The following is a 115,343-nucleotide window of genomic DNA, read 5'->3' as shown; positions in this document are numbered from 1 at the left end:
TCTGATGGCGCCGATGAGCACGGACAGCCATCTGGTGCTGTGGGACGGCACCGCGACCGGCGACGCGGTCGAGCAAGGCGGTCGCAAATTGGTCGAAGCCGGTGGCGCACCGTACATCCTGCGCAGTCCGGAACAGCTCGCCGGCTGTTTCGAAGGTTTGGAGATGGTGGAACCGGGCATGGTGCGGATCACCGATTGGCGGCCGGTACGCCGGATCGGGACCACCGAACCACTCGATGCCTACGGCGCGGTCGCCCGTAAACCGTGAGCCGAGCGACGTGCGGTATCAGACCGCAGCCCCGCAGGCGACCCCTTCGATGATCCGGGTCGACCGCGTGGGCTCGAGTGCCTTGACGCACAAGCGATCCCAGATCGAATGGTAGGCATCCAGATCGCCCGGCCGGTCGAGGAACTGCGCACCGGTGGCGTGATACAGGTGCACGATGTCGGACAGATCGGGATTGCCGAACCGCATCAGGCTGAAGGGCACCGCGCTCAGCACCGGACCGCAGACATGGTCGGGCACGATCTGGATCGTCACGTTCACCAGCTCGCCCACCCGGCCCAGATGCCCGAGTTGATCCCGCCAGACCTGCGTACTGCCGAGCTGGCGGCGCAGCACCGACTGCTCCAGCAGCACCCACAACCGCAACGGATCGGGCCCGGTGAGCCGCCGCTGACGCCGTTCCAGCAGTTCGGTGTGCCCCGGATCATCGGGCGCGCCCGGACGGGCGATGCTCAGCAGTTCCCGCGCGTACTCGGGGGTCTGCAACAGCTCGGGGACGACGCCGGGCGAATAACTCCGCACCAGCGTGGCCGAATCCTCGAAGGCGAGGTAGGGCTCGTACCAGCGCGGTGCGACCTCGACATCGATGTGCCGGTGTCCGGGCGCATTGGCCTGTCGCGCGAGGTTTACGTACTCGGTCCGCCGCGCCGCATCGCCGACCCCGTACAACGTCAGCAACTTTTCCAGATCCGGCAGCCGGAACCCCAACAATCCGGACTCGAGCCGACTGATCTTCGAATGCGAGGCGCCGATCGCGCGCCCGACGTCATACCCCTTGAGACCTGCGGCCACCCGCAGAGTCCGCAGTCGAGTACCGAGCAGGCGACGCGCCATTGCGGGGTCCCCGCCGGAGTCCTCGTCTCCGGCGCGCAACTGCACGACGGAGGTCGTACTCTTCGTCACCGCCCCTCCCAGGGGACTCTGCTATCGCTGTCTCCGAGTTTGCCACAGCCCCAGCCGGTCGGCGAATCCAACTGTGCATCGGTCCAGACGGGAGTCGCGGTGACCGGCGGGCTACTTCACCACGGCGGCGAGGACTTCGGCCAGCGCGGTGAGCTGGTCATCTGTGCCCTGTTCACGCCAGGCGGGCTGTTCCCGGCCGTCGAGGTAGGCGCCGTGTTCGGTGAGGGTGAGCCGGGTTCCCGAATCGGTGGCGGCGAATTCGACGGTGGTGAGCGAGACGGTCGACAGGATCTCTCCCTCGCTGAGCGAGGAGGTGTAGACGATGCGGGTGTCCGGGACGATGTCCCGGTAGACGGTCTCGAAGGTGATCACCGTGTCGTTGACCGCGCCGCGCGCGATCTCGCGGCCGCCGACCCGGAAGTCGAGCTCGTGATCGGAATTCCCGCCCGCGAACCAGCGGGCCTTGGTCGCGGGATCGGCCCAGGCGGCGAAGACGGCCGCCGGGGCGACGGGGTATTCGCGTTCGAGGGTGAAGGTGGCATTGACGACGGACTGTTCGGACATCACTACTCCTGATCGGTTCCTGGACGTTCGGCGAGCACCTCACCGAGCGCATCGAGACGGCTCTCCCACGGCATCCGGCGCGCGGCGATCCATTCCTGAATCGGCCCCAGCGCATCGGGCACCAGCTGACAGGTGCGGACCCGGCCGACCTTCTCGGACCGAACCAGCCCGGCCTCCTGCAACACCTGCACGTGCTGAACGACCGCCGCCAGCGACATGTCCAACGGCTGGGCCAGCGCACTGACCGCCGCCGGACCGGCACCGAGCCGTTCGATCAGCTGCCGCCGCGTGGGATCCGCGAGAGCGCGGAAGATCCGATCGATTCGCTCGGCATGGTTAAGCACAGACTTAAGTGTTGCGCCGAGCCGCGCAATAGTCAAGCAGCCACTTGACTATTGCCGGAGCGACCACGGATACGACAAGGGCCCCGGCATCAGCCGGGGCCCTTCGTTCGTGCGACGGATCTCGCGGTGCTCAGACCGGGGTGATCGGCAGGCGCAGGGCTGCCGGGGCGGCCTGGGGAACGACCGGGGACTTCGGGGCGATCGGCTCGACGCGGCGGTACGGCTGACCGAGAGCGGGGCGAGGGTCGGACTCACCCCTGTTGGGCCACAAGGACATTGCGCGCTCGGACTGGGCGGTGATGGTCAGCGACGGGTTGACGCCGAGGTTCGCCGAGATGGTCGAGCCGTCGACGATGTGCAGGCCCTCGTAGCCGTAGAGCCGCTGGTAGGGATCCACGACGCCGGTCTCGGGCGAATCGCCGATCGCGCAGCCGCCGATGAAGTGGCCGGTGATCGGGACGTTCGCCAGTTCGGTCCAGCTGCCCTGCGGGATGCCGTCGATCTTCTCCGCGACCCGCCGGGTGACGTCGTTGCCCTCGGGAATCCACGCGGGCGGCGCCTGACCCGAACCCGGTTTGGTGGTCATCCGGCGGCCGAACAGTCCGCGCTTGTTGTAGGTGATGATCGAGTTGTCCAGATTCTGCATCACCAGCAGGCCGATCATCCGCTCGGACCAGTGCCGCGGATTGTGCAGCCTGGCCAGATCCCTTCGCTGCCTGACCATTTCGCGCATGCCGAGCACCCAGCGCCGCTTGCCCTCCTGACCGTCCACCAGCACCGTGGTCAACAGGCTCATGGCGTTGGAACCCTTGCCGTAGCGCACCGGCTCGATATGGGTGTGGTCGTTGGGGTGGATCGAGGACGTGATCGCCACGCCCCGAGTGAAATCGGTGTCCTTGCGCCGCGAACGCGCGGCGAGCACGGCCTCGGAGTTGGTGCGCGCCAGATGCCCCAACCGCGGCGAGATGTTCGGCAGCACACCGCGATCGCGCAGATTGTGCAGCAACTGCTGGGTGCCCAGCGCGGCCGCGGAGAACACCACCTGATCTGCGGTGAAAGTCTTGCGCCCCTTACGAATCCACCGCCCGGTCCGCACGGTGTCGATCGCGTAGCCACCCTCGGGCAGCGGCCGCACGGTGACCGCGGTGGTCAGCGGATGCACTGTGGCGCCTGCCTTTTCGGCAAGGTACAGATAGTTCTTGACCAGTGTGTTCTTCGCGCTGTGCCGGCAGCCGGTCATACATTCGCCGCAGTGCGTGCAGGTCCGCCGCTGCGGCCCGGCGCCGCCGAAGTACGGATCGGAGACCTCGTTACCGGGCCGGGCGCCCTCGCCGGCGAACAGCACGCCGACCGGGGTGCGCCGATAGGTGTCGGCGATGCCCAGATCCTCCGCAACCTCCAGCAGCACCCGATCCGAGGGCGTGGTGGCCGGGTTGGTGGTCACGCCCAGCATCCGGCGGGCCTGGTCGTAGTGCGGGGCGAGTTCGTCGCGCCAATCGGTGATGTGCGCCCACTGCTTGTCCCGGTAGAACTGCTCGGGGGCCTCGTACAGGGTGTTGGCGTAGACCAGCGAACCGCCGCCCACCCCGGATCCGCTCATGATGAAGGTGTCGTTCAGCAACGTCATCCGCTGGATGCCGAAGCAGCCCAGCTTTGGCGCCCACAGATACTGGCGCATATGCCAGGAGTTCTTCGCGAACTCGTCGTCGGCGAAGCGACGGCCGGTCTCGAGTACGCCGACCCGATACCCCTTCTCGGTCAGCCGCAGAGCCGTGACACTGCCCCCGAAGCCGGACCCGATGACCAGCACATCGTAATGCTTGACGTCCTCCCCGGGCTTACGGCCGGAGATTCCTACCGCGCCTTGCGGCGCCTCGGTGGGTTCCTGTTTCACAGGGACTCGCTTTCCGCTAGGCGGAAAGACTTACCGTCCCTCCGCAGGCGTTGAACTTGTCCGCCCGCCCGGCGGCCAAGATATTTCTTGCAGCATTCAGGTCTCGGTCGTGGCTTACACCGCACGAGCATGTCCACTCGCGGACGCCCAGCGGTTTCGCTCCATCGACCCAACCGCACGCCGAACACTGTTGAGACGATGGGAAGAATCGATCCACTTTGCCGAATATGCGGCCGTATCGAACGGCCTTCTCCTGCAACATGCGGGTGAACACACCCCAACCGGCGTCGTGGATCGACTTCGCCAATCTGGTCCGCGCCAAACCTTTGATACACAAGTCCTCGACGAATACCGCTTGGTTCTCGCGGATGATCGCGGTGGATTGCTTGTGCGCCCAATCGCGTCGAGTATCGGCGACCCCGGCATGAGCTCTGGCGACACCGAGACGAGCCTTCGCCCGGTTCGCCGACCCTTTTTCTTTGCGCGACAACACTTTTTGCGCCTTGCGGAGCCTCCGTTCGGCCCGACGAAAGAATCGAGGAGACTCGATCCGCTTTCCGTTCGACAGGACCGCGAACGTTGTCAGCCCCAGATCTATCCCCACTTCGGAAGTCACCGGAACCAGTGGTTCGGTACTGGTTTTCACCACGAAAGACGCAAAGTATCTCCCAGCCGAATCCACAGTGACGGTCACCGACGATGGCACCGACGGCAAGGCCCGCGACCAGGAAACTCTCACCTCCCCGACCTTCGCTACATACAGTTTGCCGTTCGGGCGTAGACCGAACCCGTTGCGGGTGAGCCGAATCGACTGACGATTGTCCTTCCGCGAACGAAATCGAGGTGGAGCAACCTTCGGCCCCTTCCGTTTGCCATTCGCCGACGCGAAGAAGTTCCGGTACGCGGCATGCAGGTCGGCCAGTGCTTGAACCAGCACCACCGATGAGACCTCGGCCAGCCACACACGTTCGGGTGTCTTCTTCGCCTCGGTGATCACCATTGTTTGCAGCGCCGAGTCCTTGATGTACGGCGATCCGGACTCGCGCGCCTGCTGCCGCAAACGCAACCCGTCGTTGAACACAACCCGCGCACACCCGAAAGCCCGCGTCAGCGCTATCTGCTGACCTGGTGTCGGGTAGAGACGAAAGTTGTAACGCAGCTGCACCACACGAACGTATCCGTTGGCACCGACAAGGAGGCCGATGCGCACACACAACCGTCAAAGGATCGGCACGCGCGCCCCACTTCCCTGTCATAGCTGCACACCATAGGCAGGCCGCGCGAGATCGAACGAGAGCCTCGCGGCCAGAAAATCGACATATTCGGCCAGTCGGCGAATAGCCCGCGAATACCGGGGAACCGCAGGTGACGGGAGGGCTGCTCGGCGGCTGAGCTATATTCCATCGAAGTTCTTTCGCGACGAGAACGGGAAACCGGTGTGAATCCGGTGCGGTCGCGCCACTGTGTCCAGCTTGCTGGGAGTCAGACCCCGACTCGTCGCGTACCACGGACGGGGACGCGAGATCCCCAGAAGGGTGGTGCCCGCCATGGCCCCCGAAGCGACCACCCGACGTGTCCTGCGCGACGTCCTGCACGACTGGAATCGCCGCGACCGGCTCGAAGCCGCCGCCCTGCTCGGCGTCGTCGTGGTGATGCATCTGATCGGATTCGGACTGTTGTTCGGCGCGATCGCACCGCACGGCTATCACATCGGCACCCAGGTCTTCGGGGTCGGACTCGGCCTGACCGCCTACACCTTCGGGCTGCGGCACGCCTTCGACGCCGACCACATCGCGGCCATCGACAACACCACCCGCAAGCTGATGACCGACGGCAAGCGGCCCAAGGCGGTCGGATTCTGGTTCGCCATGGGGCATTCCACGATCGTGTTCGCACTCGCGGCGCTGGTGGTGGTCGGCGCCCGGGTGGTCGGCACACTGGTCGACGACAACTCGCCCGCACGAAAGACGTTGGGCACCATATCGACCCTGGCCTCGGGCTCGTTCCTGTACCTGATCGGACTGCTCAACATCGTTGCGCTGGTCGGCATCTGGCGGGTGTTCCGCAAGATGCGCAGCGGCGCGTTCGACGACTCCGAACTCGAGGCGGCGCTGGACGCGCGCGGATTCCTGGCCCGGCTGCTGCGCCCGGTGATGCGGATGGTCACCCGGCCGGTGCACGTCTACCCGGTCGGCGTGCTGTTCGGCCTGGGATTCGATACCGCGACCGAGGTCGCGCTGCTCGCCCTGGCCGGATCCGGAGCCGCCGCCGGACTGCCCTGGTACGCGATCGTGGTGCTGCCCTTGTTGTTCGCCGCCGGCATGAGCCTCATGGACACCGTCGACGGCCTGTTCATGAACATCGCCTACGACTGGGCGTTCGCGAACCCGGTCCGCAAGATCTTCTACAACCTGACCATCACCGGACTCTCGATCGCGGTCGCCATCCTGGTCGGCTCGATCGAACTGGTCACGGTGCTGCACGACGACGTCGGGCTCACCGATCCGGTCACCGACTGGATCTCCGGCATCAACCTGAACAACGTCGGATTCGCCATCGTCGGCCTGTTCGTGCTGGCGTGGGTTTCCGCGGTGACGTACTGGCGGCTCGCGAAGGTCGAGCAGCGCTGGGCCGTAACCCCTTCCGAATAACGCCCGCCAACGCACGTCTGCGGACCGGTCGGCGAGGAACCGGCCCGCAGACGTGGCGCGGGTGATCGGGAAGGTGCGTCAGCGCAGCTTCAAACGCCGCATCATCCGCAACGTCAGCAACGTGGTCTGCAGCTGCTTGGCGTACGGCATGGCCGCGCGGGCCGCCATCACCTGCCGCTTCTGCACACCGATGTTGACCGAATCGGTGTACTTGAGCAGGCCCGCGTCACCGTGCCGGGTGCCGACGCCGGACTGCTTCAGTCCGCCCGAGGGCGTCGCCTTGGACGAGTAGGTGACCACGAAACCGTCGTTGACGTTGACGTTCCCCGCCTCGAGCTGACCTGCGATCTTCTCCGCGCGAGCCAGATTGCGGCTCCACACGCTCGCATTGAGGCCGTAGGTGGTGGCGTTGGCCTGCTCGATCGCATCGCGCTCGGAGCTGAACTTGTAGATGGTGACCACGGGCCCGAAGGTCTCCATCGTCGCATGGGTCATCTCCGGGGTCACCCCGGTCAGCACGGTCGGCTCGTAGAACGCCGGGCCGATGTCCGGACGCGCCTTTCCTCCGGTCAGCACGGTGGCACCTTTGGCGCGCGCATCCTCGACATGCTCGGATATCCGCGCGAGCTGATCCGGCGACACCAGCGAGCCGAACTCCGGATCGGTGCCGTACGACGCACCCGCCTTGGCGCCCAATTCCTCTGCCGCAGCGACGAATCGGCGCACGAACTCGTCGTGGACCCGGTCGTGCACGTAGATGCGCTCGATATGCATACACGCCTGACCGGTATTGCCGAACACCGCGAACACCGCGCCGGGAATCACGTCGTCGAGGTTCGCGTCGTCCAGCACGAGCATCGGATTCTTACCGCCCAGCTCGAGGCTGCAACCGATCAGATTGCGCCCGGCCAGCTCGCCGATGGTGCGTCCGGTGGCGGTGGATCCGGTGAACATCACGTAATCGGAGTTCTCGATCAGCGTCGGGCCCACATCGGGACCGCCGCCGCAGACGACCTGCATCAGCCCGCGCGGCAGACCTGCCTGGTACAGCAGTTCCACTCCGAACAGCGTGCACAGCGCGGTCTTGTTGTCCGGCTTGAGAACCACGCCGTTGCCCGCGATCAGCGCCGGGGTGGAATCGGACATCGCGATGGCGAAGGGGAAGTTCCACGGCGCGATGACCGCGACCACGCCCTTGGGCCGGTGTTGCTGGATCGAGCTGGAGATGACCGGCATGTAGCCGCCGCGATGCACCGGCTTCAGCACCCGCTCGGCGGTCTTGAGGTAGTGGCTGATCACCATCGGCGGATCGCAGGATTCCTCGATCGCCATCCGGCGGGTCTTGCCGGAGCCGATCTGGATCAGGTCGGCGATGGTCTCGATCTCGGTGAGGATCAGCTCGTGCCACCGCTGGAAGACCTCCAGGCGACGGCCGACCGACCAGGAGGCCCACTCCTTCTGCGCGGCGCGCGCCTGGGCGGCGGCCGCGACGACGTCCTCGGGCGAGGACTGCGGCAGTTCACCGACGACCGCGCCGGTGTACACCTCGATCATTTCGTAGGGTTCGCGCTTGTCACCGGCGGTGCCCGCGGTCACCATCGCGGTCAGCCGGTCGATGAGCGTCTTCGTGATCCGCGGCGGCAGCGTGGTCGCCCCGCTCTGCGTGGTTGTCTCCATCCGCACTCTCCCTCACTTGCCGCCCCGTGACGGCGGTCACCTCCTCTAAACTAGAACACGTTATTGTTCAGGACAACGTCCCGGGGTAGCTTGCCCCTATCCACGAGAGAGAAGAGAGTCGGCGATGACCACGGCAGCCACTGAAACCGGTAGCAGTACCGAGCCACACGCGCTGGTCGAACAGCGCGGCGGGACGCTGATCATCACCATGAACCGGCCCGCGTCCCGCAACGCGCTGACCGGCGAGATGCTCGAGATCATGCTGAACGCGTGGCGGCGGGTGGACGAGGATCCGGACCTGCACTGCTGCATCCTCACCGGCGCCGGTGGCGCGTTCTGCGCGGGCGCGGACCTCAAGGCGATGAGCCGCAACGATCCGAGCAATGCCATGGGCGAGGGCGGCAAATTCGACGCCTCGAACATTCCGGGGCTGCTGAAGGGATACCGGCTGAGCAAGCCGCTGATCGCCGCGGTCGAGGGCGCGGCCATCGCGGGCGGCACCGAACTGCTGCAGGGCACCGATATCCGGGTCGCGGGTGAGAGCGCGAAATTCGGTGTGTCCGAGGCACGTTGGAGCCTGTATCCGATGGGCGGGTCGGCGGTTCGGCTGCCGCGGCAGATTCCGTACACCATCGCCGCGGAGATCCTGCTGACCGGACGTCACATCACCGCGACCGAGGCCAAGGAGATCGGCCTGATCGGCCACGTCGTCCCGGACGGCACCGCGCTGGACAAGGCCCTCGAACTGGCCGAGATGATCAACGCCAACGGCCCGCTGGCCGTGCAGGCCATCCTCAAGACCATCCGCGACACCGAGGGGATGCACGAGGAGGAGGCGTTCAAGCTGGACGCGAAGGTGGGGCTGTCGGTGTTCGCCAGTGAGGATGCCAAGGAGGGACCGCGGGCGTTCGCGCAGAAGCGCAAGCCGGAGTTCAAGGGTCGCTGAGCGACTCGGCCGGAAATACCAGACCGGCGGGCGCTTCGAGCGCCCGCCGGTCATTCGCTGCAGGATTCAGTGAATCTCGCGAGCATCCTCGAAAGTCATTTGCAGCGAGCCGATTTCGCTGGTGAATAGGGCGCGCCGGGGCAGACCCAACGCACGCATCTGCTCGGCGACCGGATGCTCGCCGAGTTCGACCCGCGCCCCGCCCGGCCGCATTCGCACATCGGACGGATTCATCACCCACGGCGTGCTGCGCAGGACGCCGTCGAGATCGGTGTACGCCGCGATCGACGCACCGCCCAGTTTCGCGGGCGCGGGGATGCCCCCGCTGGTCTCCAGCGCCACCACCAGACGACCGTCGATGAGCACCTCGCACCGTCTGCCGCGACCGTGCGAGGTGATCCGGATATCGGCCATCTCCTTCGGAAAACCCCAGATCTCGCGGCCCGCAGCCAACGTGAACGGTTGATTCACCGGCAGCCACGAGATGTAGATGCCGATACTCGACCGGTCGCCGGGCAGCTGCGCCATCACGGCCAGGCCGAACTCGTGATACGGCCCCAGATCGCCGTCGATGTAGCGGACGAAGACCAGTGTGCAGATCGCGCGCCCGGCGATCGTGACCGGTTCCAATCCGGTGCCGCCCAAGATGTTTCGCGCCGCGTCGGCATCCGCGAGGAACATGGCCGAGGCCGCGTCCGCGACGCGGATCTCGACCGGCATCGTGACCTTTTCACCGAGAATCGAATGCACCGCCGCCATCCCCCAATTAGAACACGTTCTCATTTTGTGCGGAAGGCGTCGCGGCGGACGGGCCGGGTCGTTCGGGCCCGGCCCCACCAGTACTCAGCCCTCGTGGTCCGGGTCGTGCGCCGCGGCGTACTCCTTGGCCCAGCGATAGTCGGGCTTACCGCTGGGTGCGCGGACCACCGCGTCCACGACCCAGATCCGGCGCGGCAGTTTGTATCCGGCCAGATGGACGCGCACATGTTTGCGCAGTGCCTCGAAATCGACCGTCGCGCCGGGTTCGGCGGAGATCACGGCCGCGACCTGCTGACCCCAGCGCTCGTGCGGAACACCGATGACCAGGACGTCGAAGACCGAGTCGTGCGCCTTGACCACGGCCTCCACCTCCTCGGTGAAGACCTTCTCGCCGCCGGTGTTGATCACCATGTTGCCGCGGCCGAGCAGGGTGATCGAGCCGTCCTCCTCGACCCGGGCGCGGTCGTCGGTGACGACCATCCGGGCGCCGTCCACGGTCTGAAAAAGCTTGGCGGACTTGACCGGATCCTTGTAGTAGCCGATCGGCACCGAACCGGTCTTGGCGACCCAGCCCTCACCGCCGGGGCCGACCGGAGCGCCCTGCTCGTCCACCACCAGCGCGCCGCGCCCGGTCTGCACCCGGGGACCGCGGCTGGGATCGTCGTTCTTCTGCGCGAATCCGATTCCGCCGAAACCGGTTTCGGACGAACCGATGGAATCGGTGATGACGGTGGTCGGGAGCAGTTCGATCAGGTCGTTCTTCACCGACTGCGACAGCAGCGCCGCACCCGACCCGACGGCCAGCAGCGAGGAGGCGTCGACCGGATTCGCGCGGTACGACTCCACCAGTGGACGAGCCATCGCATCGCCGGTGATGACCAGGATGTGCGGCTGCACGGTCGCCATGACCTGCCAGACCCGGTCGGGATCGAAGCGCGGCTCGAACACCACGGCGTTACCCGACCACAACGCGGTGAAGGTCGGCATCATCGCCGCGGCGTGGATCAGTGGCGGCAGCACGAACCACTTGCTCGGATCACCCTGCGCGCCCACGCGGGACTGCTGATATTCGTCGGTGACCGGTTCGTTGCTGTAGAAGTCGATACCGCCGCCGAGCACCCGCCACATGTCCTCCTGCCGCCACATCACGCCCTTGGGCATGCCGGTGGTGCCGCCGGTGTACATCATGAACAGGTCGTCGGCGGTGCGCTCGCCGAAATCCCTTGCCGTGGAAGTGTTCTCGAAAGCCGATTCGTACGGCGTCGAGGTGCTCGGCAGATCAGCGCCGCCCTGATCGTCCTCCACGACGAGGGCGTGGCGGATCGAGGGCACCGCTTCGCGCGCCGGTTCGACCGTTGTCGAGTAGCACCGATGATGCACCAGCGCAACGAGATCCGCGTTGTCGTAGATGTACTTCAGCTCCTCGGTGCCGTACCGGTAGTTGATGTTGATCGGCACGGCCCGCACCTTGAAGCAGGCGATCAGCGTCTCGAGGGTTTCCACGGAGTTGTGCATCTGGAACCCGACATGGTCGCCCACGCCGATGCCGGACGAATCGAAGTGGTGCGCAAGCTGATTCGCGCGATTCTCCAATTCCTGGAACGTCACCCGGCGATCGCCCTGGATGACCGCCACACGGTCGGGCATGATGTCGACGGAATGTTCGAACAGATCGGCGAAGTTGTTCGGCATATTTCGGCCCTTTCGCTGCGAACGACCCGAAAGGGTCTCATACGACGGTGAGCGGCAGCGAACGCCGCTCGGTGAAGCCGAAGTCGGCGCCGGTGCTGAACCGGGTGATCGCCACTTCCGAAATTTCCTTGAAAGACGTTGCCGCAGGGGAGATCTCGAAGACGAACTCGTCGTCTCCTGCGGTCCGGACCCGGGTGTCGAAGTGCGCATTCACACCGCGCGCCATGGCGTTGATCGGCTCGAGATGCTCGGCGTCCACCAGCGCGGGCCAGCCGCCGTCGATGACGCCGGGGCAGTTCCGGCGCAGCCGCAACACCACCGCATCCTGCTCGACGCTGATGTCGATATCGGTGTAGGGCAAGGGATTCCAGGCCGGATGCAACCCCAGGATCTGCGCCAGCGCGGCCGCGTCCGTCCCCAGGCCCAGCGCCTTGCGCAACCGCTCGGAGGTCAGCCCGGCGATACCGGTGAACTGCTTGCGGGCGATCTCGGTCGCCTGCTCCGCGCTCGCGCGATCACGCAGCGCAATCAGGAAGCCCAGCGTCAGCAGGTGCTGTTGCAGGCAGACCTCATCGGCCATCCGCACCAGCGCGGATTTGGAGAAGTCACCGAAGGTGAGATCGCTCAGCAGCGGACCGGCGTAGTCGCCGTTCCCTTCGTCGGACGAATCCACCGGCGCGAGTTCGAGTTTCGCCGCGGCGGTGGCCTCGATCTCGGGAGTGTGCACCGGAATCTGCGGCGGCTCGTGCGAAGGATCGATGACAACGGTCCACGCGCACACCGGAACCCGATCCGCGGGCACCCGCGGCGGCCGGTGGATCGGGCGCACCTGTGCCTGCGGATTCGTGGCCAGCGCGGTGGCATCGAACGTCGGGTCCTCGATGGTGTGGCACATCGAGACCACGAAATCCTCACCCATCGGCTCGACGTCGGCCAGCGCGCCGCAGTGATCGAGCCAGAACTCACCGTGATTGTCGTCGGTGATCCGGAAGCGGAAGTCCATGAACTGCGGGGGCGCGCCGATATCCAGCTGCAACCCCTTGAAGATGGTCTCCACGCCGTTCCCGGGAATGTTCAGCGCCGCGCGCATGCGCCGGGTGTAGACCGGGCTGGCCAGCTGCCATTCCTCGATCGCCACCTCGGCCATACCCTCGCGACCGAACGCGCCGATCGAATGCGCCATGCCGGAGCGGTCGATGAGATGCCCGCACAGCAGCAGTTCCGGCAGCAGAATCGCGAGCTGTTCCCGGCTCAGCTCGGCGAACCGGCTCGCGCTCACCACAGCGGCACCGGGGACTCGCCGATCCGGTACCACCCGGGCAGCGGCTCATCGGACATCGATCGGGCGATCCGCTTCTGCATCCCCGGTGAGAGCGCGTCCGCGGACATCATCTCCACGAAAAGCGCTGCCACATTGCCGAAGTCGAAGAAATCGCGTTGCCAGGACCACTGGAAGTCGCCGCCGTAGCGGAACCAGCTGCCGCCGATCCCCTCCGGGCTGTAGTGGCTGCCGTCCGCGCGGGTGCGCTCGTTGATCTGTTTCCAGAATCCGATCACGCTGCCGGACCGCTCGTCCACGACGAACTCCTGGTAGGGGTAGGTCCACCCCTCCAGTCCCGCCATCTCCTGCCCGAGCGCCAGATCGCGGATCTCGTCTCGGCCCACCGCCATGAATTCCTGCTGCGGACCATAGTTCCAGCCGTACGTGGCCTCGGCGGTGTACATCTGCGCGAGGGGACGCCAATCCCCTTGCGCCTCACAGTTCTTGTTCTCCTGCACCCAGCGCTCGATCATCTGATCGAGTTCGTCGCGGGAATAGCCTGCCATCCGAAATTCCTTTTGTTCTCAGGGCTGTCGAGGGGCGCGAGGCCCGAAGGATCTAGTCGTCGACGATGGACAGTGCCTGGGTCGGGCAGTAGCGGACCGCGGCGCGCGCGGCCTCGAGATCCGCGCCGGGATCCTCGCGCAGAATCTGCACGGTGCCCGCCTTGGGCACCTCGAACAGCTCGGGGGCCTCGGCCTGGCAGACCGCATGCCCCTGGCACAGATCGGTATCCACAACGATGCGCATCACCGGCTCCCTTGTTCGCCATCGGATTTCGGCTCGGTCAGCGGGGCTTCGGGCTGCACCTCGACCAGCACCAGATGCGCTCCGCGCGGAGTGCCGACCACCGCGGTGACGGCCGCGGCCAGATCCGATGCCCGCAGGAAATACGGATGCCGGGCGAAGCCCCATTTCACCCAGTCCTCCAGCAGCGGCCCGACGACCTCGGGTTTCGCGTTCATGCCCATACCGGTCTGCGTCGCGCCGGGACGGACGATGGAGGCACGAACTCCGGTGCCCTCCAGTTCCTTTCGCAGCTGAACGGCCATCGCCTCGAGTCCGGTCTTGGCAGCGTTGTACGCGCCCACACCCGGACGCGGGACGTCCACACAGTCCGAGCCGATCACCACGAAATCACCGCGACGTCGCTCGATCATCTGCGGCAGAAGGTGATACGCGAACCGCTGCGCACCCTGCAGATGCACCTGCACCTGCAGGCCGAATTCGTCCGGGTTCATGTCCCAGACGTGCCCGAACTCCAGGTCGCCCGCGCCGTAGACGACGATTTCCGCAGGCCCCAAAGCCTTCTCGGCCTCGGCGATGAACTCCTCGACGGAGGCGTTGTCCGAGACGTCGAGCCGGTGGGCGAATGCCTCGCCGCCGTCGGCACGGATCTTCTCGGCCAGTTCCTGGCAGACCTCCACCCGGCGCGCACCCAGGGCCACCGGATGACCCTGTTCGGCCAGGGCCACGGCAGTGGCCGCGCCGATTCCCGAAGAGGCTCCGGCGATCAGCGCCGGACGGCGCTGCGGGTGTGGTTCGAATCTGGGCATCAGTGGCTCACCTCGTCGGCTGTAGCAGTGGTCGCATCATGGCGTGTCATCGAACCTGCACCGTCACAGGGAGTTTCGCGAAACCTCGGACGTTCGTGGAGTGCACGCGTTCGATGCCCGCGAGGTCCACCTCGTAGGCGCGGACCCGATCGGCGAACTCCCGCAACGCGATCGAAGCCTCCAGGCGCGCCAGATGCGCCCCGAGGCAGAAGTGCACGCCGCGCCCGAAGCTCAGCAGTCCGCCCTTGTCCGGGCGTTCGATGTCGTATATCTCCGGGTCGGCGAAGACGTTCTCGTCGCGGTTCGCCGAACCGACCAGCAGCAGTACCTTCGCCCCCTCGGGCACGGCGCCGCCGTGGAATTCCAGGTCGACCGCGGCGGTGCGGGCCAGGATCTGACTCGAGGTGTCGTACCGCAACGTCTCCTCGACCCAGTCCGGCACCAACTCGGTGTTCGCCGCGACCTTCGCGTACTGCCCGGGGTTGATCGCGGCCCAGAACAGGGCGTTGCCGAGCAGTTTGGTGGTGGTCTCGTTCCCGGCGATCACCATCAGGAACATGAACCCGAGGATCTCCTCGTCGGTCAGCCGGTCCCCGTCGGCCTCGGCGTCCAGCAGCGCCGAGGTCAGGTCGTCGGTGCGGGTGCGGCGGCGCTGGGCGATCATCTCGGCGTAGTAGCCGACCAGTTCGAAGGTCGCCTCGACCGCGGCGACCGGGACGTCCAGCACGCCGTCCTCACGGTGCACCACCAGATCCGCCAGTCGCCGGATCTCGGCGCGATCCGGTTCGGGTACGCCCATCAGCTCGGAGATCACGTCCATCGGCAGTTTGCCCGCGACCTGCTCGATCCAGTCGAAGCTGCCCGCCGCCAGCGCCGGTTCGAGGTGTTGCAACGTCAATTCCCGGATCCGGGTGTCCATCGCGGCGACCCGGCGCGGGGTGAACCCCTTGAACACCAGCTGCCGCAGCCGCAGATGCCGCGGATCGTCCAACGCCAGGAAGGACATCGTCTTGTGCGCGTGCGGCCCCCACGCGGCCGGATCCAGCGACACCCCGTTCGCACTCGACAACCGCGCGTTGTCCCGGAATCCCGCCCCGACGTCCGCGTGCTGCGACAACGCCCAGAACCCGAGTTCGGGATTGTGATAGAGCGGCGCCTCGGCCCGCAACCGCCGATACAGCGGGTACGGATCCTCGTGGCAGCCGTAGTCGTACGGGTCGAAGGTGAGCGGCTCCGCCGCAACGTCCGTCATCGCCATCACCTCCGATTCGAGAACGCGTTCAGTCCCCCGCGACAACCACCGGCCGCCTTGGGAGACACGTAGCTGGACATGTGTCTGGACCGTACCACCGGCAGGGCCCTTGAACAATGTCTCTTCGATTTTCCCAGGGTTCGGACGTTCGGGGCAGGGGTTCAGCCATTCAGCGGGAGTGTCGCCGGGAGCGGTCGGGCGTGGACGCCGCACCACGCATCCACCACCGGCCGGGGCGCGCCTATCAGGCGAATTGCAACAAGTTCACACACTGACAGGCCGACCGCAGCGGCCGCACACACTTGCCGGGCGCATCGGAGGTAGCACTCGGCAACACCCAGGCGCACAACACGATCGACCTGCCGGACACCGGGTGCGACAGCCACACGAGTGGCGTCAACACGCAACACAGTCGACGCCGAGCCGATCTACACCGTCCGGGTATGGAAGGGCGGCACCGCCGGCATCCGTGTAGCCCAGTTCACCGCTGTGTCATCGGCTCGACTGCGCACAATCAGCACAGTCCGCCTACGAGGCTTCGCCGAGGTATCCACACAGGCGCGAACTCCGGCCGGGAGACGCGGCAGCCCAACGGCGACACACCTGCGAACTGTCAGCTCAAAAGTATTGCAGCACAGCCGAATCGAACTCGTCGCTGTCGTCGACCTCCGTCGGAGGCGTGTACTTCCGCCCCCGCACGTGCCGCAGGAACTCCTCCGGGATATCCAGCCCGTAATTCGCCAGATAATGCACCGAATCGACCCGCCAGATCCACTCACCATCCGAGATCAGCGACGAGGCACTCATGATCCGCTCGGTCCCGCCGACCAGATCGGTCAGCACGTCCAACACATCGAAAACCCCAGGCGCAGAACGCATATAGGCGGCGATCTCCGCACGATCCTCGATCACACGATCGGTGAACGACTCGGCCAGCGAGGGCAACTCGTCGTGCCGCCCCTTGCGCCGATCGGCGTACATCTCCCGGTACATCCCGACCGTCTTCAGCTCTGTCATCGGTAGTGTCTCGCCCCCGGAGCGATCGTGCAGCGGATCATTGCCGTGATCACCTTATCGTGTGCGCTGTATGTGCCGACACAGGTGCGTGATGGCTCCGCCGACGGCCAGGACTCGCACCACCGCACACGGAGATGTGCGAGGATCGGACGGTGTTCTCCCGAAGGATCCGGGCAGGGAGGACGACAAGCGAGGGGGCTGGCGAATTCGGTGTCATCACCAACATCCCGCAACTGCCGGACCGGACCGCTGCGGACAGCACTTCGACTGGCGGACAACCGATATCGTGGTGAAGTAGTACAGCCGGACAAGGATGGGGAGGGCGCAGAATGACGGAACCGGTGCGGGGACGACCCTACTCGCGAGGGCAGACTCGGTACGGCACCCGGACCAGGAAACCGGTCATCTACCTGCCCGTGACTTGCGAAGGACGACTGGTCGGCTATTTGTGGGCGTCAGCCGCCGACGATGGTCTGTCAGCGGGGTTCCACCCCAAAATCGATGAGGAGATCTTCCGAGACGACATCAGCCGATTGATGGGCACCGGATTCTGGGCTGACCGGCTGCGGGAGTCTTTTCAGCAGGATTTGCTTCCTCGGGACGGAATTCGGCACTGGATCGGGGAATCCGAGCATTCTTCGTACGGCGGGGTCGCTGCCAACGCCCGAGAATCGACCGCCGATAGTTCGGCCGAACTGTGGAATCAACTCAACCCGACAGTACCGTTCGACCCCGACCCCAGCTACGAACCCCTGATCCAGGATGGCGAGTACCCGGACGGTTCGCGCGCACATCCACCCGAACCGGCTATGCCGATCTCTACCTATCCGGACGAAGCAGTCGGCGAACTCGTCTTTCTGACAGCCTCACTCCGCGGTTCCGTCATCGGGTATGTGTGGGCTGCGGCGGCGGACGATGCCGCCGGGTGGCTACCTCTGGCCGAGGCCGGGCCGGACGGTGTCGTCGCCGGTGGTCTGTGGCGGTCACGGCTGATGGGCGCATATTCGGAGGGCTTGACCCCTTTGGCCGCATTGCGCCGGATGCGTATTCTGCGCAATCCTGCGGAAGACACCTTCGGCCGGATCGAACCGGATGCGACCGAACAGCGCATCGCGAGCCTTCAGGACCTGCGGAATCGCTCGGGCTACCGCGGCCGGTGAGCACTTCGCACGATCCGAGGCCAATAACAATATCCAGCGGTAGGCAACACCGAGTGCTGATAGAGGATGTTCGACTGTGAGTAATGTTCCCCCGTTGGCGCGGACCAATGCCGAGGCCCGATTGTTCGTGGACCTCAAACAGTGCGCTCGATGCGGTAAACGCGGCGCGACATATCGCAGCTCGGTCATCAGGTCGGGCGGCTTGCTCATCGGCCGGTACCGCGGCACATGTGACCATTGCCAGAACCCCTTCGAGTACGACTTCCGATTGCCGGAGCAGCCTTTGCCGCCGCCGAGCGAGGGGGTTCTGTTCGGCGGTGCGGAACCGTCCGTACTTCTCGACCCCGCGATCTGGCTGCGATACTCCGACATCTGCAGCAGTCAGGTACCGATGGACAGCAGCGGATTGGATGAGCAGGCCCGCCGAACCGCCAGACATACGTTGGAGACGGCCGTGGCCGCGCTGGACGAAGTACTGAAATTCATTCCACCACAAGCTGATCGGGTGCCCGAGTCGGAATTCTGGTCGTCCGGAGGACGGATGATCTACCAGGAGGAGCCCGGACGGTTCGACAGATTCCGGCTCGAAGCTGTCCGGGAAGCGTATGCGGATTCACTGGCGAACTGGTGATCAGCCAGACCGACGAAAATGGCGCAGACGTATCAGGCTCACTCGAACGCGGCGCTATCCGGCCTCGGTGACCAGCGCCCGCCACTGCCCGTGGCGGCAGTGGAACCGCAGCGTGGCGTGCAGGGTGCTCAATTCCGAGGGCACGGCCATCACCTGTACCTCGACCCGGTATCCCCAGTCGCGCAGTGTGGCCGCGAATTCCTCGGTGTCCCGGTCCGAGGTGAGTTCGAGCAGAATGTCCGCTCGTGCCAGTGCCACGTGCTCGGCCGCCAGCGCGGTCCAGCCCAGCGCATCCCACATGACGACATCGCCTGCCCGCGGATCGTCGGCGAGGGTCAGATCCCAGCTGCGGGGGTGGTAGGCGAACAGCAACTCGGGGTCGATCACCACGGCGCCCGGCCGCGCGACGTGCAGGTCGCGGATCGTGGTGGTCTTTCCCGACCCGGGTGGGCCGGTGACGATGATCGCCGTCGGATCGGTTGCGGCGGTGAGATTTCCGTACAGCTCGGGAACGATCTTGTGGGTGAACACCCACTGGTGATCGCCGCGGGCGAGCCGGAACCGATCGGGGTCTTCGCGCGGCAGGACGGCGGACGTGGCACCGAGGGCGGCGAGTTGCTCCCCGTGGGTGTGGATCGCGTCGGTGATCGCACTCCGGTCCGCCGGATCGAGATTTCGCATGGCGGACAGGTAATCCCGCCGGAGCCCGACCGTGGCCTCGGGTGTGCGGAGATCGGCGGGACCGCCGTGTTCGGCGATCCACTCCGCCGCCGAGGACGCGGCCATCAGGCTGCCCAGAATATCCACGGCCGCTTCGTAATACAGGACCGGATCGTAGGGGCCGCGCGACTCGGAAGGCGCGGGCGAGGTCGTGCGGGGCTGTTGTGATCGGGTGATCAGATCTGCGACAGCATCGGTGTAACGCGCGATCGCGGCGAGCGTCGCAGCGCCGCCTTCCCAGGTCTTGTTGCGCTGCAACAGATACTGCTGCAGTCGCAGCGCACGGGCCTGCGTGGCCGGCCAATCGGCGAGCACCTCGGACACCTGGTCCACCCACAGGTCGACCGGTATCGGCTGCCGGAACGGTTCGGGCACCAGCGGTGGTCGCAGTTCCTGCGGAAACTGTTCCGGGTCGGCCAGATACATGCCGATCCCGCTGTCGACGGGCGCGATCACCGGCACACCCTGCATCACTGCTTCCAGGCCCAGCAACCCGAATTTACCGGTCTGGCCGGGCATGACGAGGAGGTCCGCGGCCTCGAGGTCCGCGATGAAGGTCGCCCTGTCGTCCTCGACGGCCGGGAGCACTGTCACCTCGCGGTGAGCCAAGGTCGACAGTGTCTGCCGCACCGGCGCAGTCACGCTGGGATCGACCCCGCGCACGGTGAGGGCGACGTCGAAGCCGCGTTCGTTGAGGCCCCGCACGATACGAGCGGCCTCGGTGGCACCGCCGCGGGAATCCTCAGCCTGCGCGAAGGCGATGATCATCAAGGGCGGAACGGACGACGACAAGACAACTCCTGATTCGGTGGAGAACAGCGTCAGCTAAGCACGGTCTGGGACAACAGATTCTGCGCAAGCTCCTCGGCGACCATGGCCAGCGGAATCCCCTCGCGACCGGGCCCGAACGCCGCTCCGGGGCGCAAGCGGCAGGACAGCTCGGTGAGCAGTGCGACACAGGCCATTGCCCGCGGCTCACCGAAATCGATGTTGTAGTCATCGTCCCGGCGTTCGCGGACATCACGGTCCCCGGCGAGACTGCGCCGGGAATGTTCGGCTTCCTCGAGGAGAGTGGTCGGCGGTTCCTTCCCGATGGCCGCCGATTCCAGTGCCCACAGCAGGTGGTGGGACGGGTCGCCCGGGACGCGATCGGGCCGCACCTCCAACTCGGGTATCGGGCCGCGAACCGCCTGATGCAGGACGACGAGCGCGTCGCCCCGATCGCGAGAATCGCCCGAGTGCGCCTGCAGCACAGCCGAGGCCGCCTCTCGCAGCTGCCGGGCGATGACGACCGGATCGACCTCGGTAGGCAACGGCATCGGACTTCTCTTCGCCCAATCCATTTCGGTATAACCGGACTGAGAGTCGTACAGCCAGGCGGCGATGTCACGTGCGGCGATCGCAAGATTTTTCCCGGCGTCACCGATACCGAACGCCTCGCCCGCCGCCAGGCGACTCGCCAACTCCTTCAGCAGATCAGCGATGATTATGCCGCGCATGGAGGTGATGACCACGGGGTCCCGGACTTGGCTTTTCGCTTCGAGCATTGCGCGGATATCGAGGGCTCGCTGTTCGAGCGGGATGGGCCTGCCCCGAGTGCCGAGGTAGTCGATCGCCCCGAGGCTGTGCAGAGCCGGGTCCAGAACCGGCTCGGCACGATGGCCCGTAGCAGGGGGCAAACCGGACAGTGCCCGGTCGAGATCGGCCAGGACCGCGGTCCGCGCTTCCCCGCTCGAATCGGGCACAGCGAGGACATCGAGGGCACTGATCGCGGCATTCCGCAACCAGCGATCGGCCCCGTCGTCGCCCGCGGGCTCGCCCTCGTAGCTGTTCACGCAACACTCCTCGAAAATCCGACGGTTGTCCGGGCCAGGATGGCGGCCGCTGTCAATCCTGCCCCACAACGAATACCGGTCATGTGCTCGGTTCGCGATGATCGCTCGGGATACCGGCCTCCGGATGCTCGCGCGGCGGGACCATCCCGGTGGCGTCCACGAGCGCGGCTCCTGCGGATTCCCATGTGTATTGTCGGTCGCGCAGAGTCTGCTGGAGGTCCAATGCCCGATCCCAGGCAGCGTCCTGATCCGACAACTGATGTGCCAGAGCATCGACCCAGCGGTCGACCGGAACAGGGTCCTCGTACCCCTGTTCGACCAGCATTCCGGCGGTGAGGTTGCTCGGAAACAGGTCGGGGTCGCCGAAGAATCGACCGGCGCCACTGGTACTCGGCACGACGATCGGCACCCCGGCTCCTGCGGCTTCCGTGGCGACGAGCCCGAATCCCTCGGCACGAGAAGGCATCAACACCACATTGGCATCGCGCATATCGGCGAGGATTTCATCGCGCTCGAGCGTATAGGGCCGCACGTCCACGTCACGGCCCGCCGCTTCCCGAAGCGAACGCAGTTGCGCTCGCATCTGGTCTACCGGCACTCCACGCACGATCAGATCGACGTCGATTCCCTGCTCGTTGAGCTTCTTGACCATCTCCGCGGCCTGCATCGCCCCCTTGACCGGGTCGTCGGCCCGGCCGAACACCAGCATCCGCTTCGTCTGCCGATCCGCGGGCGGACGGACCTGGTCGAAGAACTCGATGCCGGGGATCATCTGATGCACCACCGGCGAGGTACCCGTCATCGCGGCCAGCCGCCCGGCCTCTCGGGCCTCGGTTTCACGGAGTTCCTGGCCGAGCATCGTCAGGGTCGCCGATTCTTCGGGCCGAAGCTCTGCCAGCTGCGCGATCCGGCGACGTACGTCCGCCAATTGCTCCTGATAACGGCGCTTTTCGTCGGCGGTCCACGGACGGTCGCGTTCGTGCGCCATTTCTTCCGCGGCGCGCGGCACATGTGCCCATTGCCCGTCCGGACCACGACGGTTCTCGAACAGCACGCCGCTGCGGCTGCGGACCGTCAGGGCTTCGATGCGGACCGGCGGATCGGCCGACTCCAGATGGCCCACCATCTCCTGCGACCCGGTGAACGATGCCTCGTGCAGTCGGGGCGGCGTGTAGCGGTGTACGCCGTGATCGATCCGCTCGTCGAGGTATCGGCCGATGGTCGACAGCCGACTCTGCGGTTCGGCAACCGCCATCACCTCGGCGCGCGCGGTGTAGCCGTTGTCGGCGAACTCCCGCATGATGCCCGCTTCCTTCGCGGGATCACCCATCGCCAGTTCGAGGATCACATGCTGTCGGTTGGCGATGGCATGCTCCCGCGCCATGCGGAACCAGCGCCCGGAATCCCGCACGAGGTGCCGGATCGCGTCGGGGTCGCGTTGCGCCATCAACTCCTCGTAGCGCGGATGGAATCGGAAGAAATCGTCACCGGACAGGTGCAGGACACTGCCGCGATCGGCGAACGAATCCTTGATCTCCGCGATCATGGTGGATTTTCCGGCACCCATCTGGCCGCCCACCACCACCAATTCCGGTTTCTCGGAAGACGGCACCGACGCCGCGTCCGACAGCAGGCCGGGGATGATCTCCTCGTGGAATATCCGGTCGAGTTCCTCCGGCTCGACGGCTGCGACCGGGCTGTCCCGCTCGCCGGTCTGGTCCCGAGGCTCGTCCGGCGTTCCGTCCGACTCGCGCACCCGCGCGGGGGCGCCTTGCTCCGGCGCCTCATGCGGCGGGGGTTCACGATCAGGGCCATCCGCGCGTCGCGCCGGTGACGGGTCGCGCGGTGATTCGGGTTCCGGGGCGCGGGAAGTCTCCCGGTGATCGGCCTGCGGTGCCTCATCGGTCGGAGTTTCGAATCGCTCCGCACGTCCCGGTTCGCCGGACTCGGATCGGTACGGGTGCTCTACTCCTCCCAGGTCAGCCGCTCCGGCCAGCTCCCGTCCTGCCTGCTCTGCCACTCCGCCCGGGCCACCGCGCTCCCCGCTCTCTGCCCGTACCCCCGACGCCGCAGTGTCTGCTTGTCGATCGTTATCTCGTACTCCTCGCTCCCCTCCGGCGGATTCGCCTGGGACAGGGCTTGGACTCGGTATCCGATCGTCTCCGGAGTTTCCTGGGTGCGTTGGATACTCAACCGCCACAGGGGTGGATAGATCTGGCCCCCGGCGGGGTGCCGGCCCGTCGCCTTGGCCTCCCGGAAGTCGTCCGCGATCATCGTCGTGCTCCAGCTCGGGTACTCGATCACCACCCCGGTTTCCGCGTCGATCACCAGATTCGTCCCGCCCGGGTTGATCTCCTCCGGACTCTGTTCCGGCAGGACCAGCCATCCGATCTCCCCGATCGGATACGGCTGAAACCTCCTGTCGGGGTTGAAGATCTGAGCCAGGTACACCTCGACCTGTTCCCGAGTGCGGCATTCCGCCATATGTTTCTCCTGGGTGTGAAGGGATCGGTGTGTACCACAGACCTGTTGACCCGTACGCCATACTTTGCGGCGGGTGATCCGACATGGTCCCTGCCTGCGGATCCCACCACACCGGTCCGCCGGCGTCGTGGGGATAGACGATCACCGTGGCGTGCAGACCGCCTCGACGTGGTGTGCCGTCCGGGTTGTACAGCGGTTCACCGGTATTCGCGTCACGGGCCTGCCACTCGTTGACCACCAGCGCCGAAGATCCCGGGCCCATTCGGTCGACCAGATTGTGCAGGTGACCGAACTGATTCGGGATCGGATGGCCTCCGCCGATCGTGTGCAGACCGTCACCGAGCCACTGCGCGGCACGTTCCGGACCACCGCGCTCGCCGCTTCGAATGTCCACCCCGCCAGGTATCGGATCCGGCCATCGAGGTGCACTGACCTGGGGATTTCCATAGAACGCCGACAGCGCCGACAGCGAGCAGTCCGTGCAGTTGTTGGCCCGACCCGGAATCTCGAGACCGCCGTCGTTGATCAACTTTCCGTATGCGTTGGTCCGCGGATCAGCGCCCACGAGGAATCGATTGCCGTCACGCAACGCGTCCTCTACCGCAGCCTGATATTCGGGCCGCTCCACCTCGTCCAACCGTCGTACCCCGACCGCACGACTCTCGGACGGGTTGTCGAATCGTGTCGGTGTATTGGCATGCGCGACATCGTTGCTCAGCTGCCGGATCTCGTGCGGGTTCAGCCCCGGATGATTCGGATCCGGCGGCAACAGCCCGAGGTGGTCGCGCAACTGCCGGGTGATCGCATCGACGGGCATGTCCGGACGCCACTGCCCGGGGCCCTCACCGACGTTGATGTGCAGATTCGCCTCGGCCGGATCCGAGGTGTGCACGAGATCGACGAACATCCGATCACCGGACAGCAGCCGATGTTCGTGATTGAAACCGAAATCCGTTGCCTTCTGGGCATTCTCCCACAGGTGGTTCAGCCACTGTGGATGGATGTTCGGATCCGCGGTCACGTGAACCTTGATCCGCGCGACCGCGACCGGGCCGCCCTGCGTATTCGCATACCGTCGAATGTCGAACGCGGGCTTGGCATTAGGCTCGGACTTCGTGGTGACCGGCACCACCCGATTCGCGTCGGGCCGATGCGGCCGAAGCCAATCACGCCACCGGCGCGCGTGCTGCGCGCGGCGAACATCATCCTGCGACGGACCGCGCGGGGGTAGCTCATCGCGGCGCATGGACCTCGGATCACGCTGCGCGCCTCGCGGATCCCGCTCCGGTCCATTGTTCGGTGCCCGCTGCTCGGGGGTTTGCCGATCGGCAGGCTCCTCGCGGTCGGTGCGAGGACGCTCCTGCGTCGGAGGATGCTCCCGATCCGGCTGCCGAGGTTGCGGCCGATTCGATTCGGGCGCTTGCGGACGCTCACGCTGTTGCGGTACCGGAACTGAGGACTGTTCGGGCCGAGGGGACTGCCGAGCAACGTGGTCCTGCAACGCATTACGCGGCACCTCAGGCGTTCGCGGAACCTGCCGATCCGGTGGTACCGCCATACCGTGATCGGATGTGCGGCGTCCATCGACGGGGCGCGGCGTCTCCTGGTGATCCGGTTTTCGCGGGGCGGGCGCGGGAGACTCTCGGCTCGGCGGCGTCGACGTCCGTTGCGGCTCGAGGGGTGAGGACTCGCGTGGACGCGAAGAATTCTGCTGCCCAGCGCGATCCGGCTCCACCGGATCGCGTGGATTGTTCGCTGTCCGGGGATCCCGCTCCGGCTGGGGCCGCTGCATGGAAGATTCGTCCGGTGTCGGTTCCGGTGTACTCGTCGGTTCTGTCGGTGAACCGACTCGAGGCTCTTCGGGTTCCGAAGTGTGCGGTGGCGATGCATGTACCGCATCGGGCAGTGTGAGAGACCCGTGCAAACCGCCGCTTTCCACGCTGGTCGGCGGAACTTCGGATGCGTTCGAACTCTCGGTCCGCAGAGTCTTGTCGGAGACCGCCTCGGTTGTGCCGTCATATCGAGGTGACGCTCCGCTCCCGCCGATTTCGGCTCGAGGGCCGGGCTCGAGTGCGAAATCGGATGGGACGATCTTTCCTTTGAGAATATATGTCAACCCGGATTCGGCTGGAGCATCGACGATATCGGTTATCACATATTTCAGGCCACGCTCACACAGAAATTCGTTCTCGCCACCAAGTTTCAACTCGTCACCGCTGTTGTTCTTGTTGCCGATCCACAAGCCTTTGGTACCGGCCGGCGCCTCGAGTTCGAGTTGATATTTTCCGAAACCGGACCGATCACTCAAAGCTGTGGACATCGCACCGGGCTCGGATTGAACCTGATTCCTCAGCTTCCAAATGTCACCCGCACCCAACGGCGTACCATGGTCATCGACAACAAGATGTTCCACGCTCTTCAGCCCGCGAACTACCACCATTGATTCCGAAATGGGATTGTCCACGGCCGAATCCAGGTTTCTGATGTAGTCGGCTACCACATCTACAGTCGGGTCGACTCCCCCCAGAGTGTCACGTATATAGCGTCCCCTCCCAGCGTTTTCCGCCATCTCCTCGAGTCGAGTTTCCGACTGCCAGTGACCGATAACGTGCTCGACAGCGGCTCGCACATCCGGATGCAGATCAGGACGTTCGGCCAACTCCTTGACCGTTTCGCGGGTCGGTTCCGGGCCATCAACGTGGTTCATTATCGCGTCGAAAGCTTTACGGTCGGCTACCAGCCGATCGAGCATCCCACCCGGATCAGGGCTTCGCAGAACATCGTTGATCCATGATCCCTCGACATATCGGCGCACCGCTTCGATTCGATCCGGCGACAACGAATCCCTGACATGCCCCAGGTTCTGCTCACCATATTCCGCACCATCATGCGGAGATTCGAAACGACGTGGCGTTTCATCCGTTTTCGAGGAATGCCGCGCCACCTCGGCATTCCGATCAGCGCGCTCGTCCAGCTCTGATCGCGCACGGGGTTCTCCGGAATGCTCTCCGACCACATCTAGGCCAGCGGGGATTCGGTCGAGCTGACGTTCCAGCCGAGGCGCCATCCGTGCATCTGTTTCGTTCAGCAGACGCCATCGCGCTTGCGAATTGCCCGGGTCGCGCATACCGAGCCCATCGAGCAGGTCGGCCAGATCTCGACGAAGTCCAGGCAGTTCGTGCGCTCGCTGCGGGTCGAGCTCAGCACGCTCGATATGCGCCGTCACAACCTTTACCTCGGCCAACTGCCCGCCGAGGCGAGGCGTCAGACCTTCGGCGTGATCGAGGGACGGCTCCGCCGAGACTTTCGGGTCCTGCAGGAGTTTGATCTCCGCGACTTCATGAGCCAGTGCTCGAACAATGTCCTCATCACGGGCGCGCGGCGAAATATGGACGTCGTATGTCTTCCCATCCTCCCGTACATGGAATTCCGCGACCGCACCACCGTCTATCGGCCGGACATCGAAGTGCACTTCGACGGGGTCCAGCCCCGGGCGCCCTATCAAGGCAGATTTGTCTCGTGCAAACCACCCGACATCATCGGGTATGACCAACGACGAATTCTCGTTGAGGGCTCGTATGACCTCGGCCCGAGTGAGGTCCGGTTGATGCGCAGGTCGGCCATCACCATGAAAGTTGCCGAGACTGCCGGTATCACCACGAGACCTGTCCGTAGTCGGCTCATGCTGCGGCTCAACAGCTTCCGATCGTCCGGAAACAACCGCGCCGGATTGCGTCTCCCGCGACTCGATACCGGGTAGATCCAGACCTCGCAGTCCATTCGCGTGCGTCCCCGCCTCCGGCCGATCCGGTTGATCGGGTAGACCGGTCAGGCTGGATTCGCGCGTACCGGCATCCTCGTCTCCCCCCATGAAATCCCAGCCGGGCGGATCATCGTAGGCGGACCTGCGGTTGTCGGAGGTGTGCGGCTGCTCGTCCGGCAACTGACCCGCGGGGTCGAGCGGATTCTCCCGGCCGGGATGTGCCTCGTCCGAATTCGGATGGAAGGTGCGGAATTCGCCGTCGCCGCGAACCGCCGCGGGAGAGTTGGGCTTTCGCGCGGTACCGACCGCATCCGACGGGGCGCGCACCGGTACGCCGAGGCGATCCGCCACGTGCTGCGCCCAGCCCATATCGTTACCGCTGAAGCAGGACAGCAGCCGAACCGGCGTGCCTGGTTCGTAATTCGGATTTCCGAGAATCGCATCGACGATCTGTTCCGGATGAACCTCCGGGCCCAGGCTGGGAATCGGCGCGCCCTCGGGGCTCCCGTGCACGATGACGTCGTGTTCACCCTCGTTGAGGGTGTTCTCTCGCACCCGATGGGTACGGGGATCGTCACCGATGGATGTGCTGTCGGGCCGGTAGACGACTCCCTGACCGTTCTCCAGGTAATTGTCGAACTCGGTAACCGGCGGCACATCATCCGCAGAGCCTTCCGAGGAACCCAGCGTGTCCGTCGGTAGCGACTCGTCAGCTTCGGCCGAATCACCTGTGTGGGAGAGGTTTTCGGCGTTCTCGGCCGGTTGATCGGCGGGCGATCGGGGTGCCTCGGACTCGTCCTGCCGAGGGGAGCGTTCAGCCGGCGAAACCGATGAATCCTGCGGATCCGAGTGAATCGACTCCCGAGTGGGTTCAGTGCGATCCGACATATTCCGGTCGGGTGTCGGCTCGGAGCGCTGGTCACGCTGGGGCCGGTCCGCTGCTTCGGCGGAACGCGGGGTCGAATCGCGGGTGGGCGTCCGGGAATTGCCGGGTGTCGGCGGACGGTCCGATTGCTGCGTGGAATCCCGTTGTTGCCGAGACGATTCGGTCGGGTTCTTCCGATCGGCCGTGGGTCCGGTCGGCTTGTCCGGACGTCGAGCCTCTCGTGACGGTTCGGGATGGGTGTCGGACGTGTCGGAGGTTCGACGGCCGGAGTCCTCGGTGACGGGGCGGGGTTCTCGGACTTGCGCGTCGCGCGCGCTCGTCGTGGTGCGGTCGCTCGGTTCCGCGTTGCGCGGCGTGCTGTCGCTCGAATCGCGGGAGCTGGATGACGCCGAGTTTCGATCGGTCGTATCGGATCGCTCGGACGCGCGTGATGTCTCGGTCGCGGACGAATTCGCTGTCGTGCTGCGATCATTCTGCGGCGCAGCGGTTTCCGGTCGCTGTGTGCTGTCTGGACGTTGCGGTGTATCCGGTCGCTGCGGGCTGTCCGGACGTTGCGGTGTATCCGCAGCCGGGCGGGCGGGGGTCGCCGGTGCCGAACGGTCCGCCGGGGACACCACGTCACGGTTGGACGGGGTGGCCGGGGCCTGGCTACCCGCTGATGCGGGCGTTGCGGCGCGATCTGTGTTGGGTGCTGTCGTTCCCTGCGCCGCAGGGTTCTGCGTACTCGCTCGATCGGATACGGCCGGTCCCGCGGTGTTGGATGCGGACTGAGTCTCGGGTGCCGCAGTCGGCCGGGCGTCCTGTGTGGAGTTCGCCCCTGCCGAATCTTGCTGGACGGGCGTCGAACTCGCATTTTCGACACCGGAAGACGGTGCGACGCTCGCGTTGTCCGGAGCGGCGACCGATGCCGGCTTGCTGCTCGTATCGGCATCACTCGCCGACGAGTCACTCGCGGTTGTGGTTTGCGTTGCGCTGTCGGAGTGTTCGGCACTCGGCGTGGTCGCGGTGTCGTGCGATTCGACCTGCGGTGTGGTGTGCGAGGTCTCGGTCACATGTGGGGTCGTAGGCGCGCCGCCCTCCCCGGGCTTCACTCTGCCGAGTCCGCCCCCGGCCCCGTCGAGCACCCCCTGATCGAGCTTTCCCCCGGTCGCCACGGTCGACACCGCATTGCCCAAGACGTTCCCCGGGGCAGCCGCCACACCTCGCGCGATGACCGCCTTGGCGGAATTCGAGCCGAGATCGACGTTCTTCGCGACCTTCGCCATGCCCAGATTGGAGGGATGGCTGACAACCCCACCCACAGTCCCCGCAATCGCCCCTGCCCCGGCGGCCTGCAACGAACTGTTCCAGTTGACGTTCTCCCCCTCGGCGGCCTGAACAACGTTGGCCGCCAAGTCCGTCGCACCACCCAGCGCTGCCCCGGTCACCCCCTGTGCCAATGTGCTGACTGCGAACTTCGCCGCAGCACCCTCCCCGAGCTCCTGCGCCCCCTTCTCCGTCGTCTTGAGAGCGACTTTCGAGGCGACCTTCGTCGCGATCTTCAATCCGGTCCGCTCGGCCAGAGCCGTTGCGCCCTTGATCGCGATCTTATCGATCAGCTCCTGCCCGAGCTTGCGGATCGCCACCTTCACCGCCGCCGAGGCCACCGCGTCGACGGCCTCGCCGATCCCGGGAATGAATGCCATCGCGATCATCGTGGCCACCGAGATGTACATGACGATCTTGGTGTGCTCGATATCGGTGGCGCCCTGCTCCAACTGTTTCGCGAAGCTGTCACACATCGCGATGATGCTGTTCAGATCACTGCCGTCCCCGCCGGCGACATCCTGCCAGTACGTGGACATCGCATCGTGAGTCTTGCCGTCGATCGCGGTCAGCGCATTGCTCATCGCCTTGTCGGCGGGATCCTTCAGCTCGGTCAATGCCTTGGACATATCCGACCAGTGCTTCGACAGGCGCCGCATCGCGTCCTCGTCGCCCTCTGGCCAATGACCGAGCAGGAAGTCTTCGATCCACCCCACAGGTCCCGAGAAGTGCGGGAACCACAACGTCATCCGAACGCCCCGTTACACCTTGCGGATCTTGGCCGCGTTGTCCTCGTCCTGACTCTGTACCTTGTTGGCGACAGTGGTGATGTTGTCCCCGGTCGCCTTCAATGCCGCCGCGAAACTCTCCAGCGCCTTCAACCCTTTGCCGACACTGCCGTCCTTGGTCTCGTCCTGCGGGTAGTTCTCCTCGAACTGCTTGCCCGGGGCATCGGAGCCCCAGCACTTGCCCTCCTTGGTGATTCCCGCCTTCAACAGCTCCAGCGCGGACTCCACATCCTCGCCCAATTGCTCGAAATGCGGTGTTATCGAACGCAATTGATCAGGATCGGCAAAGAAATCTCCCACAGTCCACAACCTCCCGTACGACCGGTTCTCTCCCTTGGACGCACGGACGTGCCTCCAGGTTCCTCGAAAATGTCCCCCGCTCAGCGGGATTGCTGTGATTGCTCCGGCGGATCCACCGCGCCCGAAAGCTGAGCCTGCAGATCTCGCAGACTCGGTGCGCCCGGGACGAATTCGCTCACGTCGGGCATGGAGTCCACGATGGACTGGATCGGAGCGACGACCTGTGCACGGGCCTGCGCGGCGGCCTGCGCGGCGCCGTGAATCGCCGCGTTCAGGTCCTCGGTCAGTTTCTGCGGTGTGCTGCGCCGGTACGCGTCATCGGCGATCACGATCTCGGTCACGACGCCGGACGAGTTCACCGTCACTCGGGCGAGGTTGTTCGGGCTCGTCGCCTTGATCTTCATCGCCTGCAATCTGCGGTACACCTCGCCCGCTTCGCCCAGCTCACGATCGAAATCCGCCTGGACCTGCTCCATCGCGGCTTTCACACCGTCGTTGGCCGAACGGATTTCGTCGCGTTCCCAATCCTGCATGCTCATTCACCACCGGATTCCGAAGCAGGACGGCTCATTCGAGCCTCGCACGACTCTCGCCACCACCGCGTCATGACAGCCACGATATCGGTGCTCCCGCTTCCAGCGCGTCGTCCTCGTCGGTCCAGTCCGTCGGCTGGACGATGGCGTTGCGGCTGTAGGTGGCGGGGCGGGCGCGTTCTTCGGCCAGGCGGGCTCGCTCGATTTCCAAGCGCGCCAGACGATCACGTTCCTCGCGTTCTCGGCGAGCGGCCAGTTCCCGGGCGGTTTCGATCTCCTGTTGGCGGGCCTGCTCGGCCAGTTGCCCGCGGAGCTCGTCGAATGCCGCCGAGCCGGCGCGGGTGGTGCGGGCGTCGGCTATGAAGAACCTCTGCTGGGTCGACCGGGAGTGTGCGCGGTACTCATCCAGAAGGTTGTCCATATGTGCCGCATAGTTTTTCATCTTCAACCACCCATGTCGATTTCGATCTTCACACCGTCGGTACGTGGCGCGGCGGTCGGTGCGGGGGCCGGCGCGGGAGTCGGTGCCGGGACCGGCGCGGCGGGCGGCGGGCTCGGCTGGTGGCTGGAATCTCGACCCTGCCGGGGATTCGGAGATGCTGCCGGATCCAGCTCGTACACCGCCGCAGGCTCGAAATCGAGATTCGGCGCATACCGCTCGACCAGATCATCGATACCGAACTTTCCGCCGGAGGTTTGCGGTGCGGCGGCATCGATCACAGGTTTGCGATCGGAACCGGGGTTCTTGGTCCACATCGGTTTGGACTGCACCACGCCGGTGGATTTGTGCTCGCCCTCGGAGCCTTTTCCGCCACCCCCTCCGGTCGAGGGCATGTGGCCCATCGAACCGGTCGAGGACGTCCCCGAGGACGACGAGGATGCCGTCGTCGAGGAGTCGTAGGCAGACGTGGTCGTCGTCGTGGACGAGCCCGTGCTCGGCACCGACGAACCGGACTGCTGCGAGGAATCGCTCGTGACCGACTGGGTCGCGGATCCGCCACCTGTCCCGGATGTCGAGTAGCTCCCGCTCCCAGCGCTGTCCGTGCCCGTCCCACTGCCGGTGGAGGACGTCGAATTGTGCGTGGTGGACGACTGTGTCGAAGAATCACCGCCACCCGGGGTGAAGTACGGGACACCATTCTTGATCCCCATCGTGTACTTCTGAGATTTCCCGTCCAGACCGGTCACCGTAGTGGTTATCGAGCCGTCGGACCCCTGTGTCATCGAGAGCTTTTCGCCGCCGATGTTGAAGCTCGCCAGGTTCTTCGAACCGTTCGTAGATGACGCGGCCGCGGTGGTGTTGCCGAAGATTCCGCTCATCCCGGACTGGAGCACGCTCGAGAGCTGGCTCGCACCGGACTGCAATGCGCTGGTCAGCTGACTCACTCCCGAGGACGCCGTCTGCAGGGTCTGCTCGGCTTGACTCAGAAGCGTCGAGAGCGGATTGCTCTGGGACGAGCTGGGATTCACCGATGTCGGGGTGGTCGACGTGGACGGGACCTTGCTCTGATCCACGCTTGCGGTGCTCGTGTTCGAGTTGGAGTTCTGGTCTGTCCCGGAGCCCTGCTTCTGATCGCCGCTCTTGGGCTGCTCCTGGACTTTCGGGACGGTGGTCGTGTCCTTGCCATCGAGCAGATCCGTTACGGGCTGATACGCCTTCTTGATGTAATAGTCTGCTGCCGCGCATTGATGCACGAAAGCAATGAACGCTTCACGGACTGCTGGGCCGAAATGTTCCTGCAGCCATTTCTTGCAGGTGTCTGATGCATGATCTGTAATTGTAGTGTGAAACTGGTCCTGGACCACCTCATTCGTTTCCCCCGTATTTACCCAACCAGTTGCAATTGAGATGATCTGGCTGACCGGATCCTCGGATCCACCCCCCAGTTTCATCGCATGACCAGCAACCGGCATCTGATCACTGGCGAACTTCGCGATGAAAACCGCCTTGTCTCTGACGATCTCCAGAATAACTTCCGGCACTCCATCCAGTGCCGACGCCAACGCCTGCACGTATTGACTCTGCTGGCTGGCATAAGAGTGGAACCCGGCCATATGATCCTGCGCGGCATCGCCGGACGGCCCCTGCCACACCTCCGGTACCGCATTGGCAACCCCTGCGACCTCCTGGGTTACCGTGTCCAACGAAACGTCCGAACCACTCGCCGCAGCTTTCAGCTTGTCAGCCAAACCCCGCAAACTTTCGACGCTCATTTTTCGTTGCTGATCGAACCACCTCCCCTCGATTCGATACATCTCCCCGCCCTCACCCAGGGGCTCCTTCGCGGCATCGATGGTCCAACCCACGAAATCGATACTCGAATCGGCAGGGATTTCAATTTTGGAAAATTCATCCAGGTTCAACACGTCATGGACCCGGTGGTATCGAACCAATGCCCGTTCGAACCACTCCAACCCGGGAACAGCCCCATTCAGCAGCTCATCAGCGGTCGCACCGGAGACGTTGACTTTGGGATTCCAGATCGTGTTGGTGAATTTCCCGGTATCGTCTTCGGCCAGCCACCGGGTCAGATTGTTCTGCGCAGTCAGCTGCTCATTGTAGTAGGCAGTCCCGTACTGCTGCGGATTATTCGTCACGCCGTACCCAATGCATTTGTCGCCGTGCTGATCTGGGATGCGCTCTGCTGATCGCCACTGGTATGCATGGACACTCCGGTCCGGAATACATCTACCGTAGAGCTGGACGCCTCCGACCACGAATGCAGCATCGACACGACGCCATCGACACCATCGGCGATCTTCTTACCCTGCTCCTGGTAGTCCTGACCAGCATGAGAAGCCTCGAACCCGACGTTCGCGATCCCCGTCGCATGCGCCTTCATCGCTTCCGCGTGCGGTTCCATCTTCTTGGCCATGTCCGACACAGCATGTGGAACGAACAGCATCGCTCCCCCTCCTCACCTCTCGGCAAACATCCACAGGCACACCGCTTCCGGGGTGCGCCGCATCTTCCGATGATGTCAGATGCGCACCGTCGAGGACACCTGAGCGGCTGACATTCACAGGCTTTCGCGGAGACGGCGCGACAGGTTGCGACTGTCAGTCGCGCCAGCTCAACGCCATTCGCGCTACCTCGCGGGCGACCATCTGGCGCGAGCACGGTTCGACGTGGAAGTCGTTGTACTGCTCGCGGAAGGTGTAGCAGCCGTCGCCGTCCACGTCGACCCAGCTGAAGTACTGCGGCGGGAATGGGCGGCGGTCGCGCAGAGCGGCGCGGACCTCGATGTGGCCCCAGCCTGCGCGGCGCACCGTGAGGAGATTGCGCATTCGCTGAGCGGTGTTCTCCTTCGTGCCGGTCCAGGATTCCAGGCTCACCTCGATGCGGTCCACCGATTCGACGAGTGCGGGCCCGGTGCCTGCGGGAACGGAGCCGACGACTGCGGCGAAGACGTTCGAAACCACTGCGGGAGAACCGATTTCGATGACGACGTTGCCGCCGAACTCATCGGTCTGTCCCGGGCGCTGGAACAGGGTGACGCCGATGCTGCCGTCGATCGCCCCGTATACGCGCAGTCGATGGCGGCGCTTGCCCAGCAGTGCCGCCGACACCTCCGGGTCCGCCGCGACACGCAGTGCGGCCGACAGGTCCGAATCACCCCCGGCGGGAAATCGCGCCCGCAGTTCCTCGGTGGCCTTCGCCGCTTCGCTCTGCCATTGCACCGACGAGATCAGCCGCAGCGGAAAGGGATACCGATCCTTGTCGGTCTCCCGCCACAGATGCATGAACTCATCGGGAGTGAACTCCCACTTCACCGATAATTGCCCTCACCATTGTCCCGCTGCGTCTGCGCCGCAGGGAAATCCGCACCGAGCGCACCGCCCGACGCGGGATCGAGCCGGCCGATCAGTTCTTCCTCGCGATCCATGATCAGATAGTCCGGCGTCTTGTGTTCGCGCTCTTCGTCTTCCGACTTGCGCGCCCCAGCGCCACCCATCCCCGGCATACCCGAGGTTCCGGAGCTGGTCGTCTTCGCGGCACCGTTCGTCGAAGCCGCTGCCGCAGCGGCATTCCCGTTGCCGGTGCCCGGAATGCTCTGTCCCGCACCGCCGGAGCCGCCGCCGGTCGTCCCGCTGTCCAGTCCGCCGAGGCCACCGCCGGAGCCCATGCCCCCGTTGTAGCCGGCGGTCCCGGTCGAGGCCGACGGGTTGGAACTCGACGCATCCGCCGACTGCGGTGTGGTGTTCGAACTCGACGTGCCCTGATTCGCCGAACTCGGGGACTGCTGGGACTGATCCGAATTCGACGGATCCTTCTGCTGCGAGTCCTTCTGCTGCGAGTTGTTCGGATTCTGCGCGTTGTTGCTCGCGGGATTGGCGTTGGCCGACGGCCCGCTCGATGCCGGACCGGACGGGTTCTGGTCATTGTTGCTGCCGGGCTTCGAGATCGACACAAATGTCGGTACACCGGTGCCTGCAGGGGCGAATACCGGGTCGTAGTTGTTCTTCATCGCCGCAATCGCGGTCTGGTGGAGTTCGTCCTCGGAGCGGCCGCCTGACATCACGTTACTCGGCGCGGTTACTCCGATCAGAGCACCGACTTGAGCAACCCCGGGTGACGTAGGGGCTGGCACGGCCGCCGCATTGCTCGGAGCCGGGACCGACAACTTCACCGCTTCGGCGGCATCCGCGGCCGATCGAATTCGCGCGCCTACCGCGGTGATCACATCTTGGATCTGCGTGAGCTGATGGAAGAACGTCCGCGCGGCATCCGTTGCCGCATTGGCGATCTGGCCCTTGGCTCCCGCCGCGAGCGCGTTCTGAACGGCGAGATTCGAACCGAACAGACCACCACCGAGATTGGTGGCGATGTTGTTCCAGTGCGTTGCGTGAGCCTGCAGCATGCCGGGCAGCAGCGACTGAGCGCCGGAATAGATCTCTTGATGAGATTTGCCAGCCCAGTTCTCGAGGTCATTAATATAAGGATTCTCGGTGTCGTTGTACGACAGTTGGCTCTGCAAGCTCTGCGCACCAGTCCTGGCCGTATTCGCATCGCTTATCGCAGAGCCAGCCCTGGGATCTACTCCGAAAAGCCGGGTCAGCGCGGAATTCGGCGAGCCGCCCCCTGGGTTGGTCATGCTCAGTTACCCTTCCCGATCTCCGCCTCGATGAGCGTTGCAGTATTCACCATGCCATCGCAGGCAGGCGTCTCCTTCACCTCTCCTGGCAAATTGAGGTCAGTGAGCACCTGAACGAAACCGGCCTTGGTCCTGAGGTCGATCTCGCAAGTCTCCGGGAATTGCGGGTCGCTAACCCACATAGCTTGTCGACCATTTACCGTGGTCGGCTGATTTCTACCCGCAACCTTCTGCAGATCCTGATCCCAGGGCACATTCCCAGAGATCAGCCTCAGCCCTTTTTGCGCGCCTTTGAATCCACATGTCAGGAAGGTTTGCTCCGCAACGAAATCTGTTACTCTGTGGCGCGACGACGGGTCGAAACCAGCTTTTTGAATGGCCTGATCACTGACCCAGGTGCACGGATCGAAAACTACCCTGGGGAGCCCGTTCGAGTACTGGTTATTGTCCTGCGATGGCGGCTGAATCTTCGGATTCGTTAGCGTAGGTCGCGCCGCCGTGGTTTCAGCAGTTGACGATGCCGACTGGGCGCCACTCGTATCCGCACTCGAATCATCACTATTACTCGACGTACAGCCGACCGTCGCCGAAAGCACAGCCGCGCAGATACACACCCAAGCAGATACCCTCACTTGCCAACTCCCTCAGTCGCGACCTTGATCGCTTGCTTATGCATCTCGTCTGCTTCCTGAATCTGTTTGGCAGCCAAAAGATGCGCAGCAGCCATCTCGAGAGCCGCTTCCTTCGCACTTTCCAACACCGTGACCAGTGAAGCAGCTTTACCCTCGAATCCAGATTTGAGCTGTTGAGCTGAAGCGAAAGTGCCGAACCCGTCGAGATCATGGAGGACCTTGGCGGCCTCCAACTGCGGGTCAATAGTGTTCGTAACCAGCCGCTGATACGCCTCGGCGCACTTCCTCGCGACCCCCTCCTCCATCGTGAACGTCCCCGACGCAGCCTGCTGATACAAGCTCTTCGCCGTGGACACCCCCGCGTCCGCGTCCCCCATCGCGCCCCTCCTCAGAGTGTCTTCTGGATCATCGCACTCTGGAAGACCTTACTTCACGGGCTATCCAATCGCCGGAGTCCATCGCTCCCCTGATCCCGCCCCAGCCTCGTTCACCACGCCGTACACCCCGAACACCAGCCCCGACCCTCACCCCCACCCAACCAAACTGCAACAGGTTCTTGCGCTGGCAGCGACTTCGACCATATAGTCCGTACACGTGTCCAGACAGCATGGGAGCTACCGGTGAGCGAGCGAACGACGCGGGTGTGCGTCCGACGTCGCACGGCACCGGCGAGGGGGCGACGTGCGCGGACAGGCGCCCGCGCGCCCGTGAGTTCCAGGCGCCGGATTCGAGGAATGTCCGCCGAGCACCACTGATCGCGACCGCCGAACAAGCCGAACAATCTGTCGCAGAGGAGTTTTCACCATGGCCCGTTTCACCGGACGATCCGCGATCGTCACCGGCGCCGCACAGGGTATCGGCGCCGTCTACGCCAAGGCGCTGGCCGCCGAGGGCGCGAAGGTCGTCGTCGCGGACCTGAACGCGGACAAGGGCGAGGAGGTCGCCAAGCAGATCGTCGCCGACGGCGGCACCGCCGTATTCCACAGCGTCGACGTGTCCGATCCGGAGTCGACCACCGCACTGGCCGAATTCACCGTGGCCGAATTCGGCGGCATCGACCACCTGGTCAACAACGCTGCCATCTACGGCGATATGAAGCTCGATCTGCTGCTGACGGTCCCGTGGGACTACTACAAGAAGTTCATGAGCGTGAACTTCGACGGCGCGCTGAACATGACGCGAGCGGTGTGGCAGCCGATGTCCAAGGACGGGGGCGGCTCGATCGTCAACCAGTCCTCCACCGCCGCCTGGCTGTACTCCGGCTTCTACGGCCTGGCCAAGGTCGGGGTCAACGGCCTGACCCAGCAGCTGGCCACCGAACTCGGCGGCTCCAAGATCCGGATCAACGCCATCGCCCCCGGCCCGATCGACACCGAGGCCACCAAGACCGTCACCCCGGGCAATATGGTCAAGGACATGGTGAGCCGACTTCCCTTGAAGCGCATGGGAACTCCGGAAGACCTGGTCGGCGCGTGCCTGTACCTGCTCTCGGACGAGGCGAGCTGGGTGACCGGCCACATCCTGAACGTCGACGGCGGACAGATCATCCGCTCATGACCGGGAACGACACCCCTGTCGGGTTCATCGGCCTGGGCAATATCGGCGCGCCCATGGCGAAGCGCCTGCTGGATCGGCCCGGCGGACTGGTGGTCTGCGATATGCGGGCCGAGGCGGTCGAGAAGTTCGTGGCGCGCGGCGCGAAAGCCGCGGCCACGGCCGCCGAGGTCGCCGAACAGGCCGCGGTCATCTCGATCGTGGTCGTCAACGACGAGCAGGTGCGCTCGGTGGTCTCCGGGCCGGACGGCATCCTGAGCACCGCCCGGCCCGGCACCGTGGTCGCCGTGCACTCCACCATCAGCGACGAGACCGCTGTCCAGCTGGCCGAGGAATGCGCTTCGCACGGTGTGGAATTCGTCGACGCCCCGATCAGCGGCGGCGCGGGCGGAGCCAAGGAGGGCAACCTCGCGATCATGGTCGGCGGCACCGAGGCCGCCTACGAGAAGGTCCGCGAACCCTTCGGCCACTTCGCCGGACTGGTCGTGCACGCCGGCGAGGTCGGCGCGGGAACGCGAATGAAGTTGGCGCGCAACCTGTTGCACTTCGTCTCCTTCACCGCCGCGGCGGAGGCGCAGCGCCTCGCCGAGGCCGCGGGCCTGGACATCACCGACCTGGGCAAGGTGGTCCGGCACTCCGACGCCATCACCGGCGGCGCGGGCGCGATCATGTTGCGCGACACCACCGCACCGGTCACGGAAGACGACTTCTGGCATTCGATCCTGACCCACGTCCGGGGCCTGGGCGAGAAGGATCTCGCCTTGGCGCTGGCGGTCGGCGATCGGCTCGAGGTTCCACTACCGTTCGCTCGACTGGCCCTGCAGGGCCTGGGCACCGGCCTGGGCGTGGGCCCCGGCGACATCGCGAAGGAGCAGGCATGAGCGGTCAAGGCCGGAGGCGGCAGCGAAGCGTCACCACGCAGGCCCCCGCTCATGCCGGAAGGGAAACAGCATGAGCGAGGAGACCGCCGCCGAACGTCGCGCCCGCGGCCTGGCGAAGATGTCCGAGGTGTACGGCTGGGACTTCGCCGACGGCCCCGGCGAGCACTTCGCCGTGACCGCGGACCACCTGTTCGCCGATATCTGGTCCCGCCCCGAGCTGAGCATCCGGGATCGCCGGCTGCTGCTGCTCGGCGCGCTCACCGCGCAGGGCCTGTTCGACGTCGCCGAGATCCAGATCGGCTCGGCCCTGGGCAACGGGGAACTCACCCCGGCGCAGCTGCGGGAGATCTCACTGTTCCTGTGTCACTACGTAGGCTGGCCTGCGGGAACCAGTTTGGACAGCGTGGTGGGCAAGGTGGTGGCGCGGCACGAGAAGCAGGCCGCGCGCGCCGCGGAGAATCCCACGGAGTGAGCAGGTGACCGGTGATTCCGGTCCACACGCAGCAGGATCGAACCGCCCGGATCGACCGTCCGGTACCGGCGAAATGAACCAGACAGGAATTGCACTCATGTCCGAAACCACCACCGTACGACCGCAGCGCGCGAACGCGATCACCGAATGGGATTTCGAGGCCGACGTGGTGATCGCCGGATACGGCGTCGCGGGTGCTTGCGCGGCCATCGAGGCCAAGCGGGCCGGCGCCGACGTGCTGGTGCTCGAGCGCACCGGCGGCTGGGGCGGCGCGGCCTCGATGTCGGGCGGATTCATCTACCTCGGCGGCGGCACCGCACTACAGAAGGCGCTGGGCTTCGAGGACACACCGGAGAACATGGAGAAGTTCATGACCGCGGCCCTGGGGCCCGGCGTGGACGCCGCGAAGATCCACGACTACTGCCAGGGCAGTGTCGAACACTTCGATTGGCTTGTCGCCCAGGGCGTTCCGTTCAAGGAGGAGTTCTGGGGCGAGCCCGGCTGGGAGCCCGCGCACGACGAGGGCCTGATGTACTCCGGCGGGGAGAACTCCGCGCCGTTCAAGGACATCGCCACCCCCGCGCCGCGCGGTCACCTGCCGCAGATGGAGAACAAGCGGATCGGTGAGAAGGGCGGCGGCTACATGCTGATGAAGCCGCTGATCGACACCGCCGAAAGTCTCGGTGTGCGTGCGGAATACGACATCCGCATTCAGCGGCTGATCGTGGACGAGGACGACCGCGTCGTAGGGGTGGTCGCCAAGCGCTACGGCGATCTCGTGCACGTGCGCGCCCGCCGCGGCGTGGTCCTGGCGACCGGCAGCTTCGCCTACAACCAGGAGATGATCGAGGCCTACGTGCCGCGGCTGCTCAACCGCCCCGCCGCCTCGATCGAGGAGCACGACGGCATCGGCATCCGGGTCGCGCAGGCCCTGGGCGCGCAGGTCGCGCACATGGACGCGGCCGAGGTGGCGTTCTTCGTTGATCCGCAGATGGTGGCCCGGGGCATCATGGTCAACGCCCGCGGCCAGCGCTACATCACCGAGGACACGTACTGCGGCCGGGTCGGCCAGGCCACCCTGAACCAGCAGGACAACAAGGCCTATCTGATCATGGACGAGCAGGCGCTCGAGGCGGCGCTGGCCACCGAGAGCTCGGTGACCTTCTTCCGGCAGCCGCCCAAGTGGGCCGCGGAGACCGTGGCGGAACTCGAATCCGACATGGGCCTGCCCGAGGGCACCCTGCAGACCACCGTCGAGGTCTACAACAAGCACGCGGCGCAGGGTTCGGATCCGTTGCTGGACAAGAAGACCGAGTGGGTCAAGCCGATCGGCACGCCGCTGGCCGGTTTCGATCTGCGCGAACACACCGGCGGATTCACGCTCGGCGGTCTGAAGACCGATCTGGATTCGCGAGTACTGCACGTGTCCGGGGATCCGATCTCCGGACTGTACGCGGCGGGGCGATGCACCTCCGGCGTCTGCACCGGCGGTTACGCCAGCGGCACCTCCCTCGGTGACGGCAGCTTCTACGGACGTCGCGCGGGTAAGGCCGCCGCGGCTGCCACCCAAGACTGAAAGGAGTACGGGCCCATGCGTTTCGGCATCGTCCTGTTCACCAGCGATCGCAACATCAGCCCGGCCGCGGCTGCGAAGGGCGCGGAGGATCGCGGATTCGCCTCGTTCTTCGTGCCCGAGCACACCCACATCCCGGTGAAACGTGAAGCGGCACATCCGACCACGGGCGATGCCAGCCTGCCCGACGACCGCTACACGCGCACCCTGGACCCGTGGGTGGCGTTGGGCACGGCCGCCGCGGTCACCGAGCGCATCGAATTGTCCACGGCGGTAGCGCTTCCCACCGAGCACGATCCGATCACCCTGGCCAAGACCATCGCCACGCTCGATCACCTGTCGGGCGGACGGGTCAGCCTCGGCGCCGGATTCGGTTGGAACACCGACGAACTCGCCGATCACGGCATTCCGGGAGCCAAGCGCCGCACCGCGCTGCGCGAGTACATCGAGGCGATGCGGGCGCTGTGGACCGAGGAAGAAGCCTCCTACGACGGTGAATTCGTCAAGTTCGGGCCCAGCTGGGCCTGGCCGAAGCCGACGCAGGACAAGATCGACGTGCTGATCGGCACCGCGGGCACCGAGAAGGGTTTCCGCTGGATCGCCCGCTCGGCGGACGGCTGGATCACCACCCCGTACGAGCAGGACCTGCTGCTCGAGCGGCTGCAACTGCTGCGCAAGGTGTGGCAGGAGGCCGAGCGCACCGACACCCCGCGGGTGGTCGCGCTGGCGGGCAAACCCGATCCGGCGCAGCTGACGGCCTGGTCCGAGGCCGGGGTCACCGATGTGCTGTTCGGCCTGCCGGACAAGCCCGAGGCCGACGTGCTGGCCTACCTGGACCGGCTGTCTGCCAAACTGGCGCCACTGGGTCTGCCGGCCTGACATCCCCGCCCGATTGCTCGAGAGTGAGACCTTAGCGTGCGCATCGCCCTGCTGTCCTACCGCAGCAAGACCCACTGTGGGGGACAGGGGGTGTACGTGCGGTACCTGAGTTCGGGTCTGGCCGAACTGGGCCACGAGGTGGAGGTCTTCTCCGGGCAGCCCTATCCCGAACTGCTCGATCCGCGGGTGCGCCTGACCGAGGTGCCCAGCCTGGATCTGTACCGTGACGACGATCCGTTCCGCACGCCGCGGCCGAGCGAGATCCGCGATCGGATCGATCTGCTCGAACTGGGCACCATGTGGACCGCGGGTTTCCCGGAACCGCGCACGTTCAGCATCCGCGCGGCACAGCTGTTGCGAACGCGTGCAGCGGATTTCGATGTGGTGCACGACAATCAGTGCCTGGGTTCGGGGCTGCTGGACATCGCCCGGCAGCTGCCGGTGGTGGCTACCATCCACCACCCCATCACCCGGGACCGCGCGGTGGATCTGGCCGCCGCGCCCTGGCGGCGCAAGTTGTTCGTGCAGCGCTGGTACGGATTCCTGGGCATGCAGCAGCGGGTGGCCCGCAAGATTCCGGATCTGATCACCGTCTCCTCGTCCTCGGCCACCGATATCGCCGACGACTTCGGGGTCGCGCCCGGTCAGCTGCGCGTGGTGCCGCTCGGTGTGGACACCGAACTGTTCCGCCCGCGCGAGGGCCGCATCCCGGGCCGCATCGTCGCGGTCGCCAGCGCGGACAAGCCGCTCAAGGGCATATCCCATCTGTTGCAGGCGGTTTCGCGGTTGCGCCTCGGACACGATGTGGAACTACAACTGGTCGCCAAGCTGGATCCCGACGGACCCACCGAGAAATTGATCGCCGAACTGGGCCTGGCCGACATCGTCACCGTCAGCAGCGGACTGTCCGACACCGAACTCGCCGAACTGCTCAGTTCCGCCGAGATCTCCTGCATCCCTTCGATGTACGAGGGTTTCTCACTGCCCGCCGTGGAGGCCATGGCCAGTGGCACACCGCTGGTCGCCAGCCGGGCCGGCGCACTGCCCGAGGTGGTGGCAGACTGTGCCGAACTCGTCGAACCGGGCAATGTCGACGAATTGACCAGGGCCATCGGCGGTCTGCTGGATTCGCGCCGCCGGCTCGACGAACTGGGCACCGCCGGGCGACGCCGGGCACTGTCGGTATACAGCTGGGAAGCCGTTGCCGCGCAGACTGTTTCGGTGTACGAGCAGGCCATCGCGAGATACCGCACAGACGAGGAGAGCAGCTAGATGTTGACCGTCGATTTCGACCGGCTGGGCGTCGGACCGGGCACCCGGGTCATCGATGTGGGCGCGGGCCTGGGGCGGCATTCCTTCGAGGCGTATCGTCGCGGCGCGGATGTCGTCGCGTTCGATCAGAGTGCCGATGATCTGGCCCAGGTCAAGGTCATGTTCGGCGCGATGGCCGAGGCGGGCGAGGCCCCCGAGCACGCGCGCGCGGAGGCGGTACAGGGCGATGCGCTGGCACTGCCGTACGAGGACGGCGAATTCGACGTCGTGATCGCCTCGGAGATCCTCGAGCACATCCCGTCGGACGAGCGGGCCATCGCCGAGCTGGTGCGGGTGCTCGCGCCCGGCGGCGCGCTGGTGGTGACGGTGCCGCGCTGGCTGCCCGAGCGGATCTGCTGGCTGTTCTCGGACGAGTACCACGCCAACGAGGGCGGGCACGTGCGGATCTACCGCGCCGACGAGTTGCGGCGCAAGATCGCCGGTCTCGGTATGCGATTCATCCACAGCGCGCACGCGCACGCGCTGCATTCGCCGTACTGGTGGCTCAAGTGCCTGGCCGGGGTATCCAACGAGAAGCACTGGGCGGTCACCTCCTATCACCGAATGCTGGTGTGGGACATGATGAAACGACCGTGGCTGACGCGGACCGCGGAATCCGCGCTGGATCCGCTGATCGGCAAGAGCGTGGCGCTGTACTTCACCAAACCGGCGGTGCGGCGTGGCGGCTTCTGAGCTGCCGTCGATCGCCGGCGTGCTGACCGCCGACCAGATTCGACGAACCGCTGAATCCATTGCCGCACAACAGGAATCCGATGGGGCGCTGCCCTGGTTCACCGGCGGGCACACCGATCCGTGGGACCATCTGGAGAACGCCATGGCGCTCACGTCGGCGGGGCTGCTGGACGCCGCCCACGCCGCCTACGCCTGGTCCGAGCGCACCCAACGTCCGGATGGCAGTTGGCCCAGCGAGTTTCGCGCCGGAGTGGTGGCCACCGAGGACGCCGACACCAACTTCTGCGCCTACATCGCCACCGGGGTCTGGCATTACGTCTGCAGTACCGGGGATCGCGGATTCGGGGCCCGGATGTGGCCGACGGTGCGCGCGGCCATCGATTACGTCACCTCGCTCCAGCAGGGTCGCAACGGCGAGATCTACTGGTTGCGCGGGCCACAGGGCGTGGTGCCCGAAGCACTGCTGACCGGCTGCGCGAGCATGTTCCACAGCATTCGCTGCGCGCTGTCGCTGGCCGAGTCGCTGGGGATCTCGCAGCCCGAATGGGAGGTCGCGGCGCTTCGGCTCGGGCATGCCATCCGGCATCATCCCGAGGCGTTCGGCGAGAAGGACCGGTATTCGATGGACTGGTACTACCCGGTCCTGTGCGGCGCCTACGACGACGCCGACGCGATGGTCCGCATCGATTCGCGCTGGGACGATTTCGTGGTCGGCGACCTGGGCATCCGCTGCGTGGCCGATCGGCCCTGGGTGACCGGCGCGGAGACCTGCGAGCTGGTGCTGGCGCTGGACCGGCTCGGTGATCGCGACCGCGCACTCCGGTTGCTCGCGGCCATGCAGCATCTGCGCGAGCAGGACGGATCCTATTGGACCGGACTGGTTTTCGCGGACGGCAAACGCTGGCCCGAGGAGCGCACCACCTGGACCGGGGCGGCGATGATCCTGGCCGCCGACGCGCTGTCCCGCACGACGCCCGGTAACGGGATCTTCCGCGAACTGGCCGCTCCGATCGATATCACCGACGGATTCGCCTGCGACTGTGTGGGTTCGCGCCGCTGATCCGCGGCGCGAACCGCGCGCTACCGGTTACGGCCGCCGCAACCGGTGTCGCGCTCCAGGATTCGCAGTGATCCGGTGACCGACACCTCGCGAAACTTCCCGCCGTCCAACGCCTTTCGGTAGATGTTGTACGGAGCGCGACCGCCGTCGGCCGGGTCCGGGAAGACGTCGTGGATCGCCAGCGCGCCGCCCGCGGCGACCCAGAGCGCCCAGTTGTCGTAATCGCGCTGGGCGGCTTCCTCGGTGTGCCCGCCGTCGATGAACAGCAGCCGGATCGGGGTGCGCCACATCTTCGCGACCGTGACCGAGGAGCCCAGAACGCCCACGACCGTATCGGTGAGTCCGGCGCGCACGATCGCGCGGCGGAATTCGGTGACGGTGTCGAATTTCCCGGTTTCCGGATCGACCAGTGAGCTGTCGTGATATTCCCAGCCCGGCTGATGTTCCTCCGAACCCTGGTGGTGATCGATCGTATAAACGGTCGCACCGGTTTCCCGCGCGGCGGCGCCGAGATAGATCGACGACTTTCCGCAATAGGTGCCGATTTCGGCGATAATTCCGTCACCGGCGTAGCGACGCGCGGCCTCGTACAGCGCGCGCCCCTCCTCGGGCGGCATGAAACCGGTTGTTTGCTCGGCAATGTCGAACAATCGCGTCGTATCCGTAGAAATCACCGAATGGGCACGAGTCATCAGCGGAGAACCTTTCTGTCGGCAAGCCGGCGTGCAGATTGCCGCGGCGGTGCGAGTTGCCCTCGAAGCGGCACCATAGTAGCATCCGGACACGTGTCCGATCCCCTTTCCGCAGAGCCGCCCGCGGTGAATATGGAGGCTACCCGCCGCCGTCTCACCGAGAAACAGGCCGACACCGTCGACCGGCTGACCAGGGCCGCGCTGGAGGTGCTCTCACGCGAGGGTTTCGCCGGTCTGACCGTGCGTATGGTCGCGGCCACCGCGGGCGTCGGCACGGCCACCGCCTACACGTACTTCTCCTCCAAGGAACATCTGGTCGCCGAGGTGTTCTGGCGTCGCCTGGCCGCGACCCAACCGCCCCTGGCCGATCTCACCGATCCGGTCCGGCGCGTGGTCGCGGTCCTGCGTCAGATCGCCATGCTCGTCGCCGACGAACCGGCCCTCGCGGGCGCGGTGACCAGCGCCCTGCTCGGCACCGATCCGGATGTCGCGCATCTGCGCACCCGAATCGGCACCGAAATTCGCAAACGGCTCCTCGAGGCTCTGGGTCCCGACGCCGACCTCGATATCGTGGAAACCCTGGAATTGCTCTACGCGGGCGCGCTGGTCCGCGCGGGCGTCGGCTATGCCTCCTACGCCGAAATCGCCGACCGTCTCGAGAAATCCGCTCTCCAGGTCCTCACCGACTGAGATTCCGCACCCGAGAATTCACCGGGAAATTCACCGGACGAGATCGCTCGGCCGATTCCGGTCGAGCCGAATCCGATCGCACTCCCGATTCCTGCTCCGAAACTCATCGGTCCCGTTCGTGATGCGCGCGGGCGCGCGCATGGGCGGCGCGCAGCAGATCGCGAGTCGCCGCATCGGACCGGCTTCCCGGATTCACCACGGCGAGCCAGCCCGCCGAGCCGTACACCGGATGCGGCAGCACGGCGTCCTCGAGGCTGTAATCGGTTGGCACATCACCGATCTCGCGCGGAGTCCGACCGACCCGGCGGGTGAACTCCGCACGCCCGGCGGCGATGTTCACCCGGAACGCGCCGGGCCGGTCCAGGTGCGACGCCTCGTCACCCGGATAGTTCTTGGTGACGATCGTCGCGAAGGGCTGCGCCGAACTCGGCGTACTGCCGTCGCCCGTGTAGTAGAAGAACGTATCTCCCCAGCTGATCTCGGGTGAGCCGTCGCCCGGACCGGGGCGCATGGTCAGCACGTTGTCGAGGCCGCCGAGGAATTCGATGATGCCATCCGGAGTCATACCTTCGACCCTGCCATTGAGGTTCCCAGTGAGGATTCGGTGCGAGATCCCCAGGAAAACACCCCCGAAGGGTCAAATCGGCTCGCGGCGATCCGCGCCGGGGTTGTCCCGCTCACAGTTCTGTAGTAGCGTCCAGACACGTGTCCATGAGGATGGGCTCGGTACGTCGGAAGGGTGTTGACGATGACGTTGGTCAAGCCGCGGCAGGTGTCCGGTGGCGAGCATGAACACGGGCATCTCGAGGAGTTCCGCACCGACCCGATCGCCCTGATGCGGCGCGTGCGCTCGGAGTGCGGGGATGTCGGGTCGTTCCGGCTCGCGGACAAGCGCGTCATCCTGCTGTCGGGGTCCGAGGCGAACGAATTCTTCTTCCGCTCCAGCGATACCGACCTCGACCAGGGTGCGGCCTATCCGTTCATGAAGCCGATCTTCGGCGAGGGCGTGGTCTTCGACGCGAGCCCCGAACGCCGCAAGGAGATGCTGCACAATCAGGCCCTGCGCGGCGAGCATATGCGCGGTCACGCGGAAACCATTGCGCGCGAAGTGAATGCGATCGTCGAGCGGTGGGACGACGAGGGCGAGATCGATCTGCTGGAGTTCTTCGCCGAGCTGACCATCTACACCTCCTCGGCCTGCCTGATCGGCAAGAAGTTCCGCAACGAACTCGACGGCCGCTTCGCGCATCTGTATCACGAACTCGAGCAGGGCACCGACGCCCTGTGCTACGTCGATCCCTACGCCCCGATCGACAGCTTCCGCCGCCGCGACGAGGCGCGCACGCAACTGGTCGAGCTGGTGCAGGGCATCATGGACGGCCGGATCGCGAATCCCCCTGCGGGCAAAGAGGATCGGGACATGCTCGACGTCCTGGTCTCGATCGAGGACGATGAGGGCAATCTGCGCTTCTCGGCCAGCGAGATCACCGGCATCTTCATCTCGATGATGTTCGCCGGACACCACACCACCTCGGGCACCGCGGCGTGGACGGTCATCGAACTGCTGCGCCACCCCGAACAGCTCGACCGCGTGGTGACCGAGCTCGACGAGCTCTACGCCGACGGCAGGGACGTGAGTTTCCATGCGCTGCGCCAGATTCCGCAGCTCGAGGCGACCCTGAAGGAGACGCTGCGGCTGCACCCGCCGCTGATCATCCTGATGCGCGTGGCCCGCGACGAATTCGACGTGTGCGGAAACCTCATCGCCCCGGGCGATCTGGTGGCCGCGACCCCGGCGGTGTCCAACCGGATCGCCGAGGACTTCCCGAATCCGGACGACTTCGATCCGGGCCGCTACATCGACCCCAACCAGCAGGATCTGATCAATCGCTGGACCTGGATCCCGTTCGGCGCGGGCCGCCACCGCTGCGTGGGTGCGGCGTTCGCCACCATGCAGTTGCAGGCGATCTTCTCGATCCTGTTGCGGGACTGGGAATTCGAGATGGCTCAGCCCTCGGACAGCTACCGCAACGACCATTCCAAGATGGTCGTGCAGCTCCAGCAGCCCTGCGCGGTGCGTTACCGCCGCCGACGTCGCTGAGGCGGACCCCGAAAACGACAGCGGGCCACACCGAATCCGGTGTGGCCCGCGCTGTATTTACCGAGAGTTACTGCGGCAGAACGGCTTCGATCGCCGACACGACCGCCGGATCCTTCGGCTCGGTCCGCGGCCGGAACCGGCCCACGATCTTGCCCTGCGCATCGACGAGGAACTTCTCGAAGTTCCACTGGATGTCACCGGCCTCGCCCTCGGCATCGGCGGTCTGCACCAGCTCCTGATACAGCGGATGCCGCGCCGCACCGTTGACGTCGACCTTCTCCAACAGCGGAAAATCGACGCCGTAGGTGGCGGAGCAGAACTCGGCGATCTCCTCGGCCGTACCGGGCTCCTGCCCCATGAACTGATTACACGGCACGCCGACCACGCTGAATCCGCGCGGACCGTAGGTCTGCTGGAGTTCGACCAGGCCCGTGTACTGCGGGGTCAGGCCGCACTTCGAGGCCACGTTGACGACCAGCAGCGCCTTGTCCCCGGCCAGTGCGGCCAAGGTGGTGGGCTCGTCGGCAAGTGTTTTGACGGGAATCTCTCGAATGCTCACAACACCCGAGGCTACCTGCCAATCACCCGGCCCCACCGAGTCCGCTCACCTCGGAAACAAGTGTTCATCTGCCGTAATCCACAGCCCAATGTTTGATTCCGTTGATCCAACCCGACCGCAACCGCACCGGTTCCTCGAGTTCCCGCAGCTCCGGCATGGTGTCGGCGATCGCGTTGAACATCAGATCGATCTCCAGCCGGGCCAGATTCGCCCCGACGCAGTAGTGCGTGCCGGTCCCGCCGAAGCCCAGATGCGGATTCGGGTCGCGCAGGATGTCGAAGGTGAACGGATCGGCGAAGGCGGATTCGTCGAAATTGGCTGAGCTGTAGAACAATCCGAGCCGCTGACCGGCGGCGATCCGCTGCCCGGCCAGCTCGACGTCGTGGGTCGCGGTGCGCTGGAACACGCTGACCGGAGTCGCCCAGCGCACGATCTCGTCGGGCGCGGTGACCGGACGCCGCTCCCGGTACAGCTCCCACTGCTCGGGATGGTCCACGAACGCCTTCATCCCGTGCGTGATCGCGTTGCGGGTGGTCTCGTTTCCCGCGACGGTCAGCAGCATCATGAAGAATCCGAATTCGTCCGAGCTCAACGACTCACCGTCGACATCCGCGGTGACGAGCCGGCTGACGATGTCGTCGAGCGGATGCACCCGCCGCTGATCGGCCATGCCGTACGCGTAGCCGATCAGCTCCACGGTGGCCAGCTTGCCGTCGCGGTATTCCGGATCGTCGGCGCTGAGCAGCTCGTTGGACCAGGTGAACAGCTTGAACCGATCCTCCTGCGGCACTCCGAGCAGTTCGGCGATGGCCTGCAACGGCAGCTCGCACGCCACCTGCTGGACGAAATCGCCGCCGCCGAGTTGTTTGGCGGCGTGCACGATTCGCTCGGCACGTTCGGTCAGCACCGCCCGCAGGCTCTCGATCGCGCGCGGGGTGAATCCCTGGGAGATGATCCGGCGCAGTTTGGTGTGCCGCGGCGGATCCATGTTCAGCATCAGCGAGGTGTTCGCCACCTCGCGCTCCTCGGGCGTACCGTTCGGGTCGATCCGGATGAGCGCGCCGTTGGCCTGCGAGGAGTAGGTCTCCGGATGACGCGAGATCTCCCGGATGTCCTCGTGACGGCTCACCACCCAGTAGCCGCCGTCGTCGAACGGGGCCGCGTATTCCGGTGACTGGGCGTTCCACCAGACCGGGGCCGTGCGCCGGAGTTCGGCGAACTCGGCGACGGGGCTGCGCACCTCCCACAGGGCCGGGTCGGTGAAGTCGAATCCCGCCGGAATCGAAGGCTCGGGCATGGCCCCTCCTCACCGTTCGCGACTGCGCGAACCGGGGTGGAAATGTAACGAGTTCTACGATTGAAGCACTTCGCGGGCCTTCTTCGCAGGCATCCGGGCAGGTTTCCCCGACAGTGATCACGCGCCCCGGATCGATCCCGCCTCGATGAATTCGACAAACCGGATCTTCACCGGAACTAGAACTTGTTCTACAGTGGCCTCAGGCAGGTGCCCTGATATGCCCACGACTACTTCGAGGATGAGGTAACGAACCATGACCGACTCTCCGCACAGCGCGGGAACCAGCGAGGCCGATTACATCGTCGTGGGCGCGGGCAGCTCCGGTGCCGTGGTCGCGAGCCGCCTGGCCGAGAACGGCGCTCGCGTGATCCTGCTGGAGGCCGGGCGCAAGGACAACACCCGACTGGTGACCAGTCCGGGCATGATCACGATGGTGCACACCGTCCCCCAGCTCAAGCATCGGGTGACCTGGAGCCAGTATTCGATTCCGCAGAAGTACGCCAACGACCGCAAGGTCCCGATGACCCGCGGCAAGGTGCTCGGCGGTTCCAGCTCGGTCAACGGCATGCTGTTCGTGCGTGGCAACCGGGCCAACTTCGACTCCTGGGCGGCCGAGGGCTGTGCGGGCTGGGAGTACGAGAACGTCCTGGCCGCATACAAGAAGCTGGAGAACTGGGAGGAGGGCGCGAGCGAATACCGCGGTTCGGGCGGACCCATCCAGGTCACCCGGCAGCAGGATCTGACCCCGATCTCGCAGCAGTTCATGCAGGCCGCCTCGGAGACCCTCGATGTCCCGCGCATCGCCGACTACAACGGCGAATCGCAGGAGGGTATCAGCATCTTCCAGCAGAGCGTGCGAAACGGCTTGCGCTACAGCTCCTCTCGCGGATTCATCACCGAGCGGCCGAATTCGAACCTGACCGTGCTGACCCACACGCACGTGGCGCGGGTGGTGATCGAGAAGGGCCGGGCGACCGGTGTCGAGGTCATCGACAAGAACGGCGGCCGCCGGATCATCCGCGCCGCCAAGGAGGTCGTGATCTCCGGCGGCGTGATGGCCTCGGCGCAGATCCTGATGCTCTCCGGCATCGGCCCGGCCGGGCACCTGCGCGATGTCGGCATCGACGTCGAGGCCGACCTGCCGGTCGGCCAGAACCTGCACGACCACCTGTTCGTGCCGATGACGTTCGTCTCCAAGAAGGCCATCCACCACGGCACCCCGGCCTATTTCGCCCGCGGCATCATGCGCGAGCTGATGAAACCGGGCAGTTCCTGGATGGGCCGCACCGTGTTCGAGGTGGCCGGATTCGTCAAGACCAAGTTCGCCACCGGTGACGTGCCCGATATGCAGATCCACGCCCTGCCCTGGAGCTATCCGGTGCCGAACCAGGACGAGGACAAGCTGCACATGGTGGACAAGCGCTCCGCGCTCACCGTGTTCCCGACGCTCATCTACCCCAAGAGCCGCGGTGAGGTGCGGCTGGCCTCGAACGATCCGCTGGCCTCGCCGCTGATCGACCCGGGCTATCTGTCCGATTCGGCCGATACCGAATTCCTGATCGAGGCCATCCGGCTGATCCGCGAGGTCATGGCGAACAAGACCATCGCCGGGGATATCACCGAGGAGTACTCGCCCGGCCGGGACCTGATGGACGAGACCGCGCTGCGCGCCGAACTGCCCAACCGCATCCACTCGGTGTACCACCCGGTCGGCACCTGCCGAATGGGTGTGGACGAGCGCGCGGTCGTGGATCCGACGCTGAAGGTCAACGGCATCGAGGGTCTGCGCGTCGCGGACGCCTCGATCATGCCGAGCATCACCGGCGGCAACACCAACGCCCCGTGCTACATGATCGGCGAGATGGCGGCCCAGTTCATCACCGCCGGACAGTAATTCGCGCAAGCACAGACCCGGGCCCGCACACCTCGCGAGCCCGGGTCCGCTGCTGTGTGCGGGACGAACGCAGGCCGGTAGCCGGTCTCGCACACGTGTGACTACACACACAATCCGGCAACTTTCCTTGACCGAACATTTGCTGTTGGCAACTCTTGTTGAGTGCAAGTTGACGAGGAACCGGGTGGCGAGTCGCGCCCGGACGTGGCGGCGTTGGAGGTCCTGACACGGACACTGGTCGGAATCGCCTGGGACAGTGCACATGTCGCCCCACCCGGAGTCACCTTCCCGCAGATGCGGCTGCTGCTGGTTCTGCAAACCCTGGGCCGGGTGCCGTGCTCACGTCTGGCAACGGCGCTGGGCGTCAACGCCTCATCGGTGACCCGGCTCGCGGACAAGCTCGAGAGCCGCGGCTTTCTGAGCCGCGGCGCCGATGCGCACAACCGCAGCGTGGTCACCGTCGAGGTGACCGAGGCGGGACAGCAGGTCGTGGACGAGGTGCTCGAAGCCCGCCATGCCGCATTCCGCATCATCCTCGATCAGCTGCCGGAAGAGAAACGGCAGTCGGTCACGGCGGCCGCACACGATCTGGTGCGTGCCGCCGCCGAGACCTCGGTGAGTCTGGTGGGTGCGTTGTGAATTTCCGGCACGGTTCCACACGTCGCGCGACGCGCGAGCACGCGGCGCATCTGGGCGACTTCAACGTCGGACCGCGAATGCTGGCGATCGCCGGTCTGGCGATCCCGGTCGGCGCGGCCGCGGCCCTGGCGGCCTACGGACTTCTGAAGCTGATCGGGCTGATCACGAATCTCGTTTTCTACCAACGCATCAGCACCGAGATGGTCGCGCCCGGCGCACAGCATCACCCGTGGTGGCTGGTCCTGATCGCACCGATCCTCGGCGGTCTGATCATCGGGTTCATGGCCCGCTACGGATCGGAGAAGATCCGCGGCCACGGCATGCCCGAGGCGATCGAGGCCATTCTCACCGGCGGCAGCCGGGTGGCTCCGCGCGTGGCGATCCTCAAACCGGTGTCCTCGGCGATCAGCATCGGTTCGGGTGGGCCGTTCGGCGCCGAAGGACCGATCATCATGACCGGCGGCGCGATCGGCTCGATCATGGCGCAGCTGCTGAAACTGACCGCCGACGAACGCAAGGCCCTGCTGGTGGCCGGCGCGGCGGGCGGCATGGCCGCCACCTTCAACGCGCCGCTGGCCTCGATCCTGCTCGCGGTGGAACTGCTGCTGTTCGAATGGCGGCCGCGCAGTTTCGTTCCCGTGGCCACGGCGGTCGTGATCGCCACGATGTGCCGCTGGCTGCTGCTGGGCAACAGTCCGGTGTTCGCCGTGCCCACATCGACCACGACACCCGGCGCGCTGGCCGACGGCCTGGCCCTGATACCCGGCGTCACCGGCGGCCTGCTGGCCATCGCCGCGACCGCGCTGGTCTATCTCGCCGAGGACGGTTTCGGGCGGCTGCCGGTGCACTGGATGTGGTGGCCCGCGATCGGCGGAGCGATCATCGGTGTGGGCGGTCTGATCGAACCGCGTGCGCTCGGTGTGGGATACGACGTCATCGACCAGTTGCTCACCGGGCGGGGCACGGTCTCGCTGATCATCGGAATTCTGGTGGTCAAGACGCTGATCTGGTCGATCTCGCTGGGGTCGGGCACATCCGGCGGCGTGCTCGCGCCGGTGTTCATGATCGGTGCGGCACTGGGTGCGGCCGAGGGCGGCCTGCTGCCGCACGTCACCGCCGGGCTCTGGGCGATGTGCGGTCTGGCGGCGGTGGTCGGCGGCGTGATGCGCTCGCCGCTGACCGGCATCGTGTTCACCTGCGAGCTGACCCACGCCTGGAACGATCTGATGCCGCTGGTGGTGGCCTCGGTGTCGGCCTACGCGGTGTCGGTGCTGCTGCTCAAACGTTCGGTGCTGACCGAGAAGATCGCCCGCCGACGACTGCATCTGACCCGCGAATACACCACCGATCCACTGGAGACGTTCTTCGCCTACGAGGTGATGCATACCGATCCGGTGGTGCTCGCGGCCGGCGATCCGATCGCGGAAGCGTTGCCGCGCACCCGTTTCGCGACGTTGTATCCGGTGCTGGACCCGTCCGAGCAACTGGTCGGCGTCACCACTCGCAACCGACTGGCATCGAGTGCGGACGGGAACGTCGGGGCGGCCGCGGTACCCGCGCTCGCGGTCGTGCATCCGGACGACACCCTGCGCGAGGTGGCCAACAAACTGGCCACCGCCGATGTCACCTACGCGCCGGTGGTCGATCGCGGCACACCCACCCGCCTACTCGGGGTGATCGCGTTCGAACAGCTGCTGCACGCCCGTCGCCGGGATCTGCACGAGGAACATCACCGCGAACGAGTGCTGACACTGCGTGATCAGCGTCCCACGTCACGTCGCCGCCCGCCCCGCTTCCGGCACACCGCGCCGGAGCGGACCGCCGACTCCGCGACGTCGAATACCTAACGGCCGCAAGGTAATACAACCCCACCCCGATTCGAAGGGCCCGGACTCGAAACATCGCGAGTCCGGGCCCTTCGTCGTTCCCGCGATCCGATCCGCCACGCCGGGAACAACGACGGACCATTGCGTGTTGTGCAGAGTGGGGCTATGGTTGGCATCGTTCGCAGCTTGTGGATGTAGGTGGACACGGTCCCTCCCACAAGAATTCTCGATCCCCGCACCTTCACCGAATTCATGCCGATCGGAACGCATACCGATCCGCCACATTCGAACCGGTACGGGCTCTCTCGGCGAAGCGCTGCCCGCACGATGCGCGCATCGGCCGCCACCAGACCACGCATTCCTTCCTTCAGGAGTAGAAGACCATGAAAGACAACACGATTCACACCCAGGAGCCGGGCACATCGGTGACCGGCATCCTCGACATCACCGGAAATCACGCGGCATTGCGGGTCGAGGGCTATCTGCCCGGCCCGAACGACATCCACGTCCCGCCGCGCCTGATCCGCGAATACGACCTGCGCCGCGGCGACACCGTCAGCGGAACCGCCGGCCCGCTGCGCGAGGGCGCCAAATTCGCCCCGCTCACCGGCGTCGATCGGATCAACGGCCTGCCGCCCGAAAATGCCCGGCGGCGGCCGCATTTCGCCGATCTGACTCCGATCTATCCACAGGATCGCCTGCGCCTCGAGACCGAACCGCACGAGATGACCACGCGGATAACGGATCTGATCATGCCGATCGGCAAGGGCCAGCGAGCCCTGATCGTCGCACCGCCCAAGGCGGGCAAAACCTCGGTGCTGCAATCGATCGCGCACGGCATCGCGAAGAATCACCCGGAATGCCAGCTGATGCTGGTACTCGTGGGCGAACGTCCGGAGGAGGTCACCGACCTGTCCCGCGCGGTGCCCGCCGATATCGCCGCGGCCACGTTCGACCTGCCCGCCCGCGATCACATCGCCTTGGCCGAACTGGCCATCGAACAGGCCAAACGTCTCGTGGAAACCGGCCGCGACGTCGTCGTGCTGCTGGACTCGCTGACCCGGCTGGCACGCGCCTACAACCTCGCGGCCGCGGGATCGGGCCGCATCCTGTCCGGCGGCGTGGACGCCGGAGCCCTGGCCCCACCGAAGAAGTTCCTCGGCGCGGCCCGCAATATCGAGAACGGCGGATCGCTCACCATCATCGCCACCACCCTGGTGGAAACCGGTTCGACCGCCGACACCGTCATCTTCGAGGAGTACAAGAGCACCGGCAACGCCGAGCTCAAACTCGACCGGCACATCGCCGATCGACGCACCTTCCCCGCGGTCGACATCGAACGCTCCAGCACCCGCAAGGAGGAGCTGCTGCTGACCCCGGACGAACTCGTCGCGACCCGTTCGCTGCGCCAGACCCTCGCCGGACGCGATCCCGGCCAGGCCGTCGACCTGTTGCTGACCGGCCTGCGGCAGACCGAGACGAACGCCGAATTCCTCACCCAGATCCGCACCGCCGCGCACTGATCGCGACCAGCGGATTCAGGTACACCAGCGTTTCGGAACCGATCCGCCGAGCGTCCCTCGGGCAAACGCGTCGCCCCTCCCGGGTAGCCTGTGGGCAAGATCTTCACCAGAGCGCCCGCCCACACGGGTGTGCGCCCAGCACCACCCGCACAGCTCTTCACGCCCCGGATCCCGGTGCAGCAGGATGCTGCGCAGCCGGTCAGAAAGGGGGCCGCCACATGCGCACGGCGCTCGTCATCCGTGGCACCGATCCGCAGTCCACGCCCAGCGATACGACCGGCCGATGTGCCCCTGGCGGGTGCCGCTGATGTCACGGGAGGAATTCCTGCGCCGAGTCCGCGACGGCCTCAAGGCGCTGCCCGACGACGATCGCACCGTGACCCTCTTCCCCGGCAATCGGCGCGGCACGGCCGATCTCTCCCCCGCCGACAGCACGATCGTCGAACTGTTCGTCGAACGTCTCGAACACCACGGCGCACGCATCGCCCGGGTGAGCGAATCCGGAATTCCCGAGGCCGTGGACGCGGCCCTGCGCGCCCAGCGGGCCACCACCGTCGTCGCACCGCACGGCCTGCCAGAGGAGTGGCTCGAGCTCTGGGCGAAGGAACAGGACAATCAGATCCTGACCGACGACTCCCACTTCACCAGCGGCGAACTGGACGACGCCGACGCGATGGTGACCACCTGCGCCGGTGCGGTCGCCGACGCCGGCGCGGTAGTGCTGGACGGCGGGCCCGGTCAGGGGTTCCGCGATCGCCCTCTCGCGCCCCAATGCCACATCTGCGTGGTCCGCACCGCGCAGATCGATTCCTCGCTGCCCGAGGTGCTCGACAAGCTCGATGCCCGCCGCCCGATCACCTGGTGTGGCGGGCCCACCGCGCCTTCGGATGCCAAGGCCCGCAATCACGGCCGTCATCGCCAGCGACAGCTGATCGTGCTCATCGTGGACTCCCCCGAACTTCCCTGACCCCTCCGCGATCTTTCGCAAGCTCTGCTCGAGTCCGCCGCAAGCCTGCGGCGGCATCGTCGTGTTCGGCGCTTCCGGGCCTGTCCACGAGGCGTGACAGGCTCGGGCGGGCGTATCCGTTGTTCCCTTGTGATCTTGGTCCCCGGCACGTCGCCGTACCCTGGGGAATGATGGGTGATGACGACGCCGACTAGATTGGGAGCGACGATGGAAACTGCGGTCGTCTTCGCGCTGGCCTGCCTGGTGTATTGGTGGGGTCTGCTCTAACTCGAACGGGCCCGCTGCCGCGACACTTCTACTACACTCCATAGTAGAACTATCGGCCCCGGCCGACGGGAGCAGCCCATGATCGAATCCACGACCCGGCGGCCCGGCTCGGCGCTGGCCGCGCCGACAACCCTGCGCCTGATCACCGTGATCTTCGCCGTCGCACTGCTCGTGCACGCCGCCGACCATCTGCGCCGCGGGATGAGCACCGTCTCGACCTTATTGGTTCGGCCCGCTCAGCGATAGTTTCATCAACCCGCCCGCGGCGGCGAACGTCACCGGATTCTCCTGGTTCGCAGCGCTGTTCGAGATCGCCGCCGACCTGGCCTTCGGCATCGCCGCCGTTCGGGCCCGTCACAGCTGGCCCTGAGTCCCGCCCCGAGTGGCAGGGCGATCTCAGGCGATACGACGCAGGATGATCCCGAGGGCCAGCAGCGCGGGCTCCGCGACGCTGAGGAATACACGCAGCCCGGTCGCGACACCCAGCACGCACACGAGCATCCCCGCGCCGAACACCACCAGCCGCAGGGCCGTGGGCGGACTCGACCACGCCGCCCGCAGCACGAACCGCCACCGACGCCGCGGCACCACACCCAGCCACCACAGCGAAATCACCACGATCAGCCCCAGCCCGGTCGCGCCGAGATCTCGGCCCACCGTCCCCAGCCGTCTCGAATCGGACGTCGTCGACGAATTCGCAGCGCTGTGCGTCGACGGGGCCGCGGTTGTCGTCGGATTACCCTGCCCACCAGGTGCATTCGTCATCGCGGGCTTCCCCGGAGCCGGTGCCACCGAGGTTTCCGGACCGGTCCCGGCCGAAATGGCGACACCGGGGATCGATGGCGGCGCGGCGACCGGAGCCTGGGTGGCCGATTGCGCAGCAGGCGCCCCGGCTCCCATCGGAACCAGTTGCGGCGCAGGGGAATCATGCCATTCGCGGACCGCCTGCGCATAGCTCGAATCGAGCGGGACGGCGGTTTGCGGACCATGGAATTCACCGATGACCAGCTCCACGAAGGCAACCACTACGAGCACCCAGTGCATGCGACGGATGGCGTGCCGGATGACCGTTGCGATGTTGGTGCGCACCAGATTTCCCAAGCCGGGATCCATGGTGGCGGCGTTCAGGACGCCCCGCAGGGCGCTGCGCAGACGACGGCCGTTGAGTTCGACGATCGCGAGATCGTGCACGGCATAGGCACTCTCGGGTTCCAGACGCAGTGCCGCATGATACGCCTCGGCGGCGGGCCCCTGCCGGAACCGGTTGCCGCAGTGCCCCATTCGGCGCAGAATCGAACCGCGCGCGACGTGGATGTCGGCCTCGTCGGGATCGAGTTCCACAGCCCGATCGATGGCCGCCAACGCCTCGGGCAGATGCCCGCATTCGCGCAGCACGATCGCCAGAATCCGGTGGTTCTCGGCGAATTCGGGCCCCAGCGCCACCACCTGACGGGCCACCTGCTGCGCCTGCCATCGCCCGGCGTCGCCCGTATTGAGCAGCGCCAGGGCGTGAATGCGCATGGCGAACTGGTTGCGCGGCTGGATCCGCAGGGCCGCGGCGCTCTGGTCGGCGGCCTCGCGATACCGCTGATCCAGATAGGCCGCCTGTGCGAGATAGGTTGCGGCCTCGGCATTATCGGGTTCGGCGGCCAGTACCGCGGCCAGTTGCTCCCGGGCCTCGCTCAGCCGACGCAGCTCGATGAGGACCTTGGCCCGCTCGAGATCAGCCATGATCGCGACGGTGATCCCGGCGGCTCACCGGAGCTTCTTCTCGCGCATGTACTTGGCGAGTTCGTCGTAGGTGCCGTCGTTGTTGGCGAATTCCACGACGTTGCGGGCGGATTCGAACCAGGCCCCCGCACTGGGCTTGACCTGCGCGAGCGCGCCCTCGATATCGCGCATGGTGACCGGGCGCACGGTCCCGCTGCGAATCGAGTCGGCCATGGCCAGCTGGGTCGCCGAGGTGCACACGTGCGCCAGATCCGCCCCGGAGAAACCGTCGGTGCGCTTGGCGATCGCGGCCAGATCGATGCCGCTGACCGGGCGATCCTTCAGGTGGTGCCGCAGAATCGCGCGACGCGCCTCGCGGTCGGGCAGGGTCACCAGGATCATCCGGTCGAAGCGGCCGGGGCGGCGCAGCGCGACGTCGATATCCCACGGATGGTTCGTCGCGCCCAGCAGATACACGCCGTCGTTGTCGGCGGTGGCCGAATCCATCTCGGTGAGCAGCTGATTCACCACCGTGCGCATGGTCGCCGAACCGGACATCTGACTTCGCTTGTGCCCCAGCGCATCCACCTCGTCGATGAACAGCACGCACGGTGCGTTGCGCCGGGCGACCTCGAAGACCTGATGCAGATTGCGTTCGCTCGAGCCGGTGTAGATGTCCAGGATGTCGGCGATCTCGATCGGATAGAAGTTCGCGCCCAGCTCACCGGCGACCGCCGCGGCGATGAACGTCTTGCCGCATCCCGGCGGCCCGTACAGCAGCAGTCCGCCGCGCGCGCTGGTGCCGAACGCCTTGGCCAGATCCGGATTACGCAGCGGACCCAGCAGCGACAGCTCGAGCTGCTGTTTGACGTTCTCCATCCCGCCCACATCGGCCAGCGCGACGCTCGGGCGCTCGAACAGTCCGACATCGCCCTCGGCGTGGGCGACCGGCTCACCGTCTTCGTTCAGGGACAGCTCCCCCTCGGACCGTTCGCCCTCGTCCACGAAGGCCGGAGCGATGATGTCGCCGACCTCGCGCTCGGCCGCGGCCCAGTCGAAGTGGGCGGGCGGTGCGGGGTCCGGATCCGGCGTGGTCTCCTCGGCGCTCGTCTCGTTCGCGCTCGTCTCGTTCGCGACGCTGCCCGACGGTGTGCCAGGAATTTGCCCGGATTGCGTTTCCGCCTGCGGCGAACCCGCACCTGCGGCGAGCGCGGCGGTACAGCGCTGCAACAGTGCGAGCACCACGGCATTTCCGGGATCGATGCCGAGCGCGGCGGCGCAGTGCGGGAGCGCCTCGGCATGCCGCGATCGGTCCGCGAGCAACTCGATCACCCGGATCCGCACCGGCAGCAGTTCCGGATTGGTCTCGAGTATGCGCAGCATCTCGCTCAGAACCGGATCGTCGGTCACAACTCCCCCTCGCTCGGCAGACTCCTGCGATGCTATCCCGTGGCACCACGGCATGACCAGGCGTTATGCCTGATCGGTCGGCCTGCGGCAGTATGCGCTAGCTCACATCCCCGAACCCGGAATAGATCCCGTCCCAGCGCGGTTGACTCGTATTGCCGATGCCGGGACAGCCCCGGGCCGCACAATTCGTCGCTACGAGCGACCACTCGCCGAGAGGCGCATGTTGGGCATCGGCACCCTGGTTCGCGAGGCTGGCGTGGCGTTCGCGAACGTGTTGCAGTAGTGCTGCAGAACGAACGCCGCCGGATTCCTCGGAACCGGTGGCGTTCTGCGTTCCGGGTCGCCGGTCAACCGCTAGCCTCACAGCTATGTGCCGCATTCTGGGGTGGTTTGCGACGATTGCGATCCTGGCGACGATCGGTGTAGCGCCCGGATACGCCCACGCGACGACCGATACCCAACTCCACTGCGGGGTGAGCTCCGGGCGGGCCTTCCCGCGGGCCACCCCCGAACAGGCCGGATTCGATCCCGCCCGACTGTCCGAGGCACTCGCCTTCGCGATGAGCCGAAACCGCCTGAACGTCCAGGTCTTCCGGCACAACTGTCTCGTGGGCGCCGCCCCCGCCGACGACCGGTCCGGCGGCACCCCGTGGAACGTCTGGAGCGTCACCAAGAGCGTGGTGTCGCTGATCGTCGGAATCGCCTCGGACAAGGGGAAACTCGACCTGAGCGCACCCATCGGCCGCTATCTGCCGCCCGGTCTGGGTGATGCGGAACATCGCTCGGTCACCGTCACCGATCTGCTCACCGAGACCTCCGGACTGCACGTGGGCGCGGTGAACGAGGGCGCCACCGGCGTCATCCCGATCGACCCCGACAGCGCGGTGCAGGCGCTGGGCGTGCCGTTCGACACTCCGCCCGGCACCGCGTTCGCCTACAGCCAGCGCAATGTGGATCTGCTGACCTATGTCGTGGAACTGGCTGTGCGGGAGCCACTTCAGCAGTTCGCCCAGCGCGAGCTGTTCGACCCACTGGGCATCGAGCGCGGCGACTACTACTGGGCGCGGGACCGTTCCGGACGTACCTACGGCTATGCGCACCTGCTGATTCCGCCCGATGATCTGGCCAAACTCGGTCTGCTGCTGAGTAATTCGGGGCGGTGGGGCAACCGGCAGATCGTCTCCTCGACGTATCTGCACGCCGCGCGGCGGCCCTCGGCGACCAACCCCTGTTACGGATATCTGTTCTGGGTCGGTCCCGGATGTGCGGAGGTACCCCGATTCCTGCCCGGCAGTTATCAGATGTCCGGCATCGGGTTACAGGACGTGTTCGTCGTTCCGGACCTGGATCTGACGGTGGAGTGGACCGGAGCGTTCGGCAATCACAGCACCGAGGGGCTGCCCGGCACCCTGCAGAACATGGGTGAGCTGTCCCACGAATTCTTCCGCAAACTGCTCGCGGCCTTCGTTCATCCACCGATCCCGGATCCGGGGCCCTACGTCGAACCGCCACTGCCGCTGGATCCGCGCGCGTATTTCGACCCGAACATCACCATGGCTCTGTTCGGCATCGGACCCGATGCCTATCCGGGCTGTAATGTGCTGTCCTGCTTGAACACTCCGCTGCGGCCGCCGTTCTCCGACGCGCCGCCGGGCTGCGTGATCCTGACCTGCCTCGGACCCGATCCGCGTACGCCCGGCATCCGCTGACCGCCCTGTCCGGCGCGCTGACCGGACAGGGCGGCGGACCTCACTGCTCGACCAGGGCCGCGAGCCGTCCGGTGTCCATGTAGTCGCGGAACAGCACGATCTTCCCGTCCCGGACTCGAACGGCGTTGACCGAGGTCCGCCCGCGCGAGCGCACGCCGTCGGGCCGGGTCATGTCGACCTCGTTCTCCACGAAGAACAGTCCCGGATCCGAGGTCTCGTACACCTCCGGATAGACCCCGTGTACCTGGAGGCGGGTCAGATTCGCCCAACGCTGGGCGAGATGTTCGCGCACGGCCTCCCGGCCCTCGAGTCGTTCGGGCATGCCGGGAACGGTCCACGGAATTTCGAACACCACGTCCGGGGCCAGTACGTCGGCGAAGGCGTCGGCGTCGGGTGTGCCCAGGCCGGTGAACAACTGCTCGACCAGCGCGCGTGGCGTGAGGTCCTGATCTGCTGTCATGATTACCCCTGAAGAATCGGAACGTATGCCCCGTTTATGATCCGGAACGCACGCCCCGTTTGTCAATGGTGTTCCGGGTAGACTCGCGCCGTGACCGAAACACAGGCGAAGGCGGCCACGACCTCCGGGACGGGCCGCGCACTGCGCGCCGACGCCCGCCGCAACCGTGAACGCGTATTGGCCGCGGCCCAGGAGGCATTCGCCGCCGAGGGCATCTCGGTCCCGCTGGACGAGATCGCCCGGCGTGCCGGGGTCGGCCCCGGTACGGTCTATCGGCATTTCCCCACCAAGGAGGCGCTGTTCCACGCGGCGATGCTGGACCGCGTCGAACGGATGGTCGCGCACGCGAGCGCCCTGGCCGACGCCGCGGATCCCGGCCGCGCCTTCTACGACTACCTCGACGTGATGGTCGTCGAGGCCGGGGTCAAACGCGACCTCGCCGAGGCGGTCGGCGGCCACGAGAGCCTCGAAAACCCCGGCCCCACAGTCGAACTGCTCGCCGCCATCGACGTCCTGCTGCGCCGCGCCCAGGCCGCCGGCGCAACCCGCACGGACATCGACATCGACGACCTCATGCGAATTCTCAAGGGCGGCTTCCTGGCCACCCACACCACCGGCGCGAACGCCGAACAACGCCGCCGCACCTTCGCGGTCCTGTTCGACGGCCTACGCCCCCGCTGAACCGGGGCCGACCACACAGGCCGCGGTCCTGGTCCCGAATGCCGAACGGGCCGTGGGATTCCCCTCAGGAATCCGACGGCCCGTTCCGAGCGATCGACTCAGCGGTCGGCGAGCAGGACCTCGGCGATCTGAATCGTGTTGAGCGCCGCGCCCTTTCGGAGGTTGTCGCCGGAGACGAACAGGGCCAGGCCGCGGCCGTCCGGGACGCCCGGGTCCTGGCGGATGCGGCCGACGAGGGATTCGTCGACACCGGCGGCCTGCAAGGGGGTGGGCACCTCGACCAACTTCACGCCGGGGGCGTCGGCCAGGAGCTTGCGAGCCTCTTCGACCGACAGCGACCGGGCGAACTCGGCATTGATCGACAGCGAGTGACCACTGAAGACCGGCACGCGCACACAGGTGCCGCTCACCAGCAGTTCGGGAATGCCGAGGATCTTGCGGCTCTCGTTGCGCAGCTTCTGATCCTCGTCGGTCTCCCCGGAGCCGTCGTCCACCAGCGAACCGGCCAGCGGCAGCACGTTGAACGCGATCGGCGCGACATACTTGTTCGGCGCGGGGAACTCCACGGCCGAACCGTCGTGGGTGAGTTTCTCGGCGTCGTCGATCACCGCGCGCGCCTGCGAGGCCAGCTCGTCCACACCGGCCAGCCCGCTACCGGAGACGGCCTGATAGGTCGACACGATCAGGCGCTGCAGGCCCGCGGCGTCGTGCAGCGGCTTGAGCACGGGCATCGCGGCCATGGTGGTGCAGTTGGGGTTGGCGATGATGCCCTTGACCAGGTTGCGGGTCCGCTCCGGGTTGACCTCGCTGACCACCAGCGGCACCTCGGGATCCTTGCGCCAGGCCGAGGAGTTGTCGATGACGGTCACCCCGGCCGCGGCGAACCGCGGCGCCTGCACCCGCGACATGGTGGCGCCGGCCGAGAACAACGCGATGTCCAGGCCGCTGGGATCGGCGGTCTCGGCATCCTCGACGACGATCTCACCGTCGTGCCACGGCAGCGTCTTGCCCGCCGACCGCGAGGACGCGAAGAAACGCACCTCGTCGGCAGGGAAGTTCCGTTCCTGCAACAGTTTTCGCATGACGGCGCCGACCTGTCCGGTCGCGCCGACGACTCCTACGCGTACGCCCATGCTTACCGCCCCGTTCCCGCGTGCACGACCGCGACCTCGTCGCCGCCGAGATCGAAGGCCCGGTGCAGCACCTGCACGGCCTGGTCCAGTTCATCGTCCTTGACCAGCACCGAGATCCGGATCTCCGAGGTGGAGATGAGATCGATGTTGATCCCCGCGTCGGCCAGCGCCTCACAGAAGGTCGCGGTGACGCCCGGGTGGCTCTTCATACCGGCGCCGACCAGCGACACCTTGCCGATGTGATCGTCGTAGAGGACCTGGGAGAAGCCGATCTCGCTCTGCCGGTTGGTGAGCATCTCCACCGCGCGGGCGCTGTCGGTCTTGGGCATGGTGAAGGTGATGTCGGTCTTGCCGGTCTCCACCTTCGAGATGTTCTGCAGGACCATATCGATGTTGATCTCGGCATCGGCGACCGCGCGGAACACCTTGGCGGCGTAGCCCGGTTCGTCCGGTATCGCGACGACGGTCACCTTGGCCTCGCTGCGGTCGTGCGCGACGCCGGTGAGGATTGCTTGCTCCAAGGGGATGTCCTCCATCGATCCGTAAACGTAGGTGCCCGGCTTGTCGGTGTAGGACGAGCGCACATGCACGGGCACGTTGTAACTGCGCGCGTACTCCACACAACGCAGCATCAGCACTTTGGAACCGCAGGCCGCCATCTCCAGCATCTCCTCGTAGGAGACCTGTTCCAGGCGCTGCGCGTCCGAGACGATCCGCGGGTCGGCGGTGAACACGCCGTCCACGTCGGTGTAGATCTCGCACACGTCGGCCTCGAGCGCCGCGGCCAGCGCGACCGCGGTGGTGTCCGAGCCGCCGCGACCGAGCGTGGTCACGTCCTTGCTGTCCTGGGACACGCCCTGGAAGCCGGCGACCAGCACGATCGTGCCCTCGTCCAACGCCTCACGCAGGCGCGACGGGGTCACGTCGATGATCTTCGCCTTACCGTGCGCACCGGTCGTGATGACACCTGCCTGTGAGCCGGTGAACGAGCGCGCTTCGGCGCCCAGCGAATGAATCGCCATGGCGACCAGTGCATTCGAGATGCGCTCACCCGAGGTCAGCAGCATGTCCATCTCGCGCGCCGGTGCGGCGGGCGAGACCTGCTGCGCCAGGTCCATCAGCTCATCGGTGGTGTCGCCCATCGCCGAGCAGACCACGACCACGTCGTGGCCCTGCTTCTTCGTCTCGACGATCCGCTCAGCGACGCGCCGGATGCGCTCGGCGGTGGCCACCGAGGATCCTCCGTACTTTTGGACGACGAGAGCCACGAGGGATCCTCCAAAATCGACTTACTTGCTGTTACCAGCACCCCACAGTACCGACTCGAGCCAGGAAGTTAACGGGACACCTCGAATCCGGAGCCGCGGTCGGGACGTCGTTCATCCATCGAATCGGGCGGTCAGCGGCGCGTGACATGCCTGGATGACCTCGTGGCCCCCGGTCCCGGGAAGCCAGGAATGTCACATTATCCGCGTCGAGGTTTGAAGCGGCACTAGTTGTGTCACACAACAGTTGCACGAGTAAGGCGACGAGACGGGAGAACAGCGCCGATGACACGACGTGCCACCGCGACAGCAACCGACCTGGGGCGACAACTCACGATCGCCGCACAGCGCAACGCCACCGACGCGGTGATGCTGCATCAGGCCGTGGCCGACCGGCTCGGACTGCACGTCACCGATCTGCGCTGCCTCAACCTGTTGCGCCTGGGCGGCCCGGCCACCCCCGGCGAACTCGCCGCCCGCACCGGACTGACCACCGGAGCGGTCACCCGGTTGATCGACCGACTGATCAAGAGCGGCTTCGTCACCCGGGCGCACGACGAACACGATCGCCGCCGGGTGATCATCTCGCTGTCCGCGGACCGCACCGGCGAGATCGCCCGGCACTACGAGCCGCTGGCCCGCGAATTCGGCAGGGTCATGGGTGATTACAGCGCCGAACAACTCGAATTGATACTGGGCGTGTTCGATCGGCTGCACGACACGTCCCTGCGAGTGACGGCCATGCTGCGGGAAGCGGACTAGACGCCTGCCGAGCGGAGCCACCGGAGTACCCCCGAATGTGTCGCAACCCACGCGATCGGGTAATCTGAAACGTTCATATACCTTGTGACGTTCATCACGTCCGACGGATAATTCGAATCATGCAGGCAAAGGTCGGAGATCGATTATCTGTGCACAGCCACATGGTCGGGATGCCGGATCGGATGGGCGAAATCCTCGAGGTACGCGGGGCCGACGGCGCGCCGCCGTACATCGTCCGATTCGACGACGGCCACGAGAGCCTGGTGTTCCCCGGGCCCGACTGGGTCGTTCAGCGCCACTGAGCACAATTCGCGCACCCCGTACCGCACAGCCGGGCTGCGCCACCGACCGAACCGACGCGAGCGGCGGACGCTTCCGGCGGTTCGATAGCCAGCTGTGCATACTGGACGGTCTGTGACATCCGGAGCCCGCGCCATGGTTGACGACCGCATGTGACCGCGGAGACAATCGGGCGAGTATTTCGGGGGGTGGAGGGCAAGGCTATGCGCACGAAGACCGACCACCGATTCATCGTCGATGTCGATCCAGACCAAGTGATGGAGGCACTGCTCGCGGTCGAGCGGATCCCCGACTGGTCCCCCTCGCACAAGGATGTGCGCGTGGCAACCCACGACGCGTACGGGCGCCCACAGCGTGTGTACGCCACGGTGAGCCCGATGGGCAACTCCGACCGACAAGTGCTCGAATACGACTGCACCAGCGAACGCATCTCCTGGAAGGTCGTCGAGAGCGGTGCGGGCGGCGGCGGTAAGGGCTGGTTCGAACTCGAACAGTCCCCCGAGGGCACCGAGGTCTGGTACCACTCCGAGGTCTATCTGCCGATTCCGGTTCCGGGCATCCTGATGAAACGCAGTTTGGCCAAGGTCAACGAGGAAGCGGTTCAGAATCTCATCGAGTTCATCGAGAAGTTCCAGTTCGGTGAGAACTACGAGGTGAGCTGAGTTCCCATCGCGCCCGGAGGATCCGGGCGACCTGGTCGACGACCTGTCACGATGGTGCTCATGATTCGCGTGACTCGCGGCAGAGGATCCCGCATGCAGGCCGTCACCGAGCAGTCCTCGGTGACGCAGCTGGAACTGTTCTTCGACCTGGTGCTGGTGTTCGCCTTCACCCAGGTCGACGAGCTGGCCGCCCACGAGTCCACCGCGCTGAACATGCTGCGCGCCTTCCTGGTGCTGGCCATCATGTGGTGGGTGTGGATCGCCTACGCCTGGCTCGGCAACGTCGTGAAGGCCGACGAGGGCATCGCCCGGCTCGCGATGTTCGGGGCCATGGGCGCGGCCTTGATCGTGGCCATCACCATCCCCGAGGCATTCCACGACATGCCCGGCGGCTGGTACGGACCGCTGGTCTTCGCCCTGGCGTACCTGTTCATCCGGCTGGTGCACCTGGTGATGTTCTGGTGCGCCAGTGCACAGGACCCGCAGTTGCGCGGACAGGTCACGCGCTGGGCGGTCGGGTCGATCACGATCGGTACGACACTGCTGATCATCGCCGCGCTCAACCACGGGACAGCCCAACTGTGGCTGTGGATCGCGGCCGTCGCCGGTGATATGGCCTGGACCCTGTTCTCCGGCAACGAATGGCGGGTCAACTCGACCTCGCACTTCGCCGAGCGGCACGGCCTGATCGTCATCATCGCGCTGGGCGAATCGGTCGTCTCCATCGGCGTCGGCGTGTCCGGGCTGCCGATCTCCTGGCCGATTACTGTGGGATCGATTCTGGGACTTGCCGTTTCGGGTCTGCTGTGGTGGGCGTACTTCGACGTCGGCGCGGCCGTGGTGGAGGAGCACCTGGCCCGCGCGAGCGGGCCGCAGCAGATCAAGATCGCCCGAAACTGCTACACCTACTGGCATTTCCCGATGGTCGTCGCGATCATCGCGATGTCGCTGGGCCTGAAGAACGTGCTCGAGTACGTCGGCGGGGCCGAGGAACACACGTTGCACGATGCGCTGCACGGGATTCCGCTGTTCGCCCTGTACGGGGGTGCGGCCGGATATCTGCTCGCACTGGTCGGATTCCGGCACTACGCAACGAGAGTCGTGCTGTGGCCGCGGCTGGCGGCAGCGGTGGTCGTTCTCGCGCTCATCCCGCTGGCCTCGATACTGCCCGCGATGGCCGCGCTCGCGCTGCTGTGCGCCGTGCTCGGTGTGCTGATCGCTTGGGAGACAGTGCGTTACGCGGAGCCGCGCGATGCCGTGCGGCACGGCACAGCGCACTGAACACCCAGGCCCGCCCACCCTGAACAACGCCAACTCCAAGGCCGCGGCCCGGGTCGATTCTGGACCGACCGGAGCGGAGGAGCGAAGCGGGGCCGAGATTACTGCGCCTTGTTGTCCACCGTCTCCTCGACGCGCACGCCCTCGTGCACCGCGCGACGCATCTGATGCACGTTCTCGCGCAACACATCTCCCACGAGTTCGTCGGTGCGCGGATCGGCCAGCACCTGGAACACGATGCGGAAACTGGTGCTGGCGATACCGCGGATGATGTCCTCGTGGAACGGCAGGTAGCGCACCCGCCCCAGCGCCGGATCCTTCTCGATCAGATCCAGGATCATCTCGTCCATCTCGGCGCGGTTCTCCTCGAGCGCCAAGGCGATGTTGCGGGTGTACTGGCCGACGCGCAGCACCTCGGAGACCTCCTCGAGCACCGCCATCGTCACCGGGCGCTTGATCGCCTCGACGATCGCGTTCAGCGCCCGATTCACGATCGCCACCGTGACCCGGTCGCCGAGCGCGCGATCGGCCACGCGCAGCAGCCGGACCAGCAGCACCAGGATCCGCACCACATGGGAGTCGGCGAAATACGTTGCGGTCGCGGGGATCAGGCACAGGATCTCGTACCAGTACAGGAACGGATAGTTCCAGGACCAGTCCTCGCGCCGCCAGCGCCACAGGAATTCCAGCGCGAAGACTCCGCAGGTCGCGTAGTCCGCAATGACGATCGGCTGCACCGCCGGATGCGGCACCGGCAGGATGTCCACCCAGAAGATCAGCGCCACCGAGACCAACGCCACGAGGAGCATGAGGTAATCGGTCCACAGAACCGGTGGTTTGCGCGGATACTCCTGCGCCGACACGACGATGTTCTTCCGCACGACGGACCCCTTCTGGCGGCGAAATGATCCCGCCGAGACTAACCCGTCGGCGTCCGGGGGATCAGTGACCTGCGCGAATGATGTTCTCGATATTGCGTTCGGCCAGTGCCGAAATGGTCAACGACGGATTCACCGTACCGGTGCTGCCGGGCACCGCCGCGCCGTCCATGACGTACAGCCCGCGATGCCCGATCACCCGGCCGTAGTTGTCGGTGGCCTGGCCCAGCACCGCGCCGCCGAGCGGGTGCGCGGTGAATACGGCGTTCGCGTCGTAGCCCAGAGCGGTGTATTCGACCATCGAGCCGCCGCGTTCGGCGATGCGGTGATCGACCGCGTGGGCGGCCGCGGTGACCTGATCCTGTGCCTGCTTGGGCCAGCGCAGCCCGACCGCGTCGCGGGCCTTGTCGTAGCCGAAGCGGGCCCGGGTCGGATCGAAGACCAGACCGAGCGAGGCCAGTGCGCCGGTCTCCACCGGAATGCCCGGGATGTACCAGCTCTCCAGGCTCAGCGGCATCCCGGAGTCGTCGAAGATGCGGCTGGCGCTGGGCACGCCCGTGCCCAGCCCGCACAGCGAACTCTCGCCCCGGGCGAGCACGACGTCGCCGTTGGTGCCCCAGCCGTCGCCGATGTGCTCGTTCAGGTGCGGCAGTGCGCCGGTGGCCTGGGCGCGCACCAGCAGTTCGGAGGTGCCCACCGAACCCGCGCCCAGGAACAGCCGATCACAGGTGAGGGTGCGTCTGCGCAGGACCGCACCGGTCGGGTCGATCTTGGTGACGGTCACCGCATAGCGGCCGCCGGATTCCTGGGCGATGGACTCGACCCGGTGCCCGGCGAAGACCTTCGACTTACCGGACGCCTGCGCGTATTTCAGATAGTTCTGGTTGAGATCGAACTTCGCGCCGTTGGAGTTGCCCAGATTGCTCCGAGCGGCGGTGGCCGAAGCTCGCGATTTCCCGGCCAGTTCAGCGCGCAGGACATCCCAGGTGAAGACCGAGTCGTTGCGTATAGGGGTGTATCCGGCCTTGCGCGCCTGGGCATCCCAGCATCGCGAATGGGTGAACGGCGCGGAGTTGTAGATGTCCCCGGGCATCGGGTCCAACCGCAGCATCTGCCGCACCCGCGGATAGTAGACCCGATCCATCTCGTCGAAAGCGACTGTGCCGTGGAAGATCTGGTCGAAGAATCGACGTTCGGGCGCGATCATCACGCCGGTGTACACCACCGAACCGCCGCCGACCGCCGCACCGCGCCACACGTCGATACCGTCGAACGAGGTCACGTCCAGCACGCCGCCGAAATCCGCGAAATGCATGGGCACCTTGGTGACCCCGGTGAATTCGGTGCGATGCCAGAAACCACGCCCGTCGGGCAGGTCGTCGCCGGTGAAGATCTCCCGGTGCGGATCGTTGGGCCAGCGCGAACCACGTTCGAGCACGGTGTTGGTGACTCCGGCCTGGGCCAGGCGCAGCGCGGTGATCGACGCGCCGAAACCGGAGCCGACGATGATCGCCTCGGTGTGATCAGGCGGATCAGGAAGTGGCGCAAAGATTTCCGAAACCCAGTGCCGGAACAGGTCGTCCCATATCGGCCCGGCGGACGCGCGAGTGGAACCACTCACGCCCGCGGTGGCAGAGCCCGCCGCCCCCAGCAGCATCGCCGCACCCGCAGCCTTCATGAACGCACGCCTGTACACGCGGCCACCTCCTCATCACGCATGGCCGCGCGCGAGATTACCCGCTCAGAGAGGTTGCCTCAACTGAACGATCTTCCCGCCCTTGACATCTAGTGCAATCGGCCGCAATGAGCTACTCTCTTCGGCCGCTTGTGCAGGGCGGCGATCGCCGAGGACCGCTGCGCCTAGACGCGCAGGCGTTCTCGGCGGAGCTGATCGACCTCGGGAAGGTCCAGCGGGGCGAGTTCGCCCACGCCGAGCGCGTGTCGCAGGAGGTGGTCGGCGAGTTCGGGATTACGGGCCAGCGCGGGGCCGTGCATGTAGGTACCGATGACCGAGCCCTGGACCACGCCTTCGAGGCCGTCGCCCACGCCGTTGCCGACGCCGCGGGTGACGCGGGCCAGTCCGGTGGCGTCGGGCCCCAGAGTTGTTCCGCCACGGTGGTTTTCGAATCCGGTGAGCGGCTCGGACAGGCCCGGGATCAGCGGGACGGTGGCCACCTCGCCGATCGCGCGCTCGGCCCGCGGCGAGGTGGTGAGGTCGAACATGCCGACGCCGTCGACGCGCTCGCCGCCGGAGGTCTCGTACCAGTGGCCCAGCACCTGGATGGCCGCGCAGATCGCCAGCACCGGCGCACCGCGCTCGGCCGCGGCCTGCATCCCCGGATAACGCTGCAGGTGGCGGGTGGCCAGCCGCTGCGCGGAGTCCTCGGCGCCGCCGAGCAGGTACACGTCCAGGGAGTCCGGAACCGGGTCGTTCAGGGTGATCTCGACGATCTCGGCGTCGTAGCCGCGCATCCGCAGCCGCTGCCGCAGCACGACCGCATTGCCGCCGTCACCGTAGGTGCCCATCACGTCGGGCAGCACCAGCCCGATCCGCACGGTCGACTCGCTCATGCCTGGGCCTCCAGATCGCGGTTCAGATCGCGGAACGCGGTGTAATTGGCCAGCACCTCGACCTGTCCCGGCGGACAGGAAGCGATGGCGCGCAACGGATTCGACACCGTGGTGTGCTCCACACCGGCATAGGTCAGGCGGACCGCCAGATCGGTGGCGCGCTCACCCGCGGCCACCACCTGGGTGCCCTCGAAATGTTCGAAACGCACGTCCCACAGCCAGGACAGATCCTCGCCGTCGGGCACCTGACCGTTCACCGCGATCACCAAACCCGTTGCGGCAGGGTCGATCATGGACAACGCCTCCTGCCAGCCCGCCGGATTCTTGGCCAGCAGCAGGCGCGCGTCGTGGTCGCCGACCCGGACGGTGCGGTAGCGGCCCGCGATCTCGCGCACCGTCGCGGCGGCATCGGCCGCGGTCTGCGGCGCGACGCCCAGCGCCACCGCCGCTGCCACCGCCTGCGCGGCGTTACCGCGATTGGCTCGCCCCGGAAGGGCAAGGTGCAGAGGGATTTTCACCCCGTCGGGACCGAGCAGATGTTCCTCGTCGACCCACCAGTCCGGCTCCGGACGCCGGAAATCCGCGCCGGTGCTGCGCCAGTGCGCACCCTCCCACACGATCGGTTCACCACTGCGCGGACAGCTGGTCGCGTCCACCGCCCAGCCGCTGCCCGCGGCCACCCACACCACATTCGGATGGTCGTAGGCGATCGAGGTGATCAGGACGTCATCGCAGTTGGCGATGAGGACCGCGTCCGGATGCCGGGCCATGCCGGCGCGCAACTTGCGCTCGATCATATTGATCTCGCCGACCCGGTCCAGCTGATCGCGGCTCAGGTTCAACAGCACCACCGCCGCCGGATTCAGCGCATCGCTGACATGCGGCAGATGCAGCTCGTCCACCTCGATGGCGGCGACCGGCGCGTCACGATGAGCGTTGAGTGCTGCCACGATGCCCGCATCCATATTCGCGCCGTCGGCCTGCGTGGCCACCGGTCCCAGCGCACCCAGCGCCGCCGCGGTCATCCGGGTGGTGGTCGATTTGCCATTGGTGCCGGTCACCAGCACCGTGCGCCGACCGCGCCCCAGCTGCGTCATGATCGTCGGATCGATCTGCAGGGCGATCAGCCCGCCGATCATCGACCCCTTACCGCGCCCGGCCCGCTGCGAGGCCCAGGCCGCAGCCGCCGCCGCACGCAACGCGACCCGTCCGCGCATCGAGATGTCTGCCACCCCGCGAGTTTATTGCCCGGCGGGCTCGCCGCACTTCCCGGGAGCGCCATCACGGGTAGCGACGTGGGTCACAGTCCGCTGCCGCCGGGCGATCCGGCACGCGTGGAGGTCTCGCACCGGCCGCATGATCACACCGCCGAGCAACGAATCCGGACTCGCCGAGCCGACGGACGATGCCCTGTAACGGTGGCAGAATCGCCGCCCGCGTCAGGCCGAACACTCTGATTGCGTCCCGGATCCGGCAAGCAAAGGGTGTGTCCGACATCGGATACACCGGATCAGGTCGGTGTGTCGAAGGCGTTCGGTTGTCCCGCGGCGTAGCGGACGGCATCCATTCGGCGGAACGGTTCGAGTTCGGGGGCTCGATAGAGCGGAAAGAGCTTGCAGCGCGGGGTATTCGAGCCGACGGTGTCCAGGAGGGCGTTCACGGCTCGGCGCGCGGATTCGCAGGCGCCCTCCATGGTGGCCAGGTCGATCGTGGTGCGCACGTAATCGCCCGCGAGGAACAGGTTCTCCAGCGCGCCGTGTGGTTGCGGGCGAGCGGACCAGGAGCCGACGGTATTGATCAGCAGCGGGTCGGCATTCGTATTGTGTTGGCGCGCAGCGTCCCACGTGACGCCGGAGTCCAGGAACCACGAATGCAGATCGGCATCGGGCAGCGCCGACTTACCACCCAGATGCGCCTGGATCTGCGCCCAGACCTCCCGGGCGACCTCCTCGTGGCTGCACTCGCGGGCCGGTTTGCCGTACAGGATTCCGGGCGTGTTCCAATTCGAGACGTCCACCGACAGGCAGTCCTGGACGGTTCCGTCGCCGTAACCGGAAAGCGGTGTGCGCGACCAGAATTGGTTCTGCGCGATGGAGGTCAGCGACCACGGTGAGTCGACGTAGGCGACGTGACCGCGGGCGATCCGCGACGGACGTCGCAGATAGAACTGGATTCCGGACATCCAGTCGACCACCAGCCGGTCCATCGCCGCCAACTCCGGTTGCACCGCGAGGATATCGGGCGTCCAGAACTGCCGGGCCACGTCGGCGGGCACCGCCATCACGAAATGATCTGCCTCGACGGCACTTTCGCGTCCGGCCGGATCGGCCACCCGAGCACCGGAGATCCGGCGATCACGCACCTCGAGCCGACGCAACCGCGCGGTCACGAACCGGACCCCGAGCTCACCCAGCCGCCGCGTCCACGGCTCGATCCAGACCTGCGAGGTCGGCCCGTTCAGCAGCCGATCCAGCGGGCCGTCGTTGCCGATCTGGAGTGGGTTGCCCAGGAACTGCTCGCCCATCGAGCCGATCGTGCGCGTACTGGCGTGATCATCCTTGGCCGCCACCAGCAGCGTTGTCAGCGTACGAGACATCAGCACTCGAAATTCCGGCGAATGTCGCTGCGCACCAATGAAATCACGCCAGGCCATGTTCTCCCACTGCCCGGTCCGCCGAGCGTCACTGCTGGTCATGAAGACCAGCAGCCGTTCGGCGAAATACGCCGCGTCACTCATCGGCAGCTTCGCCGAGGTGGCGATCACCGAGGACAGGCTCTGTCGGAAATCGTCCGGATTCGACCACGACTTGCCGAGTCCCATCGGCACGATGGTGTCCGGTCCGCCGCTGCGCGAGAAACGCGCCTCGGACGCCGCGACGAGATTGTCCCAGACGCCATTCGCGTTGCCCGCGAACGGAATTCGCCGCATGGTATCCGGGATGTGGTGATAGAAGCCGGGAAAGAACCGGAATCCGTGTTCCCCGGGCAGATCCGGACGCCCGCCCCGCGCGCTGCCGGGTACCGCGATACTGCGCGCCTTACCGCCCAACGCCCGCGGCTCGTACACGGTGACCTCGAAGCCTCGCTCGGCCAGTTCGTGCGCCGCCGTCATACCGGCCACCCCGCCACCGAACACCGCGACCCGCCGCCCGGTCGCCGCCGCCGCGGGAACCGCCCGCACACTCAGCGCACTCGCCGTCAACGCACCTGCCAGGGCCGTCCCACGAAGAACCGATCTCCGCGAAACCTTCCCGTACTGCTCAACCATCGTTCCGGACCTCCACGCCGCGCAACACTGTAAGCGGTCACACCGCTTCGTGCGTGCACGGGCGGAACATCGCCGATCACGACCCCGATTGCCGAGATTTCGCTCACATCGTGCGCGGCGGACGCGTCAGCCGGCGGCGCGCACATCCTCGGGCACCGGCTCCGCGGCTCGGGCCTGGCGCTCGCGGAGAGCCTGCGCGGCATCGGTCCCGCTCGTCTCGGCCACGGTGTGCGACGCGGTGGCGCGTGCCCGGCCACCCGAGGTCACCGCGAACGCGCCGGCTATCACGATCACGCCGCCGACCAGCGACAACACCGTGGGACGTTCGCCGAGGAAAATCCACGAGGAGGTGATGCCCACCACCGGAACCATCAACGACAGCGGGGCCACCACGCCCGCGGGATAGCGGCTCATGAGATAGGTCCACAGTCCCGTGGCGACCACCGTGGCGAGCAGGACCGTGTAGGCGAGGGCTGCCAGCGCGGGCCAGCCGGTAGCCGAGAACGCTGCCAGCAGGGCGTGCGCGGCCGCGGCCGGACCTTCGGTCAGGAAGGACAGGGCGAACAGCGGGATCGGCGGGATCACCGCCATCCACAGGCTCAGGTGCAACGGGTCGACCTTCTCGCCGGACTTCCCGCCCGCGACGGCCAAGCGGGAACCGATATTGCCGAACGCCCACCCCAAACCGGAGGCCAAAGTCAGCAGCACCGGCAGCAGGGCCGCGTGCCGCGCCCGGTCCCAGCCGATCAGCGCCATCCCGAGAACCGCCGTCACCAGACCGAGAATCTGTGTGGCCCTGAGCCTTTCGCGCAGGAACAGCGCTCCCAGCAGCACCGTGAACGGCGCGGAGGACTGCGCCACCAGCGAGGCCAGCCCGGTCGGCATACCCGCCCGCATCGCGATGAACAGGAAGGCGTACTGCGCCACCCCGAAGCCCAGGCCGTACAGCAGCAGCCAGCGCAGCGGCACCCGCGGGCGCGGCACCAGCACCACGACCGCGACGGCGATGACGACGAACCGCAGCCCGGCGAAGAACAGCGGCGGAAAATGTTCCACCCCGATGTGCAGAGCCAGGAAATTCAATCCCCACAACAAGACGACGGCCAGGCCGAGCAGACGATCACGGTTAGTCACATCGTCAAGCATGCGAAGGTCAAAGAATAAGAACAATCGAATATTTATGCATGGATAATGTAGTAGAACTTACCTATGCCGAATCCGGTGCCGCTGTCCGTCGACCGATTGCGCATCCTGCGCGAACTCGCCGACCGCGGCACGGTCGCGGGCGTCGCCGCGGCGCTGTCGATGACGCCCTCGGCGGTCTCACAGCAGTTGAAGGTGCTCGCCAGAGAGGCCGGTGTGCCGCTGCTGGAGCCAGACGGGCGGCGGGTGCGGCTGACCGATGCCGGACATGCGCTGGTCGTGCGCGCCGACGAGGTGCTGGCGGCGATGGACCGCGCCGCCGCCGAGATGGCGCTGTACCGGGGCGCGTCACATGGCCGGGTGCGGGTGTCGATGTTCCCGTCCGGGGCCGCGCTGCTGCTGCCGCGGGTGCTCACCGTGCTCGCGGACAGCCGCGTGGACATCGCCGCCAGCGATGAGGACGTGCCACCGTTCGAGGTCCCGCGCCTGCTCGCCGACTACGACGTGGTGCTGACCAATCGCGACGAGCACGCACCGTCGGTCGCCGGACCGCGGGTGCACGCCGAGGCGCTGCTGCGCGAGCCGATCGATATCGTCGTGGCCCCCGGCCATCACCTGGCCGATCGAGAATCGGTCACCGCCGAGGAACTCGCCGAGGAGACCTGGCTGAGCGAACGCGGCGGCTTCCCCGTCGACGACGTACTGCGCACGATCGCCACCGTCACCGGCGTTCAACCGCGAATTGCCCAGCGCCTCAACGACTTCAGAGTCATCGAAGAACTCGTCGCAACAGGCCACGGCGTAGCCCTGATGCCCCGGTACTCCGTCCGTCACCCCGGCCTGGCGGTCCTGCGCCTCTCCGGCGTCCGAGCCGGTCGCATGTACGACCTGGCCACCCGCCCGCACGCTGCCCGCCGCCCGGCCATAGCCGCCGTCCTCGCCGCCTTCCGCACTGCCGCAGACGAAGTGGTCGCTGCTATCAATCCGCGGACAATCCCTGCGACTGTGACGCCTGCGCACGCCGACGAAGACGCTGCACCCCATTGAGTGCGACACCACCGGTCACCAGCACTCCGGGCGTATCCGCTTGTGCGGCACCGCAACTCGTCCCGGTCGGGCGAGATGCGGTGCCGCAGAGCGGAACTAGCGGCCGTACGGGTCGCGACCGTACTGGTCCGGGATGCCGTACTGCCCGGTTTGGGGGCCGGAGTACGGAGGGTTCTCGGGGTACGGGGGGTTCTGCGGGCCCGGGTAGTGCGATTGGACGGGCTGGAACGCGGGGGTCGGGATGTTGTACGCGAAATCATCGGCGACCATGGCGGCCAGTTCGAGCAGTGCAATCCGGGTCGGTTTGCTGACGAGTTCCAGATCGATCTCCGCGCCCTCGGCGAGGTGGTCGTCGAACGGCACCACCTGTACCGCGCGGGTGCGGTCCAGGAACAGTTTGCGCAGCTGGTCGAGGTCGACCGTGGAGGCGCCGCGGCGAGAGGCGTTGACCACCACCACGGTTCGCTCCACCAGCTTGTTGTAGCCGTGGTGCTCGAGCCAGTCGAGCGTGGCCGAGGCGCTGCGCGCACCGTCGATGGCCGGGGAGGTCACCAGGATCAGCGAGCTGGCCATGTCCAGTACACCGGACATCGCCGAATGCATCAGACCCGTACCGCAGTCGGTCAGGATGATGTTGTAGAACTGCTGCAGGATGTTGATCGCGCGCCGGTAGTCCGCCTCGCTGAACGCCTCCGAGACGGCCGGATCCTGTTCACTGGCGAGCACTTCCAGGCGGCTCGGCGCCTGGGAGGTGTGCGCCCGCACATCCGAGTAGCGGCTGATGCGCTGATCCTCCAGCAGGTTGCGCACCGTGGACCGCGTCTGCCGCGGCACCCGATGGGCCAGCGTGCCGAGGTCCGGGTTGGCATCGATGGCGATGACGCGGTCACCGCGCACGGAGGCGAAAGTGGAGCCGAGGCCGACCGTTGTCGTGGTCTTGCCGACGCCACCCTTCAGCGACAGGATCGCGATCCGATAGTCGCCGCGCACCGGCTGATTCACCCGCTCGGTCATCTCGCGGAGCAGCACGTCCGCCGAGGACTCACCCGGATTGATCGCACCGCCGGACATCTTGTGCACCGCACGACGCCAGCCACCGCGCGGTGAACGCCGGGCCCGCTTGAGCAGATTCAGATCGTTGACCGACTGACCGCCCGGACCCAGCTGACCGAGCTGCGGCATCGGCTGCGGCTGGAATCCCTGCTGCGGCGGCTGATGCTGTTGCTGCACAGGATGATTCGGCTGACTCAGCGGACCGTTCTGCCAACCTGCGTTCTGCGGCTGCTGTTGTTGCGGCGGCTGCGGATGTTGCGGCTGCGGCGGCTGATACATCTGCGGCTGCGGCGGCGGTGGCGGCGCCCAGCTGTGCGGCTCCTGAGTGAACTGCGCCGGATCATGACCCGCGGGAGACTGTTCGGGCCCTTGCGGCTCCTCGTCGAACGTCCGCCGGACCATGCCGTCGCTGCCGATTTCCTGCCGGACCTCGCCGTACGGCGTTTCCTGGCGCACCTCACCGTAATTCGGCGCGGGCGGCTCGGTGAAATTGTGCGGCGGCGTCTCGGGGAACGGCTGTTGCTGCGGCACGCCGAAGTTCGGCGGCGCGAACGAGGTCGGCTCGCCCGGACCGCCGGGCGGCGCGAACGGACCGCCGTGTTCGGGTGCCGAGAAGTTGCCCGGCGGCGGGAAACCGGGATCGGGCGGGAACTGCCCGGCTCCCGGTGGGCCGTACTGCATTTGCGGCGGGGGGAACCCACCCATCTGCGGCGGCGCACCCGGAGGGGCGAACGGGCCCTGCTGTTCCTGGCCGAACGGCGGCCCGGGAACGAACTGGTGCGGCTCGGCTCCGAAGTTCTGCTCCGGAGCGAACTGCCCGTCCGGACCGGGCTGCGGGCCCGGCGGGAAAGGTGGCTGTTCGTCCATGGAATCCGGCACGGGCGGGAAGATCCCCGACGCCTGCTCCTGGTCAGGTGCCGAATCGTGGTCGCCCGGCTCGGATCCGGTATCGGCGCTCACGGCGTCCTCGTCCGCCTTCGCGTCCTCGTGCGCCGCTGCCGTTTTCGGGTCGTCCTGCTCGGTGGCTGTATCCGTGCCTTGGCCTTGCAGCCAAGCCGGTGAGTTCGAGTTGTCGTTGGTCGTCACGTATCCCCCATCTGCTCGGGAGTTTTCGAGCAGTGAGCTCGGCGCTGATGCTGTTCAACGCTAGCACGCTGTCCGGATGCTCGTAGTGCCACAGAGCAGGTGACACCTCATGCGACGGGGAGTTGTCCACATGTGGACAACTCCCCGTACGACAACTACCGCGACGCGCCGGAACCGGTGCCCGACACGCGGTTCCGCGCGAACTACTTCCGCTCGCGACGCGACCGGTTGACCGCCGAGACGACCGCCCGCAGCGAGGCCGTGGTGATGGAGGTCGCGATGCCGACGCCCCAGCTCACCGAATCCCCGATCGCGCATTCGACATACGCCGCGGCCTGTGCGTCGTCACCGGAGGACATGGCGTGCTCGGAGTAGTCCAGCACCCGCACGTCGTAACCGATCGTGGCCAGCGCGTCGACGAACGCCGCGAGCGGACCGTTGCCCGTGCCGGCGATCTCCTGTTCGACGCCGTCCACCTTGACCACCGCGGAGATGGCATCGGTCCCGGTGTCGGTCTCGGCGGCGGTGACCTTCTGCCGCATCCGCTCCAGCGGCAGGATCGGGTTCAGGTACTCCTCGGCGAAGACGTCCCACATCTCCTTCGGGCTGACCTCGCCGCCCTCGCCGTCGGTGATCTTCTGGATCGCCTGGGAGAACTCGATCTGCAGCCGCCGCGGCAGCGCCAGCCCGTGATCGGTCTTCATGATGTAGGCCACACCGCCCTTGCCGGACTGCGAGTTGACCCGGATCACGGCCTCGTAGGTGCGCCCGACGTCCTTCGGGTCGATCGGCAGGTACGGCACCTCCCAGGTGATGTCCGCGACATCCGAACCGGCCGCGTCGGCGGTGGCCTTCATCGCGTCCAGACCCTTGTTGATCGCGTCCTGATGGCTACCCGAGAACGCGGTGTACACCAGATCGCCGCCGTACGGATGACGCTCGTGCACCGGCAGCTGATTGCAGTACTCGACCGTGCGACGGATCTCATCGATGCTGGAGAAGTCGATCTGCGGGTCGACGCCACGGGAGAACATGTTCATCCCCAGCGTGACCAGGCAGACGTTGCCGGTGCGCTCACCGTTGCCGAACAGGCAGCCCTCGATGCGATCCGCACCGGCCATATACCCCAGCTCGGCGGCGGCCACGCCGGTGCCGCGGTCGTTGTGCGGGTGCAGGGACAGCACGATCGACTCGCGACGGGCCAGATTGCGGCTCATCCACTCGATGGAGTCGGCGTAGACGTTCGGCGTCGCCATCTCCACGGTCGCGGGCAGGTTGACGATCAGCGGCTTGTCGGGGGTGGGCGCGATGATCTCCGAGACCGCGTCGCACACCTGCTTGGCGTACTCCAGCTCGGTGCCGGTGTAGGACTCCGGGCTGTACTCGTACCGCCAGTTGGTGTCCGGGTAGTTCTGCTCGATCTGCTTGCACAGCGTGGCCGCGTCGGTGGCGATCTTCTGCACGGCCGCGCGGTCGGCCCGGAAGACCACCTTGCGCTGCAGGATCGAGGTCGAGTTGTAGAAGTGCACGATCACGTTGGCCGCGCCGCGGCACGCGGTGAAGGTGCGCTCGATCAGCTCGGGACGGCACTGGGTCAGCACCTGGATGCTGACGTCGTCGGGGATCGCGTTCTCCTCGATGATCTCCCGGACGAAATCGAAATCGGTCTGGCTGGCCGACGGGAAGCCGACCTCGATCTCCTTGTAACCCATCCGCACCAGCAGATCGAACATCCGGCGCTTGCGGGCCGGGCTCATCGGATCGATGAGCGCCTGGTTGCCGTCGCGCAGGTCCACCGCGCACCAGCCGGGCGCGCGGTCGATGACCTTGTTCGGCCAGGTGCGGTCGGGCAGCGTGATCTGCTCGACCTCCTCGGCGAAGGGGCGATACCGGAAGGTCGGCATCGAGGAGTTCTTCTGTACGTTCCACGCGGGCTGGTCGGCCGGGGCGGGCTTGGACGGCGCGGTGATGGTGCGCGCTACGAAGGCGTCAGCGGATGGCATGCAATTCTCCGTGAAGTGTGGGTTGGTGTATCCCAGGGAAATGGGTCGACCGGCACAGCTGAACCCCGCGACGGGAGCCGGTCCGTGTCAGACCCCGTCGCGGCGGCCGAGGAGGAGTGCCCGCTGCATGATGTGGGCCAGTATATATGGCCTCCGCTCCGCTCCGGCGGGGCCGGGGCCCCCGAGGGCCGATTCTCCCCTCCCTCCGCTCCCCCGCTTCGCTCCTGCGCTCAGGTCGGACTTGTTGGCGGTACCGGTCGGGTCGACAACTCACCCGTGGTCAGAAAATTCCGTAATCGTGCCTGGTAAGGCTCGATATCGATGTCCTGGGCCACGAGCCAGTCGGGGTTGTAGTACTTGTCGATGTAGCGGTCGCCGGGGTCGCAGATCAGGCCGACGACGCTGCCCTCCCGGCCCTCGCGCGCCAGCTCGGACATGATGTGGAACGCCGCCCACAGGCCGGTTCCGGTGGACGCGCCGGCCTTGCGGCCGATCACCTCCTCGAGCACGTGGATCGCGGCGATGGCGGCGGCGTCGGGGACGTGGATCATCCGGTCGATGGCCGAGGCGACGAAACTGGGTTCCACGCGCTGGCGGCCGATGCCCTCGATGCGCGAGCAGATCTCCGTGGTGACCTCGGCGTCGTCGTCGCGCCAGCCCGGGAAGAAGGCCGAGTTGTCCGGATCGGCCACGCACAGGCCGGTCGAGCGGCCGGTGTAGCGGATGTAGCGGGCGATCGTCGCCGAGGTGCCGCCGGTGCCCGCGGTCGCGACCACCCAGGCCGGATCCGGGAAACGTTCCTGAGCCATCTGATCGAAGATGGATTCGGCGATGTTGTTGTTGCCGCGCCAGTCGGTGGCGCGCTCGGCATAGGTGAACTGGTCCATGTAGTGCCCGCCGCGCTCGCGGGCCAGCCGCGCCGCGACCTCGTAGACCGCATTCGCACTGTCCACGAAATGACAAGTGCCACCATGGAATTCAATCAGCCGCACCTTTTCCCGACTGGTCCCGCGGGCCATCACAGCGATGAACGGCACCCCGATCAGCCGCGCGAAGTACGCCTCGGACACCGCGGTCGACCCGCTGGACGCCTCGATCACCGGCCGATCCGGGCGCACCCAACCACTGCACAGCGCGTGCAGGAACAGCGACCGCGCCAGCCGATGTTTCAGCGATCCGGTCGGATGGGTGGACTCGTCCTTCAGATACAGATCCACCCCGGGCAGCGCGGGCAACGGCACCCGCAGCAGATGCGTATCGGACGACCTCCGCGCATCGGCCCGAACCTTGGCTATCGCTTCGGCCAGCCAGCGCCGACGCTCGGGATCGTAGCGATTGATATCCACCGTGCCCGGTTCCGCGGACGTCGTCATAAGCACCTCCAGGCTGAGTACCTGCGACATTACACAGCGAACCCGCACCGCCACCGACCCCGAGGCGAGGGCCGTGACCCGCCGATCTGCAGTTTCGCCGAAAATGTAGTGCCCTTAGGGAATTCACAGCGAAACGACAGCGCGCACCGGGGTCGGTTCGATTACCGTCGAGGCGTGTTCGGCATCATCCGCCCGTGTAGGCACCGGTTGGGCGAAGAGTTGAGTTCGGCGTGGATGGCACAGTTGTGCGGGCTGTGCCTGGCATTGCGCGACGACCATGGCCAAGCCGCTCGCATGGCCACCAACTACGACGGTCTGATCATTTCCGCGCTGGTCGACGCGCAGGCCCCGGCCACCACCAGGCGATCGGCCGGGCCCTGCCCGCTGCGCGCCATGCGCACCGCGGATGTCGCCACCGGTGACAGTGTGCGGCTGGCCGCGACCGTCTCCCTGGTCCTGGCCGCAGCGAAGGTGCGCGATCACGTCGAGGACGGTGACGGCGTCGCGGGGACCGCGGGCATCCGTCCGGCGGCGCGCCGGATCGCCCAGCGCTGGGCGCGACAGGGTGCGGAAACCGGTGCGGGCCTGGGCTTCGACACCGCGGTCCTGCTGGAGGCGGTGGATCGACAGATCGCCGTCGAATCGGCCGCCGGACCGCAGACCACCCTGCTCGAACTCACCGAGCCGACCGAGGCCGCCACCGCCGCGGCGTTCGGGCACACCGCGCTGCTGGCCGGACGTCCCGGAAACGAGGCGGCGCTCACCGAGGCAGGCCGGTTGTTCGGCCGCGTCGCGCATCTGGTCGACGCCGTGGAGGATCTGCACGAGGATCTCGCGCACGGCAAATGGAATCCCTTGGCGGCCACCGGAACTCCCGCACAGGAGACGCACCGGCTGTGCACCGATGCCCTGCTCGGCATCGAATTGGCGCTGGCCGAAGTCGAATTCACCGACGGACGACTGGTCCATCGCCTGCTGACCAAGGAATTGGGCCGCTCGATCCGCCGCACGTTCGGACATTCCGGCCACGAGAGCTGCCGCGTCGATCACCGGACCGACCACAGGGTCGTCAACCGGCGCTGGCGTCGCGGCGGATACGGACCGCCTCCGCCCGGATACGGTTATCCCCCACAGGGTTACGGCGGCTATCCCCCGCCCGGCTACGGCTACGGTCCCCCGCCCCGCCGCCGCAGCGGCTTCTGCCTGCCCTTCTGCGAGGGCGTCATCTGCTGCGAATGCTGCCGCTGCGAGGAAGAGTGCTGCTGCTGCGCATGCGAGGGCTGCGATTGCTGCGGAGAAAGCTGCTGCGACTGCTGAATCCTGTTGCGCCAGCGCGCAAATCTCAGAGGTCGACCTTGTCCCAGGCGAGCGCCTCGAGTCGGGTCCGGTCGCCGACGGTCCAGTCCCAGATGAGGTCCGCGACGCGATCGGCTCCGGTCAGGTGGGTGCCGAAATGCTTGTCGGGGGAACCGTCGCGATACTCCAGGATGTAGCTGTCCTGGTCGTCACGGAAGGTTTGAATGTAGACCTCGGGCTCGCGTTCCACGATGAGGTAGGGGCCCGGCTCGGACAGTCCCGGAATCCATTGGTGCACAAGTGATTCAGTGAGATAGGGGAACTCGCCCGCGCCGCCGTGGGTGACGGTCACCGGGATGTGCCCGGCCGGATCGATCAACCAGGCCAGTTGCGGGTCGTACACCGCGTAATCGTGCGGAGTGGCCAGTTCGAACAGCAGTGCGCGCACGTGCCCGATCGCGTCGTACGGACTCGCCACGTGCAGTGCGCCGCCGTGCGCGTCGATCGGCGCGACGCTCAGGAAACTGTCCTGTTCGGGCAGTTCCTCGTTGCGCCGATTCACCTCGGCGGCGATCTGCGCCGCCACGTCGGATTCCGGCCTGCCCTGCTGGGCGGTCAGATAGGCGTCGGCCTCGGCGGGCGAGGCCGCGGCGCCGGACGGCAACAGAATGTGGTCGTAGCTCACCTCGGTGACGCTACGTGATCCGGTGCCGGACGATGCCCCGGCCTCAGAGCGCGCGTCGCCCGGACAGGGCGCGGCCGAGAGTCAGCTCGTCGGCGAATTCCAGATCGCCGCCCATGGGCAGGCCCGAGGCCAGCCGGGTCACCGACAGACCCGGGAAATCGCGCATCATCCGCACCAGGTAGGTGGCCGTCGCCTCACCCTCGGTATTGGGATCGGTGGCGATGATCACCTCGGTGACATCCACACCGTCGACCTGATTTCCGATGCGCGACAACAGTTCCCGAATGCGCAGCTGATCGGGTCCGATTCCGGACAGCGGATCCAGCGCACCCCCGAGCACGTGGTACCGACCGCGGAACTCACGGGTGCGCTCGATCGCCTGAACGTCCTTGGGCTCCTCGACCACACAGATCATGGTGCGGTCGCGACGCGGATCGGCGCAGATGCGGCACGTCTCCCCATCGGAGACGGTCCCGCAGATCGAGCAGAACCGCACCCCGTCGCGCACTTTCTGCAGTGCGGCCTGCAACCGGTCGATCTCCGGCGGCTCGACCGAGAGCAGATGAAAGGCTATGCGCTGCGCGCTCTTCGGACCGACGCCGGGCAGTTTGCCCAACTCGTCGATCAGATCCTGAACCGGACCCTCGTACACCTGCGCCGTCCCCCGTCAGAAGGGCAGGCCGGGAATGCCGCCGCCGCCCATCCCGCCGGCCAGCGGGCCCAACTTCTCCGCGGCCAGTTGCTGCGCGTTGGCCATCGCCGTATTGAGCGCGCCGACGAGCAGATCCTGCAACGTCTCCACGTCCTCGGGGTCCACGACCTTCGGATCGATCTGCAGCGAGGTCACCTCACCGGTCGCCTTGATCGTCACCTTGACCAGACCGCCACCGGCCTCACCGGGCACCTCGGCCGCGGCGATCTCCTCCTGGGCGGCCATCACGGCCTGCTGCATCTGCTGCGCCTGCGCGAGCAACGCCTGCATATCTACCTGTTCACCGGGTTGCACGAGGTTGTCCTCTCTGCGGGAGTAAGTGGGCTCCAGCGTAGTCACGGTTCGGTCTACCGCCCTACCGGCATGGTGTCGGCCACTTACCATCGAGATGATCGGTTGTACGGGTGGAGGTTGCGATGAGGATGACCGGTGAGCGTTGGCGTAAGTCCCTCGCACAGTTCCTGGCCCCGGCGGGCCTGCTCGCGGTGATGACCGTGGTCCCGGTGACGGTCGCGGCGCCCGACGCGCAGGCCGACACCAGCTTCGGCGGCGCCTGCGTGCTCTATCCGAACAACCCTGCGGCGACGGTGGATTCGCTGCGTAACAGCTGTTCGATCGAGCAGCAGGTGCAGATCTTCGCCGCCGCCGAGCGCGGCGACGCACCCCACGGCGTCACCAACGGCTGGGTGACCAGTCCGCAGTTCATGCAGGTCGTCGCGCCGCCGTTCTGGATCGGCAAGACGTTCGACACCGGCCCCGACGGCGGCACCCTGATGAACCGCATCACCGGCGCGAACATCCCCGGCTGGCCCGCCAACGTCTATTCCGGGCCCGCCATCACCGACAAGCGCCCGGCCTGGCTCCTGGACTACGGCCCGTCCATCACCCCGCAGATCCTGGACGAGATCCGCGAGGTCACTCCGAACGTGTGGTTCGGCTATTCGTGGTGGCGCGGGCATTTCCAGACCACGCTGCTGCTGACCTTCGTACTCACCTACCCGTAGGCGAGCGGGCTCCTATCCCAGCTCACGCTCGAGGTTCTCCAGCACCTGGGCCTGGATCTTCTTGAGCCCCAACGGCGCGAAGATGCCCTCGAAGAATCCGGGGACTCCGCCCGCGCCCTTCCAGCTCGTGCGAACGGTGACCAGCGAGCCCGAGCCCGAGGGCGTCACGGTCCAGGTCGTCACCATGGTGGAATTCGAATCCCGTTCGGTCACGATGGAATCGGAGACCGAGATCGTGGCGTGCACTTTGCGCGAACGCTTCTGAGTGGCCTGCAGGGTCCAGTCGACGACGGTTCCGGCGCCCTTACCGCCCTCGATCACCTTGTAGTCGTGGTAGTTCGAGGTCAGGATGCGCGGGCGGACCGTCTCGTAATCCGCGATCGCGTCGAGCGTGCGCTGCGGATCTGCCGGAACGACGATCGAACTGGATGCGCTGACCTGTCCCACAATGAGCTCCTTCATTCGAGTCCGCGGAGGCGACTGCCGCCGAGACATGCTACGCCGCGATCGGCCCGCGCCGGAGTATCGGAGTTGCCCGAATCACCCTGGACATGGCGACAGCTATGGGCTCGTCCGCGCGGCGATGAATCACATCTGCTTTCGGATCCGCTCACCCCGGGCGTCCCCAGCAAACCGGACAGCCGTCATCGAGAAGGCGTTCCGGCCGGAACGGGCGTCGGCGAGAGTCGAACACACGCCGCGAGCATCCGCGTGGCATCCGGGCGATCCGTCATCGGCCGAATGATGCGGAACGCATTCTCCGCATACGCCTCGTAGCTCGGTATTTCCGGCTGCGCTGTGATCACTGTCGCAAAACCGCCGACCGGCGCGGCGGCGCAGTCGCGCGCATCGCGGTGCGCCCGGCTGCCAGTTGTTTCCGACCGGAACTATGACGACTACCAGTGCATACGCCGACGCGAGCGAACCGGGCGAGCAACATCGACGCAATGTGACGGCCTGGGAAAAATTCAGGTTTCGGGGCACCCTCCCGGTAGCCCCCTGAACCCTTGCGCGATAGCGTCTGGGTGTGGCAGTGAGTCTGTTGGGGAAGGCCGGCCGCGCGCCGGCCGCACGCGAGTCAGGTTTTGCCGCGCACCGTGCAGGAGTCGATCGTCTGCTCGCCAGCTACCGCGCGATCCCCCGGGACGCGAACATCCGGCTGGCCAAGAAGACCTCGAATCTGTTCCGTGCGAGGGCCAAGTCCAACGCGCCCGGATTGGACGTCTCCGGTCTGACGCAGGTGATCTCCGTGGACCCGTCGGCCAAGACGGCCGACGTCGCGGGAATGACCACCTACGAGGACCTGGTCGCCGCGACGCTACCGTACGGACTGGTCCCGCTGGTGGTGCCGCAGCTCAAGACGATCACCCTGGGTGGCGCGGTCACCGGCCTGGGCATCGAGTCCACGTCATTCCGCAGCGGCCTGCCGCACGAATCGGTCCTGGAGATCGACGTGTTGACCGGCGCCGGTGAGATTCTCACCGCGACGCCCGACGGCGAGCATGCCGACCTGTTCCGCGGTTTTCCCAATTCCTATGGGACGCTGGGTTATTCGACACGACTGAAGATCGAGCTGGAATCCGTGCTGCCCTATGTGGCGCTGCGGCACGTGCGATTCCACGATCTGGGCGAACTCCAGTCCACGATGACGCGGATCATCGCCGACCGGTCCTACGACGGCGAGCGGGTCGACTATCTCGACGGCGTGGTGTTCACCGCGCAGGAGAGCTATCTGGTGCTGGGCCGGCAGACCGACGAACCCGGCCCGGTCAGCGACTACACCGGAATGGACATCTTCTACCGCTCCATCCAGCATGATTCGGATCGGCCCAAACGCGACCGGCTGACCATTCACGATTACATCTGGCGCTGGGACACCGACTGGTTCTGGTGCTCACGCGCATTCGGCACGCAGAATCCGCGCATTCGCCGGATGTGGCCCAAGCAGTACCGCCGATCCAGCTTCTACTGGAAGCTGATCGCGCTGGACCACAAATATGATATCGCCGACAAACTCGAAGCGCGCAAAGGCAATCCGCCGCAGGAGCGCGTCGTGCAGGATATCGAGGTGCCGATCGAGCGCACCGCGGAATTCGTGCAGTGGTTCCTGGACGAGATACCCATCGAGCCGCTGTGGTTGTGCCCGTTGCGTCTTCGTGACGGCGCATCCGGCACCCGGCCGTGGCCCCTGTATCCGCTCGAACCCGAACGCGCCTATGTGAACGTGGGATTCTGGTCCGCTGTGCCGGCCGTTCCCGGTCAGCCCGAGGGCGCGGCGAATCGCGCCATCGAGAACAAGGTCTCCGAACTGGACGGCCACAAGTCGCTGTACTCGGATTCCTACTACGGTAAGGACGAGTTCGCCGAACTCTACGGCGGCGACATCTATACCGAACTCAAAAAGCGATATGACCCAGATCAGCGTTTGCTGGACTTGTATTCGAAGGCGGTGCAACGCAAATGACCACATTCAGGGACCGTTCCGATGTTTTCGCGGAGCTGGGAACCAAGCTCAGCATCGCCGAGATCTTCGAAACCTTGGTCGACGGCGAGGTTCCGATCCGCTTCTCCGCACATGACGGCAGCAGCACCGGGCCGAAGGATTCGACATTCGGTCTGGAAATCCTCAACCCGCGCGGTATCAACTACATCGCCACCGCCCCCGGCGACCTCGGTATGGCCCGCGCGTACATCGCCGGTGACATGGCCGCCGACGGCATCCATCCGGGCGATCCGTACGAAATCCTGCGCGCGATGGGCGATCTGAAGTTCCGGCGGCCCTCTGCGCTGGCGCTGGTGACGATCGCCCGCTCGCTCGGCTGGGATGCGCTCAAGCCGATCGCGCCGCCGCCGCAGGAGACGGTGCCGCGCTGGCGGCGCATCGCGATGGAAGGTCTGCGGCATTCCAAGACGCGCGACGCGGAATCGATCCACCATCACTACGACGTCTCCAACACCTTCTACGAATACGTTCTCGGCCCGTCCATGACGTACACCTGCGCGTGCTACGAGGACGAGGGCAAGACGCTCGAGCAGGCGCAGGAGAACAAGTACCGCCTCGTCTTCGACAAGCTGAACCTGAAGGCGGGCGACCGGCTGCTCGACATCGGTTGCGGCTGGGGCGGAATGGTGCGTTACGCGGCCAAGCGCGGCGTGCGGGTGATCGGCGCGACGCTGTCCGCCGAGCAGGCCGAGTGGGGTCAGAAGAAGGTCGTCGAGGAGGGGCTGTCGGATCTGGCCGAGGTGCGCCACTCCGACTACCGCGACGTGCGCGAATCCAATTTCGACGCCCTGTCCTCGATCGGCCTGACCGAACACATCGGTGTGCAGAACTACCCGTCGTACTTCGGTTTCATCAAGAGCAAGCTGCGCGATGGCGGGCTGTTCCTGAACCACACCATCACCCGTCCGGACAACACCCGCACCACCCGGGCCGGGGATTTCATCGACCGCTACGTCTTCCCCGACGGTGAGCTGATCGGCTCGGGTCGCATCATCTCCGACATCCAGAACACCGGACTGGAAGTGGTGCACGAGGAGAATCTGCGTCCGCACTACGCGCTGACTCTCGCCGAATGGTGCAAGAACCTGGTCGCGAACTGGGATGCCTGCGTCGAAGAGGTCGGCGAGGGCACCGCGAAGGTCTGGGGCCTGTACATGGCGGGCAGCCGACTCGGCTTCGAGCGCAACGTGGTTCAGCTGCATCAGGTCCTGGGCATGAAGCTGGGCCCGAACGAGACCTGGGACGTCCCGCTGCGCCCCTGGTGGAACGCCTGATCCCCAGTTACAACCGATGCGGGCCGCCGCCCGGTGGAGTACAGCCACCGGCGGCGGCCCGAGTCGATTCCGACTACAGCGAATCCAGGAATCGGTGAGTTTCCTCGGTGACCTCGGAATGTTCTGTGCCCAGGAGCATTTCGTTGCGCATGGCGTGCAGGAGTGAGAACACTCCCGGACCGGCATCCAGAAGCGGTCTGCGCCAGCCCAATTCGGCGCAACGGACCACGGCGGGAGTGAGGGTGGCGATGGATTCCCCGGTCCAGCCCGCGGCCGAGAGGCATTCGGCCAGCAGCAGTGTCACGTCCAATTGCGCACGGGGACGCTGCTGTTCGACGATCCGGCTGTGGAGCGCGCGGGCTCGTTTGACGGCCGAATCGTCGACGCCGAGCGGGGCGAAATCGGCATTGCCGAAGTACGGGTCGTAACCTCGCGACGGATCGAGGCCGCCGTGTGCGGCGGTGCGGGCCAGCAGTGCGCGCACCGCGGCGATCTCCTCGGCCTCGGCGGTCAGCGCGGCGGTCCCGCTCAGGTGCCGGATCGGCCGTAATCCCGGATCTCCCAACGGGGTCGGCGCATCCAGGGCCAGGCCGAGCCGCAGTTGTTCGGCTCGGATGTGCGCGCCCAGCCGGGGCAGTCGGCGGTCGGCGGCGAACCGGGCACCTTCGGCCAGCCGCGCGACCGCGGTCTCGGTATCGCCGAGCGCGGACTTCACCCGCGAGCCCACCACGAATGTGGTGATCATGAAATCCGCGGGCCCCACCCGGGCGACCAGTTGATGACTCTCGTCGAGCAGCTCATCGGCGGCATCGAGGTCACCGGCCCGGTACCGCACCTCGCCCAGCAGTGCCGCGGCCGCGCGCACCGCATGTGAACGCGGACCCGAGCGATTCCGGGCGACCTGCCACGCCTGCTCGCAACACCGTGTGGCCGTGGCGATATCGAGTTGCTCGTAGCCGGCCGCCGCGAGATTCAACAGCCCGAGTACCTCGCCCAGCGGTTCCTTGGATCGTGCGTGGTACGGAGCCGCCCAATCCTGCATCTCGCGCACGCCGTCGTAGTCGAAATCGCACAGCCGCACATATGATATGAGATTCGCGGCGGTGGACACGGTCCACGCGGGCAGTTCGTCGGCGGCGGCCAGGGTGTCCGAAACCCGTTCCGCCACACCGTCGGTGCGGTCACGGGCGACCATGTCGGCCGCGGCCAGCACATCCGCCTCGCAGCGCTGCCGCATGGTGTCGGCGTCGGTCGGCGAGTTGCGGGCCAACATACTGCTCACCCGGCCCAGGGCGGTGCGCGCGGCGCTGGACTGCTGCAGATTGATATTGGCCCGCGCCAGCGCCAGCATCAGTTTCGAACGCGTCGCGACCTGCTGCACCGGGAGTTTGGACACCGAACCGAGCAGGGTGGCCAGTTTCGAGGTGTCGATCAGATCCATCCCGCCGCCCTCGAGCAGGTCCAGCGCCAACTTCAGATCAGTCGCGGCCAGGGCGTGATCCACCGATTTGCGCAGCAGCTGATGCTCGGCGTACCAGCGGGAAGCCTTGCGGTGCAGACTCTTCGAGGCACCGGGCGATTCGCGTTCCAGGCGGGTGCGCAGTTGTTCGGCGAACAGCGGTTGCAATCGGAACCACACGGGATCGTGATCCAGTCGGCGCACGAAAAGCTCGCGGCGGCACGCCTCCTCGAGCAGTTCCTCGGCGTCGGCCTCCCCGCTGACCGCGGCGGCCAGCGATCCGCACACCTTCTCGGTCGCCGAGAGCGACATCAGGAACGCCAACATCCGAGGTTCGAGGGTGTCCAGGACGTTCTCGGCCAGATATTCGCCGATCGGCTCGTTGCGCTCGGACAGATGGCCGATCAGCTGATCGGTGTCGACCTCCGACACCGCATCGCCCGAATCGCCCTTTCCGGCCGCCTGGGTGCGAGCCCGCAGCGACAGGCTCACCAGCGCGATCGCCGCGGGCCAGCCGTCGGTGGCCCGGCCGATCCGCTCCAACTGCGCATCGGTCAACTCGAATCCGTTGCGCTCCACCAGAATCTGCCGTATCTCGGACTGCGTGAGCCGCAGCTCCGCGGTGCCGATCTCGACCAGTTCGTCCCGCACCCGCAGTCGGCTCATCGGCAGACCGGACCGCTCGCGCGTGGTGATCACGAACCGCAGATGATGACATCCGTTGTCCAGCAACGTATCCATCGCACGCCGTGCCCCGGCGTCGGTGATCCGATGCCAGTCCTCGATGACCACCACCACCGTCCGGCCACCAGCGTGGATCTCATCGATCAGCGTCGATATGGCATACGGCACCGCCTCGTCCGACCGCTCCTCGAGCACCTGCTCCAGCCCGGCCCCGATATCCGGGCACACCCGCCGGATGGCGCGCACCAGATGGGCCAGCAGCCACACCTCGTTGTCGTCGTCGCGATCGATTCCTATCCACGCCACCGCATTTCCGTGCTCGACGAGTTCGGCCTGCCACTGCGTGGCCAGCGTGCTCTTGCCGAAACCGGCCGGGCCGTGGACGACCGCCAGCCGCCGTCGGCCACCGGCCCGAAGGATGTCCAGCAGCCGCGGCCGCGACACCGGTTCGCGAGTCAGCGTCGGCGGCCGGAATTTCGTTGCGGCAGTGGGTGGTAACGCCCCGACAGGATTCAGCGCCCCGTCCGAGCGCAGCGTCAGCGCGGTGCGCGGACCGCTGGACAGCACACCCGTGCGCGAAGGCATGTTCTCCAGCGCGCTCGGCAGATCCGGATCGGGCCCCGAATCCAGCAGCGCCATCTCGTCGGCGGGCTGCCCGTGATCGTGCTGTGCCGCGCGCAGCAGCTCACCGAAGGCCAGCGCCGAGACCGGACGCTCGGCCGGATCCGTCGACATGGCCTGCTCGATCGCGGCGGCCACATCGGCCGGAATGTCCTGCGCGCGCAGATCCGGCACCGGCTGGGTAGTGATCCGCAGGAACTGCGCGACGATCTTCTCCCCGGACTGCCGCTCGTACGCCGCATGCCCGGTGAGCAGCGCGAACAACGTCGCACCCAGCCCGTAGACGTCCGAGAGGACCGTGGCCTCCTCGCCCTTGAGCACCTCGGGCGCGGTGAACGCGGGCGAACCGGTGATCATGGCGGTGGAAGTCCGGAAACCGCCCGGAATCCGGGCGATGCCGAAATCGGTCAACTGCGGTTCGCCGTAACGGCTCAACAGCACATTGGCGGGTTTCACATCCCGATGCAGCACCCCCACCCGGTGCGCACTCTCGATCGCCCCGGCCAGTTTCACCCCGACGCGCAACGTATCGGCCCAGCTCAACGGTCCGCTGTCGCGTACCAGCTGTTCGAGCGAACCGTGCACGGCATACGGCATCACCAGACACGGCAATCCACTTGCCGTGACGTCCACCTGCAGCACGTCGACGATATTGGGATGGCCGGACAACCGGCCCATCGCACGTTCCTCACGCAGGAAACGTTCGCGGCTCTCCGCATCGATCTCCGAGGACAGCACCTTCACCGCGACGGTGCGGCTCAACGTCTCCTGGACACAGCGAAATACGACCCCGAAGCCCCCGCGGCCGATTTCCTCGGCATCGGACAAGCCGATGGCTGCCAGCTCCTCGGCGATGTTCACCGGTTGATACTGCTGTGTGTCCGACTCCGAGGGAGTACCGCGGACCTTGTCCCTGCGTGCATTCATAGGACCGTCCTCGATGCCTGCGCTGAGTCCAACGTAGCTCGCCGCGGCGGCGCGCGTCCGCAATTCCACCTCTCGCGCGCCCCGCACGAACAAACCCCCCCGGGCAACGATTCACCCACCGACGACGACGGCCCGGACCACCGCGTCAACGGGGGTCCGGGCCGTGCGTAGGAACTCCCGGCGGCTGGTCACCGCCGGAACTCATCCGATCAGCGCAGCGAGGCGGGCACCTGGAAGCGGTCGCCGTACTTGGCGGCCAACTCGTCGGCGCGGGCCACGAAGGCCGCCTGTCCACCCGGGTAGCCGACGATGAACTGGTGCACACCACCGGTCCAGGCCGGGAAACCGATACCGAAGATCGATCCGATGTTCGCGTCCGCAGTGGTGGTCAGCACACCCTCGTCGAAGCACTTCTGCGTCTCGATGGCCTCGGCGAACAGCATCCGGTCGATCAGGTCCTGGAAGGGAACCTTGTCCTCGGTGCTGGTCTTGAAGTGCTCACGCAGCCCGTTCCACAGAGCCAGACGCTTGCCGTCCTCGTCGTACTCGTAGAAACCGGCCTTCTCGAGGCGGCCCGGACGACCCTCGGCGACCATGTAGTCGATGACGTCCAGCGCCGGGTGCCGAGTGGTACCCATCGTGGTGTCACCGGCCTGCGCGGCCTCCTCGGTCTCCTTGGCGATCTTCTGCATGAGCTTGAGGTTCAGCTCGTCCGAGAGCTGCAGCGGCGCGGCCGGGTAGCCCGCCTGCAGACCGGCCTGCTCGATGGTCTGCGGCTCGATGCCCTCGAGCAGCATCGCGATCGCCTCGTTGACGAACGTGCCGATCACGCGCGAGGTGAAGAAACCACGGCTGTCGTTGACCACGATCGGGGTCTTGCGGATCGCCAGGGTGTAGTCGAACACCCGGGCCAGCGCCTCGTCCGAGGTCTTCTCGCCGCGGATGATCTCCACCAGCGGCATCTTGTCGACCGGGGAGAAGAAGTGGATGCCGATGAAGTCCTGCTCACGCTTGACGCCCGCGGCCAGACCGGTGATCGGCAGGGTCGAGGTGTTCGAGCCCAGCAACGCGTCGGGCTCGACGATGTCCTCGATCTCCTGGAACACCTTGTGCTTGAGCTCGGTGTTCTCGAAGACGGCCTCGATCACGAAGTCGACGCCCGCCAGATCCTTGGCGTCCGCGGTCGGGTGGATGCGATCCAGCAGCGCCTTGGACTTCTCCTCGGTGGTCTTACCGCGCGAGAGGGCCTTGGCCTCCAGCTTCTCCGAGTAGTTCTTGCCGCGGTCGGCCGCCTCCTGCGAGACGTCCTTGAGCACGACCTCGAAACCGGCCTTGGCCGAGACGTACGCGATACCCGCGCCCATCATGCCCGCACCCAGCACGCCGACCTTGCGGATCTCGCGCTTGGGCACGTCCTTGGGACGCGAACCGCCGTTGTTGATCGACTGCAGGTCGAAGAAGAACGCCTGGATCATGTTCTTCGCGACCGGGCCGGTCAGCAGGTTGACGAAGTAGCGCGACTCGATCAGCGAGGCGTTGTCGAAGTCGACCTGGGCGCCCTCGATCGCGGCGGCCATGATGTTCTTCGGCGCCGGCATGTTCGCGCCCTTGAGCTGCTTGCGCAGGTTCGCCGGGAAGGCCGGCAGGTTGGCGGCCAGCGCGGGGCTGGACGGGGTGCCGCCGGGGATCTTGTAACCCTTCACATCCCAGGGCTGCACGCCCTTGTCCGGGTTGGCCTTGATCCACGCCTTGGCGGCCGGGACCAGCTCCTCGACGGTGCCGACGACCTCGTCGACCAGGCCGATGCCCTTGGCCTTGTTCGCGTCGAACTCGTTGCCCTGCAGCAGGATCTGCAGCAGCGCGGTCTGCAGGCCGAACTTGCGCACGGTGCGGGTGACACCGCCACCGGCGGGCAGCAGACCCAGCTTCACCTCGGGCAGGCCGAGCTTGAGGCCCTTGACATCGGCGGCGATGCGGTGGTGGGTGGCCAGGGTGATCTCCAGGCCGCCACCGAGGGCGGCGCCGTTGATCGCGGACACGACCGGCTTGCCCAGCTGCTCGAGCCGGCGCAGCGCACCCTTGATGACGGTGAGCTCCTCCATGATGGCGGGCGCGTCGTCCGGGCCGGTCTGCATCATGTTCTTGAGGTCACCACCGGCGAAGAAGGTCTTCTTCGCCGAGGTGATGACGACACCGGTGATGTCGTCCTTCTCCGCCTCGAGCCGGTCCACGGTGGCCGACATCGAGGTCTTGTAGAGCTCGTTCATCGTGTTGGCGCCCTGGTTCGGGTCGTCCATGGTCAGCACGACGATGCCGTCGGCGTCCTTCTCCCAGGCAATCATGTTGTCGGTCATAGTTTTCGAGTTCTCCTGAAGGAAGTCTGAATTGAATGGCGGCGCTTCCGAGGGCCTACGTGGTTACGCAAGCTGCCTCCTTCGGCCCGCCGGTACGCGCCGCGGTCGGGTTAGACGCGCTCGATGATGGTGGCCACGCCCATGCCGCCGCCGATGCACAGGGTCACCAGGGCGTAGCGGGCGTTGCGGCGCTCCAGCTCGTCGACCATGGTGCCGGTGATCATCGCGCCGGTGGCGCCCAGCGGGTGGCCCATGGCGATGGCGCCACCGTTGACGTTCAGCTTCTCGTTCGGGATGTTCAGATCCTTCTGGAACTTCAGCACGACCGACGCGAACGCCTCGTTGATCTCGAACAGGTCGATGTCGTCCACGCTCAGACCGGCCTTGGCAAGAGCCTTGTGCGCGGCCGGGGTCGGGCCGGTCAGCATGATGGTCGCGTCGGCGCCCGAGGTGGCGGTCGCGACGACGCGAGCGCGCGGGGTCAGGCCGGAAGCCTTACCGGCCTCCTCCGAGCCGACCAGCACAACTGCCGCGCCGTCGACGATGCCCGAGCTGTTGCCGCCGTGGTGGACGTGCTCGATCTTCTCCACGGAGTGGTACCGCTGCTGCGCCACCGCGTCGAAGCCACCCATCTCACCGATCGTGGCGAAGGAGGGCTTGAGCTTGGCCAGGTCCTCGACGGTGGTGCCGGGACGCATGTGCTCGTCGCGGTCCAGCACGGTCAGGCCGTTCATGTCCTTGACCGGCACGACCGACTTGGCGAAGTAGCCGCCGGTCCAGGCCGCGGCCGCGCGCTCCTGGGACTGCACGGCGTAGCTGTCCACGATGTCGCGGGAGAAGCCCTCGATCGTGGCGATCAGGTCGGCCGAGATACCCTGCGGGACAATGTAGTTCTGGTAGCTGGTCCACGGGTCCGCGAACATCGCGCCACCGTCGGAGCCCATCGGCACGCGGGACATCGACTCGACGCCACCGGCGATGACGAGGTCGTCGAAGCCGGAGCGGACCTTCTGCGCGGCCAGGTTGACGGCCTCGAGGCCCGAGGCGCAGAAGCGGTTGATCTGGATGCCGCCGACGGTGTCGGGCAGGCCGGCGGTGAGCACGGTGGTGCGGGCGATGTCCGCGCCCTGGTCACCGATCGGCGAGACGACGCCGAGGATGATGTCCGAGATGCGATCCTCGTCGAGGTTCGGGAAGCGATTGCGCAGCTCCTTCACCAGACCGGTCGTGAGATCGATCGGCTTGACCGAGTGCAGCGAGCCCTTCTTGTTGCGGCCACGCGGGGTGCGGATGGCCTCGAAAATGTAGGCCTCTGTGGTCATAACGGAGTTTTTCCTTCCTTACGGTGCCCCGACACCGCACAGTGCGGCATCGCTGCAGGTAACCTCGCCGACCGGCCCTGTGACCGACCGCTCTAGTTGTCAGGCGACGCTCCCGGGACCCTGCGTTCGCACGCAGGCCGTGATGCCCCGGTTCCGTCGTATAACGCTGTACAAACGTCGGCACGCATCGGCCCCACCGACTCCCGGGCACCCGTACACCTGGGCATACCATAGAACCTCGGAGCGCCGATGCTGACGACCACCCGTTCATAGTACAGCCGGATGCGAACTCCGGTTAACTTAAGGTCGTCGGGAGGGTGTCTGTCAAGCCTCCAGCCGAGTCGCGCCCAGTTCGGCGCTCAACAGCTCCAAGGCCACCTCATCGGGGTCGCGGCGATCCTGCTGCGGGACCGGATGCACCGACTCGGCGAGCATCTCCTGCTCCTCCTCCGGCGTAGACGCAGGTGGGACACCGTCATAACCTACCGGCGAGTAGTCTGCGGGCCCCGGGTCGTCGGGGAGATCGGGCCCGTCCGGCAGCGGAATATCGTCATCCGGCGGCGCCGGAGCGTCACTCGCGGGGGTGGCGCGATTCACCGAGCCGCCACCGGAACGCTCACCCGAGTCCCCGCCCGCGGGACGCGAGGCACGCGGGGCCGCACCCGTTTCGGGAGCCGCACCACGGGCCTGGCTGGGCCGGGTGAACTTCGGCGGCTCGGCCGATCGCGCCGGAGCGCCGCGCCCCGCAGCCGGCTGTGGTCGAGCGGGCGGCTCCGGCCGCGCGGCACCGGACGATGCCCCCGCAACCTCCCACCGCACCTCGTACCGCCGCCCGAGCACCGCATGGATCGCGGACTGCACGGCCTCCACATATTTCGGATTCGCCAATCGCTGCGCCAGCGGCGCGTGCTGATGAGCCAGCACGACCGTGTCACCCTCGAGCCGCGCCACCGAGGCGCCGGACAGCAGGGCATGTACGGCCGCACCGAATTCCCGCACCTTGGTGCGAATCTCGGGCCACGCGGCCTCGACCTCGCGCAGCACGTCGCCACCGGCGGCCGCGGGCGCTTCGCCCGTCCCCTGCGAATAGTCGGAATCTGCTGCGCTGGAATCGGATTCACTCGCCGATGCGGAAACGGGAGCGCCATCATCGGCACCGGCTGCCCCGGTGTTCGCGGGCGGCGCACCTACCGGCCCGGAATCCGTTACCTGTGACTGCTCGGGCACCGGCGCATCGAGGGCCGACGTGCCCTCGGCCATCTGCGACGGCTGGTCGGCGGGTCCGGTCGACGGTGCGCGTGAGCCCTGGGACGCTCCGTCCATCTGCGTCCCGGTTGCCGGACCATCAGCCTGCTCTGGTCCCGCGTTGGCCGATGACGCCGCAGTGGGCTCATCCGTCGCGGCTCGGGACTGTTGCGGGGCGTCGGCGGCAGCATCGGGCCGGGCGGCCTGCGGTGCGAGAGCAGACGGCTCGGCTGCGGAGCGCCCCGGAGAGGTCGAGCCGGGAGCCACCGAACCCGGCTCGGATGCCGCATCCATCGTCGAATCATCTTGTGGGGCATGGGATTCAGTACCTGACACACCCGGGGCGAATGCGAACGCAGCCGGTTCGGGATAGTCCGAATAGCTCGAATCATCCTGCAGTACAGGGGATTCCGAATTCGATTGGATATCCGACGGCAACTCGGCGTCAGGGCGCGCGGGTGCCTCGCTCGTGGACGCACCCTCCGCGTAATCGCCAGTCGAGGACCGTTCGGCGCGCTGTCGTTCGTCGGAAGACGCTCGAGTGGGTGCATCGGCAGGCGGCACTGCCGCCCGTTCCGCCGGATCGCCGCTGGTAGAGGACTGAGAGGTGGCGTTGTCGGCAGGCTGCTGCCCGGACCGCTGCGCATTTCCCGGTGCGCGCTCCCCTGACGAAGCTTGCGAATCACCGCTGGAAGGCTGCTCGGCGGGCATCGTCGACGCTGCCCCGGACGCATCGTCCGGTACCGGCTCCCGCGACGGGCTCGCCGGTGCGACATCCGGATTCTGCTGGGCGCGAGACGATTCGGGGCCGGACGACTGAGCGCGCTGAGCCGGATGCGGGCGTTGCTCGGGTGTTTGCTGAGCGGGCGGCGCGGTATCCGGCGTGGGCGCGTTCGACGATCCACCGGAACGGTTCTCACGTATTGCGGCCAGGGCTTCGGCGCCACGGCGACGGGGCGGGCCCGATTGTGGGCGTTCGGCCGGAGCCCGGCCGGACGGTTCGCTTTCCTCGGCCGGAGCCGCAGCGCGGGCAGGTACCTGAGCCGCATTCGGCGCGGGAGCGACCACGCCACCCGCCATCTGACGTTCCAGGCGCTCCAGACGTTGCAGGGTGGCCGATTCGGAGTCCGAGGCGATCGGCAGCAGCATGCGGGCGCAGATGACCTCCAGCAGCAGGCGGGGGGCGGTCGCGCCGCGCATCTCACCCAGGCCCTCGTGCAGCAGTTCCGCGTAGCGGGTCAGGGCGGCGGGACCCAGACGCTGAGCCTGATCGCGCATCCGCTCCAGCACATCACCCGGCCCGGTGACCAGATTGCGGTCGGCGGCATCGGGGACCGCGCGCAACAGGATCAGATCGCGCAGCCGCTCCAGCAGATCACCGGCAAACCGGCGCGGATCGTGCCCGGCCTCCACCACGCGGTCCACCGTGCCGAACAACGCCGCGCCGTCGTCGACGGCCAGCGCCTCGATCGCGTCGTCGATCAGCGCGATATCGGTGACGCCCAGCAACGCCAGCGCCCGGGGATAGGTCACGCCCTCCGGCCCCGCACCCGCGAGCAGCTGGTCCAGCACGCTCAGACTGTCTCGCGGCGAACCGCCACCGGCCCGGATGACCAGCGGATAGACCGCCTCCTCGACCGGCACGCCCTCCTGCTCGCAGATCGTGCCGAGCAGTCCGCGCATGGTCGCGGGCGGCAGCAGCCGGAACGGATAGTGATGGGTGCGCGAACGAATGGTCGGCAGCACCTTGTCCGGTTCGGTGGTGGCGAAGACGAAGATCAGATGGGCGGGCGGCTCCTCCACGATCTTGAGCAGGGCATTGAACCCCGCCGTGGTGACCATGTGCGCCTCGTCCACGATGAACACCCGGTACCGCGACTCGGCGGGCGCGTAGAAGGCCCGGTCGCGCAGCTCGCGAGTGTCGTCCACACCACCGTGACTGGCCGCGTCGAGCTCGATGACATCCAGATTCCCCGGACCGCCGGGGCCCAGCGCCACACAGGACGGGCACACCCCACACGGCCGCGAGGTCGGCCCCTCGACGCAGTTGAGCGAACGCGCCAGAATTCGCGCCGAGGACGTCTTACCGCATCCGCGCGGACCCGAGAACAGATAGGCATGACTGATCCGCCCAGTGTCGAGCGCAGTGCTCAGCGGCTCGGTGACATGCTCCTGCCCAACCACCTCTGCGAATGTTGCCGGTCGATACTTCCGGTACAGAGCCACGGCCCGAGGGTACCGGCGACCACCGACAGCATGAATTCTCGGCCTGGCCCGGGCTGCCCTTGGCCTTCTCCTCCAGGGCTCGGTGGCTGCGCTACTTCCCCATGGCGCGTGGGGTGGGCGATCTTGGCGCAACCTTCACGAAGCTGACGGCGGCGTTCGTTCGCCTTGCCGGCCCGAGGCCGGGCGGCTTTCGGGTGGTTCCACCCGAAGGTCGGGCTCGGGGAACTAATCATTCCTTCAGCTTGTTCGTGAGCCGGGCAGTGGAACCGTGTGAAGGACGGCGTCGCGAAGAAATTCGAAATGCAATCAATCACTGTCGTATCGATGAACTCGAAACGGTATCGATCGGGGGTAACAAACTGTACACCTGTTTTATTCGGACAACACATACATAACGATCGAGTAAACCGATTGGCATTCAAGGCAATTGGCTGGCTAACGTAGACCACGGCAACTTCGGTAGCCAAACCTTCATCAGGTTGGTGGTCCCGGCCGGTCCCTCATCCCGACCGGGGCACAACCTGGCAATCCACAGTACGCATCGGGAGTCCTCCCATCTCCGCGTCGCGCTCCCGCCAACGTCCCGGAGGAAATATCCACCGTGCAGTCGTGTGACACCACCGCCGCCGCGTGGCTCTCACATACCGAATTCGCCGGGAACAGCGCGGCCACGGGCCTACTGAGCAGGGCGATCAGTCCTTCGGACTTCGCCCTCAACCGCGATTCGCTACCTGTCTCGGCCGCCGCCGACCCGCATACCGCCGCGGCGATCCTGGAACTCCTCGACCGCGGTCAGGTGCCGACACCCGCCGCCGTGCGCACCCTCATCGTGCAGAACCAGATGCGCGCCGAGGCCGAACGCATCGAACGCCTCGGCCGCCGCGCACAGCGCAATGTCGAAGAATTCGGGCGAGTACTGGCAACCCTGACCCAGCAATACTGGGACGACCACGGCCACGGTCCGACCCGCCGCGACATCCTGCAGACCGAACCGGTCATGCACCTCATCGTCGAACATGTCGGCGATATCGCGCCGTCGGCCGTGAAACACCTCTGGCTGATCGAGCGGGTGCAGCGCGCCGGGTGGATCGCATTCGACGCGACGCCCCGATCGCTGTGCGCGGCGCGCCGTTTCCACTCGGCCAAATTCGGCAACCGCGTCTCGCTGCGGCCGGTGAACACCATCGGCACGATCGTGGCCGCCTACCTCGAGGACTATCGGACCGAGCAGGGCCGTCCGCCGCGCTGGTCGGTGCTCGCGCACGAATTGCGCGACGACCGCGGCCGCCGAGTGTTCAACGACACCGCCGACGCGCGAACCCAGCAGCAGTGGCTGCACACCGCCGGATGGCTGGCCCTGGACGAGGATCTGCCGGTGCCCGGCCCCCGCGGCCGCCGCGCACTGGCCCGCCGCGCCCGTCGCGGATAACTTCCATCTGGACGCGCCCGGCCACCCGTCAGGCCGGGAGATTGGCATTCGGTAACTTCCATGCAGCGCTTCACGCGCGTGGAAGGAGTCCCCATGTCCTCGACCCTCGACCCCGCTACCACCGCCTGGCTATTGGCCAGCACCGCGCTCGTTCTGCTCATGACACCCGGCCTGGCCGTGTTCTACGGCGGCATGGTGCGCTCGACCGGCGTACTGAACATGCTGATGATGAGCTTCATCTCGATCCCGCTCGTGACGGTGACGTGGCTGTTGTTCGGCTACACCCTGGCATTCGGCCCCGACGCGGGCGGCGGCGTGATCGGCACACTCGCGCACACCGCGATGTCCGGCATCAGCCCGTCCACGGTGCGCGGCGGCGTACCGGAACTGCTGTACGCCACCTTCGAGCTGACCTTCGCCATCCTGACCGCGGCGCTGGTCAGCGGCGCGATCGCAGACCGCGCGAAGTTCTCCGCGTGGATGGTGTTCGTCCCGCTGTGGACGCTGCTGGTGTTCGCGCCGGTCGCACACTGGGTGTGGGGGCCGCACGGCTGGCTCGCCTCGTTCGGCACACTCGATTTCGCGGGCGGGCTCGTGGTCGAGATCGCTTCCGGTGCTTCGGCATTGGCTCTGGCCCTGGTGCTCGGACCGCGGATCGGCTTCAAGGTCGACGCGATGCGCCCGCACAATCTGCCGTTCGTGCTGCTGGGCGCGGGCCTGCTGTGGTTCGGCTGGTTCGGCTTCAATGCCGGATCGGCGTTCCGGGTCGACGGAATCGCCGCGGCGGCCTTCCTCAACACTCTCGTCGCGGGCTGCCTGGGCATGCTGGGATGGCTTGTGGTGGAACGGATTCGCGACGGCCGGCCGACCACCTTCGGTGCGGCCTCGGGTGCGGTGGCCGGTCTGGTCGCGATCACCCCGTCCTGCGGTTCGGTGACCACACTCGGCGGCGTGATCGTGGGATTGGTTGCGGGCGTTGTGTGTTCGTTCGCCGTCGGCTGGAAATTCCGTGCCGGATACGATGATTCGCTCGACGTGGTGGGCGTGCACTTCGCGGGCGGCATCGTCGGCACGCTGCTGATCGGCCTGCTGGCCAGCCGGGTGATGACCGGCGGTCCGCGCGGGCTGTTCTACGGCGGCGGGTTGACCCAGCTGGGCAAGCAGGCGCTCGGGGTGGTCGTGGTCGCGGCTTGGGCCTTCGTCATCTCGTACGCGCTGGGCAAGATCATCGATCGCGTCATGGGCTTCCGGATCAGCAAGGAGGAGGAGGCCGGCGGCATCGACTTCGCCCTGCACGCGGAGACCGCCTACGCCGAGGGCGTGCACGGACACGCCCCGCGCGGGCTGTTCGGTCACGGTCAACAGGGCCAGCACGGCCAGCATGGTGATCGAGATCACTGACCTCTTGCGCAAGGGTGAGGTAACAGCGTTAGGCTAACGCTGTTACCTCACCGTGGACTGGGGGCTCCCATGTTGACCCGAATCGCACAATTCTCGACCCGATTCCCGCGAGCGGTGCTGCTCGCCGCACTCGCGCTGGCCGTGTTCTGCGGTCTGTTCGGCGCATCGGTCACCTCACATCTCGAGGCCGGTGGCTTCACCTCCGACGACGCCGAATCCTCCCGCGCCGCGCAACTGCTGGCGCAGGACTTCGACGGCGCACAGCCGAACTTCGTCCTGCTGGTCGATGCCGACCAGGGCGTGGACGCCCCGGACGCACGCACGACGGGGACACGGATCGTCGACACCCTGCAGTCCCGTAACGACGTGGTCGGGGTGCGGTCGTACTGGACCAGTCCCGGACCGGTCGCCTCGGCGCTGCGTAGCACCAACGGGCACGAGGCACTGGTCCTGGCCTATCTGAAGGGCGGCGACGACGTCGCGCAGAAGACCGCCGGAACCCTCGCGGCGCAATTCGCGGACACGGCGCCCGGAATCACCGTCCGGACGGGGGGCGAGACGGCCGTCTACCACGATGCGAACAAGCAGATCACCAGGGACCTCACCGTCGCCGAGGGCGTGGCGGTGCCGCTGACCGCGATCGTGCTCACCCTGGTCTTCGGCAGTGTGATCGCCGCGGCCCTGCCGCTGGCGGTCGGTCTGTTCGCGATCGCCAGCGCGATGGCGATCCTGCGCGGATTCACCCTGTTCACCGACGTTTCGATCTACGCGCTGAACATGACCACCGCGTTGGGGCTGGCGCTGGCGATCGACTACAGCCTGTTCATCGTCAGTCGCTACCGCGAGGAGTTGCGCGGCGGACGCGCCCACCGCGACGCGGCCGTGCGCGCGGTGCAGACCGCCGGACGCACCGTGCTGTTCTCGGCGCTCACGGTGGCGCTGGCGATGGCCGTGCTCAGCGTGTTCAACCTGTACTTCCTCAAATCCTTCGCCTATGCGGGCGTCGCGGTGGTGGTCGCCGCGGCGGCGGCATCGATCGTGCTGCTGCCCGCCGCGCTGGTCCTACTCGGCGACCGGGTGAACGCCCTGGACGCCCGTGCCGGGATGCGACGGCTGCTGCGTCGGCCCGCACCCGTGCCCGTCGCTGCGGAACGGTCGCGGTGGTATCGCACCGTGAATTGGGTCATGCGACACGCGATTCCGGTGGCGCTGGTGATCATCGTGGTACTGCTCGCGCTCGGATCCCCGTTCCTGGGCGTGAAATTCGGATATCCGGACGATCGGGTGATGCCCGTCGGCACCAGCAGCCGCGCGGTCGGCGACGCGTTGCGCAGCGACTTCCCGAGCGTCAATGCCGGGAACGGGACAACTGTCGTGTTGCACGGCTATTCGGGCAATGCGAGTTCGTATGCGACGGCACTGTCCAAGGTGGACGGCGTCACCGCGGTGCTGTCCGACGCCGGGGTGTACATCTCCGGCGGCCGAATGGCCGCGACGCCACCGGGTATGGCCAACGCGTCGGGCCAATACCTCACCGTCGCATCGACGATCGATCCGTACTCCGTGGCCGGACAGCAGCAACTGCGCGCCCTGCGGGCGGTACCCGCGCCCGCGCCGACATTGTTCGGCGGGATGGCCGAAATCGACGCCGACGGACTGCATTCGCTCGGCGCGCGACTGCCGCTGGCGATCGCACTCATCGCGCTGGCCACCTTCGTGGTGCTGTTCCTGTTCACCGGCAGCGTGGTGATACCGCTGAAGGCGGTGGTCATCAACGCTCTCTCGCTGACCGCGATGTTCGGCATGATGGTGTGGATCTTCCAGGACGGACATCTGTCGAATCTGTTGGGCTTCACCACGACCGGCTTCCTGACCCCGACGATGCCGTTGCTGATGTTCTGCCTGGCATTCGGCATGTCGATGGACTACGAGGTGTTCCTGCTCTCCCGGATCCGGGAGGCCTGGCTCGCCTCCGACCGCACCGCGGCGGACAACACGCGGTCGGTGGCCCTGGGTGTCGCGCACACCGGGCGCATCGTCACCGCGGCCGCACTGTTGATGGCTATCGTGTTGGGGGCCATGATCTCCGCGAAGGTGTCGTTCCTGCAGATGTTCGGCCTGGGTCTGACCCTGACCGTGCTCGCCGACGCCACCGTCATTCGCGGACTCCTGGTGCCCGCGCTGATGCGGCTGCTGGGCACCGCCAACTGGTGGGCGCCCGCACCGCTGCGCCGCCTGCACGAAAGGTTCGGATTCCATGAGGAATCCACGCCACCCACCTCCGAGCCCGAACTGGTGATGCATCCGTGACGTCCTCCCGGCGGCCGCGTTCGGCCCGCGGATCCGGCGCGCAGTTGCGCGAGGAGATTCTCGACGCGACCCGAGAACTCCTCGCACGCACCGGAAATGCCGAAGCGGTCTCCATCCGGGAAGTGAGCAAGCTGGTCGGGGTGAGCGCGCCCTCGATCTACCGGCACTTCGCCGACAAGGACGCGCTCATCGACGCCGCGGTGGCGCAGGTCTTCGAAAACCTGGACGCCGCAATGGGTTCGGCCACCGATCCGACGCGCTCACCGATCACCCGGCTGCGTGATCAGGGCATGGCCTATGTGCGATTCGCCCTGGACAATCCCGAGCAGTACCGCCTGGCCTTCGTACCCACCGGCGAGGACGGGCCCAGTGCGGTGGACAAGGTGCTGGGCAGCGGCGCAGTCGTCCGGTTCACCGCAACCGTCCGGGAGGCAATGGATTCCGGCACGATCGCCGAGGGCGACACGCTGCCGGTCGTCCTGGAACTGTGGGCAGCGGCGCACGGCATCGCCTCGCTGCTGATCGCCAAACCCGCACTGCCGTGGGGTGATGTGGACACGATGATCGATCGCGTCCTGGGCGCGGCGTGCCTCGGGCACGCGGTCCTGGACATCATCGGCTGCGATCCGGTCCCCGAACCGGACGAGGGCGCCCGCTGGCTGGCCGAACTGCGTCGCGCACAACGCGATTCCGATACCTGATCAGCTCACTTCGCTCGATGGCGCGGTCCAGGTATTGCACCGCCACACCCGGTTGTACTTCTCCCCGACGTTCACGAACCAGTCGCCGTAATGTCGGCCGACGCCGTGATCGTGCATATCGGTCTTCTGCGACTCGTCACCGCGGGTGTACTGATCCCGCTGCATGAACACGGCCTGGTCGTTGGTGAAAAGTCGGGCGTAGAGCGAGGATCCGACGAACATACCCGCGAAGCACTGCGCCTCGAGTTCGGTCCGGCGGGACAGTTCGAGGCCCTTGTCCGATCTCGCGCCCGCATCCTCGCGCTCCTGTGCCTGCCGGTCCATGATCCCGGACAGCGCCTGGATGTGGTGGCCGTACTCGTGGGCGAAGACTTCCAGGTAGACGTACCAGCGGCTGCCGTACGCATCGGTCTGGATGGTGTCCAGCGGCATGTAGATCGTGTCGTTGGCGCTGCAGAAGTACGCGGCGAAGTTTCCCGAACTGCTGCACGGTGAGGACGCGTCGGCGGAATGCGCGGGAGCGGCCACCCGAGGGCTGTGGAACGGCAGATTCTGCGCTTGCAGCATCGGCTGCCACATCTTGCCCAAGCAGGTGGAGGCGGCGTCGAAGAAGGCGGTCGCGGCAGCCGAATTCGCGGCCCATGGCGGGAGGCTGCAGCGGATGTTGATCAGACCGTTGTTCTGATTCGCGAACAGCGGATTGGTCGCTGTCGCCGCGACCGGGGTGGGTCCGGCCGCCGCGGTGGTGGTGGGCGCCGCCAGAGCGGTCCGGCTCGCCGTCACGTTCCGCGATGTCGTCGCGGTCTCGGATGACGTTGCGGCCGTGGTTGTTTCGTCGGCCGTCGACGGGTAACTGTAGCTCGGGGTGATACCGGAAGCGCTGGTGGAATCATTGTCCTGTTCGGCCATCGTGGCGAACACCACCAGCGAAGCGACCATGCCGAACACGAACAGCACCACGATCACCGCGATGATCGCGCCACCTGCGCCACCCGAGGAGGGCGGCCGACCGTGGTACCCGGCGGGCGGCAGCGGCGGCAGGGGTCGACGCGGATATCCGGCGGGCGGCAGCGGCGCACCGTACGGCGGTCGCGGACCGGGTGGCGGCCCCATTCCGGAATGGTTGCCGTATCCCGGTGGCGGACCGCCATATTCGGGACGACCGGGCTGCGCCGGACCGTACCCCGGTCCGACCGGTCCCGGAGGCGGCCCGTACGGACCGCCCGCGGCAGGACCTCCCGGCCCCGGCGGATACGGCGGCCGATTCATGGTTCGGCCATCTCGATCGATGCGAAGATCCAGCGAAAGCTACTGCGAGGCAACAGATCTTCGGCCATCCGCAGTCAGCTCACCTGGCTCGACGAGGCCGTGTAGGTATTGCACCGAGCGGTGTTGTTCCGGTCGTAGCCGAGACTGAACCAGTCGCCCGAATGCTGGTTCGTGCCGTGATCGCGCATATCGGAATCGTCGTCACCTCGGGAGTACGCGTCCTTGCGCGCCATGGTGATCTGCGACGAGGTCAGCGATCCGCCCCCGGCACTCGCGGCCAGGTACATGCCGTCGAAACACTGCGCCTGCAACTCGATCCGCCGCGAGACCTCCATTCCCTTGGAGGTCTCCACGCCCGCGTCGTACTCGTCCTCGTGCGCCTTGCTCAGGATGCCCGCCTCCTGTTGGACGTGATGTCCGTACTCGTGTGCGAAGACCGAAAGGTAACGCTCCCAACGGTTTCCGATCACATCGGTCTGGATGTGGTCCAACGGGATGTAGATGGTCTGATTCACGTTGCAGTAGAAGGCGGCGAAATTGCTCGTACTGCCGGTGCAGGGCGTACTCAGTCCGGTCGTGCTCGCGGTCACGCTCAGCACCGGCGGGTTGAACGGCAGATTCGCCTTGGCCAGCACCGGTTTCCAGGCCGTGGCCAGACATGCGGCGGCGCTTTCGAAGAATTTGCGCGCCTGGTCGACCTGGGTGCTCCAGCTCGCGTAGGGGCAATTCGCCTGGCTCAGTGCCGTTCCCGGATCGGCCAGGACGGGATTGTTGCCGGTCTCGGCGACACCGGGCGTCGTCGTCGAGGTGGGGTAGGTGGTGTAGGGACCGGCCACGGAGGTGGTGGTCTGGTCGATCGCGGTGTACAGCCCGAGGCGGACCAGTGCACCGGCGACGACCACCACGACCACGGCGATGAGCGCGCCGATCGCTCCGCCCCGCCCTCCACCGGGCGGACGACCGGGTGGCGGCCCGTACGGCATGCGGCCCATCGGCGGACCGTAGGGCGCCGGGCGAACCCCGGCCGGGCCGTAGGGACGCGCCGGCATCTGCCCGCCGTACCCCGGCGGATGCGGGGGCGCGGCGTAGCCCGGCTGCTGTGGATAACCCGGCCGGGGGCCGTAGTGCGGCGGACCGGGCTGTTGGGGATAAACGGGCTGCTGTGGATAACCCTGGTTACCTCCGTATCCCGGCGGATTCCCCGGCTGCGGACCGCGCGGTCCGGCCGGACCACCGGGCGTACCAGGACCGTTCCCATAGGGTGGTCGGCTCACTCCCCCACGCCCCCGTCTCTCGGTCAACTGATTAGCTGATGCCGAAGAATACCAAGCTGTCTATGCTGTTGCCCCATGCTGATTTTTCGGGGGGGCGCTCTCGGCGCCTTGATGCTGGTTCTGGCCGGGATGCTGCTAACAGCACCCGCCGCACAGGCACAGGCACCGGCCGACGGCGTGGCGATCCAGGCCGATGTGAAACTCAGTAGGGACGGGAACCTGGAGGTCGCCGAGAAGGTGACCGTTCCCCAGGGCGGGAAGTTCCAGATGGCGCTGCCGCTGCGAGTTGCCCTGGGCGACAAGGGCGGTGAGCGCCGATTCAAGATCAGCGACATCTCCAGCACCGGGCCTGGTTCGGCCAAGGTGAGCGGTGAACTGTTCACCGTGGACGCCCCGGCGGGGACGTCCTCGTTCAAGTACACCGTGCACAACACGGTCAGCGATGCGCCGGGCACGCAGATCTTCCGCTGGACCGGGGTCCTCCAGTCCGATGTGGCCTCCTTCGACGCCACGCTGATCAGCCCCAGCTATCGGATGGGCATCATCGACTGCAAGGTCGGCCCGCAGGCGAGCACGCACACGTGCAATGCGAGTGTCGAACCCGACGGGGTGATGATGTTGCAGGAGAAAGGTTTACACAAGGGCGACATCGTCGACGTCACCCTGCAGTTGCCGCCCGGGACCGTACCCGCCAACGCCGACATCACCGATGGAACCTCGCGCGGGCCGTTCTCGATCACCGCGCCGGTGCTGATCGCCTTCGGCGTACTGATCGTGGCGCTCATCGCGTTGGCCGGATACGTGCTGTGGTCGCGTCGCCAGGATGCGGCGGCCCTGGGTGGCGCCGAGGTCGTGGATCCGGTGCAGCGCAAGGGAAGTAAGGCACAGTTCGTCTCGCCCGACGGTGTGCTGCCGGGCGAGGCCGGTCTGTTGCTCGACAATTCCGTCGACGCCGCCGATCTCGCCTCGACCGTCGTGGATCTGGCTGTGCGCCGGTACATCTGGGTCGCGCCGGTCAGCGATTCGGACTGGCGCATCACTCGCCTGAATCCGCCCGACGAGCAGTTGCGCGAGTTCGAGCGGGAGATCTACCGGGCCATCCTGCCCGAGGGCGCCGAATCGGCGCTGCTGTCGGAGCTGCGCGGCCGCGCCGCCGGCGAATCCGCCCGCGCGGCACTGCGGGCCGACGCCCTGGCACACGGCATCCTGATCGACCGCAAACGCCGCGGCCTGACGTTCTGGCTGGGCGTGATCCTCCTGTTCGTCGGCCTGGCCGCTACCGTCGGGTTGGCGATCTCGGGCGGATACGCACTGGTCGGCATCGCCATCGGCCTCGGCGGCGTGGCCACGCTGCTGCTGCCCACCTATCTCCCGGCCCGCACGCCCGCCGGGCGCACCCTGGCCGGACGGGTGCGCGGCCTGCAGCGCGGACTCGAAACGATGCAGGTGGAGCTGGTGCCACCGGCCGAACGCGAGCAGGTGTTCTCGCGCGGTCTGCCGTACACGGTCATCGGCGCGCGCTCCGACAACTGGATCCGCACCTTCCGCGAGATCGATCTGTCCGCCGATCGCGAACCGGGCCTGTACTGGTTCGGCGGATTCGAGCAGGATCGGGATCTGAGCCGATTCGCCGGGCATTTCCCGTATTTCATCACCGCCGTCGAGGGCCTGTTCGCCACGAACGGCCCCGCACGATGATGCCGGCGGCCGGTCCGCCGCACTCCGACGTGCCCGAACCGGCCGCGATCGCCCGAGTGGCCGGTGACCGGCCACGACGCTGCGTCTGGCGCAACGAGCTGGGCGGGCTGACCTTCGATGTGGCCGAAACCGCCGGAGCCGAACGGCTTTTCGTGAAATGGCCGCCCCGCGACGTCGCTCCGGATCTGGCCGCCGAGGCCGATCGGTTGCGATGGGCGATCAACTACACACCCGTCCCGCACGTGCTCGACCTGGGCAGCGACGACGAGGGTTCCTGGCTGGTCACCGCGGCCCGGCCGGGGGTCAGCGCGGTCGACGCGCGCTGGCTGGCCGACCCCGAAACCGCCGTGCGCGCACTGGGTTCCGGCTTGCGCGAGCTGCACGACGCACTGCCGGTGCGGTCGTGTCCGTTCTCCTGGACCGCACCCGAGCGCTTGGCCGAGGTCCGTCGACGCGCCGCCTCCGGCCGAATCGATCCGACGACCTGGTCTTCCGACCATCAGGTGCTGGATGTTCCTGCGGCCGTGCGACTCCTGTCCGACATCCCGGCGGCGGACCGGGAGGTCGTATGCCACGGCGATCCGTGCGCGCCGAACACTCTCATCGGCGAGGACGGCCGCTGGACGGCCCATGTCGACCTCGGCACGCTCGGCGTCGCGGATCGCTGGGCCGATCTCGCGGTGGCCACCTGGAGCCTGAACTGGAATTACGGTCCCGGTTGGGAACCGGCGTTCTTCGACGCCTACGGGTGCGATCCCGATGCGACGCGGATGGCCTCTACTACCGGCTGCTGTGGGATCTCGGGCCCTGATCGAGCCCGCCGCGGGCCGCGGCACTCAGCGGGCGCGCAGACCTTCCAGGACGATATCCATTGTGCGGCGGGCAGTTTCGCCGTAGGACTCGGCCGGGAAGACGAAGACCTGCAGTGTCATCAGGGCGGCGATGTCCCGGGAGGTGACCTCGGCGCGCAGTTCGCCGGACGCCTGGGCCCGCGTGGTCATGTCCTCGACGTGGGCGGCGATGCGGCCGCGCACCTCGGTCAGCGCGGGATCGCTGCGGATGTCGGCGTGCAGCGTCGGCTCGATGGCCGCCGCCAGCGCACCCAGCCGCATCTCGGCGCATTCGCGCAGGAATCGGCACAGCGTGGCCCAGGCACTCTCCTCGTCCCGGATGGCCGTGGCCGCCAGATCCGCCAGACCGGACAGGTAGGAGTGTGCGGCCGCGGTGATCAGCGCGCCGCGATCGGGAAATCGGCGATACAGCGTGCCGACGCCGACGCCCGCGCGGTCGGCGATCTCCTTCATCGACACCTCGACACCCTGCTCTCGAAAGATGACCTGCGCGGCCGCCAGGATCTGATCGTGGTTACTGCGCGCATCGGCTCGCACTCCGCACACCTCCGAAACAAGTGGACGATTTTCTTCCGGTTAGTGTACCGTGGCATTAAGCGGACGATAGTCGTCCACTTAATGCGGAGGTTTCCGATATGAACAAGAGCGTGCTGATCTCCGGCGCCGGAGTGGCCGGTTCGACATTGGCGTATTGGCTTGCGCGAGAGGGATTCACGGTGACCGTCGTGGAACGCGCGGCCGGGCAGCGCGCCAGCGGCAACCCGGTCGACGTCAAGGGCCCCGCGCTCGAGGTGGTCGAGCAGATGGGGATCGCCCCCAGGCTGCGGGCCGCCGCGACGGTGGTGCGACGGATCGCCTTCCTCGACGGGTCCGGGAACGAGCGGGCGTCGATGAACATGAACTCGATACAGGGTTCGGCCGACGGTCGCGAAATCGAGATCGCCCGAGCCGATCTCGCCGCGGCGCTGCTCGCCACCGCGCAGGACGAGGCCGAGATCCGCTGGAACGACACGATCACCGGGCTCACCCAGCGCGAGGACGGGGTCGAGGTCACCTTCGAACACGGTGCGCCCGCCCGGTTCGATCTGGTGATCGGGGCGGACGGACTGCACTCGGGCGTGCGGCGGCTGGCCTTCGGACCCGAGCAGGAGTTCATCCGCCACATGGGCATGTTCGTGGCCACCCTGCCGGTGGACCGCACCCTCGCCGGTGCTCACGCCGTGGCCATGTACAACACGCCCGGCCGATCCTTCAGTGTGCATCCGGCACACGGAATTCCGTTGGCGGCGTTCATCTTCCGGCACGCACCGGTACCCGGCTTCGATCACCGCGATCCGGCAGCGCACAAGCGCCTGGTCACCGAGACGTACCGCGGCCGGCTGGGCAGGTTCGAGGACTTCCTCGCCCAGGTCGCCGACGCCGAGGACATGTACTTCGACTCGGTCAGCCAGGTCCGACTGCCGTCCTGGACGAACGGCCGCGTCACCCTGGTCGGCGACGCCGCGTCGAGCCTGTCCCTGTTCGGCGACGGCTCCACCCTCGCCATCGCCGCCGCGCACACCCTCGCCCAGGAACTCGCCCACACCCCGGGCCGACCAGTCCGCGGCCCTACGCCGCTACGAACGCCGCCACCGCACCCTGGTGAAGCCCAAACAACGCGGCTTCATCCTCGCGAGCCAACTGCTCGTCCCCCGATCCCGCACGGCAATAGCCCTGCGCAACACCGCAGTCCGCGCCTTCGCCCACTGAGCCGCGCTACCCCGGGCCGAAGACACCCCGCACCCGGGATTCCACCCACCCCGGACCTCGCCAACGCCAATGCCGCAGCCCGGGGCCGATTCTGGCCCGACCGGAGCATCACACCGCAGCTCACCCGCGCTGTGCAACGCCAACCCTGGGCACCCCGTTCCACCAAGCCCCAGATAACGCCGACACCAAGGTTCGCGGCCCGTCTCGCCGCTGAGACGCGTGGCGGGTGCGAGGAACGAGTGCCCGACACGGGGCTCAGCGGTGAGACTCAGGGGGCCGCGAACACGCCGGAGCGAAGCGGAGGCCAGAGTTACTGCCGAGTGGCGCGGCGCATGGCGGAGAGGGGGTCGGCGTAGAAGACGCTGAGGGAGGTTACCGCGGCGGCGTGTTCCTGGACTCGGCCGCCGAAGCGGCTGATGCGCAGGTCGGCGGGTGGGAGGTTGGTGTTCTCCGCGAATGCCTGTGCTACGCGGTCTATTCCGGGGCGGTAGCCGGTGAATGCCTGGCCGCCCAGGACCACTCGGTCCGGGTTGAACATGTCGCGAATGAGAGCTGCTGTGCGGCCGAGGATTTCGGCGCGTTCGTCGAGCATCTCGCGCGCGGCATCGGATCCGGAGTCGGCGGCGCGGTACAGGTCGGCGATCACCGGGCGGCGCGGAGCCTCGCGGCGGGGCACGATTCCGG

The 115,343-nt window shown here is 66.6% G+C and carries 96 protein-coding genes, 8 pseudogenes and 1 riboswitch (1 of these 105 running past the window's edge); of the genes and pseudogenes, 43 read left to right on the top strand and 61 right to left on the bottom strand.

The window, feature by feature from the left end:
- On the top strand, positions 1–268 hold the final stretch of the coding sequence (locus ON40_RS01995; RefSeq protein ID WP_245567617.1) for an SAM-dependent methyltransferase. 554 nt of this gene lie to the left of the window's left edge; 268 of the gene's 822 nt are visible here — the last part of the coding sequence; its start codon lies beyond the left edge, outside the window; it ends in the stop codon at positions 266–268.
- Between the two features lie 18 nt (positions 269–286).
- On the opposite strand, the gene ON40_RS01990 is transcribed toward ON40_RS01995, so the two are convergent.
- The 5 genes from ON40_RS01990 to ON40_RS01970 all read right to left on the bottom strand — a co-directional run bounded on the left by ON40_RS01990 (position 287) and on the right by ON40_RS01970 (position 5,159).
- Positions 287–1,189: a helix-turn-helix domain-containing protein gene (locus tag ON40_RS01990; protein WP_051192554.1), complete on the bottom strand. Its 903-nt coding sequence runs from the start codon at positions 1,187–1,189 to the stop codon at positions 287–289.
- A 111-nt stretch (positions 1,190–1,300) separates the two neighbouring features.
- Positions 1,301–1,753, bottom strand: coding sequence for an SRPBCC domain-containing protein (locus ON40_RS01985; protein ID WP_040817753.1), 453 nt, complete (start codon positions 1,751–1,753; stop codon positions 1,301–1,303).
- 2 nt (positions 1,754–1,755) lie between these two features.
- Positions 1,756–2,097, bottom strand: a complete 342-nt coding sequence (locus ON40_RS01980) for an ArsR/SmtB family transcription factor (protein ID WP_040817750.1) — start codon at positions 2,095–2,097, stop codon at positions 1,756–1,758.
- A gap of 130 nt (positions 2,098–2,227) precedes the next feature.
- Positions 2,228–3,949, bottom strand: a complete 1,722-nt coding sequence (locus tag ON40_RS01975; protein WP_051192567.1) for an FAD-dependent oxidoreductase — start codon at positions 3,947–3,949, stop codon at positions 2,228–2,230.
- A gap of 58 nt (positions 3,950–4,007) precedes the next feature.
- A complete protein-coding gene (locus tag ON40_RS01970; RefSeq protein WP_245567616.1) occupies positions 4,008–5,159 on the bottom strand; it encodes an RNA-guided endonuclease InsQ/TnpB family protein in 1,152 nt (383 codons plus the stop codon).
- A gap of 233 nt (positions 5,160–5,392) precedes the next feature.
- Positions 5,393–5,541: riboswitch (adenosylcobalamin (AdoCbl) riboswitch) on the top strand.
- Here ON40_RS01970 and nicT point away from each other — a divergent pair.
- Positions 5,539–6,642: a Nickel transporter NicT gene (gene nicT, locus ON40_RS01965; protein ID WP_051192563.1), complete on the top strand. Its 1,104-nt coding sequence runs from the start codon at positions 5,539–5,541 to the stop codon at positions 6,640–6,642. It overlaps the preceding riboswitch by 3 nt.
- A gap of 78 nt (positions 6,643–6,720) precedes the next feature.
- On the opposite strand, the gene ON40_RS01960 is transcribed toward nicT, so the two are convergent.
- Positions 6,721–8,319 (bottom strand): succinic semialdehyde dehydrogenase, encoded by a 1,599-nt coding sequence (locus ON40_RS01960; protein WP_040817747.1) that lies wholly within the window; start codon positions 8,317–8,319, stop codon positions 6,721–6,723.
- A gap of 124 nt (positions 8,320–8,443) precedes the next feature.
- Here ON40_RS01960 and ON40_RS01955 point away from each other — a divergent pair, with 124 nt between their 5' ends.
- The gene (locus ON40_RS01955; RefSeq protein WP_051192552.1) at positions 8,444–9,265 is read left to right on the top strand and encodes a crotonase/enoyl-CoA hydratase family protein; all 822 of its coding nucleotides are present in this window, start codon (positions 8,444–8,446) and stop codon (positions 9,263–9,265) included.
- Positions 9,266–9,331: 66 nt separating this feature from the next.
- On the opposite strand, the gene ON40_RS01950 is transcribed toward ON40_RS01955, so the two are convergent.
- The 8 genes from ON40_RS01950 to ON40_RS01915 all read right to left on the bottom strand — a co-directional run bounded on the left by ON40_RS01950 (position 9,332) and on the right by ON40_RS01915 (position 16,862).
- The gene (locus ON40_RS01950; protein ID WP_040817745.1) at positions 9,332–10,024 is read right to left on the bottom strand and encodes an acetoacetate decarboxylase family protein; all 693 of its coding nucleotides are present in this window, start codon (positions 10,022–10,024) and stop codon (positions 9,332–9,334) included.
- 84 nt (positions 10,025–10,108) lie between these two features.
- Positions 10,109–11,716, bottom strand: a complete 1,608-nt coding sequence (locus ON40_RS01945) for an acyl-CoA synthetase (protein ID WP_040817742.1) — start codon at positions 11,714–11,716, stop codon at positions 10,109–10,111.
- A gap of 37 nt (positions 11,717–11,753) precedes the next feature.
- Positions 11,754–12,998 carry a hypothetical protein gene (locus tag ON40_RS01940; RefSeq protein WP_040817851.1) on the bottom strand — a complete coding sequence of 415 codons (1,245 nt, stop codon included), beginning with the start codon at positions 12,996–12,998 and terminating at the stop codon, positions 11,754–11,756.
- Positions 12,992–13,543: a hypothetical protein gene (locus tag ON40_RS01935; RefSeq protein ID WP_040817740.1), complete on the bottom strand. Its 552-nt coding sequence runs from the start codon at positions 13,541–13,543 to the stop codon at positions 12,992–12,994. Before ON40_RS01935 ends, ON40_RS01940 begins: the two co-directional genes overlap by 7 nt.
- Before the next feature lie 52 nt (positions 13,544–13,595).
- The gene (locus ON40_RS01930) at positions 13,596–13,787 is read right to left on the bottom strand and encodes a ferredoxin (protein ID WP_040817737.1); all 192 of its coding nucleotides are present in this window, start codon (positions 13,785–13,787) and stop codon (positions 13,596–13,598) included.
- Positions 13,787–14,593: an SDR family oxidoreductase gene (locus ON40_RS01925; protein WP_040817735.1), complete on the bottom strand. Its 807-nt coding sequence runs from the start codon at positions 14,591–14,593 to the stop codon at positions 13,787–13,789. The genes ON40_RS01930 and ON40_RS01925 overlap by 1 nt, the downstream gene beginning before the upstream one ends.
- Before the next feature lie 46 nt (positions 14,594–14,639).
- On the bottom strand, positions 14,640–15,845 hold the full coding sequence (locus ON40_RS01920; RefSeq protein ID WP_040817849.1) for a cytochrome P450: 1,206 nt from the start codon (positions 15,843–15,845) through the stop codon (positions 14,640–14,642).
- Positions 15,846–16,463: 618 nt separating this feature from the next.
- Entirely contained in the window at positions 16,464–16,862 is a 399-nt protein-coding gene (locus tag ON40_RS01915) for a hypothetical protein (RefSeq protein WP_040817733.1), read from the bottom strand.
- 329 nt (positions 16,863–17,191) lie between these two features.
- Between ON40_RS01915 and ON40_RS47805 the strand changes: the two genes are divergently transcribed.
- Together ON40_RS47805 and ON40_RS01905 are read left to right on the top strand one after the other, a co-directional pair.
- The gene (locus tag ON40_RS47805; RefSeq protein WP_051192550.1) at positions 17,192–18,022 is read left to right on the top strand and encodes a hypothetical protein; all 831 of its coding nucleotides are present in this window, start codon (positions 17,192–17,194) and stop codon (positions 18,020–18,022) included.
- Positions 18,023–18,098: 76 nt separating this feature from the next.
- Positions 18,099–18,653, top strand: coding sequence for a hypothetical protein (locus tag ON40_RS01905; protein WP_040817730.1), 555 nt, complete (start codon positions 18,099–18,101; stop codon positions 18,651–18,653).
- 54 nt (positions 18,654–18,707) lie between these two features.
- On the opposite strand, the gene ON40_RS01900 is transcribed toward ON40_RS01905, so the two are convergent.
- From ON40_RS01900 to ON40_RS55910, 5 genes and pseudogenes are all read right to left on the bottom strand, one after another.
- Positions 18,708–20,165, bottom strand: a complete 1,458-nt coding sequence (locus ON40_RS01900) for a zeta toxin family protein (protein ID WP_157186163.1) — start codon at positions 20,163–20,165, stop codon at positions 18,708–18,710.
- 29 nt (positions 20,166–20,194) lie between these two features.
- Positions 20,195–21,208: a hypothetical protein gene (locus tag ON40_RS47800; RefSeq protein ID WP_051192546.1), complete on the bottom strand. Its 1,014-nt coding sequence runs from the start codon at positions 21,206–21,208 to the stop codon at positions 20,195–20,197.
- Positions 21,209–21,287: 79 nt separating this feature from the next.
- Positions 21,288–22,820, bottom strand: a pseudogene (locus ON40_RS54290) (zeta toxin family protein); the annotation flags it as partial.
- Positions 22,821–23,173: 353 nt separating this feature from the next.
- Entirely contained in the window at positions 23,174–23,692 is a 519-nt protein-coding gene (locus ON40_RS54285) for a hypothetical protein (protein ID WP_245567614.1), read from the bottom strand.
- Positions 23,693–23,789: 97 nt separating this feature from the next.
- A pseudogene (locus tag ON40_RS55910) lies at positions 23,790–24,170 on the bottom strand (toxin glutamine deamidase domain-containing protein); the annotation flags it as partial.
- Positions 24,171–24,389: 219 nt separating this feature from the next.
- On the opposite strand from ON40_RS55910, the gene ON40_RS54280 reads away from it, so the two are divergent.
- Positions 24,390–24,923, top strand: a complete 534-nt coding sequence (locus tag ON40_RS54280) for a hypothetical protein (RefSeq protein WP_245567613.1) — start codon at positions 24,390–24,392, stop codon at positions 24,921–24,923.
- Between the two features lie 909 nt (positions 24,924–25,832).
- Here ON40_RS54280 and ON40_RS55905 read toward each other — a convergent pair.
- Positions 25,833–26,177 (bottom strand): annotated as a pseudogene (locus tag ON40_RS55905) (ADP-ribosyltransferase); the annotation flags it as partial.
- A gap of 111 nt (positions 26,178–26,288) precedes the next feature.
- Between ON40_RS55905 and ON40_RS54275 the strand changes: the two are divergent.
- A complete protein-coding gene (locus tag ON40_RS54275) occupies positions 26,289–26,486 on the top strand; it encodes a hypothetical protein (protein WP_245567612.1) in 198 nt (65 codons plus the stop codon).
- Positions 26,487–26,795: 309 nt separating this feature from the next.
- The gene (locus tag ON40_RS54270) at positions 26,796–27,452 is read left to right on the top strand and encodes a hypothetical protein (protein WP_245567611.1); all 657 of its coding nucleotides are present in this window, start codon (positions 26,796–26,798) and stop codon (positions 27,450–27,452) included.
- A 312-nt stretch (positions 27,453–27,764) separates the two neighbouring features.
- On the opposite strand, the pseudogene ON40_RS56565 reads toward ON40_RS54270, so the two are convergent.
- Positions 27,765–29,606 (bottom strand): annotated as a pseudogene (locus tag ON40_RS56565) (DUF8616 domain-containing protein); the annotation flags it as partial.
- Here ON40_RS56565 and ON40_RS54265 point away from each other — a divergent pair.
- Positions 29,551–29,718, top strand: a complete 168-nt coding sequence (locus tag ON40_RS54265) for a hypothetical protein (RefSeq protein WP_235746569.1) — start codon at positions 29,551–29,553, stop codon at positions 29,716–29,718. The pseudogene ON40_RS56565 and the gene ON40_RS54265 overlap by 56 nt on opposite strands.
- A gap of 305 nt (positions 29,719–30,023) precedes the next feature.
- Here ON40_RS54265 and ON40_RS56465 read toward each other — a convergent pair.
- From ON40_RS56465 to ON40_RS47790, 10 genes and pseudogenes are all read right to left on the bottom strand, one after another.
- A pseudogene (locus tag ON40_RS56465) lies at positions 30,024–30,275 on the bottom strand (WXG100-like domain-containing protein); the annotation flags it as partial.
- A 132-nt stretch (positions 30,276–30,407) separates the two neighbouring features.
- Complete coding sequence (locus ON40_RS01885) at positions 30,408–30,704, bottom strand: hypothetical protein (RefSeq protein ID WP_169541805.1); 297 nt, start codon at positions 30,702–30,704, stop codon at positions 30,408–30,410.
- Between the two features lie 110 nt (positions 30,705–30,814).
- Positions 30,815–31,267, bottom strand: coding sequence for a YbaB/EbfC family nucleoid-associated protein (locus ON40_RS01880; RefSeq protein ID WP_157186161.1), 453 nt, complete (start codon positions 31,265–31,267; stop codon positions 30,815–30,817).
- Between the two features lie 70 nt (positions 31,268–31,337).
- Positions 31,338–31,709, bottom strand: coding sequence for a hypothetical protein (locus ON40_RS01875; protein ID WP_040817719.1), 372 nt, complete (start codon positions 31,707–31,709; stop codon positions 31,338–31,340).
- Between the two features lie 2 nt (positions 31,710–31,711).
- The gene (locus ON40_RS51540) at positions 31,712–33,865 is read right to left on the bottom strand and encodes a WXG100 family type VII secretion target (RefSeq protein WP_040817716.1); all 2,154 of its coding nucleotides are present in this window, start codon (positions 33,863–33,865) and stop codon (positions 31,712–31,714) included.
- Positions 33,862–34,173, bottom strand: a complete 312-nt coding sequence (locus ON40_RS01865) for a hypothetical protein (RefSeq protein ID WP_157186160.1) — start codon at positions 34,171–34,173, stop codon at positions 33,862–33,864. The genes ON40_RS51540 and ON40_RS01865 overlap by 4 nt, the downstream gene beginning before the upstream one ends.
- 154 nt (positions 34,174–34,327) lie before the next feature.
- Positions 34,328–35,041, bottom strand: coding sequence for an ESX secretion-associated protein EspG (locus ON40_RS01860; RefSeq protein ID WP_040817710.1), 714 nt, complete (start codon positions 35,039–35,041; stop codon positions 34,328–34,330).
- Positions 35,038–36,246: a hypothetical protein gene (locus ON40_RS47795; protein ID WP_051192544.1), complete on the bottom strand. Its 1,209-nt coding sequence runs from the start codon at positions 36,244–36,246 to the stop codon at positions 35,038–35,040. Before ON40_RS47795 ends, ON40_RS01860 begins: the two co-directional genes overlap by 4 nt.
- Before the next feature lie 119 nt (positions 36,247–36,365).
- Positions 36,366–36,995, bottom strand: a complete 630-nt coding sequence (locus ON40_RS49500; protein ID WP_083895342.1) for a DUF3558 family protein — start codon at positions 36,993–36,995, stop codon at positions 36,366–36,368.
- The gene (locus tag ON40_RS47790; RefSeq protein ID WP_051192543.1) at positions 36,992–37,372 is read right to left on the bottom strand and encodes a hypothetical protein; all 381 of its coding nucleotides are present in this window, start codon (positions 37,370–37,372) and stop codon (positions 36,992–36,994) included. Before ON40_RS47790 ends, ON40_RS49500 begins: the two co-directional genes overlap by 4 nt.
- A gap of 427 nt (positions 37,373–37,799) precedes the next feature.
- Here ON40_RS47790 and ON40_RS01840 point away from each other — a divergent pair, with 427 nt between their 5' ends.
- The 8 genes from ON40_RS01840 to ON40_RS01805 all read left to right on the top strand — a co-directional run bounded on the left by ON40_RS01840 (position 37,800) and on the right by ON40_RS01805 (position 45,418).
- Positions 37,800–38,552: an SDR family oxidoreductase gene (locus ON40_RS01840; RefSeq protein ID WP_040817705.1), complete on the top strand. Its 753-nt coding sequence runs from the start codon at positions 37,800–37,802 to the stop codon at positions 38,550–38,552.
- On the top strand, positions 38,549–39,430 hold the full coding sequence (locus tag ON40_RS01835) for an NAD(P)-dependent oxidoreductase (RefSeq protein ID WP_040817702.1): 882 nt from the start codon (positions 38,549–38,551) through the stop codon (positions 39,428–39,430). Before ON40_RS01840 ends, ON40_RS01835 begins: the two co-directional genes overlap by 4 nt.
- Before the next feature lie 70 nt (positions 39,431–39,500).
- Positions 39,501–39,902 carry a carboxymuconolactone decarboxylase family protein gene (locus tag ON40_RS01830; RefSeq protein ID WP_040817701.1) on the top strand — a complete coding sequence of 134 codons (402 nt, stop codon included), beginning with the start codon at positions 39,501–39,503 and terminating at the stop codon, positions 39,900–39,902.
- Positions 39,903–39,999: 97 nt separating this feature from the next.
- The gene (locus ON40_RS01825; RefSeq protein ID WP_040817834.1) at positions 40,000–41,478 is read left to right on the top strand and encodes an FAD-dependent oxidoreductase; all 1,479 of its coding nucleotides are present in this window, start codon (positions 40,000–40,002) and stop codon (positions 41,476–41,478) included.
- A 15-nt stretch (positions 41,479–41,493) separates the two neighbouring features.
- The gene (locus ON40_RS01820; RefSeq protein ID WP_040817698.1) at positions 41,494–42,354 is read left to right on the top strand and encodes an LLM class F420-dependent oxidoreductase; all 861 of its coding nucleotides are present in this window, start codon (positions 41,494–41,496) and stop codon (positions 42,352–42,354) included.
- Positions 42,355–42,390: 36 nt separating this feature from the next.
- Positions 42,391–43,626 (top strand): glycosyltransferase family 4 protein, encoded by a 1,236-nt coding sequence (locus ON40_RS01815; protein ID WP_040817695.1) that lies wholly within the window; start codon positions 42,391–42,393, stop codon positions 43,624–43,626.
- Positions 43,627–44,358: a class I SAM-dependent methyltransferase gene (locus ON40_RS01810; protein WP_040817692.1), complete on the top strand. Its 732-nt coding sequence runs from the start codon at positions 43,627–43,629 to the stop codon at positions 44,356–44,358.
- On the top strand, positions 44,345–45,418 hold the full coding sequence (locus tag ON40_RS01805; protein WP_040817689.1) for a glucosidase family protein: 1,074 nt from the start codon (positions 44,345–44,347) through the stop codon (positions 45,416–45,418). Before ON40_RS01810 ends, ON40_RS01805 begins: the two co-directional genes overlap by 14 nt.
- 20 nt (positions 45,419–45,438) lie before the next feature.
- Here ON40_RS01805 and ON40_RS01800 read toward each other — a convergent pair whose 3' ends face one another.
- Positions 45,439–46,110 (bottom strand): class I SAM-dependent methyltransferase, encoded by a 672-nt coding sequence (locus tag ON40_RS01800; protein WP_040817684.1) that lies wholly within the window; start codon positions 46,108–46,110, stop codon positions 45,439–45,441.
- Positions 46,111–46,236: 126 nt separating this feature from the next.
- Here ON40_RS01800 and ON40_RS01795 point away from each other — a divergent pair, with 126 nt between their 5' ends.
- Positions 46,237–46,800, top strand: a complete 564-nt coding sequence (locus tag ON40_RS01795; RefSeq protein ID WP_040817681.1) for a TetR/AcrR family transcriptional regulator — start codon at positions 46,237–46,239, stop codon at positions 46,798–46,800.
- Between the two features lie 103 nt (positions 46,801–46,903).
- Here the strand turns inward: ON40_RS01795 and ON40_RS01790 are convergent, their stop codons facing one another.
- A complete protein-coding gene (locus ON40_RS01790) occupies positions 46,904–47,365 on the bottom strand; it encodes a DUF6194 family protein (protein WP_040817678.1) in 462 nt (153 codons plus the stop codon).
- A 183-nt stretch (positions 47,366–47,548) separates the two neighbouring features.
- Between ON40_RS01790 and cyp51 the strand changes: the two genes are divergently transcribed.
- A complete protein-coding gene (gene cyp51, locus ON40_RS01785) occupies positions 47,549–48,901 on the top strand; it encodes a lanosterol 14-alpha demethylase (protein WP_040817675.1) in 1,353 nt (450 codons plus the stop codon).
- 67 nt (positions 48,902–48,968) lie between these two features.
- Here the strand turns inward: cyp51 and ON40_RS01780 are convergent, their stop codons facing one another.
- Both ON40_RS01780 and ON40_RS01775 read right to left on the bottom strand, forming a co-directional pair.
- Entirely contained in the window at positions 48,969–49,460 is a 492-nt protein-coding gene (locus ON40_RS01780; RefSeq protein WP_040817667.1) for a glutathione peroxidase, read from the bottom strand.
- Positions 49,461–49,524: 64 nt separating this feature from the next.
- Positions 49,525–50,757: a cytochrome P450 gene (locus ON40_RS01775; protein WP_040817665.1), complete on the bottom strand. Its 1,233-nt coding sequence runs from the start codon at positions 50,755–50,757 to the stop codon at positions 49,525–49,527.
- A gap of 253 nt (positions 50,758–51,010) precedes the next feature.
- Here ON40_RS01775 and ON40_RS01770 point away from each other — a divergent pair, with 253 nt between their 5' ends.
- The 6 genes from ON40_RS01770 to ON40_RS53045 all read left to right on the top strand — a co-directional run bounded on the left by ON40_RS01770 (position 51,011) and on the right by ON40_RS53045 (position 58,119).
- A complete protein-coding gene (locus tag ON40_RS01770) occupies positions 51,011–52,651 on the top strand; it encodes a GMC family oxidoreductase (protein WP_040817663.1) in 1,641 nt (546 codons plus the stop codon).
- A 162-nt stretch (positions 52,652–52,813) separates the two neighbouring features.
- The gene (locus ON40_RS01765; RefSeq protein ID WP_040817662.1) at positions 52,814–53,290 is read left to right on the top strand and encodes a MarR family winged helix-turn-helix transcriptional regulator; all 477 of its coding nucleotides are present in this window, start codon (positions 52,814–52,816) and stop codon (positions 53,288–53,290) included.
- A complete protein-coding gene (locus ON40_RS01760; RefSeq protein WP_051192541.1) occupies positions 53,287–55,137 on the top strand; it encodes a chloride channel protein in 1,851 nt (616 codons plus the stop codon). Before ON40_RS01765 ends, ON40_RS01760 begins: the two co-directional genes overlap by 4 nt.
- 362 nt (positions 55,138–55,499) lie before the next feature.
- Positions 55,500–56,639 (top strand): transcription termination factor Rho, short form, encoded by a 1,140-nt coding sequence (locus tag ON40_RS01755; protein ID WP_040817661.1) that lies wholly within the window; start codon positions 55,500–55,502, stop codon positions 56,637–56,639.
- A gap of 307 nt (positions 56,640–56,946) precedes the next feature.
- A complete protein-coding gene (locus ON40_RS01750) occupies positions 56,947–57,606 on the top strand; it encodes an LUD domain-containing protein (RefSeq protein WP_157186159.1) in 660 nt (219 codons plus the stop codon).
- A gap of 345 nt (positions 57,607–57,951) precedes the next feature.
- Positions 57,952–58,119 carry a hypothetical protein gene (locus tag ON40_RS53045; protein WP_169541804.1) on the top strand — a complete coding sequence of 56 codons (168 nt, stop codon included), beginning with the start codon at positions 57,952–57,954 and terminating at the stop codon, positions 58,117–58,119.
- A gap of 150 nt (positions 58,120–58,269) precedes the next feature.
- Here ON40_RS53045 and ON40_RS01745 read toward each other — a convergent pair whose 3' ends face one another.
- Both ON40_RS01745 and ON40_RS01740 read right to left on the bottom strand, forming a co-directional pair.
- Positions 58,270–59,604 carry a tetratricopeptide repeat protein gene (locus tag ON40_RS01745; protein WP_040817659.1) on the bottom strand — a complete coding sequence of 445 codons (1,335 nt, stop codon included), beginning with the start codon at positions 59,602–59,604 and terminating at the stop codon, positions 58,270–58,272.
- Positions 59,605–59,628: 24 nt separating this feature from the next.
- Positions 59,629–60,966: an ATP-binding protein gene (locus ON40_RS01740; RefSeq protein ID WP_083895349.1), complete on the bottom strand. Its 1,338-nt coding sequence runs from the start codon at positions 60,964–60,966 to the stop codon at positions 59,629–59,631.
- Between the two features lie 395 nt (positions 60,967–61,361).
- On the opposite strand from ON40_RS01740, the gene ON40_RS01735 reads away from it, so the two are divergent.
- A complete protein-coding gene (locus ON40_RS01735) occupies positions 61,362–62,702 on the top strand; it encodes a serine hydrolase domain-containing protein (RefSeq protein ID WP_040817655.1) in 1,341 nt (446 codons plus the stop codon).
- A gap of 40 nt (positions 62,703–62,742) precedes the next feature.
- Here the strand turns inward: ON40_RS01735 and ON40_RS01730 are convergent, their stop codons facing one another.
- Positions 62,743–63,162, bottom strand: coding sequence for a nuclear transport factor 2 family protein (locus ON40_RS01730; protein WP_051192540.1), 420 nt, complete (start codon positions 63,160–63,162; stop codon positions 62,743–62,745).
- Positions 63,163–63,252: 90 nt separating this feature from the next.
- On the opposite strand from ON40_RS01730, the gene ON40_RS01725 reads away from it, so the two are divergent.
- Positions 63,253–63,843, top strand: coding sequence for a TetR/AcrR family transcriptional regulator (locus ON40_RS01725; RefSeq protein ID WP_051192538.1), 591 nt, complete (start codon positions 63,253–63,255; stop codon positions 63,841–63,843).
- Positions 63,844–63,941: 98 nt separating this feature from the next.
- Here ON40_RS01725 and ON40_RS01720 read toward each other — a convergent pair whose 3' ends face one another.
- On the bottom strand, positions 63,942–64,976 hold the full coding sequence (locus ON40_RS01720; RefSeq protein ID WP_040817653.1) for an aspartate-semialdehyde dehydrogenase: 1,035 nt from the start codon (positions 64,974–64,976) through the stop codon (positions 63,942–63,944).
- Positions 64,977–64,978: 2 nt separating this feature from the next.
- On the bottom strand, positions 64,979–66,244 hold the full coding sequence (locus ON40_RS01715; RefSeq protein ID WP_040817650.1) for an aspartate kinase: 1,266 nt from the start codon (positions 66,242–66,244) through the stop codon (positions 64,979–64,981).
- Positions 66,245–66,526: 282 nt separating this feature from the next.
- On the opposite strand from ON40_RS01715, the gene ON40_RS01710 reads away from it, so the two are divergent.
- From ON40_RS01710 to ON40_RS01700, 4 genes are all read left to right on the top strand, one after another.
- Complete coding sequence (locus tag ON40_RS01710) at positions 66,527–67,003, top strand: MarR family winged helix-turn-helix transcriptional regulator (RefSeq protein ID WP_040817648.1); 477 nt, start codon at positions 66,527–66,529, stop codon at positions 67,001–67,003.
- A 119-nt stretch (positions 67,004–67,122) separates the two neighbouring features.
- Entirely contained in the window at positions 67,123–67,305 is a 183-nt protein-coding gene (locus ON40_RS49495) for a DUF1918 domain-containing protein (RefSeq protein ID WP_083895340.1), read from the top strand.
- A 201-nt stretch (positions 67,306–67,506) separates the two neighbouring features.
- Positions 67,507–67,965, top strand: coding sequence for an SRPBCC family protein (locus tag ON40_RS01705; protein WP_040817646.1), 459 nt, complete (start codon positions 67,507–67,509; stop codon positions 67,963–67,965).
- A gap of 93 nt (positions 67,966–68,058) precedes the next feature.
- The gene (locus ON40_RS01700) at positions 68,059–69,246 is read left to right on the top strand and encodes a low temperature requirement protein A (RefSeq protein ID WP_245567609.1); all 1,188 of its coding nucleotides are present in this window, start codon (positions 68,059–68,061) and stop codon (positions 69,244–69,246) included.
- A 98-nt stretch (positions 69,247–69,344) separates the two neighbouring features.
- Here ON40_RS01700 and ON40_RS01695 read toward each other — a convergent pair whose 3' ends face one another.
- The 6 genes from ON40_RS01695 to ON40_RS01670 all read right to left on the bottom strand — a co-directional run bounded on the left by ON40_RS01695 (position 69,345) and on the right by ON40_RS01670 (position 77,094).
- Entirely contained in the window at positions 69,345–70,124 is a 780-nt protein-coding gene (locus ON40_RS01695) for a hypothetical protein (protein WP_040817644.1), read from the bottom strand.
- Positions 70,125–70,185: 61 nt separating this feature from the next.
- The gene (locus tag ON40_RS01690) at positions 70,186–71,817 is read right to left on the bottom strand and encodes a GMC oxidoreductase (protein WP_040817642.1); all 1,632 of its coding nucleotides are present in this window, start codon (positions 71,815–71,817) and stop codon (positions 70,186–70,188) included.
- Between the two features lie 164 nt (positions 71,818–71,981).
- Positions 71,982–72,692, bottom strand: a complete 711-nt coding sequence (locus ON40_RS01685; RefSeq protein ID WP_040817640.1) for a type 1 glutamine amidotransferase — start codon at positions 72,690–72,692, stop codon at positions 71,982–71,984.
- Entirely contained in the window at positions 72,689–73,909 is a 1,221-nt protein-coding gene (locus ON40_RS01680; protein ID WP_040817820.1) for a Mur ligase family protein, read from the bottom strand. The genes ON40_RS01685 and ON40_RS01680 overlap by 4 nt, the downstream gene beginning before the upstream one ends.
- A gap of 293 nt (positions 73,910–74,202) precedes the next feature.
- Positions 74,203–75,960: a hydroxysqualene dehydroxylase gene (locus tag ON40_RS01675; RefSeq protein WP_040817638.1), complete on the bottom strand. Its 1,758-nt coding sequence runs from the start codon at positions 75,958–75,960 to the stop codon at positions 74,203–74,205.
- Positions 75,961–76,086: 126 nt separating this feature from the next.
- Complete coding sequence (locus ON40_RS01670; RefSeq protein WP_083895348.1) at positions 76,087–77,094, bottom strand: EamA family transporter; 1,008 nt, start codon at positions 77,092–77,094, stop codon at positions 76,087–76,089.
- 93 nt (positions 77,095–77,187) lie between these two features.
- On the opposite strand from ON40_RS01670, the gene ON40_RS01665 reads away from it, so the two are divergent.
- Positions 77,188–78,150 carry a LysR family transcriptional regulator gene (locus ON40_RS01665; protein WP_051192561.1) on the top strand — a complete coding sequence of 321 codons (963 nt, stop codon included), beginning with the start codon at positions 77,188–77,190 and terminating at the stop codon, positions 78,148–78,150.
- A 96-nt stretch (positions 78,151–78,246) separates the two neighbouring features.
- Here ON40_RS01665 and ON40_RS01660 read toward each other — a convergent pair whose 3' ends face one another.
- The 3 genes from ON40_RS01660 to ON40_RS01650 all read right to left on the bottom strand — a co-directional run bounded on the left by ON40_RS01660 (position 78,247) and on the right by ON40_RS01650 (position 83,665).
- Positions 78,247–79,884, bottom strand: coding sequence for a MinD/ParA family ATP-binding protein (locus ON40_RS01660; protein ID WP_444543718.1), 1,638 nt, complete (start codon positions 79,882–79,884; stop codon positions 78,247–78,249).
- A gap of 608 nt (positions 79,885–80,492) precedes the next feature.
- Positions 80,493–82,292: a 2-isopropylmalate synthase gene (gene leuA / locus ON40_RS01655; RefSeq protein WP_040817634.1), complete on the bottom strand. Its 1,800-nt coding sequence runs from the start codon at positions 82,290–82,292 to the stop codon at positions 80,493–80,495.
- A gap of 230 nt (positions 82,293–82,522) precedes the next feature.
- Entirely contained in the window at positions 82,523–83,665 is a 1,143-nt protein-coding gene (locus tag ON40_RS01650) for a PLP-dependent cysteine synthase family protein (protein ID WP_040817812.1), read from the bottom strand.
- Between the two features lie 174 nt (positions 83,666–83,839).
- Here ON40_RS01650 and ON40_RS01645 point away from each other — a divergent pair, with 174 nt between their 5' ends.
- Entirely contained in the window at positions 83,840–84,982 is a 1,143-nt protein-coding gene (locus ON40_RS01645; protein WP_051192535.1) for a DUF5685 family protein, read from the top strand.
- Between the two features lie 25 nt (positions 84,983–85,007).
- Here the strand turns inward: ON40_RS01645 and ON40_RS01640 are convergent, their stop codons facing one another.
- The 3 genes from ON40_RS01640 to ON40_RS01630 are packed head-to-tail and all read right to left on the bottom strand — an operon-like array spanning position 85,008 to position 86,652.
- Positions 85,008–85,646: a hypothetical protein gene (locus ON40_RS01640; protein ID WP_040817633.1), complete on the bottom strand. Its 639-nt coding sequence runs from the start codon at positions 85,644–85,646 to the stop codon at positions 85,008–85,010.
- 43 nt (positions 85,647–85,689) lie between these two features.
- Positions 85,690–86,298 carry a recombination mediator RecR gene (gene recR / locus ON40_RS01635; RefSeq protein WP_040817631.1) on the bottom strand — a complete coding sequence of 203 codons (609 nt, stop codon included), beginning with the start codon at positions 86,296–86,298 and terminating at the stop codon, positions 85,690–85,692.
- 15 nt (positions 86,299–86,313) lie between these two features.
- The gene (locus ON40_RS01630) at positions 86,314–86,652 is read right to left on the bottom strand and encodes a YbaB/EbfC family nucleoid-associated protein (protein ID WP_083895339.1); all 339 of its coding nucleotides are present in this window, start codon (positions 86,650–86,652) and stop codon (positions 86,314–86,316) included.
- Positions 86,653–86,774: 122 nt separating this feature from the next.
- Between ON40_RS01630 and ON40_RS01625 the strand changes: the two genes are divergently transcribed.
- Positions 86,775–87,362 (top strand): hypothetical protein, encoded by a 588-nt coding sequence (locus ON40_RS01625; protein ID WP_040817627.1) that lies wholly within the window; start codon positions 86,775–86,777, stop codon positions 87,360–87,362.
- Between the two features lie 12 nt (positions 87,363–87,374).
- Here the strand turns inward: ON40_RS01625 and ON40_RS01620 are convergent, their stop codons facing one another.
- Positions 87,375–87,809 carry an SRPBCC family protein gene (locus ON40_RS01620; protein WP_040817808.1) on the bottom strand — a complete coding sequence of 145 codons (435 nt, stop codon included), beginning with the start codon at positions 87,807–87,809 and terminating at the stop codon, positions 87,375–87,377.
- Between the two features lie 586 nt (positions 87,810–88,395).
- On the opposite strand from ON40_RS01620, the gene ON40_RS01615 reads away from it, so the two are divergent.
- Positions 88,396–89,826, top strand: a complete 1,431-nt coding sequence (locus tag ON40_RS01615) for an FAD-binding oxidoreductase (protein WP_051192559.1) — start codon at positions 88,396–88,398, stop codon at positions 89,824–89,826.
- Entirely contained in the window at positions 89,823–91,139 is a 1,317-nt protein-coding gene (locus tag ON40_RS01610; RefSeq protein WP_040817622.1) for a class I SAM-dependent methyltransferase, read from the top strand. Before ON40_RS01615 ends, ON40_RS01610 begins: the two co-directional genes overlap by 4 nt.
- Positions 91,140–91,212: 73 nt before the next feature.
- Here the strand turns inward: ON40_RS01610 and ON40_RS01605 are convergent, their stop codons facing one another.
- From ON40_RS01605 to ON40_RS56460, 4 genes and pseudogenes are all read right to left on the bottom strand, one after another.
- Positions 91,213–94,830, bottom strand: coding sequence for a serine/threonine-protein kinase (locus tag ON40_RS01605; RefSeq protein WP_040817619.1), 3,618 nt, complete (start codon positions 94,828–94,830; stop codon positions 91,213–91,215).
- 209 nt (positions 94,831–95,039) lie between these two features.
- A complete protein-coding gene (locus ON40_RS01600; RefSeq protein WP_040817616.1) occupies positions 95,040–97,184 on the bottom strand; it encodes a 3-hydroxyacyl-CoA dehydrogenase NAD-binding domain-containing protein in 2,145 nt (714 codons plus the stop codon).
- A 110-nt stretch (positions 97,185–97,294) separates the two neighbouring features.
- On the bottom strand, positions 97,295–98,506 hold the full coding sequence (locus ON40_RS01595) for an acetyl-CoA C-acetyltransferase (protein WP_040817613.1): 1,212 nt from the start codon (positions 98,504–98,506) through the stop codon (positions 97,295–97,297).
- A 1,842-nt stretch (positions 98,507–100,348) separates the two neighbouring features.
- Positions 100,349–101,977 (bottom strand): annotated as a pseudogene (locus tag ON40_RS56460) (DNA polymerase III subunit gamma and tau); the annotation flags it as partial.
- Between the two features lie 601 nt (positions 101,978–102,578).
- Here ON40_RS56460 and ON40_RS01585 point away from each other — a divergent pair.
- From ON40_RS01585 to ON40_RS01570, 4 genes are all read left to right on the top strand, one after another.
- Positions 102,579–103,406 carry a hypothetical protein gene (locus ON40_RS01585; RefSeq protein ID WP_040817607.1) on the top strand — a complete coding sequence of 276 codons (828 nt, stop codon included), beginning with the start codon at positions 102,579–102,581 and terminating at the stop codon, positions 103,404–103,406.
- A 93-nt stretch (positions 103,407–103,499) separates the two neighbouring features.
- On the top strand, positions 103,500–104,807 hold the full coding sequence (locus ON40_RS01580) for an ammonium transporter (RefSeq protein WP_040817806.1): 1,308 nt from the start codon (positions 103,500–103,502) through the stop codon (positions 104,805–104,807).
- Positions 104,808–104,876: 69 nt separating this feature from the next.
- The gene (locus ON40_RS01575; protein ID WP_040817605.1) at positions 104,877–107,117 is read left to right on the top strand and encodes an MMPL family transporter; all 2,241 of its coding nucleotides are present in this window, start codon (positions 104,877–104,879) and stop codon (positions 107,115–107,117) included.
- Positions 107,114–107,818 carry a TetR/AcrR family transcriptional regulator gene (locus ON40_RS01570; protein ID WP_040817602.1) on the top strand — a complete coding sequence of 235 codons (705 nt, stop codon included), beginning with the start codon at positions 107,114–107,116 and terminating at the stop codon, positions 107,816–107,818. Before ON40_RS01575 ends, ON40_RS01570 begins: the two co-directional genes overlap by 4 nt.
- On the opposite strand, the gene ON40_RS01565 is transcribed toward ON40_RS01570, so the two are convergent.
- Positions 107,819–108,931: a neutral zinc metallopeptidase gene (locus tag ON40_RS01565; RefSeq protein WP_157186158.1), complete on the bottom strand. Its 1,113-nt coding sequence runs from the start codon at positions 108,929–108,931 to the stop codon at positions 107,819–107,821. It abuts the gene before it with no gap.
- Between the two features lie 230 nt (positions 108,932–109,161).
- Positions 109,162–110,136 (bottom strand): neutral zinc metallopeptidase, encoded by a 975-nt coding sequence (locus tag ON40_RS01560; protein ID WP_245567608.1) that lies wholly within the window; start codon positions 110,134–110,136, stop codon positions 109,162–109,164.
- Positions 110,137–110,436: 300 nt separating this feature from the next.
- On the opposite strand from ON40_RS01560, the gene ON40_RS01555 reads away from it, so the two are divergent.
- Both ON40_RS01555 and ON40_RS01550 read left to right on the top strand, forming a co-directional pair.
- Positions 110,437–112,059: a DUF2207 family protein gene (locus ON40_RS01555; RefSeq protein ID WP_040817599.1), complete on the top strand. Its 1,623-nt coding sequence runs from the start codon at positions 110,437–110,439 to the stop codon at positions 112,057–112,059.
- Positions 112,059–112,870, top strand: a pseudogene (locus ON40_RS01550) (aminoglycoside 3'-phosphotransferase). Before ON40_RS01555 ends, ON40_RS01550 begins: the two are co-directional and overlap by 1 nt.
- 25 nt (positions 112,871–112,895) lie before the next feature.
- On the opposite strand, the gene ON40_RS01545 reads toward ON40_RS01550, so the two are convergent.
- Positions 112,896–113,447, bottom strand: coding sequence for a TetR/AcrR family transcriptional regulator (locus ON40_RS01545; protein WP_040817596.1), 552 nt, complete (start codon positions 113,445–113,447; stop codon positions 112,896–112,898).
- Between the two features lie 98 nt (positions 113,448–113,545).
- Here ON40_RS01545 and ON40_RS01540 point away from each other — a divergent pair, with 98 nt between their 5' ends.
- A complete protein-coding gene (locus ON40_RS01540; protein WP_218008722.1) occupies positions 113,546–115,015 on the top strand; it encodes an FAD-dependent oxidoreductase in 1,470 nt (489 codons plus the stop codon).
- Here ON40_RS01540 and ON40_RS01535 read toward each other — a convergent pair.
- Positions 114,970–115,343 (bottom strand): annotated as a pseudogene (locus tag ON40_RS01535) (hypothetical protein); the annotation flags it as partial. The gene ON40_RS01540 and the pseudogene ON40_RS01535 sit on opposite strands and share 46 nt — an antisense overlap.

The sequence above is a fragment of the Nocardia jiangxiensis NBRC 101359 genome (assembly GCF_000308615.1).
GTDB classification, from domain to species: domain Bacteria; phylum Actinomycetota; class Actinomycetes; order Mycobacteriales; family Mycobacteriaceae; genus Nocardia; species Nocardia jiangxiensis.
This window is presented reverse-complemented; position numbering and strand designations above follow the sequence as displayed.

Bases quoted from the DNA above. Each gene is read 5' to 3' on its own strand.
- ON40_RS01985 (WP_040817753.1), bottom strand. From the start codon at position 1,753: ATGTCCGAACAGTCCGTCGTCAATGCCACCTTCACCCTCGAACGCGAA.
- nicT (WP_051192563.1), top strand. From the start codon at position 5,539: ATGGCCCCCGAAGCGACCACCCGACGTGTCCTGCGCGACGTCCTGCAC.
- ON40_RS01960 (WP_040817747.1), bottom strand. From the start codon at position 8,319: ATGGAGACAACCACGCAGAGCGGGGCGACCACGCTGCCGCCGCGGATC.
- ON40_RS01955 (WP_051192552.1), top strand. From the start codon at position 8,444: ATGACCACGGCAGCCACTGAAACCGGTAGCAGTACCGAGCCACACGCG.
- ON40_RS01950 (WP_040817745.1), bottom strand. From the start codon at position 10,024: ATGGCGGCGGTGCATTCGATTCTCGGTGAAAAGGTCACGATGCCGGTC.
- ON40_RS01945 (WP_040817742.1), bottom strand. From the start codon at position 11,716: ATGCCGAACAACTTCGCCGATCTGTTCGAACATTCCGTCGACATCATG.
- ON40_RS01935 (WP_040817740.1), bottom strand. From the start codon at position 13,543: ATGGCAGGCTATTCCCGCGACGAACTCGATCAGATGATCGAGCGCTGG.
- ON40_RS01930 (WP_040817737.1), bottom strand. From the start codon at position 13,787: ATGCGCATCGTTGTGGATACCGATCTGTGCCAGGGGCATGCGGTCTGC.
- ON40_RS01925 (WP_040817735.1), bottom strand. From the start codon at position 14,593: ATGCCCAGATTCGAACCACACCCGCAGCGCCGTCCGGCGCTGATCGCC.
- ON40_RS01920 (WP_040817849.1), bottom strand. From the start codon at position 15,845: ATGACGGACGTTGCGGCGGAGCCGCTCACCTTCGACCCGTACGACTAC.
- ON40_RS01915 (WP_040817733.1), bottom strand. From the start codon at position 16,862: ATGACAGAGCTGAAGACGGTCGGGATGTACCGGGAGATGTACGCCGAT.
- ON40_RS47805 (WP_051192550.1), top strand. From the start codon at position 17,192: ATGACGGAACCGGTGCGGGGACGACCCTACTCGCGAGGGCAGACTCGG.
- ON40_RS54285 (WP_245567614.1), bottom strand. From the start codon at position 23,692: ATGGCGGAATGCCGCACTCGGGAACAGGTCGAGGTGTACCTGGCTCAG.
- ON40_RS54280 (WP_245567613.1), top strand. From the start codon at position 24,390: ATGCGCGACATCGTTGCTCAGCTGCCGGATCTCGTGCGGGTTCAGCCC.
- ON40_RS54265 (WP_235746569.1), top strand. From the start codon at position 29,551: ATGACCGCCTTGGCGGAATTCGAGCCGAGATCGACGTTCTTCGCGACC.
- ON40_RS01880 (WP_157186161.1), bottom strand. From the start codon at position 31,267: ATGCAGGATTGGGAACGCGACGAAATCCGTTCGGCCAACGACGGTGTG.
- ON40_RS01875 (WP_040817719.1), bottom strand. From the start codon at position 31,709: ATGAAAAACTATGCGGCACATATGGACAACCTTCTGGATGAGTACCGC.
- ON40_RS01865 (WP_157186160.1), bottom strand. From the start codon at position 34,173: ATGCTGTTCGTTCCACATGCTGTGTCGGACATGGCCAAGAAGATGGAA.
- ON40_RS47790 (WP_051192543.1), bottom strand. From the start codon at position 37,372: ATGGGGGACGCGGACGCGGGGGTGTCCACGGCGAAGAGCTTGTATCAG.
- ON40_RS01840 (WP_040817705.1), top strand. From the start codon at position 37,800: ATGGCCCGTTTCACCGGACGATCCGCGATCGTCACCGGCGCCGCACAG.
- ON40_RS01835 (WP_040817702.1), top strand. From the start codon at position 38,549: ATGACCGGGAACGACACCCCTGTCGGGTTCATCGGCCTGGGCAATATC.
- ON40_RS01830 (WP_040817701.1), top strand. From the start codon at position 39,501: ATGAGCGAGGAGACCGCCGCCGAACGTCGCGCCCGCGGCCTGGCGAAG.
- ON40_RS01825 (WP_040817834.1), top strand. From the start codon at position 40,000: ATGTCCGAAACCACCACCGTACGACCGCAGCGCGCGAACGCGATCACC.
- ON40_RS01820 (WP_040817698.1), top strand. From the start codon at position 41,494: ATGCGTTTCGGCATCGTCCTGTTCACCAGCGATCGCAACATCAGCCCG.
- ON40_RS01810 (WP_040817692.1), top strand. From the start codon at position 43,627: ATGTTGACCGTCGATTTCGACCGGCTGGGCGTCGGACCGGGCACCCGG.
- ON40_RS01800 (WP_040817684.1), bottom strand. From the start codon at position 46,110: ATGACTCGTGCCCATTCGGTGATTTCTACGGATACGACGCGATTGTTC.
- ON40_RS01790 (WP_040817678.1), bottom strand. From the start codon at position 47,365: ATGACTCCGGATGGCATCATCGAATTCCTCGGCGGCCTCGACAACGTG.
- cyp51 (WP_040817675.1), top strand. From the start codon at position 47,549: ATGACGTTGGTCAAGCCGCGGCAGGTGTCCGGTGGCGAGCATGAACAC.
- ON40_RS01775 (WP_040817665.1), bottom strand. From the start codon at position 50,757: ATGCCCGAGCCTTCGATTCCGGCGGGATTCGACTTCACCGACCCGGCC.
- ON40_RS01770 (WP_040817663.1), top strand. From the start codon at position 51,011: ATGACCGACTCTCCGCACAGCGCGGGAACCAGCGAGGCCGATTACATC.
- ON40_RS01755 (WP_040817661.1), top strand. From the start codon at position 55,500: ATGAAAGACAACACGATTCACACCCAGGAGCCGGGCACATCGGTGACC.
- ON40_RS01750 (WP_157186159.1), top strand. From the start codon at position 56,947: ATGTCACGGGAGGAATTCCTGCGCCGAGTCCGCGACGGCCTCAAGGCG.
- ON40_RS53045 (WP_169541804.1), top strand. From the start codon at position 57,952: ATGATCGAATCCACGACCCGGCGGCCCGGCTCGGCGCTGGCCGCGCCG.
- ON40_RS01745 (WP_040817659.1), bottom strand. From the start codon at position 59,604: ATGGCTGATCTCGAGCGGGCCAAGGTCCTCATCGAGCTGCGTCGGCTG.
- ON40_RS01740 (WP_083895349.1), bottom strand. From the start codon at position 60,966: ATGCTGCGCATACTCGAGACCAATCCGGAACTGCTGCCGGTGCGGATC.
- ON40_RS01735 (WP_040817655.1), top strand. From the start codon at position 61,362: ATGTGCCGCATTCTGGGGTGGTTTGCGACGATTGCGATCCTGGCGACG.
- ON40_RS01730 (WP_051192540.1), bottom strand. From the start codon at position 63,162: ATGACAGCAGATCAGGACCTCACGCCACGCGCGCTGGTCGAGCAGTTG.
- ON40_RS01720 (WP_040817653.1), bottom strand. From the start codon at position 64,976: ATGGGCGTACGCGTAGGAGTCGTCGGCGCGACCGGACAGGTCGGCGCC.
- ON40_RS01710 (WP_040817648.1), top strand. From the start codon at position 66,527: ATGACACGACGTGCCACCGCGACAGCAACCGACCTGGGGCGACAACTC.
- ON40_RS49495 (WP_083895340.1), top strand. From the start codon at position 67,123: ATGCAGGCAAAGGTCGGAGATCGATTATCTGTGCACAGCCACATGGTC.
- ON40_RS01705 (WP_040817646.1), top strand. From the start codon at position 67,507: ATGCGCACGAAGACCGACCACCGATTCATCGTCGATGTCGATCCAGAC.
- ON40_RS01700 (WP_245567609.1), top strand. From the start codon at position 68,059: ATGCAGGCCGTCACCGAGCAGTCCTCGGTGACGCAGCTGGAACTGTTC.
- ON40_RS01685 (WP_040817640.1), bottom strand. From the start codon at position 72,692: ATGAGCGAGTCGACCGTGCGGATCGGGCTGGTGCTGCCCGACGTGATG.
- ON40_RS01680 (WP_040817820.1), bottom strand. From the start codon at position 73,909: ATGCGCGGACGGGTCGCGTTGCGTGCGGCGGCGGCTGCGGCCTGGGCC.
- ON40_RS01675 (WP_040817638.1), bottom strand. From the start codon at position 75,960: ATGGTTGAGCAGTACGGGAAGGTTTCGCGGAGATCGGTTCTTCGTGGG.
- ON40_RS01660 (WP_444543718.1), bottom strand. From the start codon at position 79,884: ATGCAGTACGGCCCACCGGGAGCCGGGCAGTTCCCGCCCGATCCCGGT.
- leuA (WP_040817634.1), bottom strand. From the start codon at position 82,292: ATGCCATCCGCTGACGCCTTCGTAGCGCGCACCATCACCGCGCCGTCC.
- ON40_RS01650 (WP_040817812.1), bottom strand. From the start codon at position 83,665: ATGACGACGTCCGCGGAACCGGGCACGGTGGATATCAATCGCTACGAT.
- ON40_RS01625 (WP_040817627.1), top strand. From the start codon at position 86,775: ATGAGGATGACCGGTGAGCGTTGGCGTAAGTCCCTCGCACAGTTCCTG.
- ON40_RS01610 (WP_040817622.1), top strand. From the start codon at position 89,823: ATGACCACATTCAGGGACCGTTCCGATGTTTTCGCGGAGCTGGGAACC.
- ON40_RS01605 (WP_040817619.1), bottom strand. From the start codon at position 94,830: ATGAATGCACGCAGGGACAAGGTCCGCGGTACTCCCTCGGAGTCGGAC.
- ON40_RS01600 (WP_040817616.1), bottom strand. From the start codon at position 97,184: ATGACCGACAACATGATTGCCTGGGAGAAGGACGCCGACGGCATCGTC.
- ON40_RS01595 (WP_040817613.1), bottom strand. From the start codon at position 98,506: ATGACCACAGAGGCCTACATTTTCGAGGCCATCCGCACCCCGCGTGGC.
- ON40_RS01580 (WP_040817806.1), top strand. From the start codon at position 103,500: ATGTCCTCGACCCTCGACCCCGCTACCACCGCCTGGCTATTGGCCAGC.
- ON40_RS01575 (WP_040817605.1), top strand. From the start codon at position 104,877: ATGTTGACCCGAATCGCACAATTCTCGACCCGATTCCCGCGAGCGGTG.
- ON40_RS01565 (WP_157186158.1), bottom strand. From the start codon at position 108,931: ATGGGGCCGCCACCCGGTCCGCGACCGCCGTACGGTGCGCCGCTGCCG.
- ON40_RS01560 (WP_245567608.1), bottom strand. From the start codon at position 110,136: ATGCCGGCGCGTCCCTACGGCCCGGCCGGGGTTCGCCCGGCGCCCTAC.
- ON40_RS01555 (WP_040817599.1), top strand. From the start codon at position 110,437: ATGCTGATTTTTCGGGGGGGCGCTCTCGGCGCCTTGATGCTGGTTCTG.
- ON40_RS01540 (WP_218008722.1), top strand. From the start codon at position 113,546: ATGAACAAGAGCGTGCTGATCTCCGGCGCCGGAGTGGCCGGTTCGACA.